Genomic DNA, 112,766 nt, shown 5'->3' with positions numbered 1-112,766 from the left:
TCCGTCACCGGATGGGCGGGCGGTACGACGCTCCAGGGAGCGCGGAGTGTGGAGGGGGTGTGGGGCTGGGGCGGCGGCAGGCGGAAACTGCCGGTGTCGGAGAGGGAACCGGTACCCGCGTCCACACCGGAATCCGGTTCCGCGCTGACATCCGTACCGGCGTCGCCGCCTGAAGACGGTCCCGTACCGGCGCTGGCACTCGAAGACGGTCCCGAAGCCGCGCCCGTACCCGTGCCCGGAGGCGGCCCCGTACCCGTCGTATCCGCCCTCGCCACCACTCCCGAAGCCGACCCCGTATCCGCGCCCTCCGTCAGGTCCGACGCCACCCCGGGCGCCCTCTTGAGCGGGCCGTCCGGCCCGAATCCGGGTGGCAGCGGGCCGAGTTGGTCGAAGATCTCGATCAGCTCGTCGTCCGGCTCGGGCTCCGGCAGGAGTTCCGCGGCGGAGGCCAGCGCCTTGCGCGCACCCGTGGCGGTGCGGAAACGCGCGGCCGGATCGGGCTGCAGCAAGGTGGAGACGACCTGCCACAGCGGTTCCGGAACTCCCTTGGGCGGCCCGGGAGTCCCGTTGTCCAGGAAGTACTGCACGAGCGCCTTGGCGTCAGGCTTGGCGCCCTCCAGCAGATACAGCGCGACCAGCCCCACGGCGAACAGGTCGGCGGGGAAGTCGGGCTCGGCGCCGAGCAGTTGCTCGGGAGCCAGATAACCGGGCGTCCCCACCACGAGGTTGGTCTCCGTCAGGCGGGGTTCGCCGAGCCGCATGGCGATGCCGAAGTCGGACAGCCGCAGCCGGGGCCGTCCGGTCCCGGTCGCCTCGAGGAGGACGTTGGCGGGTTTGATGTCCCGGTGGACGACCCCCTCGGCGTGGACGGCCGCGAGCCCGGAGAGGAGCTGGTCCAGCAGGGTGCACACGAACGCCGGCGGCAGCGGGCCGTAGTCGCCGACCAGGTGGACCAGGGAGCCGCCGGCCACCAGGTCCATGGTGAAGAGCACCTTGTCGTCGTCGGCGGCCCAGCTCGCCGGGGCCAGGACATGGGGATGGTCGATCCGCAGGGCCTGCTCGCGCACGAACCGCAGCAGCGAGTGCGCGTCGCGCTGCTGGAGCACCTTGGCGGCCACATAGCGCCGCCGGCGATGGTCCCAGGCACGCCATACGGCGCCCACGCCCCCGCGCCCGATCGGATCGGCCAGTTCGTACCGGCCGGCGAACACCTCACCCATGGCAGCCCATCGCTCCTCCCCCGGAACCCGCGCCGGTCCCCCGCCCCCTTGTTTCCCCGCTTCCCCGCGCCTGCCCCCGGACGCCGGGCCGCGGGTGCTAGTTCTGGTGGGACTGGTAGTGGGCGACGGCGTCGGAGGTGCGGCCGGCGCCGTAGACGCGCAGGAACTCCGCCAGTTCGGGGTGGGTCGGGGCGAGGCTGTCCGCGGCGTCGATGATGTCGCCCGCGGCGGCCACCGAGCGCAGCAGCGACTGGATCTCGCGGACCACCCGCTTGACCGTGGGCGCCCCGGAACCGCTGGTGGTCTGGGTGGTGTTGTTGAGCACGGAGCCCCCCTGCGACTTCTTGATCTCGTCCATGCGCTCGGTCGCCTCGGCCGCGCTCACACTGCCGTCCGCCACCTGCGCCGCCAGCTCCTGCAGCAACTGCACCCGCTGCACCACGGCAGGGTTGCCGATCTTCGCCCGCTGGCCGCTCATCAGCTGCGAGAGCATCGGGGCGGACAGACCCAGGACCGCCGCGAGACGGGCCTGATTGAGCCCGAGATCGTCGATGAGCTTACGGAAGAGCGCCCCCAGTGGCTCCCCGTACCAGTTCCGCTGCAGCTCCCGCGCTCTGGCGGTGGCTTCCTGCTGTGCGGCGTCCATTGCGTCTCCCCATCGCTTCCCCTGAAAACCGCGGTTCGCTGTAGCGAACCACGTCGAGCATCTTACGGAGCGTGGTCATTCACGGGGACCCCCAATCTTTTGCGGGATACCCGGGGTGACCCGGTACTCTGGTCTGCGGCGCCCACCGGAACGCGGCTTTTCCGGCCGGACGCTGCTTCCCGGGGCCTTAGCTCAGTTGGTAGAGCGCCGTCTTTGCATGGCGGATGTCAGGGGTTCGACTCCCCTAGGCTCCACAAGAAAAGCCTCCCGACCTGCGGAAACGCAGGTCGGGAGGCTTTCTCCGTTCGTACACCGTGCGGCGGGGCGGTTTCACGTGAAACGGGCCGTGGGTCCGGCGAGCCTCAACTCGCCTGATCCACGGCCCGTTTCACGCACGAACCGGCTCGGCCGGCCTACTGCTCGTCGTCGTGCTTCGCGGCATCCTCCTCGGCCTGCTTCGCCTGCACCTCGGGGTCCAGGACCGAGGTGCCGCTGCCGTCCACCGAACTCAGCCGGCCGCCCGACTCGGGCACCTCCGTCGCGGCGGGCGGCTCGACGAGCCAGTCCGGATTGGCCTGCTTGTCCCACCACTTCCAGGCGGCGAAAGCCCCACCGGCCAGCAAGGTCAGCAGCGCCAGCGCCTTCACGGTCCGGCCCGTCCTGGACCGGCGCGCATTCCGGCGGGCCAGCTTCTGGATGTCCTCCGCCGAGACCTGACCGCGCAACGCGGCCAGCGCCGCCGCGCCCCGCGCGGCAGCCTCGTCGCGGACCGGGGCCGCGGCGGCCACGGCCTGCTCGATCCTCGGACGCGAGTACTCGGCGGCCTGGCGCGAATATTCGGCCGCCTGCCGGGCGGCCTTGCGGGCGCGCACGGCGGCCTCCTGCGCCGCCAGGTCGACCTTCGGCGGCACATGCGCACGAGCCTGTTCCAGACGCGGGGCGAGCCGGGCGTCGTACTGCACGCGGGCCTGTTCGGCGGCCTGCGACATCACGGGCGCCAGCCGTACGCGTGCCTCCTGCGCGTAGAGCGCGGCACGCTCCTTGGCCGTGTCGGCGTAGGGCGCCACCACTTCCGCGGCGTGCAGCACGCTGTCCTTCGCCGAGCCGGTCGCGGCGCGCACGCTGTCGATGCGGGTCACGGGTTCCTCCTCCTCGGTGGCGTACGGTGTTCGACTTTCCACCCTTTTACGGATCATGCCTGCCAACGGTCCGCACGGCATGCGAGGGCGGGCATATGGGTGCCGATCGCTCCCATCGCCTTGATTCCGGGTAATTCCCGGTCAAGCCGATCCTGTCGTCGACACTGCCACGAATCGCCGCCGAGCGCTGCCTTCCGGGCGGAACTCGTGGCCGCCGGGCGACGCACGGGCTCCGCCGTGCGAGGATCGGGGGAGTCACAGGAAGACAACGGAAGGCAGATCGTGGCCGAGCAGCTTTACGCCACCCTGAAGACCAACCACGGCGACATCGTGGTCCAGCTTTTCCCGAACCACGCGCCGGAAACGGTCAAGAACTTCGTCGAGCTGGCACAGGGCGAGCGCGAGTGGACGCACCCCGGCACGGGTGAGAAGAGCAAGAACCCGCTCTACAACGGCACGATCTTCCACCGTGTCATCAGCGGCTTCATGATCCAGGGCGGCGACCCGCTGGGCACCGGCATCGGCGGCCCCGGCTACAAGTTCAAGGACGAGTTCCACCCCGACCTGTCCTTCAACAAGCCCTACCTGCTGGCCATGGCCAACGCCGGCCCGGGCACCAACGGCTCGCAGTTCTTCATCACCGTCTCCCCGACGACGTGGCTGAACCGCAAGCACACCATCTTCGGCGAGGTCACCGACGCCGCCAGCCAGAAGGTCGTCGACGCCATCGCCGCGGTCCCGACCGGTCGCAACGACCGCCCGGTCAACGACGTCGTGATCAACGAGGTCGTCGTCGAGAAGCGCGAGGGCTGAGCCCACCGCTCCGCGCACCCTCAGGGAACCAAACGCCCCGCTCGTCCGTACCAAGGATGAGCGGGGCGAGGTACTGCCAGGGGCACCCCAGTCCCACGTCGAGCAAGGGGAACAGATGGACCAGGCCGCAGCAGGCATGCAGGGAGCCCACCGCGCGCCCGTGTGCTACCGGCACCCGGACCGCGAGACCGGCGTGCGCTGCACCCGCTGCGAACGCCCCATCTGCCCCGAATGCATGGTCAGCGCCTCCGTCGGCTTCCAGTGCCCCGCCTGCGTACGCGGCGGCAACGACACCGGCCCGGCCCCCGCCGCCTCCCGGCCCCGCACCATCGCCGGCGGCACGGTCGCCGCCGACCCACGGCTGCTCACCAAGGTCCTCATCGGTGTCAACCTCGCCGTGTTCCTCGCCCAGCTCGCCGTGGGCAGCAGCCTCACCGACCGGTTCGAACTGATCGGGCAGGCGCAGTTCTCCCTGTTCGGCCCGGTCCAGGGCGTCGCCGAGGGGCAGTACTACCGCCTGCTGACCGCGATGTTCCTGCACTCGCCGACCAACTACACCCACATCCTGTTCAACATGCTCAGCCTGTGGTGGATCGGCGGCCCTCTCGAAGCGGCCCTCGGCCGCGCCCGCTACCTCGCCCTGTACTTCGTCTCCGGCCTGGCCGGCAGCGCCCTCACCTACATGATCGCCGACCCGCGCCTGCCCTCCCTGGGCGCCTCCGGGGCCATCTTCGGTCTCTTCGGCGCGACCGGCGTGCTGATGCGCCGGCTCAACTACGACCTGCGCCCGCTGATCGCCCTGCTGGTGATCAACCTGATCATCACGTTCACTCCGGGCTTCAACATCTCCTGGGAGGCCCACATCGGCGGCCTCGTCGCAGGGGTCGCCGTCGGCTACGCGATGGTCCACGCCCCGCGGGAGAGGCGGACGGTGATGCAGTACGGCGCCTGCGCGGTCGTACTCGCCGTCGTGGTGGTACTCACGCTGGTCAGGACCGCTCAGCTCACCTGAGAGCGAACCGTTGTCCACAGGCTGTGGCGGATCTTGTGCACCGGGTGGGGGCACAGCTGTGCCCCCTGTCGCTCGGATGTGTTTCCGCAGGTCAGACAGGGGGCGAACAGATGTATGAGTGTTGGTCGGGCAGTCACACCGGCGTCAACACCCGATGAGTTATCCACAGATCGTCTTTCTTTTCCCCATGTGGACAACGGCTGTGGATAACTCGGTGGAGAGCCCTTGGGAGAGCTATTTCCACTGCGTGGAGACGCCGAAGCCGGCGGCGATGAAGCCGAAGCCGACCACGATGTTCCAGTTGTCGAGCGCGTCGATGGGCAGCGAGCCGTCGGTCACGTAGAAGACGACGATCCACGCCAGGCCGATGACGAACATGGCCAGCATGACAGGTGCGACCCAGGCACGACTGGTCAGCTTGATCGCCTGCGCCTGCTTCGCGGGCGGCGGCGTGTAGTCGGCCTTCTTGCGGATACGTGACTTCGGCACGAGGGTCTCTCCTGTCGATGCGCTGCGTGGCCGCGCAGGTAACCGGTACGGGGCTCGGGGCAGCGTACAAGGGGTCCACATGACGACTCTGTGTGCTCCCCCGGGCGTCCGTTAGCGTAGTGCTTCCGTGGCGCCTAAGGAGATAAGGGTACGTTGAGCAATTCTGCCGACTCCCCCGGGACGCAATCAACGGGCTCCGGCCCTGCCCGCCGCCTGCGTGTCCGCCCCGTGCGGCTCCTCACGGCGGCCGTCTTCGCGCTCGCGGGTCTGATCTTCTTCACCAGCTTCGACACGGCCAAGGGCACCGACATCCGGCAGGACGGCTCCCTGCTGAAGCTGTCCGACCTGATCCAGCAGCGCAGCCGCAAGAACAAGGAGCTCGACGAGTCCAACGCGGCGCTGCGCGGGCGGGTGGAGTCCTTCGCGGAGAGCGACGACGGCAGCAGCAAGGCGCAGGACCGCGAGCTCAGCGGGCTGGAGAAGAGCGCCGGCACGCAGAAGCTCACCGGTCGCGCCATCACCGTCACGCTCAACGACGCTCCGCCGAACGCCACGGCCAAGCTTCCCGGCTATCCGGAGCCGCAGCCCGACTACCTGGTGATCCACCAGCAGGATCTGCAGGCGGTGGTGAACGCCCTGTGGCAGGGCGGCGCCAAGGGCATCAAGGTCATGGACCAGCGGCTGATCTCCACCAGCGCGGTGCGCTGTGTGGGCAACACGCTGATCCTCCAGGGCCGCGTCTACTCGCCGCCGTACAAGATCACGGCGGTCGGGGATCCGGAGAAGCTGCAGCAGGCGCTGGCGGCGAGCAAGGCCATCCAGACCTACATGGTGTACGTGAACGTCTACGGGCTGGGCTGGAAGGTCACCGACGACGGGACCGTGACGCTGCCCGGCTACTCCGGCACGGTGGATCTGCACTACGCGAAGCCCGCGCAGTAGGCGTCCGCCCGCCATGCCCTGCGTGACCACCTCCGTCCCGCGACTCGGTTTCACGTGGAACGAGCTGGTTTCGGATCGACAAAGGGCCCTACAAAACCCTGTCGCCGGACGTTGAGGTGATCGACCCTGTGCCACGTAAGTCCGGGTGTACACGCTCCGCACAGTCTGTGGAGGCAGGCGAACCGGAGGCGTCGCGCCGTTAGTCTGGTGACGTACGGCGTGGGTCTGATGCCGTAGGGATACGGAAGGGACGGCAAGGGACGGCATGTACGGCTGGATCTGGCGGCATCTGCCGGGAAACGCTTGGGTGAAGGCGCTGATCTCGCTCGTTCTGGCGCTGGCCGTGGTCTATGTCCTGTTCCAGTACGTCTTCCCCTGGGCCGAGCCGCTGCTGCCCTTCAACGATGTGACGGTGGACAACCAGTGAGTGCGCGGATTCTCGTCGTCGACAACTACGACAGCTTCGTCTTCAACCTCGTGCAGTACCTGTATCAGCTGGGTGCGGAGTGCGAGGTGGTGCGCAATGACGAGGTGTCCACGGCGCACGCCCAGGACGGCTTCGACGGGGTGCTGCTCTCGCCCGGCCCGGGGACGCCGGAGGAGGCGGGGGTGTGCGTGGACATGGTCCGGCACTGCGCCTCGACCGGAGTGCCGGTGTTCGGGGTGTGCCTCGGCATGCAGTCGATGCAGGTGGCGTACGGCGGCGTGGTGGACCGGGCGCCGGAGCTGCTGCACGGCAAGACCTCGCTGGTGGAGCACGAAGGCAAGGGCGTCTTCACGGGTCTGCCCTCTCCGTTCACGGCGACCCGCTACCACTCGCTGGCGGCGGAGCCGGCGACGGTCCCGGCCGAGCTGGAGGTGACCGCCCGCACCCACGACGGCATCATCATGGGCCTGCGCCACCGTGAACTGCGGGTGGAGGGCGTGCAGTTCCATCCCGAGTCGGTGCTGACCGAGCACGGGCACCGGATGCTGGCCAACTGGCTGGTGGAGTGCGGTGACGAGGGCGCCGTGGCGAGGTCGACGGGGCTGGCCCCGGTGGTGGGCAGGGCCACGGCGTGACCGCGCTGCGCCCGGAGCGCGAGACCGATGCCTCGTACGGGGATCAGTCGTACGGGGCTTCCGGTGCGCTTGGGCAGTGGCAGGCGGAAGGGGCGCAGGGCCCCTACGCGGAACCGGGCCACACAGAGCCGGGCTATACCGAGCCGGGGTACGCGGAGCCGGGCCACAGCGAGCTGGGCTACGGCGCGCCCGGATACGAGGAACCCGAATACGGCACATCCGGGTACGAGGAGCCGCCCCGGGTTCCCCTCGACGACGAGACGATGGCGCTCCGGGTCCTCGGCGCGGCCGGAGACGCCGAGAACGGCGCCACACTGGCCTCTGGAGCCTCTGTAGGCTCCTCCGCCACCGGAGCGGCGCGGGGAGGCCGTGCGGCGCGCAGAAAGGCCGCCAGGCGGCGCGGTGGCCGGCACGGCGGTGGCCGGGAGACCGCGTCCGAAGGAACGGCACCGCCGGGGGCGGAGTCCGGCCGGCCGCTGTCCCGGGTGGAGGCGCGGCGCCAGGCGCGGTTGCGCAAGCCGAGCCCGGCGGTGGTCGCGAGCCGGGTGATCGGCGAGCTGTTCATCACCACCGGCGTGCTGATGCTGCTGTTCGTCACCTACCAGCTGTGGTGGACCAACGTCCGGGCCCATGCGCAGGCGGGCAGCGAGACGCACCAGCTGCAGAACGACTGGGCCAGCGGCAAGCGGAACCCCGGTGTCTTCGAGCCGGGGCAGGGCTTCGCCATCCTGCACATCCCCAAGCTGGACGTGGTCGCGCCGATCGCGGAGGGCGTCAGCAACGCCAAGGTGCTCGACAAGGGCATGGTCGGGCATTACGGCGAGGCTCCGCTGAAGACGGCGATGCCCGACGCCAAGACGGGCAACTTCGGGCTCGCCGCGCACCGCAACACGCACGGCGAGCCGTTCCGGTACATCAACAAGCTCACGGCCGGCGACGTGGTCGTGGTCGAGACGCAGGACACGTACTACGTGTACAAGGTGACCTCGATGCTGCCGGTGACGTCGCCGTCCAACACGAGTGTGCTGGACCCGATCCCCAAGGGCTCGGGCTTCACCAAGCCCGGCCGCTACATCACCCTCACCACCTGCACGCCGGAGTTCACGAGCAAGTACCGGCTGATCGTCTGGGGCAAGATGGTCGAGGAACGCCCGCGCAGCAAGGGCAAACCGGACGCGCTCATCGAGTAGGGGCAGAGGGAACTGTGGCAGCGACCGCCGACGACACCGAAGAACACACGGACGCGTCCGATCCGGGTTCCGCCCCGCGCGGCCGGCGCCCCGGCCGTATCGCGACGGCGGTCAGTGTCTTCGGCGAACTCCTCATCACCGCGGGCCTGTTGCTGGCGCTCTTCGTCGTCTACTCGCTGTGGTGGACGAACGTGATAGCGGACCGCAAGGCGGACCAGCAGGCCGAGAAGGTCCGCCGGCACTGGGCGCAGGCCACGGACTCCGGGCCCGGTGCGCTGGACACCAAGGACGGCATCGGCTTCCTGCACGTGCCGGCGATGAAGAACGGCGTGGTCCTGGTCGAGAAGGGCACGGGCACGAACGTCCTCGACGACGGCGTGGCCGGCTACTACACGGATCCCGTCAAGGCGACGCTGCCGATGTCCGGCAAGACCGGCAACTTCGCCCTCGCGGCCCACCGGGACGGGCACGGCGCGAAGTTCCACAACATCGACAAGCTGAAGAAGGGCGACCCGATCGTCTTCGAGACGCGGGACGACTGGTACGTCTACAAGGTCTACTCGATCCTCCCCGAGACCTCGAAGTACAACGTCAAGGTCATCGACCAGGTCCCGAAGGAGTCCGGCAGGAAGAAGCCGGGCCACTACATCACCCTGACGACCTGCACGCCCGTGTACACCTCGGAGTACCGGTACGTGGTGTGGGGAGAACTGGTCCGGGTGCAGAAGGTGGACAGCGACCGGACACCGCCGAAGGAACTGCGCGGCTGACCAGGGTTCTTCGAGAATCTCTGCACTCCGGCACGGCCGCGGGGCGGTCCCCCTCGGTGGGGACCGCCCCGCTGTGCTGCCGGGCCGGCGGATCAGCCGTTGATGCCGCCGAAGAGGCCGCCGTTGCCGCCGTTGTTGCCGCCGCCGACGTCCGCGGTGGTCAGGACGATCTGGGTGTTGTTCGGGTCGGCCTGGGTGCCCTGCGCCGGGCTCTGCTGGACGACCCTGGCCTTGTCGTCGTTGGGCCCGTTGACGCTGATGTTGTTGGTGTTGAAGCCCTGCTGCTTCAGGGTCTGCAGGGCGTCCTTCAGAGTCTGCAGCGTGACGTTGGGCACCTGCGTCTGCTGGTTCTGCTGGAACACGCTGACCGTGAGGGAGATGGGCGTGTTCTTCTTCACCGACTGGCCCGGCTGCGGGTTGCTCTGGGTGACCTTGCCGTTGTCGTCCTGGTTCGTGGTGGGCTGGTTGGTGCAGCTGGGCGCCAGGCCCAGCTGGGTCAGCTCCGCCTTCGCCTCGTCGCAGGACTTGCCGATGATGTCGTTGGGGATCGTGACATTCTCCTCGGCCTTGGCGACCGTGAGGGTGATCGTGGTGCCCTTCTGCCGGCTCGTGCCGCCCTTCGGGTCCTGGTCGATGACCACGTTCGGCGTCTGGGAGGACACCTGGGTCTTCTTCTCGACCTTGAAGCCCTTCTCCGTGAGCTGGGACTCGGCCTGGTCGAACTGGATGCCGCGGACGTCCGGCACCTGGACCTTGGGCGCGCCCGTCGAGATCACCAGACTGATCGTGCTGCCCTTGTCGACCTTGGTGTCCGGGTCGGGGCTCTGATCGCAGACGCTGCCCTTGGGCTGGTCGTCGCAGGGCTTGCCGGAGGTGGTGACCTTCAGATCGACGTTCTCGGCCATCTTCTTGGCCGAGGACTGGGTCTGGCCGACGAAGTTCGGGACCGGTACCTTGCCGTCGCCGTTGTTGCCTCCGCTCGCCACCCACTTGCCGATCAGGATCGCGCCGATCAGGACCAGGATGCCCGCCACGACGAGGAGGATCGTGGAGGTGTTGTTCTTCTTCGGGCGGCTGCGCCGGTCGGGGCGGTCGTCGTAGCCGTAGCCGCCGTCGTCGGGGTTCATCGGCGGGAGCATGGTGGTCGCTCCCGCGCCGGCGTCGGCGCGCAGGGCCGTCGTCGGCTGGTCGTCGGGGTAGCCGCCGTAGCCGACCGCTCCCATCGCGGCCGTCGCCGCGACCGGCTGGCCGTCCAGGCAGGCCTCGATGTCGGCGCGCATCTCGTCGGCCGACTGGTAGCGGTAGTTCGGGTCCTTGACCAGCGCCTTCAGGACGATGGCGTCCATCTCGGGGGTGATCTCGGGGTCGAAGACCGACGGGGGCTGCGGTTCCTCGCGGACGTGCTGGTAGGCCACGGCGACCGGGGAGTCGCCGACGAAGGGCGGCCGTACCGTCAGCAGCTCGTAGAGGAGACAACCCGTCGAGTAAAGGTCCGAGCGGGCGTCGACCTGCTCGCCCTTGGCCTGCTCCGGGGAGAGGTACTGGGCCGTGCCGATGACCGCCGCCGTCTGGGTCATGGTCATGCCGGCGTCGCCCATGGCGCGGGCGATGCCGAAGTCCATCACCTTGACCTGGCCGTTGCGGGTGAGCATGACGTTGGCCGGCTTGATGTCGCGGTGGACGATGCCGTTGCGGTGGGCGTACTCCAGGCCCTGCAGGATGCCGATGGTCATCTCCATCGCGCGCTCCGGCAGCAGCTTCCGGCCGGAGTGCAGAAGCTCACGCAGGGTGGAGCCGTCGACGTACTCCATCACGATGTACGGGATGGAGACGCCGTCGATGTAGTCCTCGCCCGTGTCGTAGACCGCGACGATCGCGGGGTGGTTGAGCGAGGCGGCCGACTGGGCCTCCCGGCGGAACCGGGCCTGGAAGGAAGGGTCGCGTGCCAGGTCGGCGCGCAGGGTCTTCACTGCCACGGTGCGGCCGAGGCGGGTGTCATGCGCGAGGTAGACCTCGGCCATGCCACCACGGCCGAGCACCTGGCCCAGCTCGTACCGGCCGCCGAGGCGACGCGGCTCTTCCATAGCTACCTACCAGCCCTCTCCGTCGGTCTCGGCCGCACACACTCGTGCACGGCCGGAGGCTGCCGTCCGGGCCTACCGTACCCGGCTCGCTTTGTATGACCTGGCCAAGCCCGGAACCCGATACAGGACCGGTATCGCAACGTGCGGCGATGTGGAGGAGACGTGAGCGGCGTCACTTCCTGAGGGCAAGGTCACTTCTTGGAGTTGATGACCGCCTCCATGACGTTCTTCGCGATCGGCGCGGCCAGGCCGCCGCCGGAGATGTCGTCGCGGTTGGCGCTCTCGTCCTCGATGACCACGGCGACGGCCACCGGCGAGCTGCCGTCGGGCATCTTGGCGAAGGAGATGAACCACGCGTACGGGTTGGCGCTGTTCGCCACACCGTGCTGCGCGGTACCGGTCTTGCCGCCCACGGTGACGCCGCTGATCTTCGCGTTCGTACCGGTGCCCTTCTCGACCACCGTCTGCATCATCGACTGCAGGATCTGCGCGTTCGCCGGCGACAGCGGCCGGCTCAGCTCCTCCGGCTGGGTCTTCTCGACCGGGTCCAGGTTGGAGGACTGCAGCTCGTCGACCATGTACGGCTTCATCAGCTTGCCGTCGTTGGCGACCGCCGAGGCGACCATGGCCATCTGCAGCGGGGTGGCGGCGGTGTTGTACTGGCCGATGGAGGACAGCGCGGTCTGCGACTGGTTCATGTTGTCGGAGAACACCGACGCGTTGGAGCGGACCGGGGTGAACTGCTCGGAGTCGAAGCCGAACTTCTTCGCCTCGGCGAGCATCTTGTCGTTGCCGAGGTCGGAGCCGATCTTGCCGAAGACCGAGTTGCAGGAGTACTGCAGGGCGGCACGCAGGGTGGCGTTCTCGCAGGGGATGTTGCCCTCGTTCTTCAGCGGGGTCGTGGTGCCCGGCATGATCCAGGGCAGCGGCGAGTTCGTCTTCTCGTCGGCCGACTTGTACAGCCCGTTCTCCAGCGCCGCCGCCGCGGTGACCACCTTGAAGGTGGAGCCCGGCGGGTAGGTCTCGCGCAGCGCCCGGTTCAGCATCGGGTCGGCCGGGTTGTTCTTCTTCTGCAGCTTGTTCCAGGCCTTGGCGTCGCTGTCGGAGTAGCCCGCGAAGGACGAGGGGTCGTACGACGGGTAGGAGGCCAGCGCCAGGATCTTGCCGGTGGACGGCTCCAGGGCGACGACCGCGCCCTTGCCGCCCTGCTGGGCCAGTCCGTTGTACGCCGCCTTCTGCGCGGCCGCGTTCAGCGTGGTGACGACGTTGCCGCCCTGCTTCGGCTTGCCCGTGATCATGTCGAGGGTGTTGCGGAAGAAGAGCCGGTCGTCGTTGCCGGTCAGGATGCCGTCGTCGAGCTTCTCCAGCTGGCTGCCGTCGAAGGCCTGCGAGGAGTAGCCGGTCACCGGGGCCCACATGGGCCCGTTCTTGTAGGTGCGCTTGTACTTGAAGTCGCCGCTCTTGGACACGACGGAACCGGTTATCGGGTTGCCGTCGACGATGATGTCGCCGCGCGGGTGCGCATAGCGCTCGATGGCGACCCGGCGGTTGTCCTTGTCGCTCGCCAGCTGGTCGGCCTTGACGTACTGGAGGTAGTTGTCGCGGATCAGGAGGGCCAGCACGAGCAGGCCGCAGAAGATCGCGATCCGGCGCAGGGGCTTGTTCATGACGGGCGGACCACCTGGGTCATCTCGGCGTCGGGGTTCGTGGCGGGGGCGGGCGCCGGGCGGCGTGCGGTGTCGCTGATGCGGATGAGGATGGCGATCAGCGCCCAGTTGGCCAGCACCGAGGAACCGCCGGAGGCCAGGAACGGCATGGTCATACCGGTCAGCGGGATGAGGCCCATGACACCGCCGGCCACCACGAAGACCTGCAGCGCGAAGGCGCCGGACAGGCCGACGGCGAGCAGCTTGCCGAACGGGTCCCGGGCGGCGAGGGCGGTGCGCAGGCCGCGCTCCGCGATCAGGCCGTAGATCAGCAGGATCGCCATGATGCCCGCGAGGCCGAGCTCCTCGCCGAAGGTGGCGAGGACGAAGTCGGAGTTGGCGGCGAACTTGATCAGGTCCGAGTGGCCCTGGCCCCAGCCGGTGCCGAGGGTGCCGCCGGAGCCGAACGCCCACAGCGACTGCTGCAGCTGGTCGGAGTGGAGGATGCCGTCGTGGGTGATCTGGCGGCTGAGCTGGTACTCGCGCATCGGGTTGAGCCAGGCCTGCACACGGGTCTGGATGTGCGGCTCGAAGCTCGCCACGCCGACCGCGCCGGCCGCGGACATCAGCAGACCGAACACGATCCAGCTGGTCCGCTCGGTGGCGACGTACAGCATGATCACGAACATGCCGAAGAACAGCAGCGAGGTGCCGAGGTCGGTCTCGAAGACCAGGATCAGGATCGAGATCGCCCAGACGACCAGGATCGGACCGAGGTCGCGGCCGCGCGGCAGGTACAGGCCCATGAAGCGGCGGCTGGCGAGGGCCAGCGCGTCCCGCTTGACCATCAGGTAACCGGCGAAGAACACCGCGAGCACGATCTTCGCGAACTCACCGGGCTGCAGGGAGCCGAGGCCCGGGATCCGGATCCAGATCTTCGCGCCGTAGATGTTGGCCCCGAGGCCCGGCACCAGCGGCAGGATGAGCAGCACCAGGGCGCAGAACATCGAGATGTAGGTGTAGCGCTGCAGGACCCGGTGGTCCTTCAGGAAGATCAGCACCGCGGCGAACAGGGCGATGCCCATCGCGCTGTACAGCAGCTGACGGGGCGCGGCGGGGGAGAAGCCTCTGAGCGACTGCAGCAGTTTCGACTGGTCCAGCCGCCAGATCACCACGAGCCCGAGCCCGTTGAGCAGCGTGGCCAGCGGCAGCAGCAGCGGGTCCGCGTACGGCGCGAACTTCCGTACGGCGAGATGGGCGACGCCGGCCAGCAGCCCGAGGCCGAGGCCGTACTCCAGCAGCCCGGCGGGGACGTGGTTGCTGATGGCCAGGCCCACGTTGGCGTAGGCGAACACCGGGACGGCCACGGCGAAGACCAGCAGGGCCAGCTCGGTGTTGCGGCGGCTCGGCGCGCCGATGGCGCCGATCGTGGACGTGTGGTGCGTCGGCGGATTAGTCGTACTGCTCATCGTGTGACAGGGCCTCTCGCGGCTCGGCTACTGCTTGCCGCACTGATCGACGACCTTCTGCTCATCCTCGGAGAGGCTCGGGCCGGGGTTCGCAGTGGCGGTCGCGGACGGGGACTTCGAAGGGTTCTTCGTAGCGGGAGCCGTCGTGGATGGGTGCGGAGTCGGGGACGCCTTGGACGTGAGGGCGCTGCGGGTGGTTGCCGTGGTCCCCGAGGCCTGGCCCGGCTTCGCGTTCTGCTGCGACTCGGCCGCCTGGCGCTCCGCCTGCTTCCGGCACGCGGAGGCCTGCACCGACAGGGCCTCGATCTTGGCCTGCGCCTGCTGCAGACCGCCCGCCGCGATCGTGTTCTTGACCTGCTTCTGCTGGTAGGGCGGCAGGTACTTGAGTTCGATCTCGGGGTGGTCCTTCTCCACCTTCGACAGCGACACCCAGGCCAGGTCCTGGCTGATGCCGCGGTACAGCGCCACGTGCTCGCCCTTGGCGCCGACGTAGTACTGCGTCTGCGTCCACCGGTAGCCGCCGTAGAGGCCGCCGCCGACGACGGCGAGGGCGAGGACGCCGTAGAAAGATCTCTTCAGCCACCTGCGCTGCCCGCGCGGCTTGGTGAAGTCGCCGTCGGCGTAGTCGCCGAAGCTGCCCGCCGGGATGTAGCCGGTGTCGCCCGAGCCGGGCGGGCCGAACTCGCCGCCGCCGTGGCCGGACTGCCGGCGGCCCAGGTGGGAGGCGCGGCCGGCCGGGGTCTGCATGATGCCGTTGTCGTGGAGATGGTGCTGGTTCTCGGCGACGGCGCCGACCACCACCGGCTGGTCGGACAGCTGCCCGGCGAGGGTGTCGCCGGTGTCCAGGTCGAGGACGTCGGCGACGATGACGGTGATGTTGTCGGGGCCGCCGCCGCGCAGCGCGAGCTGGATCAGCTCCTGCACGGTCTCCTGCGGGCCCTGGTAGCTGGCGAGGGTCTCCTCCAGCGTCTGGTGGGAGACGACGCCGGACAGGCCGTCGGAGCAGATCAGATAGCGGTCGCCGGCCCGGACCTCGCGGATGGACAGATCGGGCTCGACGTGGTCGCCGCTGCCGAGGGCGCGCATCAGCAGGGAGCGCTGCGGATGCGTGGTGGCCTCCTCCTCGGTGATCCGGCCCTCGTCGACGAGCCGCTGCACCCAGGTGTGGTCCTGGGTGATCTGGGTGAGGACGCCGTCGCGCAGCAGGTACGCGCGCGAGTCGCCGACGTGCACGAGCCCGAGCCGCTGCCCGGTCCACAGCAGCGCGGTCAGCGTGGTGCCCATGCCCTCGAGCTGGGGGTCCTCCTCGACCATGGCGCGCAGCTGGTCGTTGGCGCGCTGCACGGCCGTGCCGAGGGAGGTGAGGATGTCGGAGCCGGGTACGTCGTCGTCGAGCGTGACCAGGGTGGAGATCACTTCGGACGAGGCGACCTCGCCGGCCGCCTGGCCGCCCATGCCGTCGGCGATGGCGAGCAGCCGCGGACCGGCGTAACCGGAGTCCTCGTTGCCCTCGCGGATCATGCCCTTGTGCGATCCGGCGGCAAAGCGCAGTGACAGACTCATGCCCACCTCGCCCATCGGCTCCGGGTACAGCCGGTCGTGTCGAGCCACACTGCCCACCCTCCGGTCGGGAGCGCGCCGGCGGCCGGGTGGCGGCCTGCCGCTGCGTGCTCGCTCCGCTCGCTCATTGTCGTACTACTTCCGCAGCTCGATGACGGTCTTGCCGATGCGGATCGGCGCGCCCAGCGGGATCGGCGTGGGGGTCGTCAGCCGGGACCGGTCCAGGTAGGTGCCGTTGGTGGAACCGAGGTCCTCGATGATCCACTGACCGTCGCGGTCCGGGTAGATCCTGGCATGGCGGCTGGAGGCGTAGTCGTCGTCCAGCACGATCGTGGAGTCGTGCGCCCGGCCCAGCGTGATCGTCTGGCCCTGGAGCGCGACCGTGGTGCCGGTCAGCGTGCCCTCCGTCACGACCAGCTTCGTGGGGGCGTTCCGGCCGCGCCGGCCGCCGCCCTGCTGGGCGCGCTGCTGCGGGGGCGCGGCGGCCTGCTGCCGCGGCGCCTGCTGCTGGCGCCCGGCGTCCCTACGCGATCCGCGCTGGGTGACGCGCGTACCGAACAGGTCGCTCCGGATGACCTGCACGGCCACGATCACGAACAGCCACAGTACGGCCAGGAAACCCAGCCGCATGACCGTGAGGGTCAGCTCTGACATTGCCCCCGCTTCACCCTTCGGCTTGCCTATAGATAACGGTGGTGCTGCCCACGACGATCCGCGAGCCGTCGCGGAGCGTAGCGCGGGTGGTGTGCTGCCCGTCCACCACGATGCCGTTGGTGGACCCGAGATCCTGGATCGTCGAGGGCGTTCCGGTCCGGATCTCGCAGTGCCGGCGGGACACGCCGGGGTCGTCGATCCGCACGTCGGCGTCGGTGCTGCGGCCCAGCACGAGCGTCGGGCGGGAGATCTGGTGGCGGGTGCCGTTGATCTCGATCCAGTAGCGGGTGCGCCCGCCGCTCACCGGGGCGGCCGCGGGCCGCTGCGTGGCGGGCTGGGGGTAGCCGTAGCCGCCGGGCCGGGCGCCGGGCGGCGGCGCCGACGGCATCGGGGGCACGCCGGCGGGCGCGGCGGGCGGGTAGCCGTAGCCGCCGGGGGCGCCCGGCGCGGGACGGCCGGGGGCCGGAGCCGGGGCCGCGGGGGCCGCGCCCTGCTGGCTGCTGGAGGAGGCGAGGGTGCGGCTGCGCACCCGGTACAGACCCGTGTCCAGGTCGTCGGCCTTCTCCAGGTTGACCTTGATCGGCCCCATGAACGTGTAGCGCTGCTGCTTGGCGTAGTCGCGCACCATGCCGGCCAGCTCGTCGCCGAGCTGCCCGGAGTAGGGGCTGAGACGCTCGTAGTCCGGCGCGCTCAGCTCCACGATGAAGTCGTTGGGTACGACGGTCCGGTCGCGGTTCCAGATCGTGGCGTTGTTGTCGCACTCGCGCTGGAGCGCGCCGGCGATCTCCACGGGCTGGACCTCGGACTTGAAGACCTTGGCGAAGGTGCCGTTCACCAGACCTTCGAGACGCTGCTCGAACTTCTTCAGGACTCCCATGGGGCACCTCCTCCGTCCCTGCCGTCTGCCTTGCCGTGCTCTGTACTGCGTACTGCCGCGTGCTACCGCGCCCTGCTCACTGATCGTATCTACGCGCCCGGCGATCAGCCGGTTCCTGCCATGGATCGTAGAGGCGGGCGCAGACCAGTGTCCCGCACCCGGCTGTGCACCCGGACCGCCTCCTGGGCAGACGGCCGGTACCGGTACGAGGTTGATACGTGAACCGGGTCTCGTTGAAACGTGGGATGCGGGTGGAGTGGGTAGGGGAGGTTGGTTTGGGCGGGTGCGGGTGCGGGTGCGGGTGCGGGTGCGGGCGCGTGCCTGGACGTGTGCGTGTGCGGTGGTCGGCGGGCGGGGGTTCGGGGACGGGCGGGGAGACGGGGGAAACGGGGGCGGGGAGAAGCGGTGGAGGGATCGGTTGGGGATCGGTGGAGAGGGATGGAAGGGGGTGGAGAGGGACGGGGGGCGGACTGCGGCGGGCCGGTTCCGGGCGGCGGCGCGTGCGGCGCGGGTGCCGGTGGGGCCGGGCGGGGCGGCTCCCTGGGGCGGCGGGAAGGGATGTGAATCCATCCCGTACGGCGTGCTAATGTTCTGGGTGTCGGAAGGGGCCAGCCCGAAAGGGCCGGAACCGGAAGACACACCCAATGCGCGGGTGGCGGAATAGGCAGACGCGCTGGATTCAGGTTCCAGTGCCCGCAAGGGCGTGGGGGTTCAACTCCCCCCTCGCGCACAGAGACGAGACGGGTCTCTGCCGGTGACGGAAGTCACGGCAGGGGCCCGTTTCGCATTGCGGTCGCGATTGTGAGGGATCGCACAGCTGTAGCCGGCAAGGGGCAGGCCGTGGCGGGTGGTCGGCGGTCGGCTCCGCCGGTGAGCTATCTCACGCAAGAGGTCGGCCGCGGAACGCTCGGATGCGTGCGCTCGGAAGCGTGCGCTCGGCCTCTCAGGCCGCGTCCGGCTGGCAGCGCGGGCACCACACCGTGCCGCGGCCCGCCATGCGGGTCCGGCGCAGATGGGCGCCGCAGCGAGGGCAGACCGGATCGGGGTCGTCACGGTGGCCGGTCAGCCACGCCTCGCGTGGCGGGACACAGCCCGCGTCGACCGCGGAACGCAGCGTGCGGCGCATGTGCGTGTACAGGCGCCGGCGCTCGGACTCCGTGAGATCACCCGCCCGTCGGCCGGGGTGCAGCCCGGCACGCCACAGGATCTCGTCGGCGAGCAGATTGCCGAGACCGGCCAGCACGGACTGGTCGGTCAGCGTGGTCTTGATGTGCCCGCGGCGCCCGGAGAGCACCTCCTCGAAGCCGGCACGGCCCACCGCGAGCGCGTCGGGTCCCTGGCGCTCCAGCATCCGCGCCACACCGGAGTCGTCCTCGGCCAGCCAGAGACCCTGGAGCTTGCGCTGGTCGCGGTAGTGGAGCCGGTGTCCGCCGCTCAGCTCGAACAGGACGCGGTCGTACGGCTCCACGGGGTCCTCGGGACGGGCGCAGAGCAGCCGCCCCGTCATGCCGAAGTGCAGCAGGAGGGTGGGGCCGCCGGTGCGGGCGAGCAGCCACTTGCCGTGCCGCTCCGGCTCGGTGAACCGCCGCCCCTCCAGTGCCTCGCCCAGCCGCCGCGCGCTCAGCCCGTGCAGGACGCCCGCGTCGCGCACGTCCACCCGGCGGACGACCCTGCCCCGCGCACAGGACACGAGCAGCCTGCGGAAACCTTCGACATCGGGAAGCTCGGGCATGGCAGGGTCCTTGGGGGCGGAGGTGGTGGCGGTGCAGGGGGCGGGTGGGGCGCGGGATGCGGTGCAGGCGGAGGCTCTCGAGCGTGCTGCCTCCTGGCTCCTGTGCCTGTGTCGGTGCCTGTGCCTGTGCCTCCTGTCGAGAGGTTTCCCGCGCCTTCGCCTTCCCCTCCTCGTATCTCCGCCGGACGGTCTACGTGGCGGGCCTGACGTGTTTCCGTCACCCGCTGTACGGTCTGCACGAGTTGATGTCCGTGTCGGTTCTCAGCCGACGGGTGTTCGGGGGAGGCGGTCGCGGTGACCGGAACCGGTGGGGAAGCGCTGGCGGACGCGGTGGGCCGGGAGACGCGCCGGCTGCCGAGGGTGCGCGGGTTCGCCCGGTGGCCGCGGCAGGGCTCGCCCAAGGAGGAGGGCAAGGCGCTGCGGTCGAGCGTGCCGCGCAGCGCGCACCGCACGCTCGACCTCGACGCCGCCCGTCCCGACGCCGTGACCGCGGTCGCCGAGTCCAACGCCGGCCGTATCGAGGAACTGACCCCCATCCGCGTCGGACGGATGGCGGCGACCCCGTTCGCCTTCCTGCGCGGCGCGGCAGGACTCATGGCGTACGACCTGGCCCGCACCCCGATGACCAGGATCGGCACCCAGATATGCGGAGACGCGCACGCGGCCAACTTCGGCCTGTACGGCGACGCCCGCGGTGACCTCGTCATCGACCTGAACGACTTCGACGAGACCGTGCACGGCCCCTGGGAGTGGGATCTGAAGCGGCTCGCCGCCTCGCTGGTGCTCGCGGGACGGGAGGCCGGCGCGGACGAGGACACCTGCCGCGCCGCCGCGCGGGACGCCGTCGGCGCCTACCGCCGCACCATGCGCCTGCTGGCCAAACTGCCGGTGCTGGACGCGTGGAACGCCATCGCCGACGAGGAACTGGTCTCCCACACCGACGCCCACGATCTGCTCGGCACCCTGCAGCGGGTCTCGGAGAAGGCCCGCGCCAACACCAGCGGCCGGTTCGCGGCGAAGTCCACCGAGCCGCACGAGGACGGCGGGCGGCGCTTCATCGACGCGGCACCGGTACTGCGCCGGATCCCGGACGCCGAGGCCGCGGCGGTCGCGGCGTCCCTGGAGGAGTACCTGACGACCCTGCCGGAGGACCGGCACCCGCTGCTCGCCCGGCACGCGGTGCACGACGTGGCCTTCCGGGTGGTCGGCACCGGCAGTGTCGGCACCCGCTCCTACGTCGTACTCCTCCTCGACCACCGCGAGCAGCCGCTGGTCCTCCAGGTCAAGGAGGCCCGCCCCTCCGCGCTCCTCCCGCACCTGGCCACCGCCGGGTTCGAGGCGCCGCCGGTGGAGCACGAGGGCCGCCGGGTCGTGCTCGGCCAGAAGCGGATGCAGGTGGTCAGCGACATCCTGCTCGGCTGGACGACCGTCGAGGGGCGCCCCTTCCAGGTGCGTCAGTTCCGCAACCGCAAGGGCAGCGTCGACCCCGCCGCCCTCCCGGCCGACCAGATCGACGACTACGCCCGCATGACCGGCGCCCTGCTCGCCCGCGCGCACTCCCACAGCGCCGACCCTCGCCTGATCGCCGGCTACTGCGGCAAGAACGAGGAACTGGACGAGGCGATAGCCGCCTTCGCCGTCACCTACGCCGACCGCACGGAAGCCGACCACGCCGAACTGGTGGCCGGCATCAGGACGGGCCGCATCGCCGCCGAGCTGGGCGTGTGAGCGCAGCGGACCTTCCCTGGCACCGCACGGCGGCCTTGCCGGGCAGCGCACGGTGACCTTGCCTGGCAACGCGCGGTGGCCTGATCTTCCAGCATGCGGCCCGCCGCCTGGGCGCTCGCGACAGCGCGGGCCCGCACCCTGCGGACGAGGCCATCGGCGGCCCTACGGCGTCCCGTCCCTCCGGGACCGCCTACCCTGTTCGCGTGACGACCCCGGATGCCGAACAAGCCCCGCGCCCCGAGGAGCGGCTCGAGCGGGCCGTACGGGCCGCCGAGCAGGCGCTGATCGAGTACGAGATCGCCGTGGAGACGTTCCGCGTCGAGGTCGAGAACTTCTCCCGGCTGCACGAACAGCGGCTCGGCCCGCTCTACGCCCGTATCGAGGTGCTGGACGCCGAGATCGCCGAGGCGAAGGCCGCCCGCACCGGTGACCCGGAGGACGTCCGGCGCGCCGAGGAGGCCCGGGCCCGGGTCCTGCCGATCCCCGGTGTGGAGGAGCTGCTGCACGGCTGGATGGACGGCGAGGGCCTGTTCCCGGAGGCCGCCGCCATGCTGACCGAGCAGGCCGTGCGGCCCCCGGAGCGGGTGCGGCCCAGCGAGGAGGCCCGCAAGCTCTACCGCGAGCTGGCCCGCAAGGCCCACCCCGACCTCGTACAGGAGGAAGAGGAGCGGCAGCGGCGTGAGGAGTTCCTCACCCGGGTCAACGCCGCCTACGCCCGTGGCGACGTGCCCCTGCTGAAGGAGCTGGCCGAGGAGTGGGCGGCCGGACCGGTGCCGCCCGAGCGGCGTCCGAGCCCCGCCGAGGAGCTGTATGCCCGCCTCGAATGGCTCGACCAGCGCAAGGAACTGCTCACCCTCGTCGCCCGGGAACTGGAGGAGGGCGCGATCGCCGGCATGCTCCGGCTCGCCCCGGACGACCCCGACGGGCTGCTGGAGGAGATCGCCGGCAAGCTGCGCTCGGACATCGCCCAGCGGGAGGCGGAACTCGCGGCGCTGCTGGGGCAGGCCTGAGCCGGGGCTCGGTCCGGCCGGACCCTGGCACGTTCGGGTAGCGTCGGGGGCATGAACTTCGGAGCTGGTGTGCCCACGGTCGAGGTCACGGACCTCAAGGACGGCGACTTCCTGCTGGACGTCCGCGAGGACGACGAGTGGCAGGCGGGCCATGCCGAGGGAGCGCTGCACATCCCCCTCAGCGAGTTCGTGGCCCGCTACGGCGAGCTGACCGAGGCGGCTCCGCAGGATGGCCGTGTGCACGTCATCTGCCGTTCCGGCGGCCGCTCGGCGCAGGTCACCATGTACCTGGTGCAGCAGGGCATCGACGCGGTGAACGTCGACGGCGGCATGCAGGTCTGGGAGGCCAAGGGCCGCCCGGTGATCACGGACGACGGCCGGCCGGGCTTCGTCCTGTAGCTCACCCCCGCTGCCCGGACCGGCCGCGCGGTGATCTGCGGCACCCGTCCGCCCGGCCCCGTGGATCGCTCACGCCGAGACGGCGTCCGCGCGCCTCGGCGATCGCGCGTCTCAGCGGTCAGGCACCTCAGCGACCGCGCGTCTCGGCGATCGCGCGTCTCAGCGGTCGAAGTCCAGCTCCACCTGTTCCGTCAGTGGATGCGACTGGCAGGCCAGGACGTATCCGGCTTCCGTCTCCTCCTTCTCCAAGGCGAAGTTGCGGTCCATACGGACCTCGCCGGAGACCAGGAAGGCGCGGCACGTCCCGCAGACACCGCCCTTGCAGGCGTAGGGCGCGTCGGGGCGGTTGCGCAGGACCGTCTCCAGCAGTGTCTCGCCGTCCTGCACTGGCCAGGTTCCGCCGCGCCCGTCGAGGCGGGCGGTGACCGCGCTGTGCGCGGGGGCCTGGGCGCTGGGGACCGGGGGCGCGCCCGCGTCCACATGGAAGATCTCCTGGTGGATGCGGGACCGGTCGACGCCCAGCTCGCGCAGCGCCTCCTCGGCGCCCTGCACCAGCCCGTACGGCCCGCACAGGAACCAGCCCGCGACCTCGCCGACCGGCAGCAGCGCGGGCAGCAGCCCGGTGAGCCGCTCGCGGTCCAGCCGTCCGGACGGCAGGCCCGCCTGCTGCTCCTCGCGGGAGAGCACCGTCACCAGCTGGAGCCGCTCCGGGTAGCGGTCCTTCAGGTCGGCGACCTCCTCCAGGAACATCGTCGAGGCGGCCGTGCGGTCGCTGCGTATCAGGCAGAACCGGGCTGCCGGCTCGCGTGCCAGCAGCGTGGAGACGATGGACAGCACCGGCGTGATGCCGCTGCCGCCGGCCACCGCCGCGTACAGCCCCGGCGCCGGGTCCAGCGTGAAGCGGCCGGCCGGGGTCATCACCTCCAGGACGTCGCCGACGTTGATCTCCTTCAGCGCGTAGGCGGAGAAGGCGCCGCCCTCCACCAGCCGCACGCCCACCCGCAGAGTGTCGGGGCCCGGGCCGGACGGGTCGGGGGCGGGGGAGCAGATCGAGTAGGTGCGCCGTATCTCGGTGCCGTCGACCCGGCGGCGCAGCGCCAGATGCTGGCCGGGTGCGTGGCGGAACTCCTCGCGCAGCTCTGGCGGGACGGTGAAGGTGAGGGCGACGGAGTCATCGGTGATCCGGTCGACCGCGGCCACCGGGAGCGGGTGGAAGCGCGCCATCACAACTCCTTGAAGTGGTCGAACGGTTCACGGCAGGCGAGACAGCGGCGCAGGGCCTTGCACGCGGTGGAGGAGAACCGGCTCAGCAGCTCGGTGTCGGCGGAGCCGCAGTGCGGGCAGCGGACGGGCTCGGCGAGCGTGGCGTCGGTGGCCGCGTGCCCCGTCTCCGTGTACCCCGCGTCCGTGTGCCCGGCGGACGCTTCTCCGGTGCGGGTCGGGCCGAGCGTGAGCGGCACCGGTCCCGAGGCGGTGCGCACCCGCGGAGGAGCTATGCCGAACTCCCGCAGCTTGCGCCGGCCTTCGGGGCTGATGTCGTCGGTCGTCCAGGCGGGGCTGAGCACCGTGCGGACCGTGACCTCGCGCATGCCGTGGGCGCGCAGCACGCACTCGATGTCCACGCTCATCGCCTCGATGGCGGGGCAGCCGGTGTATGTCGGGGTCAGGTCGACCTCGACCGCGTCGGGGCCGTTGAGGTGCACCGCGCGCACCACGCCCAGCTCCCGGAGCGTGAGGACCGGCAGTTCGGGGTCGGGCACCGAGCCGGCCAGCTCCAGCAGCTCCGCCTCCAGGGAGGTGGTGGTCACCATGTCGCTCCCGGGTGGCTGCGGTGCAGATGCTGCATCTCGGCGAGCATCCGCCCGAACGGCTCGGTGTGCACACCCTGCCGGCCGGCGCCGGCCGACCAGGCGCCGGTGCGCGGACCCTCGGGGAGCGGGAGCGTGGCCCGGCGGAGGACGTCCTGGACGGACTCCTGCCAGCGCGTGTCCAGGCCCGCCCAGTCGGCGTCGAGGCCCTCCACCGGCTGGAACATCTCACCGGTGAACCTCCACAGCGCCGCGCAGGCAAGGCGCATCCGCTCGTGGCTGGTCTCGGTGCCGTCGCCGAGGCGCAGCGTCCACTGCTCGGCGTGGTCGCGGTGGTAGGCGACCTCCTTCACCGCCTTCGCGGCGAGGGACGCGAAGGGGCCGTCGCCCGCGGCCAGATCGGTGTAAAGGAGGTGTTGGTAGGTGGAGAAGTAGAGCTGGCGGGCGATCGTGTGGGCGAAGTCGCCGTTCGGCTGCTCGACCAGCTGGAGGTTGGTGAAGGACCGCTCCTCGCGCAGATAGGCCAGTTCGTCCTCGTCGCCGGCCATGGACAGCAGCACCCGGGCCTGGCCGAGCAGGTCGAGGGCGATGTTGGCGAGGGCGACCTCCTCCTCCAGGACGGGGGCGTGCCCGGCCCACTCCCCCAGCCGGTGGGAGAGCACCAGGGCGTCGTCGCCGAGGGCGAGCGCGGCGGTCACCGGGACGGTGGCGGGGCCGGTGGCGGTCACAGGTGCTTCACCCCTTCCGGGATCTCGTAGAAGGTCGGGTGCCGGTAGGGCTTGTCGGCGGCCGGCTCGAAGAACGGGTCCTTCTCGTCCGGCGAGGACGCGGTGATCGCGGCGGCCGGGACGACCCAGATCGACACGCCCTCGCCGCGGCGGGTGTACAGGTCGCGGGCGTTGCGCAGGGCGAGCTCGGCGTCCGGGGCGTGGAGGCTGCCGGCGTGGGTGTGGGAGAGGCCGCGCCGGGAGCGCACGAAGACCTCCCACAGGGGCCAGTCGGTGGTGCTCATGCTCGGTCCGCTCCTGTCTCGTGTCCTGCCTCAACGGTGCGGCCGCTGCCGCCGGTGTGCTTGGCCGCGTAGGCGGCGGCCGCTTCCCGTACCCACGCTCCCTCGTCGTGGGCGCGCCTGCGCTGGGTGATCCGCTGTTCGTTGCACGGGCCGTTGCCCTTGAGGACCTCCCAGAACTCCGTCCAGTCGATGGGGCCGAAGTCGTAGTGCCCGCGCTCCTCGTTCCACCGGAGGTCCGGGTCGGGGAGGGTGAGACCCAGGGACTCGGCCTGAGGGACGCAGATGTCGACGAAGCGCTGGCGCAGCTCGTCGTTGGAGTGGCGCTTGATCTTCCACGCCATCGACTGCGCGGAGTGCTGGGACTCGTCGTCGGGCGGGCCGAACATCATCAGCGAGGGCCACCACCAGCGGTTCACCGCGTCCTGGGCCATCGCGTGCTGCTCGGGCGTGCCCTTGCTCAGGGCCAGCAGCAGTTCGTAGCCCTGGCGCTGGTGGAAGGACTCCTCCTTGCAGATCCGCACCATCGCCCGCGCGTACGGTCCGTAGGAGCAGCGGCACAGCGGCACCTGGTTGGTGATCGCGGCGCCGTCCACCAGCCAGCCGATCGCGCCGACGTCGGCCCAGGTCAGCGTCGGGTAGTTGAAGATCGAGGAGTACTTCTGGCGGCCGCTGTGCAGCTTGTCGAGCAGCTCGTCGCGGCCGGCGCCGAGGGTCTCGGCCGCGCTGTACAGATACAGGCCGTGGCCGGCCTCGTCCTGCACCTTGGCCATCAGGATCGCCTTGCGGCGCAGGGAGGGCGCGCGGGTGATCCAGTTGGCCTCCGGCTGCATGCCGATGATCTCGGAGTGCGCGTGCTGGGCGATCTGCCGGATCAGGGTGGCGCGGTAGGCGTCCGGCATCCAGTCGCGCGGCTCGATGCGTTCGTCGGCGGCCACGGCCGCGTCGAAGGCGTGCTGGAAAGCCGCCGTGTCGACGGTGTCCGGCGCGCCGTCCGCCGCTGTGCGGTCCGTGCGCTGCGGGGCTGCTGTGGCCATGCGGTCCCCCTGACCTCGGGCTCTTCGATGACGTCTGTCCCGACCGATCGTTCGGTCCGTGCGCATCAATGGTGTGCCGGGCCGCCATGGGGTGTCAACCGCTGTGGAAAACTCCGTCGCCCGGCCTGTGAGCAACCAGCGGGAGGCCAGGTGGGACCAGGTGGGACCAGGTCGGGCCGGGGGCGGCGCCGTCCGGCGTGGCGAGGGCCACGGCCGTCGGCCGTACCCGGGGCTGCGCCGGGCGGCCGGGGCTGAGTACCGTTCCGTGCTGACGCCGAGTGGCGTAGGTGAACGGTGGGGCGCTCGTGGCGGGCGCCGGATCACTGAGCGGACCACCGAGCCGAACGACTAGCCGAAACGGGGACGGGGCGGAATGGACGCGTACGACGAGGACCCGGGGGCCCGGCAGGACCCCGGCGGGCCGGCCGGGGCGCGTCTGCCGGAAAGCCCCCCGGACGGTGTGGACGCCGTGATCGGCGGGGACTCCCCCGGGACGGATGCCCGGACTGAGGTGGACCGCGCGGCTGGCAGGGATGCTCAGACTGCAGTGGACCGCGGGGCCGGCAGGGACTCCGAGACCGAGGCGGGCCTTGCGGCCGGCAGGGATTCCCGGACCGGAATGGACCGCGGGACCGGCACAGATTCCCCGGCGGAGCCCGGTGCTGCGAGCGGTGAGGGCGCTGCGGCGGGCGGCGGAGGGAAGGGCGCCGAGGGCGTCGGCGGCGGTGTGACCGGCGCGGAGACGTCCGGGGCGACCTCTTCGGCCGGGCTCAGCGAGCCGGGCGAGGCTGCCGAGCCCGGAGCGTCTGCGCATCCGCCCGTCTCTCCACAGCCGACCGGAGCCGACCAGCCGTTCACCGCCGCCGGGTCCGGTGCTTCTGTGCCGCCGCCCGCCGCCGGGTCCGGTGCTTCTGTGCCGCCGCCCGCCCCCCGTACCGGTGTGGCCGCCCTCTCCCCCCGGTACCAGGTCGCCGCGGCGCTGGCGCTCGCGGTGGTCGCCGTCGCCGCCTGTGTGCACCTGCTGATGGTGTTCCTCAGCCTCGCTCCGGCGAACACGGTGACCAAGCAGCACGGCAAGGCGGTCGAGGAGTGGGTGTTCCCGGAGTTCGAGCAGAACTGGAAGCTGTTCGCGCCGAACCCGCTGCAGCAGAACATCGCCGTCCAGGTGCGCGCCGACGTACGCACGAAGGACGGCGGGCTGCGCACCACCGGTTGGACGGACCTCTCCGCCCAGGACGGCGCCGCGATCGACGGCAATCCGGTGCCGAGCCACACCCAGCAGAACGAGCTGCGCCGGGCCTGGGACTTCTTCACCGCCACGCACGGCGCCGACAACCGTCCCGTGGGCATGCGCGGCTCCCTGTCCGAGCAGTACCTGCGCCGGATCGTGGTCATGCGCCTGTACCGGACGTATCCGGCCGGCCGCGACGGGATCATCCAGCGGGTGCAGATCCGTTCGAGCACCACCAATGTGCAGCCGCCGGCGTGGAGCGGTGAGCGCGTGTCCGACAAACCCGTCTACCGTGTGCTGCCCTGGTGGAACGTGACGGCCGACGAGGCAGCGGGAGGTGTGCGGTGAACCGGCTCTCCCTGACCCTCTCACGCGGCATCGCCAACGTCACCGGATCGGCTCTCGGGCCGTACCAGAGCGCCGTGATACGCATCGGCTTCGCCGGGACCTGGCTGCTGTTCCTGCTCCGTGAGTTCCCGCACCGCGAGGAGCTGTACGGCCCGTCCGGTCCCTGGGGCTGGAACCTCGCCAAGGAGCTGACCGACGACAACCATGCCTTCACGGCCCTGCTGTGGTCGCACGGACAGCTGTGGTTCGAGTGCTGCTACGCGCTGGCGATCGCCGCCGCGGCGGCGCTGCTGCTCGGCTGGCGCACGCGGACGGCGTCCGTGCTGTTCATGGTGGGCGTGCTGTCGCTGCAGAACCGCAGCGTCTTCATGGGCGACGGCGGCGACAACGTCCTGCACCTGATGTCCTTCTATCTCGTGTTCACGCGCTGCGGGCAGGTGTGGTCCCTGGACGCGCGGCGGGCGGCACGCGCCGAGGCGGCACGCGCGCGTGGCGAGCGGGTGCCCGCCGACCGGGTCGGTCCCGCCCTGTGGTCGGTGTTCGGCCTGGCGCTCCTCGTCGCGACGTTCACCGGCCGGTTCGACAACGGCTGGCTGATCCCGGCGCTGCTGTGGACGGCCTGGGTGCTGCAGGGCCTGTGGTGGGCCGCCGGCCGCTGGGCGACGTCGCAGCAGCCGCGCATCCTGCTGGACGTCGTCGCCAACGTCCTGCACAACGGCGGTCTCCTCGTGATCATGGCGGAGGCGTGCCTGATCTACGCGACCGCCGGCTGGTACAAGATCCAGGGCTCGCGCTGGCAGGACGGCACCGCCGTCTACTACCCGCTCCACTTGGACTACTTCTCGCCCTGGCCCGGCCTCGCCGACCTGATGTCCTCCAGCGGCACAATCATGCTGGCCATCGCCTACGGCACGGTCGCGGTGCAGGTCGCCTTCCCGTTCACGTTGTTCAACCGGCGGGCCAAGAACGTCCTGCTGGTGCTGATGATGACCGAGCACGCGGTGATCGCGGTCGTGCTCGGCCTGCCGTTCTTCTCGCTGGCGATGATCGCCGCGGACGCGGTCTTCCTGCCGACGTCGTTCCTGCGCCGGCTGGGCGCGCTGGCCGCACGCGCGCGTGGACGGCTCGTCCGGCACGAGCACGACGGCCGCGGGGTGCCCGAGCCGCGCTCTTCCGGTGACGGCCCTGACCTCGCCACTGAGGACGGCGTGTCCGGCCGGTGGGAGTCCCCCCGCGCGAGCGCGGCCGAGCGTGGGGGAGGGTTCACCGCGTGACCGATCCGCTGATCCGCTGGCGCGAGCGTGCCGGTGACGCCGTGCTGCTCGACGGCTTCCATGCCCTGAAGCACGCGCTGCGTTTCGGCGCCGAGATCCCGGTGGCGGTCGCCGTGGACCGGCGTGCCGCGCTCGCCCTCGCCGAGGAGCTGGCCGGGGACGTACGGGACGCGCTCGACGCGCTGCTCACCGAGGTGCTCGCGGAGGCGTACGCCTCGCTCGTCCCGAGGCCGCACCCCACCGGGGTCGCCGCGCTCGCCGTACGGCCCTCGCGCGAGGCCAATCTGCGCAGGCTCGCCCACCTGCCCCGCACCGCGCCCGTCGTGGTGCTGGACAACCCGCGCAATCTGGGCAACGCCGGTGCCGTGATCCGGCTGGCCGCCGGTTTCGGGGCGACCGGCGTGGTCACCACGGGCACGCTCGACCCCTGGCATCCCACGGTGGTGCGCGGCGGCGCGGGCCTGCACTTCGCTACCGCCGTCGAGCGGCTGGACGTCGGCGAGCTGCCCCCGGGGCCCCTGTTCGCGCTGGACCCCGAGGGCGACGACATCCGGGGCGTGCGGATCCCGGACGACGCCGTCCTCGCCTTCGGCTCCGAGCGCAGCGGGCTGTCGGCGGAACTGCGCGCGCGTGCCGGCCATTTGCTGTCCCTGCCGATGCGCCCCCAGGTCTCCAGCTACAACCTGGCCACCAGCGTGGCGATGACGCTCTACCACTGGAGCACAGGGGGCGCGCTCACGCCTTCCTAGGCCTCGCGGCGGACCTCCACGACCCGGAACCGGTTGGCCACGAACGCTCCGTCGCACAGCGCGGCGTTGGCCGCCGGGTTGCCGCCCGAGCCGTGGAAGTCGGAGAACGCGGCGGTCTGGTTCACGTACACCCCGCCGGTCAGGTTGAGCGACAGCTGGGCCGCCTCCTCCAGGCACACTTCCTCGACAGCCTGCTCCACCTCGCCGTCGGTGGTGTAGGCGCCGACCGTCATCGCGCCCTTCTCGCGGACCGTGCGGCGCAGCAGCTCCACCGCGTCGTGCGCGGAGTCGACGGCGACGGCGAACGAGACGGGACCGAAGCACTCGCTCATGTAGGCGGCCTCGGCATCCGGCTTGGCGCCGTCCAGCTTGACGATGACGGGCGTGCGGACCACCGCGCCGGGGAAGTCCGGGTTGGTGATCTCGCGTGAGGCGAGGGCGACTTCGCCGAGGCCGGCGGCGGCCTCCAGACGCGCCTTGACGTCCGGGTTGACGATCGCGCCCAGCAGGGCGTTGGCGCGCGCGTCGTCGCCGAGGAGGCCGTCGACCGCGCGGGCGAGGTCGGCGGTGACCTCGTCGAAGGTCTTGGGGCCCGCGTCGGTGCGGATGCCGTCCCGGGGGATCAGCAGGTTCTGCGGGGTGGTGCACATCTGGCCGCTGTAGAGGGACAGCGAGAACGCCAGGTTCGACAGCATCCCCTTGTAGTCGTCGGTGGAGTGCACGATCACCGTGTTGACGCCGGCCTTCTCGGTGTAGACCTGCGCCTGGCGGGCGTTGGCCTCCAGCCAGTCGCCGAAGGACGTGGACCCCGTGTAGTCGATGATCTTGATCTCGGGGCGGGTGGCGAGGGTCTTGGCGAGGCCCTCGCCCGGGCGCTCGGCGGCCAGCGCCACCAGGTTCGGGTCGAAGCCGGTCTCGGTGAGCACCTGACGCGCGATCTGCACGGTGAGCGCGAGCGGCAGCACCGCGCGCGGGTGGGGCTTGACCAGGACCGCGTTGCCGGTGGCGAGGGAGGCGAACAGGCCCGGGTAGCCGTTCCAGGTCGGGAAGGTGTTGCAGCCGATGAGCAGGGCGAGGCCGCGCGGGACAGGCGTGAACTGCTTGGTGAGGGCCAGCGGGTCGCGCTTGCCCTGGGGCTTGGTCCACTCGGCCGTCTCGGGCGTGCGGATCTGCTCCGCGTACGCGTACGCCACCGCCTCCAGGCCGCGGTCCTGGGCGTGCGGGCCGCCCGCCTGGAACGCCATCATGAAGGCCTGGCCGGAGGTGTGCATGACCGCGTGCGCGAGCTGGTGCGTGCGGTCGCTGATGCGCCGCAGGATCTCCAGGCAGACCATGGCCCGGATCTCCGGGCCCGCCTCCCGCCAGGCCCGCTGTCCGGCCTTCATCGCGGGCAGCAGCACGTCGATGTCGGGGTGCGGGTAGGTCACGCCCAGCTCGATGCCGTACGGGGACACCTCGCCGCCCACCCAGTCGTCGGTGCCGGGCTGGTCGGTGAGGTCGAGGCGGTTGCCCAGCAGGGCGTCGAAGGCGGCCTTGCCCGCCGCGGCGTCCAGGCTGCCGTTCTCCCCGTAGGCCTTGGGGTGCTCGGGGTGCGGGGACCAGTACGCGCGCGTGCGGATCGCTTCCAGCGCCTGGTCGAGCGTGGGCCGGTGCTTGGCGATCAGCTCGTGGGCGGTCAGTTCGGCGGCCATACGGGACCAACTCCTCGTCTGGAGAACTCTTCCTCGAGTCCATGACCTGGGCGGAAACCTGGCAGGAATCGGCAGGTCCGGCGCGAAGCGCCTCGTTCTTGTCGGTGGCGGGTGACGGGCGGGACGGTCAGGGCTAGAGTAACCGAACGATCGGTCGGGACAAGGGGGCCTGCCGCATCTGTGGAAAACGTCGTGCGGGAGGATCGCGCACATGACAGCACTCGACCTCAGCAGCCCCGTCGCCGTCGTCGGCACCGGCACCATGGGCCAGGGCATCGCCCAGGTCGCGCTGGTCGCCGGCCACCCCGTGCGGCTGTACGACGCCGTCGCCGGGCGTGCCCAGGACGCGGCCGCGGCGATCGTCGCCCGTCTGGACCGGCTCGTGGAGAAGGGCAGGCTCGCCGCCGCCGACCGCGACACGGCCCGCGCCCGCCTCACCCCCGTGGAGAGCCTCGCGGACCTGGCCGACTGCGCTCTGGTCGTCGAGGCCGTCCTGGAGCGGCTGGACGTCAAGCAGGAGCTCTTCGGCGAGCTGGAGACGATCGTCCCCGAGGACTGCCTGCTCGCCACCAACACCTCCTCGCTGTCGGTGACGGCCATCGGCGGCGCCCTGCGCCGTCCCGGCCGCTTCGTGGGCCTGCACTTCTTCAACCCGGCCCCGCTCATGCCGCTGGTCGAGGTGGTCTCCGGGTTCGCCACCGACGTCACCTCGGCCACGCGCGCGTACGAGACGGCCCGCGCCTGGGGCAAGACCCCGGTGGCCTGCGCCGACACCCCGGGTTTCATCGTCAACCGGATCGCCCGGCCGTTCTACGCCGAGGCCTTCGCGGTCTACGAGGCGCAGGCCGCCGACCCGGCCACCATCGACGCCGTCCTGCGCGAGTCGGGCGGGTTCAGGATGGGCGCCTTCGAGCTGACCGACCTGATCGGCCAGGACGTCAACGAGTCCGTGACCCACTCGGTGTGGCAGGCCTTCTTCCAGGACGTGCGCTTCACCCCGTCCCTGGCCCAGCGCCGGCTGGTCGAGTCCGGCCGCCTCGGCCGCAAGACCGGGCACGGCTGGTACGACCACACCGAAGGCGCCGAGCGGCCCGAGCCGCACACCGCCGACAAGGAGCAGCCGCCCGCCTACGTCATCGCCGAGGGCGGCCTCGGTCCGGCGGCGGAGCTGCTCACGCTGATCCGCGAGGCGGGCATCCGGGTCCGCGAGGACGACGAGGACAACGGCACCCGCCTGGTGCTGCCCAGCGGCGGCCAGCTGGTCCTCGCCGACGGCCAGACCTCCGCGGAGTTCCGCGACGTCGTCTACTTCGACCTCGCCCTCGACTACCGCGCCGCCACCCGCATCGCCCTGTCCGCCGCACAGGACACCTCGCCGCAGACGCTCGCCGAGGCCACCGGCCTCTTCCAGGCCCTCGGCAAGGACGTCAGCGTCATCGGCGACGTCCCCGGCATGATCGTCGCGCGCACGGTCGCCCGGATCATCGACCTCGCCCACGACGCCGTCGCCAAGGGCGTCGCCACCGAGGAGGACATCGACACGGCGATGCGCCTCGGGGTGAACTACCCGCTCGGCCCGTTCGAGTGGGACCGCAAACTCGGCCGCGACTTCTCCTTCGACGTCCTGGACGAGATGCACGAGCGCGACCCCTCCGGACGCTACGCGCCCTCCCTCGCGCTCTACCGCCACGCATACGCCGTCGAGGACAAGCGGGAGGGCACGTCATGACCACGGCCAAGCGCGACACCTACACCCCCGAGACGCTGCTCTCCGTCGCCGTCCAGGTCTTCATCGAGCGCGGCTACGACGGGACCTCCATGGAGCACCTGTCGAAGGCGGCCGGCATCTCCAAGTCGTCGATCTACCACCACGTCAGCGGCAAGGAGGAGCTGCTGCAGCGGGCCGTCAGCCGGGCCCTGGACGGCCTGTTCGCGATCCTGGACGAGGAGCACGCGCGCGTGGGTCGGTCCGTCGACCGCCTCGAGCACGTGGTGCGGCGCATGGTCGAGGTGCTCATCCGCGAGCTGCCGTACGTGACGCTGCTGCTGCGGGTGCGCGGCAACACGGCGACCGAGCGGTGGGCGCTGGAGCGGCGGCGCGACTTCGACCACCGGGTCGCGCAGCTGCTGAAGGCGGCGGCGGCCGACGGGGACGTGCGCGGTGACGTGGAGTTCCGGCTGGCCACCCGGCTGGTCTTCGGAATGATCAACTCGATCGTGGAGTGGTACCGGCCGGACCCGCGGGGCGCCGGCGAACGCGAAGTAGCCGACGCGGTCGTACGGCTGGTCTTCGCGGGCCTGAAGCAGAGCTGACACCGGGGCTGGGCAGCCGGCGCCGGCCGCCCCGGATTCACGCCTCCGGCTCCACGTCCTCCTCCTCGAACACCAGCAGGGTGCGGGTGCTGAGCACCTCGGGGATGGCCTGGAGCCGGGTCAGCACCAGCTCGCGCAGCGCCCTGTTGTCGGGAGTGTGCACCAGCAGCAGCACGTCGAAGTCGCCGCCCACGAGCGCGATGTGGGAGGCGCCGGGCAGCTGTCTGAGCTGCTCGCGGACGGTGCGCCACGTGTTCTGGACGATCTTCAGCGTGATGTACGCGGAGGTGCCGTGCCCCGCCCGCTCGTGGTCGACGCGCGCGCTGAACCCGCGGATGACGCCGTCCTCGACCAGCCGGTTGATGCGCGCGTAGGCGTTGGCGCGCGAGACGTGGACGCGTTCGGCGACCGACCGTATGGAGGCGCGGCCGTCCGCCTGCAGCATCTTCAGGATGTCCTGGTCGATCGCGTCCAGCGGGCGTGGCGGCGGCAGTGCGGTGCCGTCCTGCGGCCCGTCGGCCATTTGTTCAGCTGCCATTGCCCCCCGCTCCCTCGCCGTGGACGTCCTGCGTTCATTGCAGGCTGTGGAGAACCGTTTGTCCACAGCCTGGACCCGCCTGTAGCCAAAATGTGCCGGCGACCGAACAATCGGTTGGTGGGGCGCCTCACAGCCGAGGCGCCTCCGTAGCCGCTCCCACGAGGAGGTGCCGTCATGACGGTTCTGGAGCAGCGGGGCGCGTACCGGCCGTCGCCGCCGCCCGCCTGGCAGCCCCGTATGGACCCCGCGCCGCTGCTGCCCGACGCCGAGCCCTACCGCGTCCTCGGCACCGAGGCGGTCGCCAAGGCCGACCCCGACCTGCTGCGCCGGCTCCACGCCCAGCTGGTGCGCGGCCGCCGCTACAACACGCAGGCCACCGCGCTGACCAAGCAGGGCCGCCTCGCCGTCTACCCGTCCAGCACCGGCCAGGAGGCCTGCGAGGTCGCCGCCGCCCTGGCCCTCGAAGAGCGCGACTGGCTCTTCCCCAGCTATCGCGACACCCTCGCCGTCGTCGCCCGCGGTGTGGACCCCGTCGAGGCCCTCACCCTGCTGCGCGGCGACTGGCACAGCGGCTACGACCCCTATGAGCACCGCGTCGCCCCCCTGTCCACCCCGCTGGCCACCCAGCTGCCGCACGCCGTCGGCCTCGCGCACGCCGCCCGCCTCAAGGGCGACGACGTCGTCGCGCTCGCCATGGTCGGCGACGGTGGCACCAGCGAGGGCGACTTCCACGAGGCGCTGAACTTCGCCGCCGTCTGGCAGGCCCCGGTCGTCTTCCTCGTGCAGAACAACGGCTTCGCGATCTCCGTCCCGCTCGCCAAGCAGACCGCCGCCCCCTCCCTGGCCCACAAGGCCGTCGGGTACGGCATGCCGGGCCGGCTGGTCGACGGAAACGACGCCGCGGCCGTGCACGAGGTCCTCAGCGACGCCGTGCGGCGCGCGCGTGCGGGCGGCGGACCGACCCTGGTGGAGGCGGTGACCTACCGGATCGACGCTCACACCAACGCCGACGACGCCACCCGCTACCGCGGCGACGCCGAGGTCGAGGCCTGGCGCGCCCACGACCCGATCGAACTGCTGGAGGCGGAGCTGACCGAGCGCGGACTGCTGGACGAGGCCGGCATCCAGGCCGCCCGCCAGGACGCCGAGGCGATGGCCGCCTCCTTGCGTGACCGCATGAACCGCGATCCCGAGCTGGATCCGATGGCCCTCTTCGACCACGTCTACGCCGAGACCACCGCGCAGCTGCGCGAACAACGCGCCCTGCTCAGGGCCGAGCTGGAAGCCGAGCAGGAGCAGCACGGCGCGCAGGAAGGCGGCGCCCGATGACCACCGTCGCCGTCAAGCCCGCCACCATGGCGCAGGCCCTCACGCGCGCGCTGCGCGACGCGATGGCCGCCGACCCGGCCGTACACGTCATGGGCGAGGACGTCGGCACCCTCGGCGGTGTCTTCCGGATCACCGACGGCCTCGCCAAGGAGTTCGGCGAGGACCGCTGCACCGACACCCCGCTCGCCGAGGCCGGCATCCTCGGCACCGCCGTCGGCATGGCCATGTACGGCCTCAGGCCGGTGGTGGAGATGCAGTTCGACGCGTTCGCCTACCCGTCCTTCGAGCAGCTCGTCAGCCATGTCTCCCGGATGCGCAACCGCACGCGCGGCAGGATGCCCCTGCCGATCACCGTGCGTGTCCCCTACGGCGGTGGCATCGGCGGCGTCGAGCACCACAGCGACTCCTCCGAGGCCTACTACATGGCCACGCCGGGCCTGCACGTCGTCACGCCCGCGACCGTCGCCGACGCCTATGGGCTGCTGCGCCAGGCCATCGCCTCCGACGACCCGGTCGTCTTCCTGGAGCCCAAGCGCCTGTACTGGTCGAAGGACTCCTGGAACCCCGAGCACCCCACGGACGTGGAGCCCATCGGACGGGCGGTCGTCCGCCGACACGGCCGCAGCGCCACGCTGATCACCTACGGTCCCTCCCTGCCGGTCTGCCTGGAGGCCGCCGAGGCCGCGCAGGCCGAGGGCTGGGACCTGGAAGTGATCGACCTGCGCTCGCTGGTGCCGTTCGACGACGAGACGGTCTGCGCGGCGGTGCGGCGCACCGGACGCGCGGTCGTCGTCCACGAGTCCACCGGGTTCGGCGGGCCGGGCGGCGAGATCGCGGCCCGGATCACCGAGCGCTGCTTCCATCACCTGGAGGCGCCGGTGCTCCGCGTGGCCGGCTTTGACATCCCCTACCCGCCGCCCATGCTGGAGCGGCACCATCTGCCCGGCGTCGACCGCATCCTGGACGCCGTGGCCCGGCTGCAGTGGGAGGCCGAGGGCTGATGGCACAGGTGCTGGAGTTCAAGCTGCCCGACCTCGGCGAGGGACTCACCGAGGCGGAGATCGTCCGCTGGCTGGTCCGGGTCGGCGACGTCGTCGCCGTCGACCAGCCGGTCGTCGAGGTGGAGACGGCCAAGGCGATGGTCGAGGTGCCCTGTCCGTACGGCGGCGTGGTCACCGCCCTCCTCGGCGAGGAGGGCACCGAACTGCCGGTCGGCGCACCGCTGCTGACGGTTGCCGTCGGCCCGCAGGCCCCCTCCGGGGACGGCGAGGGGTCGGGCAACGTCCTGGTCGGATACGGCACTTCGCAGGCCCCGGCCCGGCGCCGCAGGGTGCGGCCGGCGCCGACGGGTCCGGCCGCCGCGAACGGCAGCACCGGTACGGGCCGCGCCGGTACGGCAGCCGGCGGGAACACCCGCGCGCGCGTGGGCGCACCCCGTGCCGAGGGTCCGGTGCCCGTCATCTCCCCCCTGGTCCGCCGGCTCGCCCGTGAGGGCGGTGTGGACCTGCGGCAGCTGGCCGGCTCGGGCCCCGACGGGCTGATCCTGCGGGCGGACGTCGAGAGCGCCCTGCGGGTCAAGGCCGCCGCGGCGCCCGCGACCCAGGACGCGCACGCTGCTGCCGCCCCGCACGCCCCCGCCGCGCCGCAGACGCCCACCACCGCTCTCGGTGCGCGCGCCGCAGGCACCCGTGTTCCGCTCAAGGGCGTCCGCGGCGCCGTCGCCGACAAGCTCTCCCGCAGCCGCCGGGAGATCCCGGACGCCACCTGCTGGGTCGACGCCGACGCGACCGAGCTCATGCGCGCGCGTGCCGCCATGAACGCGGCGGGCGGGCCGAAGATCTCCCTCATCGCGCTGCTCGCCCGCATCTGCACGGCAGCGCTTGCCCGGTTCCCCGAGCTGAACTCCTTCGTCGACACCGAGACCCGCGAGGTCGTCCAGCTCGACCACGTGCACCTCGGGTTCGCCGCGCAGACCGACCGCGGGCTCGTCGTGCCGGTGGTCCGGGACGCTCACGCGCGGGACGCCGAGGCGCTGACCGCCGAGTTCGCCCGGCTCACCGAGGCCGCCCGCGCCGGGACGCTGACACCCGGCGAACTCACCGGCGGGACCTTCACGTTGAACAACTACGGGGTCTTCGGAGTCGACGGCTCCACCCCGATCATCAACCACCCCGAGGCCGCCATGCTCGGCGTCGGCCGGATCGTCCCCAAACCGTGGGTGCACGAGGGCGAGCTCGCCGTGCGTCAGGTCGTCCAGCTCTCGCTCACCTTCGACCACCGGGTGTGCGACGGCGGCACGGCCGGCGGCTTCCTGCGGTACGTGGCGGACTGCGTCGAGCAGCCGGCGGTGCTCCTGCGCACCCTGTGACCCTCGCGGGGCCCGCAGCCAAGGCCCCGCGGGAGATACAAAGCGGCGCCCTCGGGACATACTCGGGGGGTGACCGACAACGCCCCCGCCGCACCGGCGACGCCCGTGCCGTACGACGCCGTCGTGCTGGCCGGGGGCGCCGCCCGGCGGCTCGGCGGGGCCGACAAGCCCGGTCTGCGGGTCGGGGGCCGGGCACTCCTCGACCGGGTCCTGGCCGCCTGCGCGGACGCCGGGACGACCGTGGTCGTGGCCGACCGACGGCCCACCGCGCGGCCGGTGCTCTGGGCGCGTGAGGAGCCCCCCGGTGCCGGACCGGTCGCCGCGCTGGAGGCCGGACTGCGGCTCACCGGTGCCGAGCACGCCGTCGTCCTCTCCGCCGACCTGCCGTTCCTCCGGCCGGCCACGCTACGGCGCCTGCTGGCCGCTCTCGGCGACACCGGGGCCGACGGTGCGCTGCTCACCGACGCCGACGGCCGCGACCAGCCGCTCGTGGCCGCCTACCGCACCGCCGTGCTCCGCCGCGAGCTGGCCGCCCTCGCGGCCGGGCCCGACGGCCTGAACGGACTGCCCCTGCGCCGGCTGACCGGCGCCCTCAAGCTCACCCGCGTCCCGGACCCGCTCGCGTCCTTCGACTGCGACACCTGGGACGACCTCGTCAACGCCAGGGCACGCATCAGGGAGCATGGGCACGTGTTGGATGAATGGATTTCCGCAGTCAAGGACGAGCTGGGCATCGACCTCGACGTCGACACCGGCGTCCTGCTCGACCTGGCCCGCGACGCCGCGCACGGCGTGGCCCGGCCCGCAGCCCCGCTGACCACCTTCCTCGTCGGCTACGCCGCCGCGCAGGGCAAGGGCGGCCCCGAGGCCGTCACCGAGGCCGCCCGCAAGGCCGCCGCGCTCGCGCTGCGCTGGGAGGACGAGAACGCCGGGGGCAAGGAAGCGAGCAGCGGGGGCCCGAGCGCCCCGGACGCCGGATGACCGCCCCGGGAACGCGCGCCGCGGCGCCCGCCGAGGACGGCGACGACCTCGATGTCGAGGAGGCCCTGGCCCTCGTGAGGGAAGCGAAGGACGGCCACACGGGCCGGCTCCCCGGCCCGGCGCCCGAAGCGCACGGCGACCACCGGCACCAGGCCACCCCCTGGCACCGGGCCCGCGAGATCGCCGCCCGCGCCGCACGCGCCGGGACCCGTCGCGCCCCCGTCTCCGTGCCGCTCGGTGACGCCCTCGGCCTGGTGCTGGCCGCCCCGCTCGACGCGCTCACCGACCTGCCCTCCTTCGACACCTCCGCGATGGACGGCTGGGCCGTCGCCGGGCCCGGCCCCTGGGAGGTGCGCGACGAGGGCGTGCTCGCCGGGCACGCCCAGCCCGAACCGCTCACCGACGGCGAGGCGGTCCGCATCGCCACCGGCGCCCGCATCCCCGCCGACACCACCGCCGTCCTGCGCAGCGAGCACGGACGGACCGACGCGCAGGGGCGGCTGCACGCCACACGGGAGATCGAGCACGGCCAGGACATCCGCCCGCGTGGTCAGGAGTGCCGCAGCGGCGACCAGTTGCTGCCCATCGGCACCCGGATCACCCCCGCCGTCCTGGGCCTCGCCGCGGCGGCCGGGTACGACACCGTCACCGCCGTACCGCGACCGCGTGCCGAAGTCCTCGTGCTCGGCGACGAACTGCTGACCGAGGGGCTGCCCCACGACGGGCTGATCCGGGACGCGCTCGGCCCGATGCTGCCGCCGTGGCTGCGCGCCCTCGGCGCCGAGGTGATCTCCGTACGCCGGATCGGCGACGACGCCAAGGCCCTGCGCAAGGCCGTCAGCGGCTCTGCGGCCGACCTGATCGTCACCACGGGTGGTACGGCAGGCGGTCCCGTCGACCACGTCCACCCCATCCTGGAGCGTCTCGGCGCCGAACTCCTCGTCGACGGCGTGAAGGTGCGCCCCGGCCACCCCATGCTGCTGGCCCGCACCAAGGACGCCCAGTACCTCGTCGGTCTGCCCGGCAACCCGCTCGCGGCCGTCTCCGGCCTGCTGACGCTCACCGAGCCGCTGGTGCGCACGCTGGCCGCCCACCCGGCCCCCGAGCCGTACACGCTGCCGCTCAGCGACGCCGTTCAGGGGCATCCGTACGACACCCGGCTGATTCCCGTGGTGCTGCGCGGCGACCATGCCGTACCGCTGCACTACAACGGGCCGGCCATGCTCCGCGGTATCGCCGCCGCCGACGCGCTGGCCGTCGTACCGCCCGGTGGCGCCCGGCAGGGCGAGGAGACCGAGCTGCTCGAACTGCCGTGGGCGACCGCGGGAATCGAGGTGTGTTTCACGTGAAACGTCCGGCCCCGCCGCCATCGGGCGTTTCACGTGAAACGTCTTGCCCGGTGCCATAGCACCTGGCGAGCGGGTCTGCCCCGGGCGCGCTGTCGCGGGGAGTAGCGTCACGGGCATGCATGCGATCACGATTCCCGAACCTGGTGGTCCCGAGGCGCTGGTGTGGGCGGAGGTGCCCGACCCGGCGCCCGGCGAGGGCGAGGTGCTGGTCGAGGTGGTGGCCAGCGCCGTCAACCGTGCGGACATCCTGCAGCGGCAGGGCTTCTACAACCCGCCGCCCGGCGCCTCCCCGTACCCCGGCCTGGAGTGCTCCGGCAGGATCGCCGCGCTCGGTCCCGGAGTGTCCGGCTGGGCGGTCGGCGACGAGGTGTGCGCGCTGCTCGCGGGCGGCGGTTACGCCGAGAAGGTCGTCGTACCGGCAGGGCAGCTGCTGCCCGTGCCCGAGGGTGTCGGCCTCAGCCAGGCCGCAGCGCTGCCCGAGGTCGTCTGCACCGTCTGGTCCAACGTGTTCATGATCGCCCATCTGCGGCCGGGCGAGACGCTGCTCGTGCACGGTGGGTCCAGCGGCATCGGCACCATGGCGATCCAGCTCGCCAAGGCTGTCGGGGCGAAGGTCGCGGTGACCGCCGGCACCAAGGAGAAGCTGGAGCGGTGTGCCGAGCTGGGCGCGGACATCCTGATCAACTACCGGGAGCAGGACTTCGTCGCCGAGATCGAGCAGGCCACCGATGGCGCGGGGGCCGACGTGATCCTCGACAACATGGGGGCCAAGTACCTGGACCGCAACGTGCGGGCGCTCGCCGTCAACGGACGGCTGGCGATCATCGGCATGCAGGGCGGGGTCAAGGGTGAGCTGAACATCGGCACGCTGCTGAACAAGCGGGCCGCGGTCAGCGCGACCTCGCTGCGGGCCCGGCCGCTGAGCGAGAAGGCGGCGATCGTGGCGGCGGTGCGGGAGCACGTGTGGCCGCTGGTCGCCGGCGGACATGTCCGTCCGGTCGTGGACCGCGAGCTGCCGATGGCGGAGGCGGCCGAGGGACACCGGGTGGTGGAGGAGAGCGGGCACGTGGGGAAGGTGCTGTTGGTGACGTCGTAACGCCGGGAGGCGGCCGGCGGGGCGCGATGGTCCCGCGAGGGGTGTTTTCCGGGGCTGGTGGTCAGTCTCTGCGGAGTCTGAGGCCCAGGAGGGCCAGGGCCAGCCCCAGGCCTATGAGGACCAGGCCGCTGCCCAGCGGGAGTATCTGCAGGACTGGCTGGTCGGTCTCGTCCTGGGGCGCGGCGTTCTGGGGCGGGGGCCGGTCGAGGCCGGCCCCACCGGGGGTGTTCGAGGGGGTCGGGGTGGCGGTCGGAAGGTCCGCGGTCTCGGGTTCCTCCGCCTGGCCGCTGCTGGGGGCGGCGGTGGGTATGGGGTCGTCGCCCTCGATTTCGGCCGCGGGACCGTCCGGTCGTCCGGGCCGCATCCGCCCTTCACCGGGCCGGCTGCCCGCGCGGGTCGGTTCGACGGCGGTCGGACGGTACGAGGCGGAGGCGGAGTCCGAGGGTATGGGGGGTATCGGCGTGCGGCCGGGCACGGGGAGACCGAAGTGACCGGGACCGGGGCTCGCCGGGCCGGGGCCGCCGTCCGACGGCTCGGGGTCGCCGCGGTCCGCCCGCCCCGTGTGCTTACCGTGCTCTGCCGGCTCCGGGCGGGCCGGACGGGCCTGGGCCGTGTCGTGCGGGGTGGGCCGGTGCGGGGAATCGGGGGACGTCCTCGGGCCGGGGTGGGCGGCGTACGCGGGCGTGGTGTGGGCGGTGACGGTGCCGTACGCCGGCGGTGACACGGCGAGGACGAGCGGCAGCAGCCGTACGCAGCGGAGTGAGGTGCGCAGCCATGGAGTCACGTCGGTGACCTCCCGGAGCCCGATGGCGTGAGCCATGGGCGGGCGGACAAGGGGACGGGGGACGGGGACTGGGAATGGAGGCCGGGTCGGTGGGGCAGGTGGAGGGGCGGACGGCCGGATGGCCGACGGATCCAGCCTCACATTCAATGGCGAACCGGGCATTTCAGGATGGGCCGTCGGGTCTAAACGGTGGATCACCCCCACGAGGGGGCACCACGGTGATGAGGTGTACGGGTGCGAGAGAATGGCGGCATGGAGATGCCGAGGAACGAACGGTCGCCGGAGAATCCCCAGATCCTCGTCGTGGGCCAGGACGGGATGGCGCTCGGCGGTGGCAACGGGGACGACGAGTCCCGTGAGACCCCGGTCACGGAGCAGGTGGAACAGCCGGCCAAGGTCATGCGGATCGGCAGCATGATCAAGCAGCTCCTGGAGGAGGTGCGCGCCGCTCCCCTGGACGAGGCGAGCCGGGTGCGGCTGAAGGAGATCCACGCCAGCTCGGTGAAGGAGCTGGAGGACGGCCTGGCCCCGGAGCTGGTGGAGGAGCTGGAGCGGCTTTCGCTGCCGTTCACCGACGACGTCACGCCGAGCGACGCGGAACTGCGGATCGCGCAGGCACAGTTGGTGGGCTGGCTCGAGGGCCTCTTCCACGGGATCCAGACCACGCTGTTCGCCCAGCAGATGGCCGCGCGGGCCCAGCTGGAGCAGATGCGCCGCGCGCTGCCGCCGGGCATGACCGGTCATGAGGGCGGCGACGACCACCGCACCGCGGGCCGCTCGGGCGGTCCGTACCTGTAATCCGTACCTGTAAGGGACGTACCCGTCAGCGGACGTGCGGCGAGCGGGACTGGCAGGCCGTACACGACAAGGGCCCGGCGCATCGGCGCCGGGCCCTTCGTGTCTTCTAGGCCGGATTGCCCGTCGAGACGGTCAGTTCGATGGTGCCCGGGTCCTTCGGGTCGACCTCCGTGTCCGGGGAGGGGAACTGGTCCAGGACGGTGCCGTCTCCCCAGGTGTTGTCGTTCTGGGGGGTGGTCTTGTACTTCCAGTGCCCGGCCTGGAGGCACTTCTTCACGGAGTCGATGTCCTTGTACCGGAAGTCCGGCAGCAGGACCTTCTTCTCGTCGTTGTAGGACTCCGTCGGGTCCGTGCACTTGGCCGGGTCGATCACCCGGGTCCTGTCCGGCGCGCGGTAGCCCGACGGGTGGGAGGACGCCGAGGCGCTCGCGCCGCCGCTGCCGCCCTTGTCGTCGCTGCCGTTGTTGTTCAGCGCGAGCGCCACGACCAGGGCGACGACCGCGACGAGTGACACCGCGACCGAGCCGATGATCACGGGCTTGTTGCTCCTGCCCCCGCCGGAGTGCGGGGCGGACGGCTGCGCCGAGATGACGTACGGCGGCGGGGTCGACGCGGCCTGCGGAGCCTGCGGGCCGTAGCCCACGGGCGGGGGCGTCTGGTAGCCGCTCTGCCCGCCCTGCTGCGGGTAGCCGTAGCCCGGCGCCGGTGTCTGCGGCGCGCCGTACGGGCCCGGCTGGTACGGCGTCTGCACCGGGCCGGGGGCCGCCTGGGCGCTCCGGTCGACCGGCGGGAACACCGCCGAGCCGACGCCCGCGCCGCTCTGCGTCGGCCCGGCACCGGGCACGATGCTCGGCGCGGCCGCCTGAAGGGACGCGGCGATGCGCAGGCACTCGTCGCGCATGGCCTCCGCGCTCGGGAACCGCTCGTTCGGGTTCTTCTTCAGCGCGCGGGCGACGAGCGCGTCCACCGCGGGCGGCAGCGCGCGGTTGATCGAGGAGGGCGTGACCGGCTCCTCCTGCACGTGCGCGTACGCGATCGCCAGCGGCGAGTCCGCGTCGAACGGCAGCCGCCCGGTGACCAGCTGGAACAGCATGATGCCGACCGAGTACAGATCGGAACGGGCGTCCACGGAGCGGCCGAGGGCCTGCTCGGGCGAGAGGTACTGCGGGGTGCCGACGACCATGCCGGTCTGCGTCATCGACGTCACACCGGACTGCATGGCGCGGGCGATGCCGAAGTCCATGACCTTGACCACGCCGCGCTTGGTCACCATCACGTTGCCCGGCTTGATGTCGCGGTGGACCAGCCCCATCTCGTGGCTGATCTCCAGCGCGGCCAGCACGTCGGCGGTGACCTTCAGCGCCCTGCCGGCGGGCATCGCGCCGTACTGCCGGATGTCCTCCGCGAGGACCGAGCCCAGCGGGCGGCCCTCGACGTACTCCATGACGATGTACGGCGTGGTCATGCCGCCCAGATCGTCCTCGCCGGTGTCGAAGACGGAGACGATGTTGGTGTGCGTGAGCTTGGCCACGGCCTGGGCCTCGCGGCGGAAGCGCTCGCGGAACGCCTGTTCCCGGCCGAGTTCCGTGTGCAGCGTCTTGATCGCCACCTGGCGGTCGAGCACGGCGTCGTAGGCCAGGTGCACCGAGGCCATGCCGCCCTCGCCGAGCAGGTCCCGCAGCTGGTAGCGTCCGCCGGCCAGGGCCTGTCCCGTGTACCGGCCGTGTGCGCCGTCCTGGCTCATCTCTCCGCGTCCCCCATCGGCCGTCCGGCGCTTTCGCTCTTCGCACGGGCCTTGATCGAATGTGTCATTCCCGGCCAAGTCTGCCGGAGGGTCCCGGCACGTCAAGCGCGGTGCCCGTTCCGTGACCGTACGCGCAAGAAGCGTCGCGCAAGCGTTACAGGGGGCGTACGGCCGGCACACAGAATTTGCACGACAGCGCGTGCTACAGGTTTGATGGCCGGTCCGGCTTCGGCCGGTCCCGGTTCCGGTTCCGGACCGGTGGTTCGCGCGGAGGCTGTAGCGTGGCGGACGGAGACCGTGACAACACCGCGCGCACCGCGGGCAGAAACGACGGCGAGGACTGATGGCACAGACGCAGCGCGCCCAGGGCCCGTCCGACCCCGAGGCGAGTGGCGGCGGCATGTCGGACGCGCCGGAGACGTGGGGCAACGGAGGGCTCGTCGGCGACGGCCGGTACCGGCTGACCCACCGGCTGGGCCGGGGCGGCATGGCCGAGGTGTTCGCGGCCGAGGACGTCCGTCTCGGCCGTACCGTCGCGGTGAAGCTGCTGCGTGCGGACCTCGCCGAGGACCCGGTCTCCAAGGCCCGCTTCACGCGCGAGGCGCAGTCCGTGGCCGGCCTCAACCACCACGCGATCGTCGCCGTGTACGACTCCGGTGAGGACTTCGTCGGCGGCCAGTCCGTGCCGTACATCGTGATGGAGCTGGTCGAGGGCCGGACGATCCGCGACCTGCTGATGAACGCGGAGGCGCCCGGCCCCGAGCAGGCGCTGATCATCGTCTCCGGGGTGCTGGACGCGCTCGCCTACTCGCACCAGCACGGCATCGTGCACCGCGACATCAAGCCCGCCAACGTGATCATCACGAACAGCGGCGCCGTGAAGGTGATGGACTTCGGCATCGCGCGCGCCCTGCACGGCGCGTCGACGACGATGACGCAGACCGGCATGGTCATGGGCACGCCGCAGTACCTCTCCCCGGAGCAGGCGCTCGGCAAGGCCGTGGACCACCGCTCCGACCTGTACGCGACCGGCTGCCTGCTGTACGAACTGCTCGCGCTGCGGCCCCCGTTCACCGGCGAGACCCCGCTGTCGGTGGTCTACCAGCACGTCCAGGACATCCCGACCCCGCCCTCGGAGGTCTCCGAGGGCTGCCCGCCGGAGCTGGACGGCCTGGTGATGCGCTCGCTCGCCAAGGAGCCGGACGACCGGTTCCAGACGGCCGAGGAGATGCGCGGTCTGGTCCAGTACGGCCTGCAGATGCTGTACGAGCAGGGCGGGCACACCGGCACCTGGAACACCGGGCCGGTGGAGGCGCACGACGGCCGGCACACCCCGGCGGGCGGCTTCGCGCGGACGACCGCGATGCAGCACCCGGGCGACTTCGGCTCCGGCACCGCGCAGATCCCGCAGCCGATCCTGCCGCAGGGCTACGGGAGCGGCGACGACGGCGGCTTCGAGGGGCACGGCAACAAGGGCGGCGGTCGCGGCAAGCTGTGGCTCCTGGCCGTCCTCGCGGTCGTCGCGATCGCGGCGGGTGTCGCGCTGGCCCTGAACCACAACACCGGCGGCCAGGGCACGGGCACCGACACCAAGCCGCCGGCGACGCACTCGCAGGCCCCGAAGGACCACTCGGACACCCCGTCCCCGACGGACGACACCACCGACCAGCCCACGGGCAGCACCACCGACGACGGCTCGGGCTCGACCTCGGGCGGCTCCGACTACACGCCGTCGGACCCGCAGACGTCGCAGTCGCAGTCCACGGGCCCGACCGACGAGCCCACGGACCCGCAGACCTCTCCGTCGCAGACCACCGGCAGCACCACGAACGGCGGCACCGACACCGGTACGGCCAACGGCGGCACGGACACGGGTACGGCCAACGGCGGCACGGACACGGGCACGACCAACGGCGGCACGGACAGCGGTACGACCAGCGGTGCCACCGACGGCGGAACCACGGCGGACGGCGGCGCGGACACCGGCACGACCGGTTGAGGAACGCCCGCCGGGGCTGCCACCGGGGCTGCCCCGCGGGCGCGCGCGAGGATCAGCCGGTGAACGCCTGGCACACCGCGTCGTACTCGCGCGTCCACCACACGGCGAGCGCCGACGCGGCTGGGAACTGGCAGTCCGCGCGCGTGTCGCCTTTTTCGTAGTGCCAGCGCAGCATCCAGAAGTCGTTCAGCCGCTCCCACCACACCCGGTGCACGGCCGCCGCCAGCTCCGCGGGCGTGGCGTCGGCCGCACGCCGGTACGCGCGCGCGTAGGCGCGTACTTTGGGCAGGTCGAGGGTGCCTCCGGGCCGTACGAAGAAGATCGCGGCGGCGCGTACGGCCTCCTCGGCGCGGGGCTGCACGCCGAGCCGGTCCCAGTCGACGATGGCCGCCGGGGTGTCGTGCTTGTAGAGCACGTTGAACGGGTGGAAGTCGCCGTGCACCCAGCCCACCGAGCCGCCGGGCGGCGGCCGCCGGTCCGCGTGCTGCTCCAGGAGGGCGCGGCGTTCCAGCAGCCGGTGCCGCGCCAGCTCGTCGAAGGCGTCGGCGGGGCGGTGCCGGCGCACATGGGCGAGCAGGTCGTCGATGAGCGCGTAGGTGTCGGCGGGATCGGCGCTCTCCACGGGGTGGGGGCTTGTGGCGGGACGCGTGCGCCCCTTGGGCGGCATCACCCGCTCCAGACAGGCGTGCACGGCGCCCAGGACGGCGCCCAGGCGGGCACTCTCCCCGCGCGTGAGCTGTCCGCCGTGGAGGTGCCTGCCGTCGATCCAGGGGTGCAGCGCGTAGGCGTGGCCGCCGACGACGGCGACCGTGCGGCCCTCGCGGTGCGCGAGCGGCACGGCGACCGGGACGCCGAGGTCGGCCAGGCGCTGGGTGGCGCGGTGCCGGCGCTCGATGGCCGCGGGGTCCGCGGTGTCGGGGTCGAAGTGGTGCTTGAGGAAGTAGCGGCCGCGCGTGGTGCACAGCCGGTAGCCGCGGTTCAGCAGTCCCTGGTCGACCGGCTCGCAGGTGAGGGCCGTACCGGCGGCGTAGAGACGCAGCAAGGCGCCCAGAGGGGGCGCGTGGGGTACGAGGGGTGGTACACATGAGCGCGGCACGCCGCAGATCGTAGGGCACGAAAAGCGGCTTTGAGCTGGGCGTTGTCACAGGAAGTCGCCGTCGATCGCATTCGGTCACGCCATGGTCCGGGGCGTGCGTTCCCCGCGCATTCCGATCATGATTCCCTCTCCGGTGGCGGTGCGTCGTTCGGGAAAGGCCCGGTGACTTCCCGCAGCCGCAAAGGGCGCTGTGCTTTTCCGTCCCCTCACCCGCATGGCCGGCGCCGGAGAATGACCGGACATGTCCTGCCTTGGGTGCGCGATCGGTCTCACACACAGCTCTTCCCGTGAGCTGGGTCAGCGATATAACGTGCGCTTTGCTCCGGCCTTTCGCAAGGCTGTGACCAGCGCGCTTCCACCCCTCCTCGATTTACTTGGAAATCCAAGCAAAATCGCAGGTCAGGTGGGGTTTCACAGAAATGTGGAGCTGTGGGTAACGTGATGGTTGCAGGGCGCTCGCCGGGGCACCTGTCACGCCTGTTCCCGGCCGAGTGGCACCCACCCCGTGCCCGGTGGTCGGAACAGGTGAGCCGCACTGGCCTACCGGCAACCCCGGGGGCCGGAACGACGGAGGAGCACACGTGACCGTGGACAGCAGTGCCGCGCGCAAGCCGCGACGCAGCGCCGCAGGCAAAGCCGGCACCACCGGCAGCAAGGCCGGCACGACCGGCACCAAGTCCGGAGCCACCGGCACCAAGCGCACCCCCCGCGCCACCGCCGCGAAGAGCACCGAGCCCGAGCTCGTCCAGCTGCTGACGCCCGAGGGCGAGCGGGTCGAGAACGCCGAGTACGACGCCTACGTCGCCGGCATCACCCCCGAAGACCTGCGCGGTCTGTACCGCGACATGGTGCTCACCCGCCGCTTCGACGCCGAGGCCACCGCCCTGCAGCGCCAGGGCGAGCTGGGCCTGTGGGCCTCCCTGCTGGGCCAGGAGGCCGCCCAGATCGGCTCCGGGCGGGCGCTGCGCGACGACGACTACGTCTTCCCGACCTACCGGGAGCACGGCGTCGCCTGGTGCCGCGGGGTCGACCCGACCAACCTGCTCGGCATGTTCCGCGGCGTGAACAACGGCGGCTGGGACCCCAACAGCAACAACTTCCACCTGTACACGATCGTCATCGGCTCCCAGACGCTGCACGCCACCGGCTACGCGATGGGCGTCGCCAAGGACGGCGCGGACAGCGCGGTGATCGCCTACTTCGGCGACGGCGCGAGCAGCCAGGGCGACGTGGCCGAATCGTTCACCTTCTCCGCGGTCTACAACGCCCCCGTGGTGTTCTTCTGCCAGAACAACCAGTGGGCGATCTCCGAGCCGACCGAGAAGCAGAGCCGGGTGCCGCTCTACCAGCGCGCCCAGGGCTTCGGCTTCCCCGGCGTGCGCGTGGACGGCAACGACGTGCTGGCCTGCCTCGCGGTCACCAAGTGGGCGCTGGAGCGCGCCCGCAGCGGCGAGGGCCCCACCCTCGTCGAGGCGTACACCTACCGCATGGGTGCCCACACCACCTCCGACGACCCCACCCGCTACCGCGGCGACGACGAGCGCCTCGCCTGGGAGGCGAAGGACCCGCTGCTGCGCCTTCGCCGGTACCTGGAGGCCTCAAACCACGCGGACGAGGGGTTCTTCGCGGAACTCGAGGCCGAGTCCGAGGCGTTGGGCAAACGAGTGCGCGAAGCGGTCCGCGCCATGCCCGACCCGGACCACTTCGCCATCTTCGAGAACGTGTACGCGGACGGGCACGCGCTCGTCGACGAGGAGCGAGCGCAGTTCGCCGCCTACCAGGCGTCGTTCGCGGACGCAGAAGGGGGTCACTGAGATGGCCGAGAAGATGGCGATGGCCAAGGCCATCAACGAGTCGCTGCGCCGCGCCCTGGAGACCGACCCCAAGGTCCTGATCATGGGTGAGGACGTCGGCAAGCTCGGCGGTGTGTTCCGTGTGACGGACGGCCTGCAGAAGGACTTCGGCGACAGCCGCGTCATCGACACCCCGCTGGCGGAGTCCGGCATCGTCGGCACCGCGATCGGCCTCGCCCTGCGCGGCTACCGCCCGGTGGTGGAGATCCAGTTCGACGGCTTCGTCTTCCCGGCCTACGACCAGATCGTCACCCAGCTCGCGAAGATGCACGCGCGCTCGCTGGGCAAGGTCAAGCTCCCGGTCGTCGTCCGCATCCCCTACGGCGGCGGCATCGGCGCGGTCGAGCACCACTCGGAGTCCCCCGAGGCCCTGTTCGCGCACGTGGCGGGCCTGAAGGTCGTCTCGCCGTCGAACGCGTCGGACGCGTACTGGATGATGCAGCAGGCCATCCAGAGCGACGACCCGGTGATCTACTTCGAGCCGAAGCGCCGGTACTGGGACAAGGCCGAGGTGGATGCCGAGGCGATCCCCGCCCCGCTGCACAAGGCGCAGGTCGTCCGCGAGGGCACCGACCTCACCCTGGTGGCGTACGGCCCGATGGTGAAGCTGTGCCAGGAGGTGGCCGACGCGGCCGCCGAGGAGGGCAGGTCCCTGGAGGTCCTGGACCTGCGCTCGGTGTCCCCGCTGGACTTCGACACCGTCCAGGCCTCCGTCGAGAAGACCCGCCGCCTGGTCGTGGTCCACGAGGCCCCGGTGTTCCTCGGCTCCGGCGCGGAGATCGCCGCCCGGATCACCGAGCGGTGCTTCTACCACCTGGAGGCGCCGGTCCTGCGGGTGGGCGGTTACCACGCCCCCTATCCGCCGGCCCGCCTGGAGGAGGAGTACCTGCCGGACCTGGACCGCGTGCTCGACGCCGTCGACCGCTCGCTGGCGTACTGAGGGAGAAGGTCGTGACGACGATGACGGAAGCGTCCGTACGCGAGTTCAAGATGCCGGACGTCGGCGAGGGACTCACCGAGGCCGAGATCCTCAAGTGGTACGTCCAGCCGGGTGACACCGTCACCGACGGCCAGGTGGTGTGCGAGGTGGAGACCGCCAAGGCGGCGGTGGAACTGCCCATCCCCTACGACGGCGTGGTCCGCGCCCTCCACTTCCCCGAGGGCACCACGGTCGACGTGGGCACGCCCATCATCGCGGTGGACGTGGCGGGCGGTACGGCGGCCGAGGCGCCGGCGCAGCAGCCGCAGCCCGCCGCCGAGGAGGCCGAGGCCAAGCCGGAGGGCCGCCAGCCGGTGCTCGTCGGCTACGGCGTGTCCACCTCCGCCACCAAGCGGCGCCCCCGCAAGGGCCCCGAGGTGAGCGTCCCGGCGCCGGCCCAGGCGATCCAGGCCGAGCTGAACGGCCACCCGCCGGTCGCCGAGAAGCCCCGCCCGCTGGCCAAGCCGCCGGTGCGCAAGCTGGCCAAGGACCTCGGCGTCGACCTGACGACGGTCACCCCGTCCGGCCCGGACGGCATCATCACGCGCGAGGACGTCCACGCGGCGGCGGCACCGCGGCCCGCCGAGCAGCCGGCCCCCGCCGCAGCGGCCCCGGTCGCCGCACCGGTGACCCAGGCGCCGATGGCCTCGTACGACGGCGCGCGCGAGACCCGCATCCCGGTCAAGGGCGTCCGCAAGGCGACGGCGGCGGCGATGGTCGGCTCGGCGTTCACGGCGCCGCACGTCACGGAGTTCGTGACGGTCGACGTGACCCGCACGATGAAGCTGGTCGAGGAGCTGAAGCAGGACAAGGAGATGCAGGGCCTGCGGGTCAACCCGCTGCTGCTGATCGCCAAGGCTCTGCTGGTCGCGATCAAGCGCAACCCGGAGATCAACGCGTCCTGGGACGAGGCCAACCAGGAGATCGTCCAGAAGCACTACGTCAACCTGGGCATCGCGGCGGCCACTCCGCGAGGCCTGATCGTGCCGAACATCAAGGACGCGCACGACAAGACGCTCCCGCAGCTGGCCGCCGCGCTCGGCGAGCTGGTGGCGACGGCCCGCGAGGGCAAGACGTCCCCCGCCGCGATGCAGGGCGGCACGGTCACCATCACCAACGTCGGCGTCTTCGGCGTCGACACCGGCACGCCGATCCTCAACCCCGGCGAGTCGGCGATCCTCGCGGTCGGCGCGATCAAGCTCCAGCCGTGGGTCCACAAGGGCAAGGTCAAGCCGCGCCAGGTCACCACACTGGCGCTGAGCTTCGACCACCGCCTGGTGGACGGTGAACTGGGCTCGAAGGTGCTGGCCGACGTGGCGGCGATTCTGGAACAGCCGAAGAGGCTGATCACCTGGGCCTGACGGCCCGGACAGCCCGGAAGCGCGGGCGGTCGCAACCTCGACGTGCGGCCGCCCCCTTCTGCTCGCCCCTCGGGCAGGCGACCGGCCGTCTGGCCGGGCACCTTGTCCGGCGGTGATCACAACTGCCGTAATCTGACGGCATGGTGACGGGGGAGAAGGCCGGCCGGCGGCATGCGAAGCCGCAGGCGGTGGGTGGCGTCGGGCGGGCCTCGGTGCTCATGGCCGGCGGGACCGTCGTGTCGCGGGCCAGTGGGCTGGTGCGGCAGGTGCTGCAAGGGGCCGCGCTCGGGACGGGCCTGCTCGCAAGCACGTACAACACGGCCAACACCGTGCCGACCAGCCTGTACACCCTGCTGATCGGCGGCGCGCTGAACGCCGTGCTGGTTCCGCAGCTGGTACGCGCGCGTGCCTCGCACGCCGATGGCGGGCGGGCGTACGAGCAGCGGCTCGTCACCCTCGTCGTCACTGTGCTGGCCGTCGGGACCGCGCTCGCCGTGTGGGCGGCGCCTGAGATCGTGAGCCTGTACATACGGGACACGCCCAAGACGCACGCGGCGTACCGGCTGACGGTCGTCTTCGCACGGTTCCTGCTTCCACAGATCTTCTTCTACGGGCTCTTCGCCATCTACGGCCAAGTGCTCAACGCCCGCGAGAGGTTCGGCGCCATGATGTGGACGCCGGTGCTCAACAACGTCGTGCTCGTGGCGATGTTCGGCGCGTATCTCAGGATGATGACCGTGCCCAGCTCCGTCGCCGACGTCACCGACGCCCAGGTGCGCTGGCTCGGCGCCGGGACGACGCTGGGCATCGCCGTGCAGGCCCTCGCGCTCGTCCCGTTCGCCCGTGCCGCCGGCTTCCGGTTCCGGCCCCGGTTCGACTGGCGCGGTGCCGGACTCGGTTCCGGGATCCACGCGGCCAAGTGGACGCTGCTGTTCGTGCTGACCAACCTGGTCGCCCTCACCGCCGTCACCAACTACGCCAACGCCGCCGACCAGCAACTGCCGAAGGCGGGCGTCGGGTACACGGCGTACAGCTACGCGCAGACCATCTGGATGCTGCCGCAGTCCGTCGTCACCGTCTCGCTCTCACCGCCCTGCTGCCGCGTATGAGCAAGGCCGCAGCGGAAGGGCGTATCTCCGATCTGCGCGCCGACCTGTCCCGGGCGCTGCGGGTCAGCGGGGTGGTGATCGTGCCGGCCGCCTTCCTCTTCACCGCGCTCGGGCCCAACATCGCCGTCCTCCTCTTCGCGCACGGCGCCGCCGACCCCGCCACGGCCCAGCCCCTGGGGCACATGCTCCAGGCCTTCGGGCTCGGGCTGATCCCGTTCTCGGCGCAGTATCTGCTGCTGCGCGGCTTCTACGCCTTCGAGGACACCCGCACGCCGTTCTTCATGGCCGTGTGGATCGGCGTCGTCAACATCGCGCTCGCCACCGCCTGCCATCTGCTGCTGCCGGCGCGCTGGGCGGTCACCGGCATGGCCGGCGCCTACACCGTCTCCTACGTCGCCGGGCTCCTCCTCACCGCCCGCCTGCTGGCCCGTCGCACCGGCGGCCGGCTCGACGACGGCACCCTGCGCGGCACCTACGCCCGGCTGCTGGGCGCCGGAGGCGTCGCGGCGGTGGCGGGCTGGGCGGCGGCGCGGGCCTGTGCCGGGGTGGCGGGGCACGGCACCGTGGAGGCGGTGCTGACGACCGTCACCGGCTCACTGGTACTCGGGCTCGTCTATGCGGTGGCCGGCAGAGCGCTGGGGATCGGCGAGCTTCGACGACTTCCGGGGCTGCGCTGACCTGGGCATCCCGCATACCGGGTACGGACCGTCCCTGACACCGTGTCAGGGGCCGGTCGGGGTGGCGTCAGGGGCGTCACGGATGGTGACGGAGTGGCCGCGGCGGCACGCTGGTGCCATGACGAAATCCGTTGCCGCTCGCCCCGGTTCCCCTTGGGTATCTCCGACTTCCTCCCCCGCCCGCCGTGTCGCCGCCGTCGCGGGCGCCGCCGTCCTCGCCGGCACGGCGGCGGTGTGGGCGTCCGGTGCCGCCCATGCCGCGCCCCGCCCGCCGAGTGCGGTCGCGACCGTGTTCGGTGACTGCCCGCCGCTGCCCGACGGCGTCGACCCGGCGCGATGGAGATGCGAAGTGCACACGGCCGCCCCGCGGTTGACCCTGGGCGACGTCACGGTGAGCCTCGCCCCGATCACCATGACGCACGCCGAGGGCCCGATGCCGGACGGCGGCAAGGGCCAGGTGTGGGGCGCAATGCACAGCTCCCCCACCGCCATACCGGGGGGCCTGACGGGCACCCCGGCGGGGGACCGCGCGGCCGTGCTGGGCCTCGCGATACAGCCGGAGTACGGCGGCCGGTCCGACTTCTACACCGGGCAGCTCAGCCTCCGGTTCCGGCTCACCGGCCCGCTGCTGCCGCGCGGTTGCACCATAGGTGCCCACGCACCGGTCGACTTCCGGCTGAAGCGCTCCGGACCCTCCACCTGGGTCTCGCAGGACCCTCCGGTGATCGAGTTCTCGGCCTACGACGACACGTTCACCGTCCCGGCCGCCGGACAGTGCGGGCCGCTCACCGGGCCCCTGAACCGACGCCTCGGCCTGCCGGCGGCCGAAGGCAACCTGCTGTCCTACGACGCCTCGTACACGTTCAAGACCTACGACCAGCTGTCCCCCGCGAGGTGACGGCCGCGCACGCGGACGGGCCCGCACACGCGGACGGGCCCGCCCATGCGGGCAGGCCCGCCCATGCGAACGGGCCCGCCGTTTGCGCGGCGAGCCCGTCGGTGCCTCAGGTGTGTCAGCCGAGCTTGGCGAAGCCGTAGTTCATGATCTTCTTCGCATCCGACTCCCGGTTCGGGATGGAGGTGGAGGCGAGGACGGTGCCGATGACGGTCTTGCCGTTGCGGGTGGCGGCGAAGACCAGGCAGTAGCCGGCCTCCGGGCCGGAGCCCGTCTTCACGCCGATGGTGCCGCTGTAGCTGCTGAGCAGCCCGTTGGTGTTGGTCCACGGGGCCATCGTGCGGGTGCTGCCGGTCTTGGTGATCGTCTTCGCGGTGTACGACTTGGTCTTGACGATCGCGCGGAACGTGGAGTTCTTCATCGCGCTGCTGGCGATCTTCGTCAGGTCGCGCGGAGTCGAGTAGTTGTTGCCGTTGCCGATGCCGTCGAACGAGTCGAAGTGGGTGTTCTTCAGACCGAGGTTCTTCGCGGCGGTGTTCATCTTGCCGATGAAGCTGCTCACGCGCGCGGCGCGGGTGGAGCCGGAGCCGTAGGTGTCGGCGAGCGCGTAGGCGGCGTCGCAGCCGGACGGGAGCATCAGGCCGTACAGCAGCTGGCGGACGGTGACCTTGTCGCCGACGATCAGGTGGGCCTGGGAGGCGTTGTTCTTGACGACGTAGTCGCTGTACGCCTTCTGGATCGTCACCTTCTTGTCGAGGTTGAGGTTCGACTGCGCGAGCACGACCTTGGCGGTCATGATCTTGGTGGTGGACCCGGTGGAGCGGCGGGTGTCTGCCGCCTTGGTGAACAGCGTCGTACCGCTCGCGTTGTTCATCGCGTAGCCGCCCTTGGCGATGATCGAGGGCGTGGTGACGGCCTGAGCGGGAGCTGCGGTGAGGGCGCCGGTCGCGAACAGCGCGCCGGAGGTGACGGCGACGGCGGCGGCTCTGCGGATGCTGGTGCTGCGGGTGCCCTTAATGCCGGTAATCAAAGTGATGTACCCCGATAGTCGTGAATGCCCCTGGAGTGCGGCCGAGTTGAGGTGGCGAGAGCAAGAGGCCGCATGTGTGAGACACGTAAGTAGCACAGAAGGTTGCGCGGATGCTGCATGAGATCTTCGTCGCACGGGGCGTCGGGCCCGGTGCCTCGTCCGGATGGTGGACGGCCCTGCCTCATGAGTACGTGTTGTATCTATCCTGTGGACATGAAGACGGCCGTAGAGCAGCCGGCCCGCCGGCACGACAAGCCCCCGCCCGCCGCCGACCGCGTGTACGCCCATGTCAAGCAGGGCGTGCTCGACCGTCGCTACGAGGGCGGCACCCTTCTCACGGAGGGCGAGCTGGCCGAGGCCGTCGGCGTGTCCCGTACGCCCGTGCGCGAGGCCCTGCTGCGGCTGGAGGTCGAGGGCCTGATCCGGCTGTACCCGAAGAAGGGCGCCCTGGTCCTGCCGGTCTCCGCGCAGGAGATCGCGGACGTGGTGGAGACCCGCCAGCTGGTCGAGGAGCACGCCGCCCGCAAGGCCGTACCCGCCCCGCCCGCGCTGCTCGATCGGCTGGCCGAGCTGCTGGAGCAGCAGAAGGCGCAGGCCGCCGCCGGTGACCTGGCCGGGGCCGCGGTGACCGACCGCTGCTTCCACGCCGAGATCGTGCGCAGCGGCGGCAACGAGATCCTGTCCCGGCTCTACGACCAGCTGCGCGACCGGCAGCTGCGGATGGGAGTCGCCGTGATGCACTCCCACCCCGACCGGATCGCCAAGACGCTCGCCGAGCACGAGGAGATCCTGCGGGCGCTGCGCGCCGGGGACGCGGAGGCGGCCGTGGAGGTCGTGCACCGGCATGTGACCTGGTTCGAGCACCTCGCGCGGGGTGAGGTCCGATGAGCGCCCCGGCACGGAACCTCACCCTTCCGGGGGATCCGCCGGGCGGCCGACGCGCCGTCACCGTGTGGTGCACGGGCGTCGCCGTCTACTTCGTCGCCGTCATCTTCCGTACGTCGCTGGGGGTCGCGGGACTGGACGCGGCGGACCGCTTCCATGTGAACGCCTCCGCCCTGTCGACGTTCTCCATCCTCCAGCTGCTGGTCTACGCCGGCATGCAGATACCCGTCGGCCTGCTCGTCGACCGGCTCGGCACCAAGAAGGTGCTGAGCATCGGGGCGGTGCTGTTCACGGCCGGGCAGCTGGGCTTCGCCTTCTCCCCGTCCTACGGCACCGCGCTCGCCTCACGTGCGCTGCTGGGCTGCGGTGACGCGATGACCTTCATCAGCGTGCTGCGGCTCGGCACCCGCTGGTTCCCGGCCCGGCGCGGACCGCTGGTCGCGCAGCTGGCTGGGCTCGTCGGCATGGCGGGCAACCTGGTCTCCACGCTGGTCATCGCCCGGCTGCTGCACGGCATCGGCTGGACCGCGGCGTTCGCCGGCAGCGCGTTCGCGGGTGTCGTCGTCCTCGTGCTGACGCTGCTGTTCCTCAAGGACCACCCCGAGGGGTACGAGCCGGAGCCCGTCGCGCAACAGGGCGCGGCCTACGTCCGCCGGCAGATCGCGGCGGCCTGGCGGGAGCCGGGGACACGGCTCGGGATGTGGGTGCACTTCACCACGCAGTTCCCGGCCATGGTGTTCCTGCTGCTGTGGGGAATGCCGTTCCTGGTGCAGGCTCAGGGGCTCAGCCGGGCCACGGCCGGTGACCTGCTGACGCTGGTCGTGCTGTCCAACATGGTGATCGGTCTGGTCTACGGCCAGATCGTCGCCCGGCACCATGCCGCGCGGTTGCCGCTGGCGTTGGGGACGGTGGGGGCGTCGGCGACGCTGTGGGCTGCGACGCTGGCGTATCCCGGGGCGCACGCACCGATGTGGCTGCTGGTCGTGCTCTGCACGGTGCTGGGGGCGTGCGGGCCGGCCTCGATGATCGGGTTCGACTTCGCCCGGCCGGCGAATCCGCCGGAGCGGCAGGGGACGGCGTCGGGGATCACCAACATGGGTGGTTTCGTCGCCTCGATGACGACGCTGTTCGCGATCGGGGTTCTGCTGGACGCCACGGGGGACGACTACGGCGTCGCGTTCTCGGCGGTGTTCGTGTTGCAGGCGCTCGGGGTGTCGCAGATCCTGCGGCTGCGGGGGCGGGCGGCTCGGCGCGAGCGCGAGCGGCTGGTGGCGAGCCGGGTGGAGACGGTGCACGCGCCCGCGGCCTAGCCGAGGCCGACGCGCTCCACCCAGGCATCCCCGTTCCCGGTTGCTCGAGAAGCCGCCCGGCCTTCCCGGCTCCCCGCTCGCGACGTGCGCGGTACCCCTACGGCGTCACCGTGAAGTTCGCCAGGATCGCTGCCGTCAGGGCCGGGTCGCCCTCGGCCTTGATCCGGTCGGCGACCGCCTCCGGGGTGACGCGGCCGCAGGCGAGGCGGACGTACGTCTCCCAGTCGAGGGTGAGGGTGGCGGCGGGGCCGAGGGCCGGGGTGGTTTCCAGGGTGCCGCGGCCCTGGATGTCGACGCGGACCGTACGCAGGAACTCCACCGGGCCGTGCACGTCGAAGACGATGGCCGAGCTGCGCGGCGCGTCCGCGTCCTTCGCGACGACCTTGGGGAGCGCGTCCAGGAGGACGTCGCGAGTCACGTACGCACCCGGGGAGTCCAGGTTGCCGGGGCGGCCGAGGGCCGTGCGCAGGTCCTGCTCGTGCACCCACACGTCGAAGGCGCGCATGCGGTAGGCCTGTTCCAGCGTGATGTCCTTGCCCAGCGGGCCGCGCACCATCGTGCCGGGGTCACGGGACTCGTTGCGCAGCTGCCGGTTGCGGCGGATGACCGTGTACTCCAGCTCGGACGTCATCTCCGGCGCCGTGTGGTGGCGGCGGACGTCGACCTGCATCTCCATGTACCGCTGGTGCTCGGTGGTGACGTGGAAGAGGTCGCGGGGCAGGGAGTGGATCGGGCGCGGGTCGCCGAGCATCTCGCAGTCCATGCCGATGACGTGCGACACGATGTCCCGGACCGACCAGCCCGGGCAGGGGGTCCGCCGGTTCCACTCGCCCTCGACGAGCGGCTGCACCATCTCGGATATCGCTTCGATGGAGTGCGTCCAGGCGTCGGCGTAGGGCTGGAGGGTGGGATGCAGACTCACGGAACGGGACCCCTCGGCGGTCGGTACACGGGCAGGTTGTGGCGGCGGTGCCAGCGGGCGGTGGCTGCACTTCGGCGGGTGTCTGGGAGGCTAAGTTACGCTCCCCGCAGGCACCCCGGCAGTGCTTTCGTGTGACGATCGTAGGCCGGTGTGGACGACTCGAATGCCAGGACGGTGGTAGTGTGCGCGCCTCGCTGATCCAGATCGCTGTGAACGAGGACGAATCGGTCGACTCCAGGCGGCAGCGGGTGGCCGCACTGGTCCGGGAACAGGCAGGCGCCGACCTCGTCGTCCTGCCCGAGCTGTGGACCACCGGGGCCTTCGCCTACGAGGAGTTCGGCCGCGAGGCCGAGCCGCTGGAGGGGCCGACGTACGAGGCGATGGCCAAGGCCGCGAGTGACGCGGGCGTGTGGCTGCACGCGGGGTCGATTCCGGAGCGTGACCCTGACGGGCCCCTCTACAACACCTCTCTCGTCTTCTCCCCCTCCGGTGAACTGGCCGCCGCCTACCGCAAGATCCACCGCTTCGGTTTCGACAAGGGCGAGGCCGTCCTGATGGGCGCCGGGCGGGACCAGGTGACGGTCCGGCTGCCCGGGACCACGCTCGGCGTGGCCACCTGCTACGACCTCCGTTTCCCCGAACTCTTCCGTGCCCTGGTCGACGCCGGCGCCGAGACCCTGGTGATCCCGGCGGGCTGGCCCGAGCGGCGCCGGGCGCACTGGACGCTGCTGGCTCAGGCGCGGGCGGTGGAGAACCAGGCGTTCGTGCTCGCGTGTGGAACGGCCGGGACCCACGCGGGAGTTCCCCAGGCGGGTCACTCGATCGTGGTGGATCCCTGGGGTGAGGTGCTCGCCGAGGCGGGCCAGGACGAGGAGATCCTCACCGTCGACTTCGACCCCGCGAAGGTGGCCACCACCCGCGAGCAGTTCCCGGCGCTGAAGGACCGCGTCCTGGGCCTGGAACCACCGCGCCGCTAGCGGTCAACCGGCTAGCGGTCAACTGGTCGGCGGGCGACCGGTCGGCCCGAGCCGCGCGGTCTCATCGCGGCCGGTCGGCCTGGACCCCCGGCGGCGCCAGCGGGCGACCCTGGCGGCGTTAGCGGGCGACCGGTGTGCGTGGAGCGCTGTGACGCCGGTCGGCGACCGCTGGCCTGGAGCGCCCGCAGCCTCAGCGGGCGACCGGTCGGCCCTGAGCCCCCGCGGTCTCAGCGTGACCGGTCGGCCTGAGCCCCCCGGGGCCCGGAACCCCCGCGGTGCCAGCCGGCGGGTCGGTGTGGTCAGTCGGTTTCCCGTTCCTTCTGGGCCAGGTGGATCACGCACACCGCCACCGCGACCAGCAGGGCCGGGTCGGCGTCCTCGCGGACGATGTCGATCCCGTAGGTGTCCCGGAGGGTGAGCCAGCGGCGGGAGATCACGGCCAGCAGCTCGCCGTCGTACTCGATGGCGAATTCGTGGTCGAGGATCTTGCCGCTGACGTCCAGCTCGGTGCCGTCGACCAGCGACACCCGGTAGTGGTGGCGCAGCAGGGACAGCCGTTTGCGCCTGATGGTCGCCAGGCCCTCGCCGTCCCGCTCGATCACCATCGTGTCGCGCAGCGCGAACATCTTCTGGTGGATGTCGATGAGGACGCGCCCGTGGGCGTCCTTCAGCTGGAAGGTGTCCCGCAGCCGCATGGCCTTGCCGTCGACGAGGAAGACCTTGCGGCCGTGCTCGTCCTCGATCCAGTAGTCGTCGCCGATGCCGAGCAGCCGGTCGTGTACGAGGAGTCTCATGCGGGTACCGTTCCCCGCCGCGCGTTGATCGTCACGGCGCCACCTGCCCGAAACGCCTCCGGTACGCCGACGGGCTGAGCCCCGTCTCCCGGCGCAGCCGCGCCCGCAGGTTGGCCGCCGTACCCAGGCCGCTGCGGGCCGCGACGACGTCCAGGCGCTCCTCGCCCCGCTCGATCAGCCGGCAGGCCAGTGCCACCCGCTCCCCGGTGAGCCAGGCCAGCGGGGTCGTGCCCAGCTGGGCGCGGAAGCGGCGGTGCAGGGTGGCGGTGCTGACGGCCGCGCGGGCGGCGAGGTCCGCCACCGTCAGCGGCTCGCCCAGCCGTTCCTGCGCCCAGGCCAGCAGCGGGCCGAGCGACTCGTCGGGCACGTCGGGCACCGGCCGTTCCACGAACTGCCGCTGGCCGCCGTCGCGGTGGGCGGCGAAGACGAGGCGCCGGGAGACGGCGTTGGCGAGTTCGGCGCCGTGGTCGCGGCGCCAGATGTGCAGCCCCAGGTCGAGGGCGGCCGCGCTGCCCGCGGCGGTGAGGATGTCGCCCTCGTCGACGAAGAGCACGTCCGGCTCCAGCAGCACCTTGGGATGCAGGTCCCGGAAGGTGTCCGCCCACATCCAGTGGGTGGTGGCCCGGCGTCCGTCCAGCAGCCCGGCCTCGGCGAGGGCGAAACTGCCCGTGCAGAAGCTGACGATGCGCGCCCCGCGCGCGTGCGTGCGCCGGATGGCGTCCAGGACGTCGGCGCCGCGCGGCACGACGTTGTCGGGGCGTCCCGGTACGACCAGGGTGTCGGCGTCGTCCACCGCCTCCAGGCCGGGTACGCCGGCCAGCGTGAAGAAGCCGTGGTTCATCCGGGTCGATGGGCCGGGCGCGCACAGCGTGACGGCGTACAGCGGCCCCTGCCGGCCCAGTTCGGGCCGGGGCAGCCCGAACAGCTCCGTGGCGACGCCGACCTCGAAGGGGTTGGTGCCGGCGTCCACGATCACGACGACCCGGTGCGGAGGCGGCTGGTCGGGGCGCGCCGGCTGAGAGGATCCTTGCGGCATATGCGATTCCTAGCACTCGTACGGCGGCAGGGGAACCCGCACGATGAGCCCATGGAACTCAAGGAACCCAAGGAACCCGTGTCCCTGGACAAGGCGCTCGCCTCCTTCGACGAGTGCTGGAGCCCGCGCATCGTCGCCACCGTCAACGACTACGACGTCCGGATCGCCAAGTTCGAGGGCGAGCACGTCTGGCACGTGCACGAGGACACCGACGAGTTCTTCCTGGTCCTCGACGGCGAGGTGCACCTGGGCCTGCGCGAGCAGGACGGAGCGCGCACGGTGGTCCTGACCAGGGGATCGGTGTTCACCGTACCGCGCGGCACCTACCACAAGCCGTCCGCTCCCCGCCGCGCCGAAGTCCTCCTCTTCGAGCCCACCGGCACCCTCTCGGTCGGCGACCGCCACGAGGACGTGCCCGATCACGTGGACGTGACCACGGGACACGCGCTGACTTGACCGACCGACCCGCACGGAATGCTTCCCCAGCCCCTGCGGTTGGATGGGGGTATGGCTTCACGTGTACGCGTCCGTGCCCCCGAGCTGGCCGGCAAGGGCGGCTGGCTGAACACCGGAGGCAGGGGTCTCTCCCTGGCCGGTCTGCGGGGACGCATCGTCGTCCTGGACTTCTGGACCTTCTGCTGCATCAACTGCCTGCACGTCCTGGACGAGCTGCGGGAGCTGGAGGAGAAGCACCGGGACACGGTGGTGATCATCGGGGTGCACTCGCCGAAGTTCGTGCACGAGGCCGAGCACCAGGCGGTGGTGGACGCGGTGGAGCGCTACGGCGTGGAGCACCCGGTGCTGGACGACCCGGAGCTCGCCACGTGGAAGCAGTACGCGGTGCGCGCCTGGCCGACTCTGGTGGTGATCGACCCGGAGGGGTACGTGGTCGCGCAGCACGCGGGCGAGGGGCACGCGCACGCCATCGAGCGGCTGGTCGAGGAGCTGGAGGCGGAGCACGGGGAGAAGGGCACGCTGCGGCGCGGGGACGGGCCGTACGTGCCGCCGGAGCCGCAGCCCACCACCCTGCGTTTCCCGGGCAAGGCGCTGCTGCTGCCGTCGGGCAACCTCCTGGTCAGCGACACCACCCGGCACCAGCTGGTGGAGCTGGCGGAGGACGGCGAGACGGTCGTACGGCGCATCGGCTCCGGCTCGCGCGGGTTCGCCGACGGCGGCCCGGCAGACGCCTCCTTCAACGAGCCGCAGGGGCTCGCCCTGCTGGAGGACGGCGCGGTGGTGGTGGCCGACACCGTCAACCACGCCCTGCGCCGCCTCGACCCGGACTCCGGCGAGGTGACCACCCTGGCGGGCACCGGGCGGCAGTGGTGGCAGGGGTCCCCCGCCTCCGGGCCGGCCCGCGAGGTCGACCTGTCCTCGCCGTGGGACGTGGCGGTGTTCGCCGGCAAGGTGTGGATCGCGATGGCGGGCGTGCACCAGCTGTGGACGTACGACCCCGAGGCGGGCACGGTCGGCGTGGCGGCCGGCACGACCAACGAGGGTCTGGTGGACGGGCCCGGCGCCGAGGCCTGGTTCGCCCAGCCCTCCGGTCTCGCGGCCACCGCCGAGCGGCTGTGGCTGGCCGACTCCGAGACGAGCGCGCTGCGCTGGGTGGACCCGGACGGACACGTCCACACCGCGGTCGGCACCGGGCTGTTCGACTTCGGGCACCGGGACGGCCCCGCCGGGCAGGCCCTGTTCCAGCATCCGCTGGGTGTGACGGTCCTCCCCGACGGCTCGGTGGCGGTCGCCGACACCTACAACCACGCCCTGCGCCGCTACGACCCGGCGACCGGTGAGGTCACGACCCTGGCCACGGATCTGCGCGAGCCCAGCGACGCCGTGCTCGTCGGCGAGGACATCGTGGTGGTGGAGTCGGCCCGGCACCGGCTGACCCGGCTGCGGCTGCCGGAGGAGGCGGTGCGGGTGGAGGCGGTCGCCCACCGCACCCGGCGGGCGGCGACCGAGGTCGCGCCCGGCAGACTCCGGCTGGACGTCGTCTTCCAGGCCCCGCCCGGCCAGAAACTGGACACCCGGTACGGCCCCTCCACCCGCCTGCTGGTCTCCTCCACCCCGCCCGGGCTGCTGCTCGAGGGCGAGGGCGCAGGCACGGACCTCTCCCGCGACCTGGAGCTGAACCCGGAGGTCGCCGAGGGCGTCCTGCACGTCTCGGCCATGGCGGCGAGCTGCGACGACGACCCGGCCAACGACTACCCCGCCTGCCACGTCCACCAGCAGGACTGGGGCGTCCCGGTCCGTCTCACCGACGGCGGCGCGGACCGCCTGCCCCTCGTCCTGGCCGGGATGGACGAGCAGTAGGCAGGCAGGCGGTGCGTCACACGCCGTAGCCGTCGCTGTAGCCGTCGACGTGGTGGTGATGGTGGTGCGGTTCCTCCTCGACCACCGGCGTCGGCGGCATCACGACCCGGCGGCGGCGGGCGATGCCGCTGAAGGTCGCGACGCCGATCAGACCCACGGCCATCAGGATCACGCCCACGACGGTCACGTTGACGCCGTGCATGTGCCAGTCGGTCGCGAACGTGAGGATGGCCCCCACGGCGATGAGGATGATGCACCCTCCGAGCCCCATGAGAAGTCGCCTCCCCTTTCGGTTCCGGAATCTCCGGTGCCGTCCGGGTACCCGGCGAGGCCCCGACTAGCCGTCGGCGGCGCCCCGATCAGCCCTCCAGAAAGGCCGTCAGGGCGTTGGCCAGCAGGAACGGGTCGTCGGCGCCGCACAGTTCGCGCACGCTGTGCATCGACAGGATGGCCACGCCGATGTCCACGGTCCTGATGCCGTGCCGGGCCGCGGTGATGGGGCCGATCGTGGTGCCGCACGGCATGGAGTTGTTGGAGACGAACGACTGGAACGGCACGCCCGCCTTCTCGCAGGCGGCGGCGAACACCGCGCGGCCCGAACCGTCCGTGGCGTAGCGGTTGTTGACGTTCACCTTGAGGATCGGGCCGCCGTTGACCCGCGGGTGGTGCGTCGGGTCGTGCCGCTCCGCGTAGTTGGGATGGACGGCGTGGCCCGTGTCGGAGGACAGGCAGACTGTGCCGGCGAAGGCGCGGGCCCGGTCCTCGAAGGTGCCGCCGCGGGCGAAGACCGAACGCTCCAGCACCGTGCCGAGCAGCGGGCCGTCGGCGCCCGTGTCGGACTGGGAGCCGTTCTCCTCGTGGTCGAAGGCGGCCAGCACCGGGATGCGGGTGAGCCGGGCGCCGGAGGTGGCGACGGCGGCCAGCGCGGCCGTGCCCGCGTGCACCGACAGCAGGTTGTCCATGCGCGGGCCGGCGACCAGTTCCCGGTCCCGGCCGAGGTAGGCGGGGGCCTCCACGGGGTGCGTCATCAGGTCCCAGCCGGTGACCGAGCCGGCCGCGAGCCCCGCCTCCTGCTCCAGGAAGGCGATCAGGTCGCCGTCGCTGACGTCGTCGCCGAGGCCCCAGACCGGCTGCAGATGGCGCTGCTTGTCGAGCTTGAGCCCCTCACTGCTGACCGAACGGTCCAGGTGGATGGCGAGTTGGGGGACGCGCAGCAGCGGCCGGTCCACGTTCACCAGGACCGTGGAGCCGTCGCGCAGGCTCAGCCGGCCGGCCAGGCCCAGGTCGCGGTCGAGCCAGGAGTTCATCAGCGGGCCGCCGTAGATCTCCACGGCGACCTGGCGCCAGCCGTGCGCCCCGCTGTCCGGGCGCGGCTTGATCCGCAGGTTCGGGGAGTCGGTGTGGGCGCCGACGATGTGGAACGGCGTGTGCGCCTCGGAGCCTTCGGGGACGTACCAGGCGATGATCGCGCCGCCGCGCAGCACGTACTTGCCGCCCTTGGTGCCGTCCCAGGCGTCCGTCTCGGCCACCTGCCGGAAGCCGGCCTTCTCCAGCCGTTCGGCGGCGGCCGCCACGGCGTGGTACGGCGTCGGGCCGGCCGCGAGAAAGGACATCAGGTCGTCGGTGTGGCCGCGGTCGAAGCGGACTGGTGCGCTCATGGATTCACCTTAACGACGTGCACGGGCCCGCTCCCGGAAAGGGAGCGGGCCCGCACAGGGTATCTACAGAGGCTCAGAACGCGGCCTCGTCCAGCTCCATCAGGTCCAGCTCCACACCGGAGGCGACCTTGCGGGCCAGGGTGACGCCCGGCAGGACGTTCGCCGCGAAGAACTTCGCCGCGGCGATCTTGCCGGTGTAGAACGCCTTGTCCTTGGCGGAGGCGGTGGGCAGCTTCTCGGCGGCGATCGCGGCGCCCTTGAGCAGCAGGTAGCCGACGACGACGTCGCCGGAGGCCATCAGCAGGCGGGTGGTGTTCAGGCCCACCTTGTAGATGTTCTTGGTGTCCTGCTCGGTGGCGGCGAGGTCGGTCAGCATCAGGCCGACGATCGCCTCCAGCTCCACGGCGGCCTTGGCCAGGTGCTCGCGGGCGCCGGCCAGCTCCTCGCCGCCGGTGCCGAGCGCCAGGAACTTCTTGATGTCCTCGGCGAGGGAGTTCAGCGCGGCGCCCTGGTTGCGGACGATCTTCCGGAAGAAGAAGTCCTGGCCCTGGATCGCGGTGGTGCCCTCGTACAGGGTGTCGATCTTGGAGTCCCGGATGTACTGCTCGACCGGGTACTCCTGCAGGAAGCCGGAGCCGCCGAAGGTCTGCAGCGACTGGGCGAGCTGCTCGTAGCCCTTCTCGGAGCCGTAGCCCTTGACGATCGGCAGCAGCAGGTCGTTCAGGGCGTGCTCGGCGGAGGCGTCCTCGCCGGCGGCCTCCTTGATCTGGATCGCGTCCTGGATCGAGGCGGTGTACATCACCAGGGCGCGCATGCCCTCGGCGTACGCCTTCTGCGTCATCAGCGAGCGGCGCACGTCCGGGTGGTGGGTGATGGTGACCTTGGGCGCGGTCTTGTCCATGAAGTTCGCCAGGTCCGGGCCCTGGACGCGCTCCTTGGCGTACTCCAGCGCGTTCAGGTAGCCGGTGGACAGCGTGGAGATCGCCTTCGTGCCGACCATCATGCGGGCGAACTCGATGATGCGGAACATCTGGCGGATGCCGTCGTGCTTGTCGCCGATGAGCCAGCCCTTGGCGGGGTGCTTGTCGCCGAAGGTCATCTCGCAGGTGTTGGAGGCCTTCAGGCCCATCTTGTGCTCGACGTTGGTGGCGTAGACGCCGTTGCGCTCGCCCAGCTCGCCGGTCTCGAAGTCGAACAGGTACTTCGGCACGAGGAACAGGGACAGGCCCTTGGTGCCGGGGCCGGCGCCCTCGGGGCGCGCGAGCACGTAGTGGAGGATGTTCTCCGACATGTCGTGCTCACCGGAGGTGATGAAGCGCTTCACGCCCTCGATGTGCCAGGAGCCGTCCTCCTGCTGGACCGCCTTGGTGCGGCCGGCGCCCACGTCGGAGCCCGCGTCGGGCTCGGTGAGCACCATGGTGGAGCCCCACTGCTTCTCCACGGCGATCTTCGCTATGTGCTTCTGGACCTCGTTGCCCTCCTCGAAGAGGATCCCGGCGAACGCCGGGCCCGAGGAGTACATCCACACGGCGGGGTTGGCGCCCAGGATCAGCTCGGCGTAGGCCCAGATCAGGGAGCGCGGCGAGGTGGTGCCGCCGATCTCCTCGGGCAGGCCGAGCCGCCAGTACTCGGAGTCCATGAAGGCCTGGTAGCTCTTCTTGAAGGACGCCGGGACCGGCGCGGTGTTGGTCTCCGGGTCGAAGACGGGCGGGTTGCGGTCGGCGTCGGCGAAGGACTCGGCCAGCTCGTTCTCCGAGAGGCGGGTCATCTCCTCCAGGATGCTCTTCGCGGTGTCGACGTCCATCTCCTCGAACGGGCCGGTGCCGTACACCTTGTCGCGGCCGAGTACTTCGAAGAGGTTGAACTCGATGTCGCGGAGATTCGCCTTGTAGTGCCCCATGGTCACGGCTCCGTAGAGGGATCGGCGAGGCACTGACTCCTCGCACCTAGTTCACGTACCAACAAGTAGCCACGATGATGCTACCCGTCGGTAATAAGAAGCAAGCCCCACCCCCGCAAGTGTGAGAAGGGTCTACTCCGCGGCGGGCGGGAACCGTACCGCGCGCCCGCCCGTGAGCAGCGCGTCGGGCGCGGCCGCCGGCCGCTCCGGCCGCCCGCACGGAAGGCGGGTGACCGCCCGGTATGCGCCCCGCCCCGGCCGCCGTCCGGGGCAAATCCTGCGTCGTCCCACGGCGCGGCCGGCCCTCGGTACTCTTGCGCCATGTACGGATACGGCCAGCCCATGGACGGCGCCGCCGCCCAGCAGCAGTACGCCCCGCCGCAGCAGCCCGGCGGTGTCGGCGGGTACGGCCAGCAGCCGCCGCTCTACCCGGAGCCGTCCCCGCCCTCGCTCGCCGACGCGGTGCGCGCCTTCACGACCGGGCAGATGTCCGCCGAGGACTTCCAGCAGATCTTCGCCACGTCGAAGGTGTACTGCCCGCGCGGCGACACCCCCGGCTTCCTGGCCCTGCACAACACCCAGCAGCCGGTGATCCCGATGTTCACCTCGCTCAAGGAGCTGCGCCGGTACGCGGGCAAGGAGTCCAAGTACTTCGTCATCACCGGCGCCGAGGTGATCGACCTGCTGCCCACCGGCTACGGCTTCGTCCTGGACATGGAGGGGGAGCACCGGATGGTGTTCGACGCGAAGGCGGTCGAGCAGATGGTCGACTTCGCGATGCGCCGGATGTACGGCTAGACGCCGCTGCTCCGCAGACGGCCGACCGCCGTCGCCGCCCGCGAGCCCGGAGGGAATGCCCTCCGGGCTCGTTCTGTTGGGGTGGCAGAAAGTTCAACGCTCAACTAAACTGGGTGCACAAGGAGGTACCGACCATGCCTGCAATGACCGTCGAGAACCCGTTGACGCTGCCCCGCGTGACCGCTCCCGCCGACGCCGTGGCGCGTCCCGTGCTGGCGGTCACGACCGCTCCGAGCGGATTCGAGGGCGAGGGCTTCCCGGTGCGCCGGGCGTTCGCGGGGATCAACTACCGCCACCTCGACCCGTTCATCATGATGGACCAGATGGGCGAGGTGGAGTACGCGCCGGGCGAGCCCAAGGGCACCCCCTGGCACCCGCACCGCGGCTTCGAGACCGTCACCTACATCATCGACGGGATCTTCGACCACCAGGACTCCCACGGCGGTGGCGGCACCATCACCGACGGCGACACCCAGTGGATGACCGCCGGCTCGGGCCTGCTGCACATCGAGGCGCCGCCGGAGCACCTGGTCGTGTCCGGCGGACTCTTCCACGGGCTCCAGCTGTGGGTGAACCTCCCGGCCAAGGACAAGATGATGGCGCCGCGGTACCAGGACATCCGCGGCCGGCAGGTCCAGCTGCTCACCTCCCCCGACGGCGGTGCGCTGCTGCGGGTCATCGCGGGCGAGCTGGACGGCCACCAGGGCCCCGGCATCACCCACACGCCGATCACGATGATCCACGCCACCCTCGCTCCGGGCGCCGAGCTGACCCTGCCCTGGCGGGAGGATTTCAACGGCCTGGCCTACGTCCTCGCGGGCCGCGGCAGCGTCGGCACCGAGCGCCGGCCCATCCACCTCGGCCAGACCGCCGTGTTCGGCGCCGGAGGCTCGCTGACCGTCCGCGCGGACGCCCGGCAGGACTCCCACACCCCGGACCTGGAGGTCGTGCTGCTGGGCGGACGGCCGATCCGTGAGCCCATGGCGCACTACGGCCCGTTCGTCATGAACACCAAGGACGAGCTGATGCAGGCCTTCGAGGACTACCAGAAGGGCCGGCTGGGCTCGATCCCGGCGGTCCACGGCATGACGGAGACCGGCCCCCAGGCCTGACGCCCCGGCACCGGCCCGCGCGGGCGCCGGTACGACAGCGCGCAGCCCGGCGCCGGCGTAAGCCCGCATCGGGCGGCCTCGGTGCCGGCAGCGTGCGGGCCGGTACGGCAGCGTGCGCGGACCGTGCCGGCGTCGGCCCGCACCGGGCGGCCCCGGTACCGGCAGCGTGCGGGCGTTGGTATCCGCAGCGTGCGGGTGGCGGTGCCGGCCGTGTGCGGGCCTCGCGGCACCAGGCACCGGGCGGGCCCCTGCACCCGGACCGGGCGGGTCCCGGCGGCGTACCGCGTCATCCGACCGGCGCCGGTCCCGGTTCGGCTCACTCGCCCGGCGTCGTGCGCAGGGCGCCCGGCGCCGGGGCGTGATCCGCTGGACGCGTGCAGCTGCTGCCCGACCCCGTCCGCCGCCTCGCCGCCTGGTGCGCCGCCCTGCTGCTGGTCGCCGGGGTGGGATGGGTGGGGGTGCGGCTGTGCGGGGAGTTCCGTACGGCCGTCACGCCGGTGCTGCTCGCCCTGCTCGGCACGGCGCTGCTCGGCCCGCTGCACCAGCGGCTCGTGCGGGCCGGGGTGCAGGCCTCCGTGGCGGCGGGGCTCACCTGTGTCGCCGTCGTGGCCGTCGTCGGCGGCGCGGTGTACATCGTCGTCGCCGCGCTCATCGACACCGGCGACGAGATCATCGCCTCGCTGCGGCACGCCGCCAAGAGCGTCGCCGCGCACTTCGGGGCCGCCGGCACCGGCCTGGACGACCTCGCCGTCAACTCCCGCAAGCTGCTGAGCAGGTTCGGGAGCACGGCCGCCTCCAACGTCATCAGCGGGGTCAGCGTGGTCGGCGAGTCCCTCGCGATGGCCGTGCTCGCCCTGCTGCTCGTCTTCTTCTTCCTGCGCGACTCCCACCTCGCCGTGCAGGCCCTGCGCGCCCTCGCGCCCCGCGGCTCCGGGGACATGCTGGAGGCCGTCGCCCGGCGGGCCTTCCAGGCGGTGCAGGGGTTCATGCGCGGGACCACCGTGATCGCCCTCATCGACGCCCTGTGCATCACCGTCGGCCTGCTGATCCTCCAGGTGCCCGGCGCGATCGGGCTCGGCGCGCTCGTCTTCGTCGGGGCCTACATCCCCTACCTCGGCGCCTTCGTCTCCGGCACGGTGGCCGTCCTGGTGGCGCTCGCCGACCGCGGCTTCGTCATCGCGCTGTGGACGTTCGGCGTCGTCCTCGCCGTGCAGGTGCTGGAGGGGCACGTGCTGCAGCCCGTCATCCAGAGCCGGACGGTGCAGATGCACCCGGCCGTGGTGATGGTCGCTCTCACCGCCGGGGCGTCCGTCGCGGGCGTCCTCGGCATGCTGCTCGCCGTACCGCTGACCGCCGCCGCCTTCGGGGTCGTACAGGAGCTGCGGACGCGTTACGCGGCGCCCTCCTCCGCGGCAGCGGAGGGCCCGGCAGCGGCGGGCCCGTCCGCCGGGACGCCGCCCGGCTCGTAGAGCTCGAACCAGATGCTCTTGCCCTCGCCCCGCGGCTCCACCCCCCAGGCGTCCGCGAGGAGTTCGATCAGCATCAGGCCGCGGCCGGAGGAGGCCAGCTCACCGGGCCGGCGCTTGTGCGGCAGGTCGTCGCCCGCGTCGGTGACCTCCACCCGCAGCCGCCGCAGCCCCGCCTCGCCGGTCACCTCGGCGAGCAGCAGCGCGTCGGTGTCGGTGTGCACGAGGACGTTGGTGATCATCTCGGAGACCAGCAGCACCGCCGAGTCGATCTGCTCGGGCGAGCCCCAGTCGTGCAGCAGCTCGCGCAGGTGCCGGCGGGCGTCGGCGATCCGGGCCGGCTCGTCCTGCGCCACCGAAAGAAGGGTGCGCCGGACCGCGGGCCGCACGGTGCCGTCCAGCGGGCGGTACAGCAGCACCAGCGCGATGTCGTCCTCGCGGCGGTCGGCCAGCGGGCCGGTGGTGTGGTGCGAGGACGGCCCGTGCACGCCCTGCACCAGTGCGTCCGCCAGCGACTCCGGATCGACCCCGCCGTCTCCCGGATGCTCCTCCAGGATCGCGCGCAGCCGGCGCCAGCCGCTGTCCAGGTCGTGCCCGCCGGTCTCGATCAGGCCGTCGGTGCAGATCATCAGCGTCTCGCCGGGTTCCAGCGTGAACCGGGTCGTCGGATAGTCCGGGTCGGGGTCGATGCCGAGCGGCAGTCCGCCGGCCGTGGGCCGCATCATCACCGTGCCGTCGGCCATCCGGATCGCCGGGTCCGGGTGCCCGGCGCGAGCGATCTCCAGCGTCCCGGTCACCGGGTCGGCCTCGGCGTACACGCAGGTCGCGAACCGCGGGTCGGCCGGGTGGCCGGTGCCGTCGTCGTGCGTGATGCCGTGCAGGAACCGCGAGGCGCGGGAGAGCACGGCGTCCGGACGGTGCCCCTCGGAGGCGTACGCGCGCAGGGCGATGCGCAGCTGGCCCATGAGGCCGGCGGCGCGTACGTCGTGGCCCTGGACGTCGCCCATGGCCAGCGCGATGCGGCCGGAGGGCAGCGGGATCATGTCGTACCAGTCGCCGCCGACCTGGAGTCCGCCGCCGGTGGGGATGTAGCGGGCGGCCACCCGCAGCCCGGGGATCTCCGGGCCGAGCGAGGGCAGCATGGAGCGTTGCAGGCCCTCGGTCAGCTCCCGCTCCTCCTCGGCGGCGCCGGCCCGGGACAGCGCCTGCGCGAGCATCCGGGCGACGGTCGTCAGCACGGCGCGTTCGTCGGGGGTGAACGTCACCGGGTAGGAGAAGGCCGCCAGCCAGGCGCCCATGGTGCGTCCGGCCGAGGTCAGCGGCAGGAAGGCCCACGACCGGCGGCCGAAGTGACGGGCGAGCGGCCAGGTCGCCGGATAGCGCTCCTTGTACTCCTGGGGAGAGGACAGATACACCGCGCGGCCGGTGCGGACGACCTCGGCCGCCGGGTAGTCGGTGGTCAGCGGCATGTCCGAGAAGGGGTTCATGTCGCCGGGATGGTGGCCGTGCTGGCCGATGATCGTCAGCCGGTCGCCCTCCACCCCGAACACCACGAGGCCGTCCGGCGAGAAGCCCGGCATCGACAGGCCGCCGGCCACCCGCAGCACCTCGGCGGTGGACCGCGCCTCGGCCAGCGCCCGGCCCGCGTCCAGCAGGAACGCCTCCCGCGAGCGCCGCCAGTCGCCGGTGACCGCACTGCGGGCGGCGGAGGTGCCGGGGGCCGGTTCGGTGACCTCCTGGAGGGTGCCGATCAGCTCGTACGCCTGCCGCACGGGGTCGTACGACGGCTTCGACCGGCTGCGGACGACCCGCAGGACGCTGCCCTGCTCGTCCATGATCCTTATGCGCACCTCGGCGAGCGTGCCCTCGGCGACGGCGAGGGGGATCACTCCGGTGATCTCGTTCCAGTCGACCGGGTGCAGCCGGGCCCGGGTCTGGGCCTCCGTGAGGGTGGTCGCCTCCGCGGGCAGCCCGAGCAGCCGCGCCGCCTCCGCATCGACGGTGACTTTTCCGGCAGCCGTGTCCCAGTGCCACAACCCGGTCGCGAGGGCGGCGAGGACGTCACCGACGGACGGGAGGGGCTGGCCTGTACGCATTCGCCCACTTTAAGAAGGTATGACGGATGGGTGCCACCGTAGGAAGAGGAGGAGCCGGGCTCCCGGCGCTCGGAGGATCCTCCAGCGTGCGGCACGGGAAAAGGGTGGGGAGCCCCGGTAGGGGTGCCCGGTACCCTTGGGGTGGCCTAGGCCGTACCCGCCTGGCGACACCCGATCCGCAAAGACTGGATGAACGACGATGCATCGGTACAGGTCCCACACCTGCGGCCAGCTCCGCGCTTCTGACGTCGGCACCGACGTCCGGCTGAGTGGCTGGCTGCACAATCGGCGCGACCTGGGCGGCATCCTCTTCATCGATCTGCGCGACCACTACGGCATCACGCAGCTGGTCGCCCGCCCCGGCACCGAGGCGTACGAGGCCCTGGACAAGCTGTCCAAGGAGACCGTGGTCCGCGTGGACGGCCGCGTTGTTTCACGTGGAACCGAGAACGTGAACCCCGACCTGCCCACCGGCGAGATCGAGATCGAGGTCGGCGACGTCGAGGTGCTCGGCGCGGCGGCCCCGCTGCCCTTCACGATCAACACCGAGGACGGGGTCAACGAGGAGCGGCGCCTGGAGTACCGCTTCCTGGACCTGCGCCGCGAGCGCATGCACCGCAACATCATGCTGCGTACGGCGGTCATCTCGGCCATGCGCCAGAAGATGTCGGCGATGGGCTTCAACGAGATGGCGACGCCCATCCTGTCCGCCACCTCCCCCGAGGGCGCCCGTGACTACGTGGTCCCCTCCCGTGTGCACCCGGGCAAGTTCTACGCGCTGCCGCAGGCCCCGCAGCAGTTCAAGCAGCTGCTGATGATCTCCGGCTTCGACCGCTACTTCCAGATCGCGCCCTGCTTCCGCGACGAGGACGCCCGTGCCGACCGCTCGCCGGGCGAGTTCTACCAGCTCGACATCGAGATGAGCTTCGTCGAGCAGGAGGACATCTTCCAGCCGGTCGAGAAGCTGATGACCGAGCTGTTCGAGGAGTTCGGCGGCGGCCGGCACGTCACCTCCCCCTTCCCGCGGATCCCGTTCCGCGAGGCGATGCTGAAGTACGGCTCCGACAAGCCGGACCTGCGCGCCAAGCTGGAACTGGTCGACATCACCGACGTCTTCGAGGGCTCGGAGTTCAAGGCGTTCGCCGGCAAGCACGTGCGCGCGCTGCCGGTGCCGGCGGTGCAGGACCAGCCGCGCAAGTTCTTCGACCAGCTCGGCGAGTTCGCCGTCTCGCTCGGCGCGAAGGGCCTGGCCTGGGTCCGCGTGGGCGAGGACGGCTCCCTGTCCGGCCCGATCGCCAAGTTCCTCACCGAGGAGAACGTCGCCGAGCTGACCAAGCGGCTCTCGCTGGCCCCCGGCCACGCCGTCTTCTTCGGCGCGGGCGAGTTCGACGAGTTCTCCAAGATCATGGGCGCGGTCCGGGTGGAGGCGGCCAAGCGGGCCGGCCACTTCGAGGAGGGCGTCTTCCGCTTCTGCTGGATCGTCGACTTCCCGATGTACGAGAAGGACGAGGAGACCGGGAAGATCGACTTCTCGCACAACCCCTTCTCGATGCCCCAGGGCGGCCTGGAGGCTCTGGAGACCCAGGACCCGCTGGACATCCTGGGCTGGCAGTACGACATCGTCTGCAACGGCGTCGAGCTGTCCTCCGGCGCGATCCGGAACCACGAGCCGGAGATCATGCTCAAGGCCTTCGAGATCGCGGGCTACGACCGTGAGACCGTCGAGGACAAGTTCGCGGGCATGCTCCGCGCGTTCCGCTTCGGCGCCCCGCCGCACGGCGGCATCGCCCCCGGCGTCGACCGCATCGTCATGCTCCTCGCGGACGAGCCGAACATCCGCGAGACGATCGCCTTCCCGCTCAACGGCAACGCCCAGGACCTGATGATGGGCGCCCCGACCGAGCTGGACGAGACCCGCCTGCGCGAGCTGCACCTGAACATCAGGAAGCCGCAGCCGAAGTAGGACGGCGCCGCGCTGCGGCCCTCCGCGTCTGGTCAGTCCCCCGTGTCGGGCCCGGACTCCGCGTCCGGCTCGATGTCGGGGGACGCGCCGTCTTCGAGCAGCCGCTCGGCGATGTCGTCGGACCACTCCTGGGCCCAGGCACGCAGGGCGGCGACCTCGGCATCGTCAAGGCCGTACCGCAGGAAGTCCCGGTCGGAGTAGAAGTCCGTGCCGGTCAGCCGGGACTGCAGCGTGGGCAGATCGAAGGGGTCATGGGCGTGCCGGCGGCCCAGCGCCTCCAGCTCGGGCAGGGAGAAACGGGCGGCGGCGGCCCGCGCGTCGATCAGGTCGACGGCCGCTCCCCGGTCGTACAGCGCCCGGACCTTCGTACCGACGGCGTCCTCCAGGGAGAGGGCGGGGCCGTACCCGGTCAGCTCCGGCGGCTGCCAGAAGGTTTCCTTGTGCAGGGCAAGGGCGCAGGGCTCGCCCGTCGGCGGGTCGGTGACCGTCAGCTGGGCGGTCAGGTAGGTGCCGGCGCCGACCCGGACCTGCCGCCCACGTGCCTCCAGAGCGGTGCCGAGGGCGGCGGCGATCCGCTCCATCGGCTCGGAACTCTCCGTGGCGAAGTCGAGATTCGCATGCGGACGCACCACCAAGCCGTGCGCCTGCACCGCATATCCACCGGCAAGCACCAGCCCGTGGACGCCGCCCGCACTGACGACGTCACCGATGAGCCGGTGGTGGGGTTCGGGGAGGGTCAAGGTGTTTCCGGGTTCCTGTCACTTGCTTACGGGCCGGCTGCGCTCAGAACCCGAGGTAGGTGATCTGGACGACGTAGACTCGCTCGCTGCGTACGACGACCTGGTAACCGAACCAGCCGCCGGAGACGATGATCTCGCCGCCCTTCGGGTCGGTCCCGTCATGGGCCCGCCCGTGAATGTGGAGGGCTTCGGCCGCTCTGCCCAGTTCGTCGGCCTTGCGTTCCACGGCGGTGAGGAAGTCTGCGGGGGCGGTGCGAGCGGCTTCTTCGGCGCCGAAGGCGTACTCCCACTTCCAGCTCACTCGCGCACTGCTTTCAGGGCCTCGTCGAGGACCGCGCTCAGCTCGCGGAGGGCTTCCCGCGCGATGTCCGGATCTCCATGTTCCAGATTGCGCTTCGCCCGGGCGTAGCGGGTGGAGAGGTCCGGGCGGCGGGCGATTTCGATCTCCTTGGCCCAGATCAGAACCCAGCTCTGCACCGGGCTGAGTGATTGCCACTCGACCGCCTTGGCAAAAGCCTCGTCCTTCATGGCCTGCATCTCGTCCAGGCGGCCCGGTGCGACGACGGTAAGGGCTGCACGCAGGGCATCAGGAGTCAGCTCGGGGCGGGGGATCAGCTCGTGTCCGTGGTCGGGCAGTGTGCTCATGGTGTCCTCCAGGATCGCCCCAGCCAGGGTATCCGGCGGGGCCTTCATCAGGAGGGGGCGCCATACGTCGTGTGCGGGTGTCACCGCTGCTCGTCCCTTCTTGCTCCCTAGCGGGGAAGGCCCTCGGTGGAGATCGTCCAGTCGGCGAGGGTGACGTCCTCGCCGTAGAGGAAGTCCCTGCGGGTGGCGTAGCCGGGTCCCGCCGGGGTGGGGTGGATGTCGGTGAAGACGGCGCCCTCGCCTGTGCGGGGGTCGAAGATCGCGTAGACCGGGACACCTCCGGCCTGCCCGTATGGGCCACGACCTCTTCCGGCATCACCTCTTCGAGGCGCCTTCGAAGGTGCGCTGCGGTCAGCTTGTGCGGACCGACGGGCGACCTCATGTCGTGGACGATCCCTTCCCGGGTGACCTCTCACTTCCCGGGCAGGGTGTCGTCCGCCGACCGGACGAAGTCCGCATGGCCCGATAGACGTGGGAGGCGCCCTGCGGCGCGTCGCCCGGTAGGGGGGTCATGGGAGGCGGCCTCCGGGAGATCGATCGGCTCGGCAGTCCCGGCAGTGGCCGGGGGCCGGGGCTCGGAAGGCGCGGTCGCAGCCGTCGCAGGTCTGGAGGGGGTGGCGGGGCTCGGGGGCCGATGGGGCCGGGGGCCGGAACGGCGGCGGGGGCGGCAGTTGGGCAGTCAGGCGGTGGGCGAGGAGGGCGGCGGGGCGGATCAGGGGCTCGTTCGGCAGGTTCTCGGTCAGGGCGTGGCGTACGGCGGTGGGGGTGAGGTCGCGTTCGAGCCAGGCGGCGACGCCGGGGGCGAGGTGTTCGGCGTCGGTGGCGGAGAGGAGCAGGCGGGGGTCGTGGCGGCGCAGGCCGGCGAGGACGTCGACGGCGGTCTGGAGGAGGCCGGGCGAGGAGTACGACGGCTGCGGGACGGCGGGGAGGCGGCGCTTGCGGGGCGCGGGTTCGTCCGGGGACGTGCGCCGTGCGCCGGATGTGCGGGTGGGTGTCTCGCGGGCGGCGCGGTGACCGGGCCGGTTGCAGGAGACCGTGCGGGTGACGATCCGGCCGGTGGGGGTGCGCTCGCGGGTGCGGCGCAGGTAGCCGTGGGTTTCGAGCTCCCGCAGGGCGGCGGCGATGCGGGTGGGGCCCTCGGGAAAGCGGTTGGCGAGGGTCTTGATGTCGACGGCGGTGCCCGGTCGGACGGACTGGATGTAGCAGGCCAGCCCGATGGCGAGCAGGGACAGCTCCGGGGGCTGGGCCAGGTCGTTGCCGATCACCGTGAAGTTCTCGGTGTGGCGGACGTGGTCGTGGACGACGCCGGCGGTCCGGTGCCCGGCGGGGTGGTTTTTGCCCCGGAGACGGGACTGGGCGCGCGAGGGCGCGCTAGGGTTTTCGGTGTCCATCGGGAAGCGCCTATCTTCCTCGGTGGTCAGGCCCTCGCACTGGGATGCCAGTCCCGGCGAGGGCCGTCGCATGTCTGGGGTTGTCGGGTGCTGCTGGCGCTGAGCGCAGGGCAGGCAACCGGTCCCGAATCCAGCCTACTTGGGCATATTCACTCGCGGGTGTGAGTTTGCCCGGCGGGAGGGAGGGGTGGGGCTTGGTGGGGTTCTTTCTCCCCGGTGAGTAGTGCATGGGGAGCGCAGGTCGGACCGGAGAATGGGCTTTCATGTTCCGGTGACTGCGGGGCGGGGAGGGTGAGTTCGGCCCAGACCGTCTTGCGGGGCGGCAGGCCGGGGGTGACTCCCCAGCGGTCGGCGAGGGCGGCCACCAGGGTCAGGCCGCGGCCGGATTCGGCGGTGGGGTGAGCGGGGTGGCGGTGTGGGAGCCGGTCACCGCGTGTGTCCGTGACTTCGATGCGGAGGGTGTCGCCGACCGTTTGGAGGAGGAGCTGAAAGCTTCGGCCGGAGACGCGGCCGTGAGTGGCGGCGTTGTTCGCAAGTTCGGCCACGATGAGTTGCGCGGGGTCCAACGGCAGGCCCCAGGTGCGCAGTTGTTCCGTGGCGAGTAGCCGGGCGAGGCGGGCACCTCGGGGTGTGGGGGACAGCAGGACGCTGAAGTTCTCATTCACGTGACTCAGCGTGGCCGTATGCACCTACCGTGGTGAGTGACGTCGTGGTTGCGTACGGTGACTGTCCAGCCGTTGTCCGGCGGTGTCCGGGCTTGTCGGGGCGTCGCGTACGGGTAGGGCGTGGCTGGTACGAGGCGGTACGACGGAGGGGCGCGCATGTCGGTGGACGGCGAGGTTCGGCGGCTGAGGACCGAGGCTGACGAGCCGGGGTGGGAAGTGGACCCGGACGACGAGTGGGGTGTCGCGGTCGTCGCCACCGTGGGGCGGCAGTTGAAGCTGCGGCGCGAGGCCGTGGGGATGCGGGCCGGCGACTTCGGGAAGGCCGTGGGGTACGGCGAGGATCTCGTCTACAAGATCGAGAGCGGGAAGCGGATTCCCCGGCCCGAGTTTCTGGACAGGGCGGACGAGGTGCTGGGGGCGGGCGGGCTGCTCGCCGCGATGAAGGAGGACGTGGCGAAGGTCCGGTATCCGAAGAAGGTGCGGGCCTTGGCGGAGATGGAGGCGAAGGCGGTCGAGATCGGGGTGTACGAGAACAGCAACATCGCGGGTCTGCTGCAGACCGAGGAGCACATGCGGGCACTCTTTGGCGCGTGGCTCCCCGCCTACTCGGACGAGGAGACAGAGCGGATGGTGGCCGCACGCATGGCTCGCCGTTCGATCTTCGAGAGGTCACCCGCGCCGACGCTCAGCTTCGTCCAGGAAGAGGTGACGCTCCGGCGACCGGTCGGGGGCAGAATGGTGTGGCGTCAACAGCTCGAACGCTTGCTTGAGCTGGGGGAGTTGCGAAACGTGTCGATCCAGGTGATGCCGACAGACATCGAGGAACACTTCGGCACGGGCGGGGTCATCGAGGTGCTGAGGTTCCCGGACGGTACGGCGGCGGGGCGGTCCGAGGGGGCGTTCAATGGCCGCCCCGTCGCCGATCCGAAGCAGATCCGCATCCTTGACCTGCGCTATAGCATGATCCGGGCCCAGGCGCTCACGCCCCGAGAGTCGCGGGCTTTCATCGAGCAGATGCTTGGAGAAACATGAGCGGCAACCCCACCACCAGGGACGGATCCACGCTGGCGTGGTTCAAGAGCAGCTACAGCAGCAGCGGCGACGGCAATTCCTGCGTCGAGGTGGCGAACACCCCCGGCACCGTCCACGTCCGCGACTCCAAGTTCCGGGACAGCAGCCCCCGGCTCATGCTTGGGCCGGAGGCCTGGGCTGACTTCCTGGCGTACGCGTCCGGAAGCTGACCCTCAACGGACCTGCCGACCGGCTCAGCCTTCCTCGCCGCCGAAGCGCTCCTTGTACGTCGCCAGGTCCTCGTCGGTCAGCTTGGCGAAGAGGACCGGCGGGACGGTGAACGGGGTGCCGGAGGGGACCGAGGCGAGGGACTTGGCCTCGTCCGTGGTGACCCAGGTGGCGGTGTCGTCCGGCAGGGAGAACGCCGCGCGCATCGCCTTCGCCGTGGCCGGGATCAGCGGCTCGGAGACCACCGCGTACAGGTGGATCAGGTTCATCGCCGTGCGCAGGGTGAGGGCCGCGGCGTCCTTGTCCGTCTTGATCTGCAGCCAGGGGGCCTTCTCCTCCAGGTAGGAGTTGCCCGCCGACCACAGGGCGCGCAGGGCCGCTGCCGCCTTGCGGAACTGCATCGCCTCCATGTGCTCCTCGTACTCGCCGAGGAGCCGGGCGATCTCCTCGCCCAGCCGGGTCTCCGCCTCGCCGGGCTCGCCGCCGGCCGGCACCTCCTCGCCGAAGCGCTTCTTCGAGAAGGACAGCACGCGGTTGACGAAGTTGCCGAGCGTGTCGGCGAGGTCCTTGTTGACCGTGGCGGTGAAGTGCTCCCAGGTGAAGGACGAGTCGTCCGACTCGGGCGCGTTGGCGATGAGGAAGTAGCGCCAGTAGTCGGCGGGCAGGACGTCCAGCGCCTGGTCGGTGAAGACACCGCGCTTCTGGCTGGTGGAGAACTTCCCGCCGTAGTACGTCAGCCAGTTGAAGGCCTTGACGTAGTCGACCTTCTTCCACGGCTCGCGCACGCCCAGCTCGGTGGCCGGGAACATCACCGTGTGGAAGGGGACGTTGTCCTTCGCCATGAACTCGGTGTAGCGCACGGTGTCGTCCGCGTCGTACCACCAGGACTTCCAGTCGCGGTTCTCCGGGTCCTGGTCGGCCCACTCCTTCGTCGCGCCGATGTACTCGATCGGGGCGTCGAACCAGACGTAGAAGACCTTGCCCTCGGCCGCCAGCTCCGGCCAGGTGTCGGCCGGGACCGGGACGCCCCAGTCCAGGTCACGGGTGATCGCCCGGTCGTGCAGGCCCTCGGTCAGCCACTTGTGGGCGATGGAGGAGGCCAGCTGCGGCCAGTCCTTGTCGTGCCGGGCCACCCACTCGCGGACCTCGTTCTCCAGCTTGGACTGCAGCAGGAACAGGTGCTTGGTCTCGCGTACCTCCAGGTCCGTGCTGCCGGAGATCGCCGAGCGCGGGTTGATCAGGTCGGTCGGGTCCAGGACACGGGTGCAGTTCTCGCACTGGTCGCCGCGGGCCTTGTCATAGCCGCAGTGCGGGCAGGTGCCCTCCACGTAGCGGTCCGGGAGGAAGCGGCCGTCGGTGGGGCTGTACACCTGGCGGATCGCCCGCTCCTCGATGAAGCCGTTCTCGTGCAGCTTGCGGGCGAAGTGCTGGGTGATCTCGCGGTTCTCCGCGGACGAGCTGCGGCCGAAGTAGTCGAAGGCGAGCTGGAAACCGTCGTAGACGGCCTTCTGCGCGTCGTGCGCCTGGGCGCAGAACTCCTCCACCGGCAGGCCCTGCTCCTTCGCCGCCAGCTCGGCCGGGGTGCCGTGCTCGTCGGTGGCGCAGATGTACAGGACGTCATGGCCGCGCTGGCGGAGGTACCGGGAGTACACGTCCGCCGGGAGCATGGACCCCACCATGTTGCCCAGGTGCTTGATCCCGTTGATGTAGGGAAGGGCGCTGGTGATGAGGTGTCGAGCCATCGTGGCTGCTCCCAGGTCGCTGCGTTTTCTGCGGTTTCGAACCTTGAAATCGTAGCCGACAGGGGTGGGCCGCCCGTTTCCCGTTTTGCAGGGTGGGAAAGGGGCGGCCCGGGGATCACGGACGGTGACGTACGGTCACGGACGCCAGGCGGCGAGTACGCCTTCGTACAGTTCCGCGTCCGTCAGCTCGCGGGGGGTGGGGCCCGCGTGGAAGAAGGACGTGTTGGGGGTCTTCAGCTTGCGGAGGTAGTCGAAGGCCTTGTTGTCGTGCTCCCCGAAGGCGACGAAGGAGAAGAACACGGCGGGGTGCGAGGCCGCGGCGTCGGTGAGGGCCTGCGTCGCGGGGGTCTTCGCGTCCGGGGCGCCGTCGGTCTGGAAGACGACGAGGGCGGGGGTGCGGGGTTCGTTCTCTCCCGTCTCCTGCGTGTGCTTGTCGTAGTGGGCGAGTACGGCTTCCACGGCGGCGTGGTAGCTGGTACGGCCCATGCGGCCCAGGCCGGCGTGCACGTCGTCGATCCTGGTCTCGTGGTCCGGGGCGAGGGTGAGGTCGGTGGTGCCGTCGATCTCCGTGGAGAAGAAGACGGTGTGGACCGTCGCCTCGGGGTCCAGGTGGGCGGCGAGGGCGAGGGTCTGGTCGGCGAGGGCCTGCGCGGAGCCGTCCTTGTAGTACGGGCGCATGCTCGCGGACCGGTCCAGCACGAGGTAGACCCTGGCTCGGGTGCCGGTGAGGTCGTGCTTCTTGAGGGCGGTGGTGGCGGCCTTGTAGGCGGCGGTGAGGGAGGGGGTGCGGGACTTGATCCTGGCGAGGGTGGTGGCGGGGGTCTTCTTGCGGGGCGCGTCGGTGTCTTCGGCCGGTGCCGCCTCGGCTTCGCCTTCGGCGGGGGTGTCGTTCCCACCCGCACCACCCGTGCGGGTCTCGTCGTCGGCTGTCCGTGGCTCCTGCGGGGCGTCCTCGCCGTCGGCGGCTTGCGGGAGCGTGGTCTCTTCGGCCGGTACGGCAGTTTCCTCGGCCGTCGCCGTCGCCGTCGCCGTCGCCGCGGTCGGCTGAGGCTCGGCTTCCGGCTCCGCTTCGGGTTCCGGTTCCGTCTCGGTCTTGTCGGCGACGGGCTGTGGCTCGGCCTCGGGCTTCGGCTGCGGCTTCTCGGCGACGGGCTCCGACTCGGTCTCCGGCTTCTCTGCGACTGGCTGAGGCCCGGCTTCCGGCTCCGGTTCCGTCTTCTCGGCGATGGGCTCCGGCTTGGCTTCCGGCTCCGGCTTCTCCGCGACTGGCTGAGGCTCGGCTTCGGGTTCCGGTTCCGTCTCGGTCTTGTCGGCGGCGGGCTGTGGTTCGGTCTCGGGCTTCGGCTGCGGCTTCTCGGCGGCGGGGTCCGGCTTGGCTTCCGGCTCCGGCTTCTCGGCGGCGGGGTCCGGCTCGGTCTCCGGCTCGGCCTTGGTGTCCGGCTCTGGGGTGCCCGGCTTCGGGGTCTCGGTGTGTGGGTCTGCCGGGCGGGGGACCTGGATCTTGTCGAAGATGGCGGAGACCAGCTCGTGTTCCTCGCGGCGGGGCTCGGGCACGGTCGGGGTGGTGGGCTCGGCCTCCGTGGGGGCCTGCTGCTGGGCGGGGAGGGAGGCGGCCGGCTGCTCGGGCTGCGTGGGCCGGGGGGCCGTTTCCTCCCGCTTCGCGGGGTGGGGCGCGGACTCCTCCGCCCGGGTGGTCTCCGCCTTCGCCGGCTCTTCCGCCCCCGTGTGCAGGGAGTTCGCATCCTCTGCCGGTGTGGCGCGTCCCTTGCGTGAGCGGCTGAACGCGTTCCGCAGGAGAGTGAGAATGCCCATGTGCGCAACCCTTCGTGAGTTGATGCCCGTCGATCCCTGGCCAGGACGGACACGTAAGGTTAGCGAAGGGCTCAGTGGGGGGAAGCGATCGACCGGGCCGCGGCGACCTCCTGCCGCAGCGGTTCGAGGACGCTGCCCGCGGGACCGGTGAGATCGGTGCGGACCGGGGTGAGGACGTCGGCGTCCCGTACGCCCTGCGCCAGCTCTCTCAACTGCAGCACCACATGGGCGATCTCGGCCGACGACGGCGGCGGCGCCCCGTGCCGCACGCGGACGCGGGCCGCCGTCGTCGCGTCGACGATCCGTTCCACCGCGACGACCAGAGGCCACCACGCCGCCGCGCGCCGGCCGGTCGGCGGCGGCTCGGTCAGGGCCCGCTGGAACTCCGTACGGATCACCGACAGGTCGCGGTAGAGCCGCCGGCGCATACGGGCCCGGGCGGCCGGGTCGCCGTCGGCGCCGAACGCCGTCTCCACGTACCGGGCCGTGTCCGCCACCGCGTCCGCGAGGCGGTCGCCGACGCGGGTGCGCCAGCTCTCCGGCCAGAGCAGGTACCCGGCGGTCAGGGCGATGGCGCAGCCGAGCAGCGAGTCCGTCAGACGGGGCAGGAGCAGGGCCGTGCCCTGGTGGTTCAGCAGGTCGGAGAGGAGCAGGATCACCGGGGTGATCGCCGCCGTCTGGTAGCCGTAGCCCCGTGGGGTGAGGGCCGGGATCAGCGGGGCCAGCACGAGTATCACCGGTACGTCCCACCAGCCCAGCGGGACCTCCGCCAGCACCACCGCCGCGATCACCAGGCCCGCCACCGTGCCGAGGGCGCGCAGCAGGGCCCGGGAGAACACCGAGCCGAAGTCGGGCTTGAGCACGAACGTGATCGTCAGGGCCACCCAGTAGGAGCGCGGGACCGGGACCAGGGAGACCAGGGCCTGGGCGACGGCGATGCAGAGCGCCAGGCGTACGCCGTAGCGCCAGGAGTTGGCGGAGAGGACGACGTTGCGGGCCGCTCGTGCCGTGCGGATGCCCAGCGACGGCGGCCGGCCGAGGGGGTCGTCGATGCCCCGCGGGTCCGTGTCGGGGGCCGTCACCACCGCCGCGGCGTGGCGCAGAGCGTGGTCCACCGCGCGCGCCGTCTCGGTCGTCGGGAGCGGCAGGTCCAGGGCTATCGGGCCCGTGTAGCCGGTCTCGACGGCCCGGGCGAGGTGGCCGACGGCCTCGGGAACCTGCGGCGGCAGGGGACGACCGGCCAGGTGGGCCGCCGGGGCCGCCTCCAGCACGGGCGTGATGGCGTTCAACTGGGCCAGCAGCCCGGTGAGTTCGCGGCTGCGGCCGTGGTGGCGGGCGCGCCGGCCCAGGATCAGGTCGTACGACTGGTTGACGGACTGGGTGACCGCCCGGCGGGCCTCGTCGTACGCCTCGGTGCGGTCGGTGCCGGAGACGGCCAGCAGGGCCGCGACCGTGCGGTAGGTGGCCGCGACCGCCGAGCGTTCGGGTACGCCCGAGCGCAACGGCCAGGCCAGCAGGGCGAGGAGGAGCACGAGCAGGCCGCCGCCGGTCATCAGGGCGGGGGCGAGCCACCAGGGGCGGGGCAGCGGGAGGCCGGCGCCGATCACGCAGTTCAGCAGGAGGAGCAGGCCCGAGACCGAGGCGACCGCGCCGATCGTCGAGATCATGCCGGAGACCAGGGCGATCCCGGTGACGGCGGCGACCGCGTACCAGCCGTGCCCGTACACCAGCGTGCCCAGAGTCACGCCGGCCGCGCCGAAGAGCTGGGGTACCGCGATGTTGAGGATGCGCATGCGGTAGGCGTCGGCGGTGTCACCGATGACGCCGGACAGGGCGCCCATGGAGGCCAGGGCGCCGTACGCCGGGTAACCGGCGGCGAGGCCGAGCACCAGCGGGAGGGCCATCGCGACGGCGGCCCGGGCCACGGCGGCCCTGTTGACGGGGGCCTGCTCGGGGCGCAGGTTCCGCACCAGCCAGTCGGGAGGGGTGAGGGCGATGGGGAACTCGCGCGACATGCGGCCATTATCGCCGGTTCGTTCCCGGGGGCCGGAGTCGTCCCAGGTCCGGGCACCGGTCCGGGGGTGCCGTGGTCGCGCGGCGACCGGCCGGGGTGCGGTCAGCCGCGCTGGTGGAGGGTGACGTCCACGACGAGGGCGCGGTGGTCGGTGCCGGTCACGCGCAGGAAGTGGGCGCCGGCCGCGGTGAAGTCAGGAGAGAGCAGGACGTGGTCGATCTGGGCGCCGAAGACGGACGCGGTGCGCGCGGGCCAGCTGGCGGCGAGGCCGGGTCCGGCGCGGCGGGCGGCGTCGGTCAGGCCGGTGTCCAGGATGCGGCGGAAGGCGGCGTGGTCCCGGGTGGCGTTGAAGTCGCCGGCCAGGACGGTGGGCGTGCTCCGGCCGGCCGCCGCGAAGGCGCGGAGCGCGCCGAGTTCCCGGCGCCACAGGCCGACCTGGCCGGGCAGCGGGGGCATGGGGTGGGCGAGTTGGAGGCGTACGGCGGTTTTGTGCACGTCCGCGATCGCGCCGGGCATGCCCATGGTGCCGGGGACACCGGCCGTCGGCCTCAAGGGGTAGCGGCTGAGGATGAGCGAGCCGTGGGAGCCGGCGGCGCGGACCGCCCGCCGGTAGGGGTAGGCGGTCGCGAACTCGGTCTCCAGCGTGCCCTGGCAGGTGAACTCGCACTCCTCGACGAAGACGACGTCCGGCCGGCGCTCGCGGATCAGCGGCACCAGGGCGGGGGCGGCGCGCCCGAACTCCACGTTGGAGGTCAGCACGCGCAGGGAGGCGAGCGGCGGCCCGCCGGGGTCGGCGGCGCCGCCGTACGGCTGCACGTACCAGGCGAGCACGCCGAGGACGACGGCCCCGCCCACCAGGCCCGGCCACCAGCGGGCGAGCAGCGCGCACAGCAGGGCGAAGCCGGCCGGCACGAGCAGCCAGGGCAGGAACGCGAGCAGTTGGGGCACCGGGGTGACACCGTCGGTGCCGGCGGCCCGGCAGCCGGCGACCACACCGACCCCGGCGAGCAGCAGTCCGGCACACCAGGCGCCGAGCCTGCGTCCGCGGCGACGGTTCACGGGGCGAGCGTACGGGGGGTGTTCGGGCGGGCGCCAGGGCGTGACGGTCGGAGAGGGGTGGTGGTTGCGCGGTTCGTGGGCTGGCTGGAGGGGGGTGTGGTGGTCGCGTGGGTTCGTGGGCCGGCTGGAGGGGGCGCGGTGGTCGCGCGGTTGGCGGGTCGGCCGCCCCGAGGCGCGGGGGCAGCGGCGGGAGGCGAGCCGCCCGAGGTCCGGGGACAGCGGCCCCACCGTGCGAGGAGCGAGCGGCCCCGAGGTCCGGGGGCCCCTGGGTGCGGGGGTCGACTGCCTCGGGGGCCTGGGACCGCGTCCGGGGCCAGGTGTCCGCGGGTGCGGGCGCGGGTGGGGCCTGTGCGCGTGGCGGCTTCGGTGGGTGGGGGTGTGGGCCGGCCGGAGAGGGGCGGTGGTCGCGCCGCCGCCCTGCCGCGGGTTCGCGGGCCGGCCGCCCCGAGAGCGCGGGCGCGGGTGGGGGCCTGTGCACGCGGCGGCTTTGGTGGGTTGGCGGGGCTGGGCCGGTTGTCCACAGGGTGGGGGCGGCGGGTGCCGTGTCGGATGCCGGGGGCGGAGCGGTCGGGCTTCTCCGGGGTTCCGGGCGGCCCCGGCCGAGCGGTCAGGTCCGGGCCTGTGTCGGTGTGCGGACCGGGGGCGGTGGCGGGGTGCCCGGGCCGGACGGGGGCCGGGGCCGGGGCGGGCGGCCCAGGCGCAGGCGGCGGGTCAGCCAGGTCGTCAGCGCCACCGCCAGGCCCAGCCCCAGCAGCAGCCAGGAGGCCGTGCGCAGGCTCGCGGTGAGGGCGTCGTAGACCGCGCCGGCCGCCGGATGGGGCACGTCCGCGGGCAGGTCGGCGAGGGTGAGGCCGCGGCCGACGGACACGGCGAGGGACAGCAGGGCCCCGCCCAGGGCGGTGCCGAGCGCGGTCGCGGCGACGGCGCGCCGGCGGTGCACGGCGAGGGCGATTCCGGCGGCGGCGAGGGCGACGGCCGCCACCGGCAGCCAGAGACCGGCGACTTCGAGCACGTGGAACCCCTTCCGGAAGGCGGCGAGCCGGCTCGCCGGGAGGACGGACACCGCGGTGTGCTCCACCGGGATGCGCGCGGCGAGCGGCACATGGTCCCGGGTCAGCTGCCGCTTGACCTGGTCGGTGACGGGGGCGAGGTCGACGGTGACCGGGCGTCCGGCCGTCCCGTCGTCCTCCTCGCGCAGGGCCCGCAGGACCGCGTCGTGGGTGACCCGGTTGCCGGTGTCCCAGGCGAGTCGGAACGCCTCGGTCTGGGTGAAGGAGCGCACCGCGTCCCGCACGAACGAGCGGACCGAACCTCCCCCCGCGGGGATGCCACCGGCGGGGCGGACGTCCATGTGCTGGTCCACCGCGCGCAGGATGCCGTCGCCGACCGTGTCCGCGACGGCCTCCCGCACGCTCGGGTCGGCGGCGAGCGGCGCCATCGTGGTGACGTACCGGCCCGTGTCGGCGAGTCCGTACGCCGCCCAGGCCGCCAGCGTGCCGAACGGCACGAGGAGGCAGGACAGCGCGAGCAGTACGGCCGACAGGGCGCTCCTGAGGCGTGGGGGCACGCTTCCAGACAACGGCCTGCGGGGCGGGTCCGCGAGCGGGACGACTGCGTTCGGGCGAAGCCCCGCACTCCTGGCGGAACCGGCGTCCCGGAACCGGGGTGTCCGCTCTCCGGTGGAGGGTTCACCCGAACGGGTGTTTCCTGGTGTGGGGGGAGAGGGAGTCCGGTCCTCGGCCGGGTTCCACGGCCGGGTGAGGGAAGCGGGGAACACGGGAGGACGGGCGTGGGCCCCGGCGGACCGGGGCCCACGCCGTCGTCGTACGCCCCGTACGGCCGCCCGCACGGCTCAGCGGACCCGGCGGCCGAAGGCGTCCTCGCGTGTGTAGTAGCGGTAGAAGAACGCGGCGAAGGTGCATGCCGCGACGAGCAGCGACATGATCACCGACCGCCAGACCGAGTGCGGTGTCTGGATGTAGAGGAAGCCGAAGGCGATGCCGACGAAGGCCGTCCACAGCAGCGCGTGCACCTCACGGAGCATGCGCGGGGCCAGCGTCAGCAGGGCGATGCACACCACCGCGAACACCAGCGCGCTGAGCCAGCCGAGCAGCAGGTTGCCGCCCGTGATGGGGCCGCCCTGGCGGGCGTTGGCCGCGACCCAGTAGCCGTAGACCAGGCCCAGTACCACCGGGACCGCGATGTGCCCGATGCGGTGCGTGCGCGCGTCGAAGACGTCCGGCGGACGGACGGGGACGCCGGAGGTCCGGCGCTCGATCGGAGCCGTACGGCCGGGGCGGGGCATGCCACCCGGCGCGGGTGCCGCTTGAGCCATGAGAGCACTCCTCTCTCTCCTCGCCCCCGCCTTCCAGAGCACACCGGGGGGCACGGCCTGGCAAGTCGGCCGGGAGGGTGACGGGTGCCCGGATGCGACGGCATCTCCCGCGTGCTTCGCTGGGAAACCGAGGAACGTGGAGGCTGCGCCCCGTGACGGAGATGGAGTACGGCCGGCGGCGGCAACCGCTGCACGGGTACGGCCGGAACATCGCCCTGGTGTGCCCTCTGCTGCTGCTCGGCGGCATCGTGCTGCTGGACTTCGGCACCAGCGAACGGTTCCGGATCGTCTCCTGGATCGTGCTGGTCCCGGGCACGGCCGCCGCGGTCTGCGGCGTGTGGACGACGGGCTGCTACGCCGTGCTGGCGGTGGTGGCGTACGTCATGGTCGATCATGCCTGGCCCCACCAGTACCGGGCCGGGCTCGCCGACTTCATCCTGGTCGCGTTCGGCGGCCTGCTGGCCGTGGTGGCGTCCGCGGTGCGGGTGCGCAAGGAGCGGCAGGGCCTGCACATCCGGGACATCGCCGAGACGACCAGGCGCACCGTGCTGCGTCCGCTGCCGGCGCCCTGGGCCGGTCTCGAACACGCCGGGGTGTATCTCGCGGCGGACACCGACGCCCGGGTCGGCGGTGACTTCTACGACATCCAGCCCGGCCCGCACGGTCCCCGGGTCCTCGTCGGTGACGTGCAGGGCAAGGGGCTCGGCGCGGTGGAGACGGCGGCGGCGCTGCTCGGCACGTTCCGGGAGGCCGGCTACCACGAGAAGGATCTTGCGACCGTCGCCGAGCGGCTGGAGACCCGGATGCTGCGGCACCGGTGGCACGTCACCGCGCTCGGCCGGGACGACGGCGACCGGTTCGCCACCGCCGTGCTGATCGGCTTTCCCGAGGGCGGTGCCGGGACCATCGAACTGGTCAACTTCGGTCACGAGGCCGCGCTCGCCGTCGGCCCGTGCGGGGTCCGCGAGCTGCCCTGCGGCGACGGGCTGCCGATCGGTTTCGGCGACCTGGGGGGCGGGCTGCCGCCGGTGCACCGGGTGCGGTTGGCCGACGACGAGACGCTGCTGCTGGTCACCGACGGCGTGACCGAGGCGCGCGACTGCGGGGGCACCTTCTATCCCCTCGCCCAGGACATCACCCGTGCGGTCACCACCGACCCGGCGCAGGCCGCCCCCCGGGCACTGGTCCGCCGCGTCCGGGACGGCGTACTCCACCACTGCCGGGGCCGCCTGGCCGACGACACCACGGTGTTCGCCGTACGGCGACTGCGGGGGGTGGGGGCGGAGGAGGGCGGGGAGGGGGCGGAGAGCGACGGGGGCGAGGCGCGATGACGGGTCTGACGGCGGCTGCGGGCGGGCGGTGGGTAAGAGAGCGGGCCCGGGTGTGAGAGGCACGGGGGCTGTTGGAGGCGAGGGGGCGGTGGAGGGGTGATCGCGGTCGTCTGCGAGGGGCGGCGGGCGGCGAGGGGTTCCTGCCGTCGGGGGCGGGGAGGGGGCGGGCAGCGACAGGGGCCCAGGCGCGATGACGGGTCAGGTGAGGCGGGCGATTGCGGGTCTGTCGCCCTGGTGGGGCGCGCGTTTGCAGCCGCAGCGGTTACGGTGCTGGCTGGAGAGCCGATCTGGGTCCGACAGGGGGAGGGACGATGCCCGGAACCGTGCTGCTGCTCGCGGCCTCGCCGCTGGGCCGGGGGCGCCTGGTGGACGCGGCCGGGGTGCTGCCGGTGCTGGCCGCCGTCGCACCCGCCGTGCTGTCCGGTACGGACACCGCGAACGTCGTCGAACTCGCCGATCCGCTGGAGCCGCAGGCCGTGTTGACCCGGCTGCGGGCCGCCGCGGCGGCGCCGGGGCCGCTGACCGTGTACGTCGCCGGGCAACTGCACCTGGACCGGCGGCAGCGGCTGCCGCATCTCGCGCTGGCCCGCACCACGCCGGCGACGGTGCGCTACACCGCGCTGCCCTGGCACTGGGTACGCGAGGAGCTGCGGCTGCGGTCCGCCGCGGACACGGCGCTCGTGGTGGATCTGCACGCGGACGCGGAGGCCTGGCGGTACGTCGCCGAGCGGGGGCTGGACTGCGGGGCCAACGCGGCGGTGTACGGCCGTGTCGCCCCGGGCGCCGGGCGGCGCGGGGCGGCCGAGCCGGCGTACATGAAGGCGGTGGCCACGCTGTTGCGCAGCGGCTACCGGCCCCCGCTCCCTCAGCTGCACGAGCAGGCGCTGGCCCGCATCGCGGACGTCGGCGCCGGCCGTGACCTGCTGCTGTCCCTCCCCGGCGGTTCCAGGCCGCCGTTCGCTTACGCGCCCGCCCGGCCGGTCACGCTGCCGCCCGGCACCGGTGCCATGGTCCCGGCCCCCGTCGGTCCGCCCTTGGCCGGCGCGCAGCCGGTCCCGGCCGGGGCCGGGCAGGAGACGCGTGCCGCCGGCCCCGTCCCGCCCCCGGCCGCCCGGGAGCCGTACGCCACGGAGCCGGCACCGCCCGGCCCCGGGCAGGCTCCCGGTCAAGATCCTCACGCACTGATCAGCGCCGCCGTCCGGAGCGGGCGGCACGAGGACGCCGAGGCCCTCGCCGCTCGGTACGAGGAGCGTGCCGTAGGGGCCCGGGGGGCGGGGTCCGAGGAGGCGTTGCACTGGGCCGAAGTGCGAGCCGATCTCGCGATGTTCGCGGGGGACGCGGTGCGCAGCTGCCGCGCCTGGCTGGCGGTCGCCCGGACGCGGCTGGCGGCCGGGCAGGCCGTGGACGCGCCCGCCGTCGAGGCGGCCGTGGACCGCGCGCACCATCAGTGGACGCGGATCACGGACCCGGCGCGGGCGCGTGAACTCGGGGCTGAACTCGCCGAGTTGAGGCTGCGGGTGCCGGGGCGGCGGCAGGGCGCGCTGGAGAACGTCCGCCGTCAGCTACGGCAGTTGCAGGCCGCCCCCTGAGGACGACGGGTCTCGGCAAGCCCCCGCCCGCGCTCCAGGCTCGGTCATGCCTCCGACAGCAGCGCCAGCGCCCCGGAGACCAGTGTGCGGACGCCCGGGGCGATCACGGACAGGTCGGGGGCGAAGTGCGGGCTGTGGTTGCTCGGCACGGCCGCGAACTTCTCCGGGAAGCCGTCGCCGGGCGCGCGGTCCCAGACCTCGGCGGGGGTCGTGGTGACGAACCAGTACGAGTAGGGGATCGCGTCGTCCAGCGCGAGCTGCGGGAAGTCCTCGCTGCCCATCGCCGGGCCCGGGTCGAACACCGTGCCCGCGCCGAAGACCTCCCCGTGCACGGCGGCGACCCTGGCGTCGGTGTCCGCGTCGTTGACGGTCACCGGGAAGCTGCTGCCGAGGGTGACGTCCGGTTCGCGCGGGCAGCCGGCGGCCAGGCACTCGCCGCGCGCGATGCGCCGGATCGCCTCCAGCATCCGCTGCCGTACCGCCTCGGACTGGGTGCGCAGGTTGAGGGAGATCCGCGCCTCGGACGGGATGATGTTGTGCCGGGTGCCGGCCTCGATCCGGCCCACGGTCAGCACGGCGGACTCCCCGGCGGCGATCTCCCGGGAGACGACGGTCTGCAGCCGGGTCACGAGATAGGCGGCGGTCACGACGGGGTCCACGGTGGACTCCGGGCGCGAGCCGTGCCCGCCCCGCCCGTGCACCACGATGTCCACGTCCGTCGCGGCGGACATGATCAGTCCCGGCGAGTGCGGGTACAGGCCCGCCGGACCGGGCGCGGCGTGCTGGCCGAGCAGGACGTCGGGCCGCCCGAACCGCTCGTACAGCCCGTCCGCGAGCATCCGGCTCGCCCCCTGCCCGCTCTCCTCGGCGGGCTGTCCGACGACCAGCAGGGTGCCGGCCCAGGCGTCCCGGCCGGCCGCGAGCGCGGCGGCGGCGCCGGTCAGCCAGGTGACGTGCAGGTCGTGGCCGCAGGCGTGCATCACGCCGTCCGTGAGCGAGGCGTACGGCAGCCCGGTCTCCTCCTTGACCGGCAGCGCGTCCATGTCGGCCCGCAGCAGCACGGTCGGCCCGTCCCCGTTGTCCAGCCGCCCCACGACCCCGGTGCCGCCGACGCCCTGCGCCGTCTCGTACCCGGCCTTCGCCAGCCGCTCGGCCAGCTTCCCGGCGGTGCGGTGTTCGCGCAGGGACAGCTCGGGGTGGCGGTGCAGGTCGCGGTAGAGGTCTTCCAGGTCCGGCACCGGCAGGTCGGCGGTCAGGTCCAGGGCGGCACGGGCGGCGGCAGAGGTCATGACGCGAGGGTAGGCCTCCGGTGCGGCGGGGGGCAGTGCGTGGGGAGCCGGCGATGTGCGGTGTCTACCGGGAACCGCCGACCGTCTGCTGGGGCCGCTCCGCGGGGCCGGGGTTCGCCGCGTGGGCCGGGCCGGCGTTCGCCGCGAGGATCAGGGCCGTCGCGGCTATCACGGCCGCGGCCACGGCCCTGCGCACGGTGGTGTTTCCGTAGGGTGCGGTTGTACGTCCCGGCACGGCGACCTCGCAACACAACAGCGACGTATTAAGCACACTTAATCTTCCGTTTAACCTAGGGGCTGAGCGGTGCCAACGGCAAGAGGCGCCAGGGGAGTTGGGGGTGCGGGGGATGCCGGAGCGGGACGACCCGGTGGTCATCGGGCAGCGCGTGCAGCGGCTGCGCACCCGGCGGGGACTCACCCAGCGGCAGCTCGCGGAGCCCGCCTACACGCCCGCCTACATCTCCACTCTGGAGGCGGGCCGGGTGCGGGCCTCCGACGAGGCGCTGCGGCACATCGCCGGCCGGCTCGGCGTGGCCTTCGAGGAGTTGGCCGTCGGCCGGCCCGCCCACCTCGCCACCGAGCTGAGGCTGGCGCTCACCGAGGCGCAGCGGATCCTCGCCGACGGACGGGCCGAGGAGGCCGCCGTCGAGTACGCGGCACTGCTGGACCGGGCCGAGACCCACGCCCTGGGCCGCGAGCAGGCGACCGCGCTGCTCGGGCTCGGCGAATGCGCCCTGGAGACGGGCGAGCTGGAGCGGGCGCGGGAGTTCTTCGAACGGGCCGAGCGGCGCCTGGCGGACGAGTCGCTGCCGGTGCGCGTCCCGGCCGTGCGGGGCCGCGCGGTCGCGCACTACCTCGCCGGTGAACTCCGGTACGCCGTCTACCTCCTGGAGTCCGCCCTCGACGAGCTGAACCGGGGCGGGCTGCACGACCCCGACGCCCTGCTCCTGCTCTACGCCAGCGTCATCGGCCCGTACATGGACATGGGCGCGCACGCCCGCGCCGCCCAGGCCGCCGAGTTCGCGCTCGCGCTCGCCCCGCAGTCCGGCGACCCCGCGCTGATCGCCCGGATGCACCGCTCGGTGGCCCGCACCCTGATCGCCGAGGGCCGGGTCGCCGAGGCCGACGCCTCCCTCGCCAAGGCGGCCGAGCTGTACGGCCGGCTGCGGCTGCGCACCGAGCTGGCCAACTGCCACTGGATGCGCGGGTACGTCTGCGCGCAGAACGGCGAACTGGAGCGCGCCGAGGAGGAGTTGCGTCAGGCGCACGCCATGCTCGCGCAGAGCCGGGCGGCCCTGTACCGCAGCCAGGCGGCCGTGGAACTCGCCGACGTGCTGCACCGGCGCGGCAAGTCGGAGGAGTCCGCCGTCCTCCTTCAGGGCGTCCTCGGCGACTTCTCCTCCGAGCGCGGCGCGGTGCACGCCGCCGCGGCCCACCGGCTGCTCGGCATCATCGCCGAGGACGCCCGGGACACCGAGGCCGCCGAGGAGCACTACGTCCGCGCGCTCAGCCTGCTGGAACGCGCGGGCGCCGCGGGCGACCTGGCCGACCTGTGCCGCCTTCTCGGGGACCTGTTCCGCCGCACCGGCCGTGTGGAGGCCGCCCTCGACGCGTACCGCACGGGTCTCGGCCACCGCACGGCCCCGGGGACGACGACCCTGGGCCCGGCTCCGGCACAGCCCCCGCTGTGAGGGTCACACCTGCGCCCTGCCCTGTTTGCGGACGTCCGCCAGGTGCAGGGCGCCGACCTGGACCGCGGCCTGGGTCGCGTCGTTGGGCACGTCGCCCAGTCCGCCGTTGGTGAGGGCGAACGCGTCCTGGCCGACGCGGACGGCGGCCACGTCCAGGGTGAGCACGGCGTGCCGGTTGTCGGAGTCGGTGGCGGCGAGGCTGATCCGCAGGCCCTGGGCCTTGTCCCCGACCTTGGGCAGGGGGGCGTCGCCGACCTGGACGTCCTCCTGGATCCCGGTCTGCGTGGTGGCCGTGAACCGCGCGCACCGCGCCGGCATCGTGCCGAGCCACGCCAGGGCGGCGTCGACGTCGGCGGGGCGGCGGGCGGCGATCTGGTAGCGCAGCTGGGCTCCGGTGTCGGTGTCGTCGAGGCCGACGGCGGCGCGGGCGGGGCCGCCGAGGATCTCGTCGGTGTAGAGGGCGTCCAGCAGCCGCTGGCAGTCGCCGGCCGAGGTGGTCGCCTTCAGCAGCTGGTCCCGCCAGGTGGCCGCGCCCTGGGTCGCCGTCCAGGGGACGCCGAGGTCGCTCGGGGTGAGCAGCGCGGCCTGGGCCTGCTCGTCGGTGAGCGTGGAGCCGTCGGGCCGGGGTGAGGTCTTCGGCGTCTTCGACGGCTTGTCGATCGTCGGCATCGGCGGTGTCGCGGTCTCCTGCTGCTTCAGTCCGAGGGCCGCGCAGCCGCCGGCGAGGACCAGTCCGACGGCTATGAGGGAGAGCACGGCACCGCGGGGGAGATCGGCGAGCCGGGCGAGGATCGGCAGACCGGGCAGGTCCGGCAGTCCGGCCAGGCGGCTCTGCCGCGGCTCCGGGTCGCCGGGGGTGCCGAGGGTGTCGGGGTCCGGTCGGCCGTACGGGTTCCGAGGGGTGCGGGGCGTGCTCCGGGCCCCGGGGTCGCGCGGGCGTATCGCGGGGGTCATCGGTGCCTCCTGAGCGCTCGGGGCCGGTGGGGCTGCCGGCGTGTGTCCGTGCCGGTGGGGGCACCTGCCGGTGGTCCCCGATCTCACGGCACCACCGCCCCGACCGCCTCACCAGCGCTCCCGTCCGTCCGGGTGACCGGCCCGCCGGAACCGGGTGAAAGGCCCGCCGGTCAGGTGTGAGCGCCGCCCGCCCGGCCGGTCCGGGCGGGCCGCCGTAATTCGCTCGAACAGCGGCTTCGCCGCCTGCTACCGTCCCCGTATGCAGCGCGCCCCGCAGTGCCCGAAGAGCACGACGACGCCGGAGACCGTCCCGGCGCGCTGACAGCTGACCAGCATCGAAGCCCTGGGGCGAGCGCCCCGGGGCTTCGGCGTCGCCGCGTCCTGCCGGTTCCTCGCCCCGCCCACCGGACCCGCGGAGGAACCCCGATGAACGAGCAGATCCCCGACCACCGCCGCCTCGGCCGTGAACTCGGCCTCTTCGACACCGACCCGCTGATCGGCGCCGGTCTGCCGTACTGGCTGCCCGACGGCGCGGTCGTACGGCACGCCCTGGAGGAGTACGTCCGCGAGGCCGAACGCCTGGCCGGGTACCGGCACGTGTACTCGCCCGCGCTCGGCAAACGGGAGCTGTACGAGATCTCCGGGCACTGGGACCACTACAGCGACGACATGTACCCGCCGATGAAACTGGGCGCCGAGGAGGTCGTGCTGCGCCCGAGCCTGTGCCCCCACCACGCCCTGATCTACCGGTCCCGCTCCCACAGCTACCGTGAACTGCCGCTCCGAATCGCGGAGTTGGGCAGCATGCACCGCGCCGAGCTGTCCGGCGTGCTCGGCGGGCTGACCCGTGTGCGCGCCATCCAGCTCAACGACGCGCACATCTTCTGCACCCTGGACCAGGCGGTCGAGGAGGCCCGCGCCGCGCTGGAGCTGATCGCCCGCGCCTACGCCGACATGGGCATCGAGGCCGTACGGCACCGGCTGTCGCTGCCCGGCGAGGGCGGCAAGTACGTCGCCGACCCGGAGCTGTGGCGCCGGGCCACCGCGCTGCTGCGGCAGGTGCTGGACGAGTCGGGCGTCGACTACGAGGAGGCGCAGGGAGAGGCCGCCTTCTACGGCCCGAAGATCGACGTGCAGATCGCCGACCCGGCCGGGCGCGAGTCCACCCTGTCCACCGTGCAGATCGACTTCCACCAGCCGGCCCGCTTCGACCTGCACTACATCGGAGCGGACGGCGCCCGGCACCGCCCGGTGATGGTGCACCGCAGCATCATCGGCAGCGTGGAGCGGGCCGTCGCCCATCTGATCGAGGTGCACGCCGGCGCCTTCCCGGCCTGGCTGGCGCCCGTCCAGCTGGTGGTGCTGCCGGTCGCCGGGGCACAGGAGGAGCGGGCGGCCCAGGTCGTGCGGGAGGCCGTGGCACTGGGCCTGCGCGCCGAACTCGCCGGTCCCGGCGAGGGCACCCTCGGTGCCCGGATCCGCGCCGCGCGCCTCGTGCCGTACCAGGCGGTGATCGGCGCCCGGGAGGCCGAGGCCGGGCGGGCGGCCGTACGGCTGCGCGGCGGCGGCAGGCCCGGCCAGCTGCCGGTGCCCGAGCTGCTGGACCGGATCGCCGACCGGGTGCGGGCGCGCGGTACCGCCCTGTGGGAGTGACCGTACCGATCCGTCCTGACTTAAGGTCGGCGTGACGGAAGGAGCCCGCAGTGACCGGTCAGCCCATCCCCGTGATCATCGACTGCGACACCGGCGTCGACGACGCCCTCGCGCTGCTGCTGGCCGTGCGCCACCCGGGCCTCGACCTGCGGGCGGTGACCTGCGTCGCCGGGAACACGGACGTCGACGGCGTGGTCCGCAACACCCTGACCGTGCTGGAGCGGGCGGGCGCCCCGGACATCCCGGTGGGCCGGGGCGCCGAGCGCCCGCTGATCGAGCCGGCGCGCTCGGCGCGGCACGTGCACGGCTCCGACGGCATGGGCGACCTGGGCCTGCCCGCGCCGTCCCGGTCCCCGGCGGACGTGGACGCCGTCACGCTCCTGCGCCGGGAGATCCTGGCCTCCCCGCGCCCGGTCACCCTGATCCCGACCGCGCCCCTGACGAACATCGCCCTGCTGCTGCGCACCCATCCGGAGGTGACCGGCAACATCGAGCGGATCGTGTTCATGGGCGGCGCGGTGGCCACCGGCAACGCCACGCCGGTCGCCGAGTTCAACGTCTGGCACGACCCGGAGGCGGCGGCGATCCTGCTCACCGCCGGGGTGCCGATCACGATGTACGGCCTCGACGTCTTCATGCAGGTCGTCGTGCCCGCCGCCGACGTGCACCGGATGCGCGCGAGCAGCGACCCCGGCACCCGCCTGGCCGGCGACCTCCTCGCCCACCGGCCGACCTTCCAGGGCGAGGCCCCCGAGGCCGAGGAGGCGGGCGGACTCGGCGACGCGGGCGCGGTGTGCGCGGTCATCGACCCGCAGGGCATCGGCACCCGGCGCCTGCCGGTCGAGGTCGCCCTCGCCCCCGGCCCCACCCGGGGCCAGACCCTGGTGGACCGCCGGCCCCGCCCCGGCGAGTCGGAGATCCACGAGGGCGCGCGCGAACAGGCGCTGGTGGACGTGGCGTTGGAGGTGGACGTGGAACGTTACGTGAAGCTGTACCTGGAGACGGTGGAGCGGCCGTAGCGGGCCCCACCGGAGGCACAAGGGCCCCCTATCCGGGAATTTCCGGGCAATGGGTACAGACTTCCTGTACTGTCGTCCACCCCCCGAAGGGAGCCCGCATGGCAGACCGCTTCCCGGACCTCTCCTCCAAGAACCCCGACTGGTGGCGCCAGGCCGTCATCTACCAGGTCTATCCGCGCAGCTTCGCCGACGCCGACGGCGACGGGCTCGGCGACCTGCGCGGCATCACGCGCCGCCTCGGCCACCTCGCCGCGCTCGGCGTCGACGCCCTGTGGCTGAGCCCGTTCTACCCCTCCGAACTGGCCGACGGCGGCTACGACGTCGCCGACCACCGGGACGTCGACCCCCGCCTCGGCACCCTGGACGACTTCGACGCCCTGGTCGCCGAGGCCCACCGGCTCGGCCTGAAGGTCGTCGTCGACATCGTCCCCAACCACACCTCGCACCAGCACCCCTGGTTCCAGGAGGCCCTGCGTTCCGGCCCCGGCTCTCCGGCCCGCGAGCGCTACGTCTTCCGCCCCGGCCGGGGCGTGCACGGCGAACTCCCGCCCACCGACTGGCCGTCCGTCTTCGGCGGCAGCGCCTGGACCCGCACCGCGGACGGCGAGTGGTACCTGCACCTGTTCGCCCCCGAACAGCCCGACCTCAACTGGGACCACGAGCAGGTCCGCGCCGACTTCCGCGCCACCCTGCGCTTCTGGTCCGACCGGGGCGTGGACGGCTTCCGCGTCGACGTCGCCCACGGCCTGGCCAAGGACCTCTCCGAGCCGCTGCGGGACATCGGGAGCATCGGCGCGACCGGCGAGGCGGCCCTGCCGCTGGTGCCGCCCGGCAGCCACCCGTACTGGGACCGCGACGAGGTGCACGAGATCTACCGGGACTGGCGCAAGGTGTTCGACGCCTACAGCCCGCCGCGCACGGCGGTCGCCGAGGCCTGGGTCCCCGGCGCCCGCCGCGCCCTGTACGCGCGCCCCGACGAACTCGGCCAGGCCTTCAACTTCGAGTACCTGGAGACCCGCTGGGACGCGCGGGAGCTGCGCCGCGTCATCACCGACGAGCTGGCCACCGCGCGGGCCGCCGGCGCCACCGCCACCTGGGTGCTGTCCAACCACGACGTCGTACGCCACGCCTCCCGGCTGATGCTGCCGCCCGGCACCGACCCGGACGCCTGGCTGATGTCGGGCGGCACCGCGCCCGCACCGGACACCGCGGCCGGGCTGCGCCGGGCCCGCGCCGCGACCCTGCTCATGCTGGCGCTGCCCGGATCCGCGTACCTGTACCAGGGCGAGGAGCTGGGCCTGCCGGAGGTCGCCGACCTGCCCACCGAGGTCCTCCAGGACCCGATCTGGGAGCAGACCGGCCATGTCCGCAAGGGGCGCGACGGCTGCCGGGTGCCGCTGCCGTGGACGACGAGCGGACCGTCGTACGGCTTCGGTCCCGGCGCGGCCTGGCTGCCCCAGCCGTCCTCCTTCGCCCGGTACGCCGTCGAGGCCCAGGCGGGCACCGAGGGCTCCACCCTGGAGCTGTACCGCACCGCCCTGCGGCTGCGCCGCAAGCTGCTCGAGGGCGAGACGCTGACCTGGGCGGCCGACAGCCCCGCCGGCGTGCTGGACTTCACCCGCCGCGCGGGCTGGCGGTGTGTGACCAACCTCGGCGACGGGCCCGTACCGCTGCCGCCGGGCGAGCTGCTGCTGGCCAGCACGCCGCTGCCCGACGCCCGGACCCTGCCGCCGGACACCACGGTCTGGCTCGGCTGAGCGGGCCGCTCAGCGCACCGTCGGGCTCGGGCTCGGCGCCCCCGACGCGTTGCCGCCGGTCAGCCCGCTGAGGTCGACCGGCGTCGACGTGGCGGTCGGCGGCGGGGTGAGCACCACCTCCGGCTGGCCGGGGGCCGGGGGCGGCGGGGTCAGGTCGGAGGCGGGCAGCTTCGGCGGGGTCGTCTGCTGGAAGAGGGTCTGGTCGAAGTCGACCAGACCGGTCTTCTCCATCACCGTCATGTGGTCGAGCACGGTGTCGTTGGCCTGGTCGGCGAGGGCGCGCACCAGCGAGTTCTTGGTGGTGGAGCGGATCTTCGCGATCGCGTTGAAGATCGCGCCGTGCGTCATCCGCAGGATGTTGGCGAAGTCGCTGTCGAACTTCTTGCCGCTGTCCGCCTTCAACTGGGTGACGAAGCCCTGCTGCTGGGGGCTCGGCAGGTCGGGCAGGGTGATGTTCAGCAGCGGGGCGATCTTGCGGCAGGTGGTGTCCAGCGCGGCGTGCCCGTCGATCAGGTGCTTGCTGGCCGTGATGACGCCCGGCGTGGTGCCCTTCTGCAGCCCTATCTGCCCCACCGGGTACTCCCACAGGCCGGCGGCCCGCACCTTCACCACGAAGTCCCGGTCCTGCTCGGTGAGCGGCCCCCACTGGGTGTTGGCGATGACGCGGTCCTGAGCGGTGGTGGCCTTGCTCAGGCCGAGCATGCCCGGATAGGCGAGGGCCGCGAGCGTCATGGCCATCGCACCGCCCACGAAGAGGGTTCCCGTCGCGTTCCGCGAAAAGCGCACCGTGCCTCCTGCCCGGTCGTGGATCCGCCCGGGGCGTCGGCGGCTCCGGGCGGTTCGGACGCACAGCAATACGGACGCGGGAGCGATTCGTCTCGGTGGCGCGGGTAAAAAGTGCGCCCGGGGACTCCGCCGCGGATTGCCATGCGTTGGTGTGCATGACAAACGGTTGGGGAAACGTTGACCGGTCTCCGGGAGAAGGCGTGCGAAGCGCGGTCCTAGATTCGCCGCATGCCCCCACAGCCGCCGTCCCGCACGCCCGCGCCCCGCTCCCCGGGCGCCGCCGCCCTCCCCGTCCTGCCCTACCGCAAGCCCACCAAGGGCCGCGACTACTGGGTCATCGACGACGCCCTGCCCGACGTCGACGCCGTACGGGAGCGGTGCCTGGCCAAGGACGACTGGGTCAAGGGCTACCCGTACACCTCCGAGACCTGGCCCGGCCTGCGCGCCATGCCGGGACTCGAACCCGGCGAACTCGCCGTGATCGAGCGGCTGGTGAAGAAGGCGACGGGGGCGAAGGAGCTGTGGGTGCAGCAGGCGCCCGGCGGCGGCACCCTCAACCACAACTGCGTCCAGGTGGTCGGCGAGGGCGAGAGCGAGCCCCGCCCGCACACCGACTCCCGCGCCCTGTGCCGGTACGCGGCGGTGCTCTACCTCAACCCCCGGGTGCCGAAGGCCTGCGGCACCGCCTTCTACCGCCAGTCCCTGCCGGGCGGCCGGCTCGGCGGCAACATCGTCCAGGCCCCGCACAACAACCTCGTCGAGGCCCTCGGTACCCGCTTCGTGCCCGCCGACCACTTCGAGGAGGACGTCCGCGTCCCCCACCGGTACAACCGCCTGCTCCTCTACAACGCCAACCTGGTGCACAGCGCGACGGCGTACCACGGCACGACGCTCGAGGAGAAGCGGATGACGGCCGTCTTCTTCTGGATGGCGTGAGGAGCCTGCCGGGTCACACGAGCAGCGCCAGCCCCGCCAGGGCCGCGCAGAGCGCGCAGACGGCGAGGGTGACGGCCAGACAGCGGCGCTTGAGGTCCTGGTAGCGGTGTTCGTACTCGGCGCGCAGGGACACGCAGCGGGCCGCGATGCGCTCCAGGTCGGTGCGGGCCCGGGCCAGGCTGTCGGCGGTGTAGCGGCGTTCGATCTCCTCGCGCTGTGCGGTCGTCAGCCACTCCAGCGGGCCGGTGAACTCGCGGGCCCGCTGCTCCGCCTCGGCGATCCGGGCCTGCCACAGCAGATAGCCCTCGACCTGGTTGGCGAGCGCGTCGTCGGCGCCCTGGATGGGCGGGCGCCGGGCCGGACCGCTCACCCCTGGCTCCGGTCGGGGATCCCCGCCGGGGACTGCAGCGCGTGCTCGCCCATCGCGATGTCGGGGTGGTGCAGGTCGAACGCCGGGGACTCGCTGCGGATCCGCGGCAGGGTGACGAAGTTGTGCCGCGGCGGCGGGCAGGCCGTCGCCCACTCCAGCGAACGGCCGTACCCCCAGGGGTCGTCCACGCCGACCGGCTTGCCGTACTTGGCCGTCTTCCACACGTTGTAGAGGAACGGCAGCATCGACAGGCCGAGCAGGAACGAGCCGATCGTGGACAGCGTGTTCAGGGCGGTGAAGCCGTCGGCGGCCAGGTAGTCGGCGTACCGGCGCGGCATGCCCTCGGCGCCCAGCCAGTGCTGGACCAGGAACGTGGTGTGGAAGCCGACGAACAGCGTCCAGAAGGTGATCTTGCCGAGGCGCTCGTCCAGCATCTTGCCGGTGAACTTCGGCCACCAGAAGTGGAATCCCGCGAACATCGCGAACACCACCGTGCCGAAGACCACGTAATGGAAGTGGGCCACCACGAAGTACGAGTCGGAGACGTGGAAGTCCATCGGCGGGGAGGCCAGGATGACGCCGGTCAGGCCACCGAAGAGGAACGTGACGAGGAAGCCGGTCGCCCACAGCATCGGCGTCTCGAACGACAGACTGCCCTTCCACATGGTGCCGATCCAGTTGAAGAACTTCACACCGGTCGGGACGGCGATCAGGAAGGTCATGAAGGAGAAGAACGGCAGCAGCACACCGCCGGTGACGTACATGTGGTGCGCCCACACCGTCGCGGACAGGCCCGCGATGGAGATGGTCGCGGCGATCAGGCCCATGTAGCCGAACATCGGCTTGCGGGAGAACACGGGGATGATCTCGCTGACGATGCCGAAGAACGGCAGCGCGATGATGTACACCTCCGGATGGCCGAAGAACCAGAAGAGGTGCTGCCACAGCAGTGGCCCGCCGTTCGCGGCGTCGAAGACGTGGGCGCCGAACTGACGGTCCACCTCCAGCGCGAACAGCGCGGCCGCCAGCACCGGGAAGGCCAGCAGGACCAGGACACCGGTCAGCAGCACGTTCCAGGTGAAGATCGGCATCCGGAACATGGTCATGCCCGGCGCGCGCATGCAGATGATCGTGGTGATGAAGTTGACCGAGCCGAGGATCGTGCCGAAACCGGAGAAGGCCAGACCCATGATCCACACGTCCGGGCCCAGCCCGATGGAGTACTTCGCGTCGGTCAGCGGCGAGTAGGCGAACCAGCCGAAGTCGGCCGCGCCGTCAGGGGTGAGGAAGCCGCCGACCGCGATGAGCGAGCCGAACAGGTACAGCCAGTAGGCGAACATGTTCAGCCGCGGGAAGGCCACGTCGGGCGCGCCGATCTGCAACGGCATGATCCAGTTGGTGAAACCGGCGAACAGCGGTGTCGCGAACATCAGCAGCATCACGGTGCCGTGCATCGTGAACAGCTGGTTGAACTGCTCCTTCGACACGATCTGCAGACCCGGCCGGGCCAGCTCGGCGCGCATGATCAGCGCCATCAGGCCGCCGACCAGGAAGAACGCGAACGACGTGCCCAGGTACAGGGTGCCGATCGTCTTGTGGTCGGTGGTCGTCAGCCACTTCACCACGACGCCGCCGGGCTGCCTGCCCCGGAGCGGGATCTCGCTGTCGTACGACTCCGCGGGCGCGGCGGCACCATGGGGTTCGTTGAGGATGCTCACAAGTCGTCTGTCTCCTGCTGCTCGCGGTCCGCGCACGCCATGACGTCGGCTACCCGCCATATTTGCCGGGCGAGGGCGTTCGGGCGGCGCTCAGCGGCCGACGCGCGGCCGTCCGGGTGACGGATGCACCCGGACGGCCCAATCGCGCCGCGCGCCGTCCGGCACGCCCGGCGGCGTGTGTGGGCAGCCGCGGTGTGCGGTACGGATGCAGGGCATGACGACCATCGCCATCGTGGGTGCCGGACCGGGTCTCGGAGCCGCCGTCGCACGGCGGTTCGGGCGGGAGGGGTTCGCCGTCGCCCTCTTCGCCCGGGACCGGGAGCGCCTGGACGCGCTGGTGCGCGACCTTGCCGGCGACGGAGTCCGGGCCCGGGGTTTCGCCGCCGACGTGCGCCGGCCGGAGGAGCTGTCCGCCGCCCTCGCCCGGGCGGCGGACGAACTGGGCACCGTCGAGGTGCTGCAGTACAGCCCGGTGCCGCACCGGGACTTCATGCGGCCCGTGCTGGAGACCAGATACCGGGACCTGGTGGGACCCATCGAGTTCTCCGTGTACGGAGCCGTCGCCGCCGTTCAGCAGGTGCTGCCCGGGATGCGGCGGCTGGGGCGCGGCACGATCCTGTTCGTCAACGGCGGCACCGCCGTGGTGCCGCACACCGAACGGGCCGGTACGTCCATCGCGTTCGCCGCGGAGAGCGCGTACGGCCATCTGCTGCACGAACGCCTCGCGGGCGAGGGCGTCCACGTCGCCCAGCTGGTGATCCCGGGGGCCATCACCCCGGGGCACGCGCGCAAGGACCCGGCCGTGCTGGCCCAGACCCTGTGGGGGCTGCACCGGGACCGGCACGGGTTCCGGCACTTCGCCGACGACCTCGACGCCTGAACCGGCGACGGCCCCGGCCCGCGCCGTGGCCGGCTGACCGGGCACGGTCAACCTGCGCGGCAGGGGTTTGTGGGCCAAGATGGTGACGTTGGCCGTATCGCTCTCTTCGAGGGGGCCCGCATGGCTGTCGACATCCCCCCGCTCATCAAGCCGTCGCGGCTGAGAAGCCGGGGAGGGCTGCTCGGCGAGTGCCTCGCCGAGTTCCTCGGGACGCTGGTGCTCATCGCCTTCGGCTGCGGCGTGGTCGCCATGGCGGTGGCGGCACTGCCCGGTTCCGGCCGTGCGGCGACGCCGACCACCATCTTCCTGGCGGCCGGCGACTGGCTGCTGATCACCTGGGGCTGGGCGTTCGCCGTGGTCTTCGGCGTGTACGTGGCGGGCGGCGTCAGCGGGGCCCACATCAACCCGGCGGTGACCCTGGCCATGGCGGTGCGCCGCGGCTTCCCCTGGGCGAAGGTGCTGCCGTACTGGTTCTCGCAGGTCGCCGGCGCGCTCACCGGCGCGGCGCTCGTGTACCTCGTCTACCACGACGCCATCCACGCCTACGACCAGGCGGCGCCCGGGCCGAAGGTGAACGGCCACACGAACGCCACCTTCTCCATCTTCGCCACGTTCCCGGCGGCCTACTTCCACGGCGGCGTTTGGGGCCCCCTGGTCGACCAGATCGTCGGCACGGCCTTCCTGCTGATGCTGATCGCCGCCGTCCTCGACGTGCGCAACCAGGCGGTGAAGGCCAACCTCGGGCCGCTGGTCGTGGGTTTCGTCGTCGCCGCCGTCGGCATGTCCTACGGCGCGAACGCGGGCTACGCCATCAATCCCGCCCGTGACTTCGGGCCGCGCCTGTTCACCTACGCGGCCGGCTGGAACAGCCTGGCGTTCCCCGGCAGCGTCTCCGGCGTGTACAGCGGCTACTGGTGGATCCCGATCGTCGGCCCGCTGATCGGCGCCGTCGTCGGGATCGTCGTGTACGACCTGTTCATCGGCGACGTCCTGCTGCTGCGCGCCGAGACGGCCGAAGCGCGGGAGCCGGGCCGGGCGACGCCGGTGCGCACCACGGACGAGGAGTAGCAACGGCCTTGCGTGAGAGCCGCGTTCACAGCGGCTGGTTCGGCCAGTCCAGGAGGCGGGCGCCGATGACCGCCGTCTGGAGCATGTAGCGGTGCGCAGGGTCGGACGGGTGGGCGCCGGTGAGCGTGCGGATGCGGTCCAGGCGGTAGGTCAGCGCGCGGACGCTGAGCGCGAGGCGCCGCGCGGCCTCCGCGGCCACGCACCCGGAGTCGAAGTACGCGTCGAGCGTGTCCAGCAGCGGCACCGCTCCGCCACGCGCCGCCGTCAGGGGGCCGAGCGTGTGCGACACCAGGTCGACCAGAGCCTGCCGGTCCCGGGCCAGCACCGGATAGACGAGCAGGTCGGCGGCGCGCAGCAGTTGTCCGGGCAGATGGAGCCGCGCCGCCATCTCCAGTGCGGCGAGCGCCTCCTCGTACGACTGCACCACTCCGCCCGCACCGTGCTGCGGCCGGCCGATGGCGACCCGGCAGCCGTCCGTCGCCGCCTGCGCCTGGTGCGCGAAGTGCTGGAGGATCTCGTCCTCCTCGCCGGGCGCCACGCACAGCATCCGCCCGTTCTTGGTGGTCAGCAGGATGCTGCGGGAGTCGAAGCGGGCCAGTACGGCGGCCTCGACCCGGCGCGCGACCGGTCCCTGCTCGACATACGGGGACGGCCCCTCGGCGACGGCCACCGCGTGCGCCCGGGACAGGCGCAGCCCGAACCGCTCGGCGCGCTCGGCGAGCCGGCCGAGGTCGCTGCGGCCGTACAGCAGGTCGTCGATGAACTCCCGGCGCGCGGCCTCCTCCCGGCGCACGGTCAGGCGCTGGGCGCGTTCATAGCCCTCGGCGAAGGCGTCGATCGCCTGTTCCGCGGCCGCCAGCGTGGCGAGGGCGCTCTCGGCCGAGCCGGGCACGGACGGCCACGCGGCGCGGGCGGCGGCCAGATGGGCCACGATCAGCGCGCGCAGCCCGTGTCCGGCGTCGGCGGCCTGCTCGCCCAGGGCCCGCCGGGCCTTCACCTCCTCCCTGGTCAGCCGCCGGCCGGTGGCCGCGACCTCCGCCAGCGTCCGGGCGAACCCGTCCAGGTAGTGCTCGGGCGCGCCGTGACCGTCGTGCTCGTCCCCCATGGCGGTTCCCGTCCCCCGTGTCCCCGTCTTCCCGCGATCCTGACGCGCCGGTGACACAACCTTGGCGCCTGCCCGGCATGCAGACCCTAGTGAACACTGCCAGAAACCGGCAATGCGCTGGCCGCGGCCCCGGGCGCACCATCGTCCGCGGGGGAGCACTACGGAGGGCCGCGGTGCCGGACAGCGCAAGACGCCCGGCGCCGCGGCCCTGAGGAGGCTCCGGTTTCGTCGTCTGACGCAAGGACGTATGCCATGGAAGTCCTCGGAGCGCTCGTCGCCGCGTGTCTCGTCGTCGTGCTGCTCGCGCTGCTCGCCTTCTCGCGGCTGTACCGGAAGGTGGACCAGAGCCAGGCCCTGATCGTGTCGAAGACGCGCCGGGTCGACGTCTCCTTCACCGGCCAGGTGGTGCTGCCGATCCTGCACAAGGCCGAGGTCATGGACATCTCGGTGAAGACCATCGAGATCAGCCGCTCGGGGCGGGACGGCCTGATCTGCCGGGACAACATCCGCGCCGACATCCGGATCCTGTTCTTCGTCAAGGTCAACAAGACCGTCGAGGACGTCATCAAGGTCGCCCAGACCGTCGGCACCGAGCGCGCCAGCCACCAGGACACGCTGCAGGAGCTGTTCCACGCGAAGTTCTCCGAGGCGCTGAAGACCGTCGGCAAGCAGATGGACTTCACCGACCTCTACACCAAGCGCGAGGAACTCCGGTACCACATCATCGAGTTGATCGGCATCGACCTCAACGGCTACCACCTCGAGGACGCGGCGATCGACTACCTGGAGCAGACCCCGCTGTCCCAGATGGACCCGGCCAACGTCCTCGACGCCGAGGGCATCCGCAAGATCACCGAGCTGACGGCGATCGAGCACGTGCGCACCAACGAGGCCCGGCGCAACGAGCAGAAGGAGATCACCCGCCAGGACGTCGACGCCCGCGAGGCCATCCTGGAGCTGGAGCGCCGGCAGGCGGACGCCGAGATCAAGCAGAAGCGGGAGATCGAGACGTCCCGCGCCCGCGAGGAGGCCGAGACCGCCCGCGTGGTGGAGGAGGAACGGCTGCGCGCCCAGGCCGCCTTCCTGCGCACCGAGGAACAGCTCGGCGTCCAGCGGGAGAACCAGGCCCGGGAGATCGCCGTCGCCGCGAAGAACCGCGAGCGGGTCATCGCCGTCGAGAACGAGCGGATCGAGAAGGACCGGCTGCTGGAGGTCATCGCCCGCGAGCGGGAGACCCAGCTGACGAGGATCTCCGCCGAGAAGGAGGTCGAGGCGGAGAAGCGGGAGATCGCCGAGGTCATCCGGGAGCGGGTCGCGGTGGACCGCACGGTCGCCGAGCAGGAGGAGTCCATCAAGAAGCTCCGCGTGGTCGAGGAGGCCGAGCGGGAGCGGCAGGCCCTCGTCATCGCCGCCGAGGCGGAGGCGCAGGAGAAGCTGGTCAAGGACATCAAGGCCGCCGAGGCGGCGGAACAGGCCGCCACGCACCGCGCCGCCGAGGAACTCACCCTCGCCGAGGCCCGGTTGAAGACCGCCGACCTCGACGCCCGCGCCAAGCTGCGGCTCGCCGAGGGCGTCCAGGCCGAGGCCGCCGCCGAGGGCCTCGCCGCGGTGCAGGTCCGCGACAAGGAGGCCGAGGTCACCGTCAAGGCCGGCCGCGCGGAGGCCGAGGCCACCGAGGCACGGCTGCGGGCCGAGGCCGAGGGCGCGCGGGCGGCGGCGGAGGCCACCGCGGCGCGGCTGACGGCCGAGGCGGACGGTGCGCGGGCCAAGGGCCTGGCCGAGGCGGAGAGCGCCAGGGCGAAGGCGCTCGCGGAGGCCACCGCCATCGGCGAGAAGCTGAAGGCCGAGGCCGCCGGACTGACCGAGAAGGCCGCCGCGATGGCCGCGCTGGACGAGGCGTCGCGCGGGCACGAGGAGTACCGGCTCCGGCTCCAGGCGGAGAAGGAGATCCGGCTGGCCGGCCTGGAGACCCAGCGGCAGGTGGCCGAGGCCCAGGCGACGGTCCTCGCGACCGGTCTGGAGCACGCCGACATCGACATCGTCGGCGGCGAGTCCGTCTTCTTCGACCGGCTGGTGTCCTCCATCTCCCTCGGCAAGGGCGTGGACGGCTTCCTCTCCAGCTCCGACACCGCACAGGCCCTGGCCAAGCCGTGGCTGGACGGCTCCGGCAGCTTCACGGAGGACCTGAGCCGGGTGCTGGGCTCGCTGGGCTCGGCGGACCTGCGGAACCTGACGGTGTCGGCGCTCCTGATGAAGCAGATCAAGGGCGGCGGCCCGAACGCCGGACAACTCCAGAAACTCCTGGACCGCGCGAGCGAGCTGGGCCTCGCCGACACCCCGGTGACGGTCCTGAACGGCAGCGGGGCACGGGGCTGAGACCGGCGGGGGTGTGCGGGGGCGGCTGAGCAAGCGCCCCGAAGGGGCGCGGGGCTGTGCCTGACATGCGGCTCCGCGCGCGGGCGCGACCAGCCCCGCGCACCCGCACCCGGCACACACCCCGCAGTCCCGAGCCCGTAGCCGCACAGCCCATGAAGGGAAGCACCCGCACATGTCCACCGCTGAGGCGCCGCAGAGCACCGCGGATGCCGGAACCTACGAGGTCCTCCGCGACCGCCTCGCCGCGCAGGCGGCCGAGCTGGCCCGGAGGGCGGACGCACTCAACGCGCGGCGGAGCGAGGAGTTCGGGTCGGCGGAACTGGACCTCGTTGCCACTGCCCGGCTAAGGACGCCGCACGCCTGCGTGCCCAGCGACATCGCGGCCGTGGGGAACACCCTCCTCTTCGGCGCGACCGGCGGAACCACCGCCGTACTCGCGCTCCACGGCCGCGACGGCGAGAAGCTGCCGGACGGCGCGGTCCCCGGACTCCTCGACGACCCGGCGTTCGCCAAGGAGTTCACCGCCCTGCACCGCTACTACCGCGAAGCGAGCCTGCTGCGGCTGCGCCGGGCAGACGGCCGGCTGCTCGCGGTGTTCCGCACCGGCGAGAAGGCCGAGGACGTCCGCGTCCTGCGCTGGAGCGTCGCCGAGGACGGCCAGGTGGCGTTCCTGGACGCGCGCGGCGACCGCGACGACGTCTTCCCGCCGGCCCAGGACGTCACCTGGACGCAGACCACCCGGGAGGACCACGTCCTCGGCCGGGAGCAGTACGTGGCCGTCCCCGGGGGCCTGGGCGTGACCACCGTCGGCGGAACCCTCACCGTGCGCACTGCGGACGGCGAGGAGCTGTACGCCGAGCCCGTGCAGGAGCCGCTGCAGGCGCTCGCGGACGCGGCCGTCGGGCACGCGCGCGTGGGCGCGCTGGTGCTGCTGCGGGTGCGGCCGTACAAGGAGGAGGACGACCGGTACCTCGTCTTCGACACCCTCAGCCGTACGGTGGTACGGCTCGACGGGATCGGGCAGGCGTGCCGGCGGCTGCCCGAGGAGCAGGGGATCGTCTTCCCCGGCGGGTACTGCCTCGCGGGCGGCGCCCACAAGACGTACGACCTCGACGTGGCCGGCCTGGAGTTCGAGCGCGAGGTGCGCGCGCCGAACGGCGAGGACGTGCTGTACGCGTTCCGGTCCCGGGCCGGAGGGCGCGCGCTGCTGCTGTCGTACAACACCCTGCGCAAGGAGGTCGCCGCTCCGCTGCCGTGCCGGGGCTGGGCGCTGTTTGAGGACGGCGCGCTCGCCGTGCTGCGGGCCGCCGGCGACGAGCCCGCGCACACGCACCCGGTGCAGTGGTGGACCTCGCCGTACGTCTCCGACACGCACGCCGCCGCGCTGCGCACCGGCACCGGCGCGCTCGCCCGGGTCGGCAACGCCGATCTCGTGCGCGGGCTCGCCGACTGCCTGTCCGTGGCGCGGCTGGTGACCGACGGCGTCGGGACGAGCGAGGGGTACCGGGCGCTCACCGCCGCGTGCGTGCGGGCCGCCGACGCCCACCACTGGCTCGCCGATCCCGAACTCGGCGATCTGGCCGAGCCGTTGGGAGCGGTCCGGGCGACCGCCGAGCAGGTGCTGGGCGAGTTCGAGACCGTACGGGAGCTGACCCGGCAGGCCGCCGGCGCGCTGGACGCGGCGGAGGCGCGGATCGCGGCCGTGGTGCGCCGGCTGCGCGGCGAGGCCCCGCGCGAGGCCGCCGCCTGGGTGCGCGGCCTGACCGAACTCCGGCAGGCCCACGGGCACCTGCTCACGTTGCGGGACCTGCGGTACGCCGACACCGCCCGGATCGACCGCCTGGCGGCCGCCGCCGAGGACGACCTCGCCGGATTCGGGCGGCGCGCGGTGCAGTTCCTGGCGCGCGAGGACGCCTTCGCCGCCCAGCAGGCGGAGGTCGAGCACCTGGCCGGTCAGGCGGCGGCCGTCGAGACCGTGGCCGGCGCCGGGCCGGTCGCCGAACGGCTCGACGGCCTCGCCGACGGGCTGCGCACCGTCACCGAGGTGGTCACCGGCCTCGACATCGCCGACGCGGTCGTCCGTACGGCCGTGCTGGAGCGGATCGCCGAGGTGCTGGGCGGCGTCAACCGCGCCCGCGCCCTTCTCGACGGCCGCCGCCGCGCCCTGCGGGACAGCGAGGGCCGGGCCGAGTTCGCCGCCGAGACCGCGCTGCTCGCCCAGGCCGTCACCGCCGCGCTCGCCGCGTCCGGCACCCCCGAGGAGTGCGACGACCAACTCGCGGCCGTGCTGGCGCGGTTGGAGGACCTGGACGGGCGGTTCGCCGAGTCCGACGACTTCCTCGCCGAACTGGACGGCCGGCGTACCGAGGTCTACGAGGCGTTCGCCGCCCGCAAGCAGTCCCTCGCCGACGCCCGCGCCCGCCGCGCCGAGCAGCTCGCCGTCTCGGCGGGGCGCGTGCTGGAGACGGTCGGGCGCCGGGCGGCCGGCCTGGCCGACGCCGACGCGGCCGCCGCGTACTTCGCCTCCGACCCGCTGGTCGCCAAGGTCCGCCGCACCGCCGACGAGCTGCGCGCCCTCGGCGACAGCGTGCGCGCCGAGGAGCTGGACGGCCGGCTGAAGGCGGCCCGCCAGGAGGCCGCCCGCGCCCTGCGCGACCGCGCCGACCTGTACGACGGGGACGGCCGCACCCTGCTGCTCGGCGGCCACCGCTTCGCCGTCAACACCCAGCCGCTCGACCTCACCCTCGTCCCGCACGGCGACACCCTGGCCTTCGCCGTCACCGGCACCGACTACCGGGCGCCGGTCACCGACCCCGACTTCGCCGCGCACCGCGCCTGCTGGGACCGTCATCTGCCCTCGGAGTCGCCCGAGGTGTACCGCGCCGAACACCTGGCCGCCCGCCTGCTCGCCGAGCCCGGCCCGGCCGTCCTCGCCGCCGCCGACGACCTGCCGGACCTGGTACGCCGGGCGGCGCAGGAGTCGTACGACGAGGGGTACGAGCGCGGCGTCCACGACCACGACGCGACCCTTGTGCTCCGGGCCCTGCTGCCGCTGTACGAGGGCGTCGGGACCCTGCGGCACGAGCCCGCCGCGCGGGCCGCCGCCCAGCTGTTCTGGGCGCACGGCACGACCGAGGAGGCCCGCACCGCCTGGGCCCGGCGGGCGGTGTCGCTGGCCCGGGCCCGGGACGCCTTCGGTGCCGTACCGGCCATCGGGGAGCTGCGGCGGGAGCTGGCCGGGGCGATCGGGGCGTGGGACGCGTCGGCGCCGGGCGGGCCGGCCGCCGCGTACCTCTTCGAGGAGCTGACCGGCGGCCCGGACGGCTTCGTGCTCGGGGCCGCGGCGCGCACCCTGCTGGAGAAGTTCCGGCACGCGGAGGGGAGTTACCGCACCGACCTGGAGGGGCTGACCGACCTGGCCGCGCGCCGCCAGGTGGTGCACGCCTGGCTCGCCGCGTACACCGCCGCCACCGGCGCCGAG

At 72.2% G+C, this 112,766-nt stretch carries 96 protein-coding genes, 2 tRNA genes and 3 pseudogenes (2 of these 101 cut by a window edge); 53 read left to right on the top strand and 48 right to left on the bottom strand.

The window, feature by feature from the left end:
• Both ACGFZN_RS09780 and ACGFZN_RS09775 read right to left on the bottom strand, forming a co-directional pair.
• On the bottom strand, window positions 1-1,220 hold the 5' portion of the coding sequence (locus ACGFZN_RS09780) for a protein kinase (RefSeq protein WP_393857940.1). Its footprint begins 184 nt before the window's first position; 1,220 of the gene's 1,404 nt are visible here — the first part of the coding sequence; its start codon is at window positions 1,218-1,220; the stop codon falls past the left edge of the window.
• A 97-nt stretch (window positions 1,221-1,317) separates the two neighbouring features.
• Window positions 1,318-1,866 (bottom strand): DNA-binding protein, encoded by a 549-nt coding sequence (locus ACGFZN_RS09775; protein WP_142218689.1) that lies wholly within the window; start codon window positions 1,864-1,866, stop codon window positions 1,318-1,320.
• 181 nt (window positions 1,867-2,047) lie between these two features.
• Here ACGFZN_RS09775 and ACGFZN_RS09770 point away from each other — a divergent pair.
• Window positions 2,048-2,120, top strand: a tRNA-Ala gene (locus ACGFZN_RS09770).
• 159 nt (window positions 2,121-2,279) lie between these two features.
• Here ACGFZN_RS09770 and ACGFZN_RS09765 read toward each other — a convergent pair.
• Window positions 2,280-3,005, bottom strand: a complete 726-nt coding sequence (locus tag ACGFZN_RS09765; protein WP_393857939.1) for a DUF5324 family protein — start codon at window positions 3,003-3,005, stop codon at window positions 2,280-2,282.
• A gap of 282 nt (window positions 3,006-3,287) precedes the next feature.
• Between ACGFZN_RS09765 and ACGFZN_RS09760 the strand changes: the two genes are divergently transcribed.
• Window positions 3,288-3,818 carry a peptidylprolyl isomerase gene (locus tag ACGFZN_RS09760; protein ID WP_393857938.1) on the top strand — a complete coding sequence of 177 codons (531 nt, stop codon included), beginning with the start codon at window positions 3,288-3,290 and terminating at the stop codon, window positions 3,816-3,818.
• A 115-nt stretch (window positions 3,819-3,933) separates the two neighbouring features.
• Entirely contained in the window at window positions 3,934-4,830 is an 897-nt protein-coding gene (locus ACGFZN_RS09755; RefSeq protein WP_393857937.1) for a rhomboid family intramembrane serine protease, read from the top strand.
• Between the two features lie 234 nt (window positions 4,831-5,064).
• On the opposite strand, the gene crgA is transcribed toward ACGFZN_RS09755, so the two are convergent.
• Window positions 5,065-5,319: a cell division protein CrgA gene (crgA, locus tag ACGFZN_RS09750; RefSeq protein ID WP_393857936.1), complete on the bottom strand. Its 255-nt coding sequence runs from the start codon at window positions 5,317-5,319 to the stop codon at window positions 5,065-5,067.
• 153 nt (window positions 5,320-5,472) lie between these two features.
• On the opposite strand from crgA, the gene ACGFZN_RS09745 reads away from it, so the two are divergent.
• The 6 genes and pseudogenes from ACGFZN_RS09745 (at window position 5,473) to ACGFZN_RS09720 (ending at window position 9,283) form a co-directional block, all read left to right on the top strand.
• A complete protein-coding gene (locus ACGFZN_RS09745) occupies window positions 5,473-6,261 on the top strand; it encodes a DUF881 domain-containing protein (RefSeq protein ID WP_393857935.1) in 789 nt (262 codons plus the stop codon).
• 56 nt (window positions 6,262-6,317) lie between these two features.
• Window positions 6,318-6,464: pseudogene (locus ACGFZN_RS09740) on the top strand (class E sortase); the annotation flags it as partial.
• A gap of 62 nt (window positions 6,465-6,526) precedes the next feature.
• Complete coding sequence (locus ACGFZN_RS09735; protein ID WP_190203072.1) at window positions 6,527-6,688, top strand: hypothetical protein; 162 nt, start codon at window positions 6,527-6,529, stop codon at window positions 6,686-6,688.
• On the top strand, window positions 6,685-7,323 hold the full coding sequence (locus ACGFZN_RS09730; protein ID WP_330338882.1) for an aminodeoxychorismate/anthranilate synthase component II: 639 nt from the start codon (window positions 6,685-6,687) through the stop codon (window positions 7,321-7,323). The genes ACGFZN_RS09735 and ACGFZN_RS09730 overlap by 4 nt, the downstream gene beginning before the upstream one ends.
• A complete protein-coding gene (locus tag ACGFZN_RS09725) occupies window positions 7,320-8,513 on the top strand; it encodes a class E sortase (RefSeq protein WP_393857934.1) in 1,194 nt (397 codons plus the stop codon). The genes ACGFZN_RS09730 and ACGFZN_RS09725 overlap by 4 nt, the downstream gene beginning before the upstream one ends.
• A 14-nt stretch (window positions 8,514-8,527) precedes the next feature.
• Window positions 8,528-9,283 carry a class E sortase gene (locus ACGFZN_RS09720; protein ID WP_393857933.1) on the top strand — a complete coding sequence of 252 codons (756 nt, stop codon included), beginning with the start codon at window positions 8,528-8,530 and terminating at the stop codon, window positions 9,281-9,283.
• 92 nt (window positions 9,284-9,375) lie between these two features.
• Here the strand turns inward: ACGFZN_RS09720 and pknB are convergent, their stop codons facing one another.
• From pknB to ACGFZN_RS09690, 6 genes are all read right to left on the bottom strand, one after another.
• Window positions 9,376-11,367 carry a Stk1 family PASTA domain-containing Ser/Thr kinase gene (gene pknB / locus ACGFZN_RS09715; RefSeq protein WP_393857932.1) on the bottom strand — a complete coding sequence of 664 codons (1,992 nt, stop codon included), beginning with the start codon at window positions 11,365-11,367 and terminating at the stop codon, window positions 9,376-9,378.
• A 191-nt stretch (window positions 11,368-11,558) separates the two neighbouring features.
• Entirely contained in the window at window positions 11,559-13,034 is a 1,476-nt protein-coding gene (locus tag ACGFZN_RS09710) for a peptidoglycan D,D-transpeptidase FtsI family protein (RefSeq protein ID WP_393857931.1), read from the bottom strand.
• Entirely contained in the window at window positions 13,031-14,482 is a 1,452-nt protein-coding gene (locus ACGFZN_RS09705; protein WP_393857930.1) for an FtsW/RodA/SpoVE family cell cycle protein, read from the bottom strand. Before ACGFZN_RS09705 ends, ACGFZN_RS09710 begins: the two co-directional genes overlap by 4 nt.
• A 27-nt stretch (window positions 14,483-14,509) precedes the next feature.
• Window positions 14,510-16,060: a Stp1/IreP family PP2C-type Ser/Thr phosphatase gene (locus tag ACGFZN_RS09700; RefSeq protein ID WP_393858114.1), complete on the bottom strand. Its 1,551-nt coding sequence runs from the start codon at window positions 16,058-16,060 to the stop codon at window positions 14,510-14,512.
• Window positions 16,061-16,177: 117 nt separating this feature from the next.
• Window positions 16,178-16,696 (bottom strand): FHA domain-containing protein, encoded by a 519-nt coding sequence (locus ACGFZN_RS09695; RefSeq protein ID WP_393857929.1) that lies wholly within the window; start codon window positions 16,694-16,696, stop codon window positions 16,178-16,180.
• 10 nt (window positions 16,697-16,706) lie between these two features.
• On the bottom strand, window positions 16,707-17,573 hold the full coding sequence (locus tag ACGFZN_RS09690; protein WP_393857928.1) for an FhaA domain-containing protein: 867 nt from the start codon (window positions 17,571-17,573) through the stop codon (window positions 16,707-16,709).
• Between the two features lie 646 nt (window positions 17,574-18,219).
• Between ACGFZN_RS09690 and ACGFZN_RS09685 the strand changes: the two genes are divergently transcribed.
• Window positions 18,220-18,303, top strand: a tRNA-Leu gene (locus tag ACGFZN_RS09685).
• Window positions 18,304-18,516: 213 nt separating this feature from the next.
• Here ACGFZN_RS09685 and ACGFZN_RS09680 read toward each other — a convergent pair.
• Window positions 18,517-19,305, bottom strand: a complete 789-nt coding sequence (locus ACGFZN_RS09680; protein WP_393857927.1) for an Fpg/Nei family DNA glycosylase — start codon at window positions 19,303-19,305, stop codon at window positions 18,517-18,519.
• 294 nt (window positions 19,306-19,599) lie between these two features.
• Here ACGFZN_RS09680 and ACGFZN_RS09675 point away from each other — a divergent pair, with 294 nt between their 5' ends.
• From ACGFZN_RS09675 to ACGFZN_RS09665, 3 genes are all read left to right on the top strand, one after another.
• The gene (locus tag ACGFZN_RS09675; protein ID WP_393857926.1) at window positions 19,600-21,033 is read left to right on the top strand and encodes a DUF2252 domain-containing protein; all 1,434 of its coding nucleotides are present in this window, start codon (window positions 19,600-19,602) and stop codon (window positions 21,031-21,033) included.
• Between the two features lie 203 nt (window positions 21,034-21,236).
• Complete coding sequence (locus ACGFZN_RS09670) at window positions 21,237-22,043, top strand: hypothetical protein (protein WP_393857925.1); 807 nt, start codon at window positions 21,237-21,239, stop codon at window positions 22,041-22,043.
• Between the two features lie 69 nt (window positions 22,044-22,112).
• Complete coding sequence (locus ACGFZN_RS09665; protein WP_330342871.1) at window positions 22,113-22,442, top strand: rhodanese-like domain-containing protein; 330 nt, start codon at window positions 22,113-22,115, stop codon at window positions 22,440-22,442.
• A gap of 159 nt (window positions 22,443-22,601) precedes the next feature.
• Here the strand turns inward: ACGFZN_RS09665 and ACGFZN_RS09660 are convergent, their stop codons facing one another.
• From ACGFZN_RS09660 to paaA, 5 genes are read right to left on the bottom strand one after another with little or no spacing between them, the layout of a single operon-like run.
• The gene (locus ACGFZN_RS09660; RefSeq protein WP_393857924.1) at window positions 22,602-23,666 is read right to left on the bottom strand and encodes a 2Fe-2S iron-sulfur cluster-binding protein; all 1,065 of its coding nucleotides are present in this window, start codon (window positions 23,664-23,666) and stop codon (window positions 22,602-22,604) included.
• Window positions 23,666-24,253, bottom strand: coding sequence for a 1,2-phenylacetyl-CoA epoxidase subunit PaaD (gene paaD / locus ACGFZN_RS09655; RefSeq protein WP_393857923.1), 588 nt, complete (start codon window positions 24,251-24,253; stop codon window positions 23,666-23,668). The genes ACGFZN_RS09660 and paaD overlap by 1 nt, the downstream gene beginning before the upstream one ends.
• On the bottom strand, window positions 24,247-24,978 hold the full coding sequence (paaC, locus tag ACGFZN_RS09650; protein WP_393857922.1) for a 1,2-phenylacetyl-CoA epoxidase subunit PaaC: 732 nt from the start codon (window positions 24,976-24,978) through the stop codon (window positions 24,247-24,249). The genes paaD and paaC overlap by 7 nt, the downstream gene beginning before the upstream one ends.
• Entirely contained in the window at window positions 24,975-25,262 is a 288-nt protein-coding gene (gene paaB / locus ACGFZN_RS09645; RefSeq protein ID WP_014673816.1) for a 1,2-phenylacetyl-CoA epoxidase subunit PaaB, read from the bottom strand. Before paaB ends, paaC begins: the two co-directional genes overlap by 4 nt.
• Window positions 25,259-26,296 carry a 1,2-phenylacetyl-CoA epoxidase subunit PaaA gene (paaA, locus tag ACGFZN_RS09640; protein WP_393857921.1) on the bottom strand — a complete coding sequence of 346 codons (1,038 nt, stop codon included), beginning with the start codon at window positions 26,294-26,296 and terminating at the stop codon, window positions 25,259-25,261. The genes paaB and paaA overlap by 4 nt, the downstream gene beginning before the upstream one ends.
• 619 nt (window positions 26,297-26,915) lie before the next feature.
• Here paaA and ACGFZN_RS09635 point away from each other — a divergent pair.
• From ACGFZN_RS09635 to ACGFZN_RS09625, 3 genes are read left to right on the top strand one after another with little or no spacing between them, the layout of a single operon-like run.
• On the top strand, window positions 26,916-27,875 hold the full coding sequence (locus ACGFZN_RS09635; RefSeq protein ID WP_393857920.1) for a DUF5819 family protein: 960 nt from the start codon (window positions 26,916-26,918) through the stop codon (window positions 27,873-27,875).
• Window positions 27,872-29,149: an HTTM domain-containing protein gene (locus tag ACGFZN_RS09630; protein ID WP_393857919.1), complete on the top strand. Its 1,278-nt coding sequence runs from the start codon at window positions 27,872-27,874 to the stop codon at window positions 29,147-29,149. Before ACGFZN_RS09635 ends, ACGFZN_RS09630 begins: the two co-directional genes overlap by 4 nt.
• Window positions 29,146-29,898 (top strand): TrmH family RNA methyltransferase, encoded by a 753-nt coding sequence (locus ACGFZN_RS09625; RefSeq protein ID WP_393857918.1) that lies wholly within the window; start codon window positions 29,146-29,148, stop codon window positions 29,896-29,898. Before ACGFZN_RS09630 ends, ACGFZN_RS09625 begins: the two co-directional genes overlap by 4 nt.
• On the opposite strand, the gene paaN is transcribed toward ACGFZN_RS09625, so the two are convergent.
• Entirely contained in the window at window positions 29,895-31,589 is a 1,695-nt protein-coding gene (paaN, locus tag ACGFZN_RS09620) for a phenylacetic acid degradation protein PaaN (RefSeq protein WP_393857917.1), read from the bottom strand. The genes ACGFZN_RS09625 and paaN overlap by 4 nt on opposite strands.
• 211 nt (window positions 31,590-31,800) lie before the next feature.
• On the opposite strand from paaN, the gene ACGFZN_RS09615 reads away from it, so the two are divergent.
• Together ACGFZN_RS09615 and ACGFZN_RS09610 are read left to right on the top strand one after the other, a co-directional pair.
• Window positions 31,801-33,318: a 3-hydroxyacyl-CoA dehydrogenase gene (locus ACGFZN_RS09615; RefSeq protein WP_393857916.1), complete on the top strand. Its 1,518-nt coding sequence runs from the start codon at window positions 31,801-31,803 to the stop codon at window positions 33,316-33,318.
• Complete coding sequence (locus ACGFZN_RS09610; RefSeq protein WP_393857915.1) at window positions 33,315-33,902, top strand: TetR/AcrR family transcriptional regulator; 588 nt, start codon at window positions 33,315-33,317, stop codon at window positions 33,900-33,902. The genes ACGFZN_RS09615 and ACGFZN_RS09610 overlap by 4 nt, the downstream gene beginning before the upstream one ends.
• A 37-nt stretch (window positions 33,903-33,939) precedes the next feature.
• Here the strand turns inward: ACGFZN_RS09610 and ACGFZN_RS09605 are convergent, their stop codons facing one another.
• Window positions 33,940-34,425 (bottom strand): Lrp/AsnC family transcriptional regulator, encoded by a 486-nt coding sequence (locus ACGFZN_RS09605; protein WP_393858113.1) that lies wholly within the window; start codon window positions 34,423-34,425, stop codon window positions 33,940-33,942.
• A gap of 189 nt (window positions 34,426-34,614) precedes the next feature.
• Here ACGFZN_RS09605 and pdhA (ACGFZN_RS09600) point away from each other — a divergent pair, with 189 nt between their 5' ends.
• The 6 genes from pdhA (ACGFZN_RS09600) to ACGFZN_RS09575 all read left to right on the top strand — a co-directional run bounded on the left by pdhA (ACGFZN_RS09600) (window position 34,615) and on the right by ACGFZN_RS09575 (window position 41,563).
• On the top strand, window positions 34,615-35,769 hold the full coding sequence (gene pdhA, locus ACGFZN_RS09600; protein WP_393857914.1) for a pyruvate dehydrogenase (acetyl-transferring) E1 component subunit alpha: 1,155 nt from the start codon (window positions 34,615-34,617) through the stop codon (window positions 35,767-35,769).
• The gene (locus tag ACGFZN_RS09595) at window positions 35,766-36,770 is read left to right on the top strand and encodes an alpha-ketoacid dehydrogenase subunit beta (RefSeq protein ID WP_393857913.1); all 1,005 of its coding nucleotides are present in this window, start codon (window positions 35,766-35,768) and stop codon (window positions 36,768-36,770) included. The genes pdhA (ACGFZN_RS09600) and ACGFZN_RS09595 overlap by 4 nt, the downstream gene beginning before the upstream one ends.
• The gene (locus ACGFZN_RS09590) at window positions 36,770-38,137 is read left to right on the top strand and encodes a dihydrolipoamide acetyltransferase family protein (RefSeq protein WP_393857912.1); all 1,368 of its coding nucleotides are present in this window, start codon (window positions 36,770-36,772) and stop codon (window positions 38,135-38,137) included. The genes ACGFZN_RS09595 and ACGFZN_RS09590 overlap by 1 nt, the downstream gene beginning before the upstream one ends.
• Before the next feature lie 69 nt (window positions 38,138-38,206).
• Window positions 38,207-39,118, top strand: a complete 912-nt coding sequence (locus tag ACGFZN_RS09585; RefSeq protein ID WP_393857911.1) for an NTP transferase domain-containing protein — start codon at window positions 38,207-38,209, stop codon at window positions 39,116-39,118.
• The gene (locus ACGFZN_RS09580) at window positions 39,115-40,467 is read left to right on the top strand and encodes a molybdopterin molybdotransferase MoeA (RefSeq protein ID WP_393857910.1); all 1,353 of its coding nucleotides are present in this window, start codon (window positions 39,115-39,117) and stop codon (window positions 40,465-40,467) included. The genes ACGFZN_RS09585 and ACGFZN_RS09580 overlap by 4 nt, the downstream gene beginning before the upstream one ends.
• Window positions 40,468-40,582: 115 nt before the next feature.
• Window positions 40,583-41,563: an NAD(P)H-quinone oxidoreductase gene (locus tag ACGFZN_RS09575; RefSeq protein ID WP_393857909.1), complete on the top strand. Its 981-nt coding sequence runs from the start codon at window positions 40,583-40,585 to the stop codon at window positions 41,561-41,563.
• 61 nt (window positions 41,564-41,624) lie between these two features.
• On the opposite strand, the gene ACGFZN_RS09570 is transcribed toward ACGFZN_RS09575, so the two are convergent.
• The gene (locus ACGFZN_RS09570) at window positions 41,625-42,383 is read right to left on the bottom strand and encodes a hypothetical protein (RefSeq protein WP_393857908.1); all 759 of its coding nucleotides are present in this window, start codon (window positions 42,381-42,383) and stop codon (window positions 41,625-41,627) included.
• A 216-nt stretch (window positions 42,384-42,599) separates the two neighbouring features.
• On the opposite strand from ACGFZN_RS09570, the gene ACGFZN_RS09565 reads away from it, so the two are divergent.
• Window positions 42,600-43,145, top strand: coding sequence for a bacterial proteasome activator family protein (locus ACGFZN_RS09565; RefSeq protein WP_330338855.1), 546 nt, complete (start codon window positions 42,600-42,602; stop codon window positions 43,143-43,145).
• Window positions 43,146-43,251: 106 nt separating this feature from the next.
• On the opposite strand, the gene ACGFZN_RS09560 is transcribed toward ACGFZN_RS09565, so the two are convergent.
• Window positions 43,252-44,889, bottom strand: a complete 1,638-nt coding sequence (locus ACGFZN_RS09560) for a protein kinase (protein WP_393857907.1) — start codon at window positions 44,887-44,889, stop codon at window positions 43,252-43,254.
• 343 nt (window positions 44,890-45,232) lie between these two features.
• Between ACGFZN_RS09560 and ACGFZN_RS09555 the strand changes: the two genes are divergently transcribed.
• Entirely contained in the window at window positions 45,233-46,888 is a 1,656-nt protein-coding gene (locus ACGFZN_RS09555) for a protein kinase (protein ID WP_393857906.1), read from the top strand.
• Window positions 46,889-46,940: 52 nt separating this feature from the next.
• Here ACGFZN_RS09555 and ACGFZN_RS09550 read toward each other — a convergent pair whose 3' ends face one another.
• Complete coding sequence (locus ACGFZN_RS09550; protein WP_393858112.1) at window positions 46,941-47,939, bottom strand: phosphotransferase; 999 nt, start codon at window positions 47,937-47,939, stop codon at window positions 46,941-46,943.
• Window positions 47,940-48,565: 626 nt separating this feature from the next.
• Between ACGFZN_RS09550 and pdhA (ACGFZN_RS09545) the strand changes: the two genes are divergently transcribed.
• From pdhA (ACGFZN_RS09545) to ACGFZN_RS09525, 5 genes and pseudogenes are all read left to right on the top strand, one after another.
• Entirely contained in the window at window positions 48,566-49,798 is a 1,233-nt protein-coding gene (pdhA, locus tag ACGFZN_RS09545; protein ID WP_393857905.1) for a pyruvate dehydrogenase (acetyl-transferring) E1 component subunit alpha, read from the top strand.
• 1 nt (window position 49,799) lies between these two features.
• Window positions 49,800-50,777 (top strand): alpha-ketoacid dehydrogenase subunit beta, encoded by a 978-nt coding sequence (locus tag ACGFZN_RS09540; protein WP_393857904.1) that lies wholly within the window; start codon window positions 49,800-49,802, stop codon window positions 50,775-50,777.
• Window positions 50,778-50,788: 11 nt separating this feature from the next.
• On the top strand, window positions 50,789-52,177 hold the full coding sequence (locus tag ACGFZN_RS09535; RefSeq protein ID WP_393857903.1) for a dihydrolipoamide acetyltransferase family protein: 1,389 nt from the start codon (window positions 50,789-50,791) through the stop codon (window positions 52,175-52,177).
• A 140-nt stretch (window positions 52,178-52,317) separates the two neighbouring features.
• Window positions 52,318-53,963: pseudogene (gene murJ, locus ACGFZN_RS09530) on the top strand (murein biosynthesis integral membrane protein MurJ).
• Between the two features lie 118 nt (window positions 53,964-54,081).
• Complete coding sequence (locus tag ACGFZN_RS09525; protein WP_393857902.1) at window positions 54,082-54,861, top strand: hypothetical protein; 780 nt, start codon at window positions 54,082-54,084, stop codon at window positions 54,859-54,861.
• Window positions 54,862-54,976: 115 nt separating this feature from the next.
• On the opposite strand, the gene ACGFZN_RS09520 is transcribed toward ACGFZN_RS09525, so the two are convergent.
• The gene (locus tag ACGFZN_RS09520; RefSeq protein WP_393857901.1) at window positions 54,977-55,888 is read right to left on the bottom strand and encodes a D-alanyl-D-alanine carboxypeptidase family protein; all 912 of its coding nucleotides are present in this window, start codon (window positions 55,886-55,888) and stop codon (window positions 54,977-54,979) included.
• 213 nt (window positions 55,889-56,101) lie between these two features.
• On the opposite strand from ACGFZN_RS09520, the gene ACGFZN_RS09515 reads away from it, so the two are divergent.
• Together ACGFZN_RS09515 and ACGFZN_RS09510 are read left to right on the top strand one after the other, a co-directional pair.
• The gene (locus tag ACGFZN_RS09515; RefSeq protein ID WP_393857900.1) at window positions 56,102-56,776 is read left to right on the top strand and encodes a GntR family transcriptional regulator; all 675 of its coding nucleotides are present in this window, start codon (window positions 56,102-56,104) and stop codon (window positions 56,774-56,776) included.
• Window positions 56,773-58,083 (top strand): nitrate/nitrite transporter, encoded by a 1,311-nt coding sequence (locus ACGFZN_RS09510; RefSeq protein ID WP_393857899.1) that lies wholly within the window; start codon window positions 56,773-56,775, stop codon window positions 58,081-58,083. Before ACGFZN_RS09515 ends, ACGFZN_RS09510 begins: the two co-directional genes overlap by 4 nt.
• 97 nt (window positions 58,084-58,180) lie before the next feature.
• Here the strand turns inward: ACGFZN_RS09510 and ACGFZN_RS09505 are convergent, their stop codons facing one another.
• A complete protein-coding gene (locus ACGFZN_RS09505; RefSeq protein WP_393857898.1) occupies window positions 58,181-59,005 on the bottom strand; it encodes a maleylpyruvate isomerase family mycothiol-dependent enzyme in 825 nt (274 codons plus the stop codon).
• Window positions 59,006-59,187: 182 nt separating this feature from the next.
• Between ACGFZN_RS09505 and ACGFZN_RS09500 the strand changes: the two genes are divergently transcribed.
• Entirely contained in the window at window positions 59,188-59,982 is a 795-nt protein-coding gene (locus tag ACGFZN_RS09500; RefSeq protein WP_393857897.1) for a carbon-nitrogen family hydrolase, read from the top strand.
• A gap of 299 nt (window positions 59,983-60,281) precedes the next feature.
• Here the strand turns inward: ACGFZN_RS09500 and ACGFZN_RS09495 are convergent, their stop codons facing one another.
• Both ACGFZN_RS09495 and ACGFZN_RS09490 read right to left on the bottom strand, forming a co-directional pair.
• The gene (locus ACGFZN_RS09495; RefSeq protein WP_393857896.1) at window positions 60,282-60,776 is read right to left on the bottom strand and encodes an LURP-one-related/scramblase family protein; all 495 of its coding nucleotides are present in this window, start codon (window positions 60,774-60,776) and stop codon (window positions 60,282-60,284) included.
• 31 nt (window positions 60,777-60,807) lie between these two features.
• Window positions 60,808-61,812 carry a helix-turn-helix domain-containing protein gene (locus tag ACGFZN_RS09490; protein WP_393857895.1) on the bottom strand — a complete coding sequence of 335 codons (1,005 nt, stop codon included), beginning with the start codon at window positions 61,810-61,812 and terminating at the stop codon, window positions 60,808-60,810.
• A gap of 51 nt (window positions 61,813-61,863) precedes the next feature.
• On the opposite strand from ACGFZN_RS09490, the gene ACGFZN_RS09485 reads away from it, so the two are divergent.
• Together ACGFZN_RS09485 and ACGFZN_RS09480 are read left to right on the top strand one after the other, a co-directional pair.
• Window positions 61,864-62,268 (top strand): cupin domain-containing protein, encoded by a 405-nt coding sequence (locus tag ACGFZN_RS09485; protein WP_393857894.1) that lies wholly within the window; start codon window positions 61,864-61,866, stop codon window positions 62,266-62,268.
• A gap of 51 nt (window positions 62,269-62,319) precedes the next feature.
• The gene (locus tag ACGFZN_RS09480) at window positions 62,320-64,128 is read left to right on the top strand and encodes an NHL domain-containing thioredoxin family protein (RefSeq protein WP_393857893.1); all 1,809 of its coding nucleotides are present in this window, start codon (window positions 62,320-62,322) and stop codon (window positions 64,126-64,128) included.
• Window positions 64,129-64,144: 16 nt separating this feature from the next.
• Here the strand turns inward: ACGFZN_RS09480 and ACGFZN_RS09475 are convergent, their stop codons facing one another.
• From ACGFZN_RS09475 to ACGFZN_RS09465, 3 genes are all read right to left on the bottom strand, one after another.
• On the bottom strand, window positions 64,145-64,399 hold the full coding sequence (locus ACGFZN_RS09475) for a hypothetical protein (protein ID WP_360153039.1): 255 nt from the start codon (window positions 64,397-64,399) through the stop codon (window positions 64,145-64,147).
• A gap of 88 nt (window positions 64,400-64,487) precedes the next feature.
• Window positions 64,488-65,786 carry a M18 family aminopeptidase gene (locus ACGFZN_RS09470; protein ID WP_393857892.1) on the bottom strand — a complete coding sequence of 433 codons (1,299 nt, stop codon included), beginning with the start codon at window positions 65,784-65,786 and terminating at the stop codon, window positions 64,488-64,490.
• 73 nt (window positions 65,787-65,859) lie between these two features.
• Window positions 65,860-67,686 carry an acyl-CoA dehydrogenase gene (locus ACGFZN_RS09465; RefSeq protein WP_393857891.1) on the bottom strand — a complete coding sequence of 609 codons (1,827 nt, stop codon included), beginning with the start codon at window positions 67,684-67,686 and terminating at the stop codon, window positions 65,860-65,862.
• 321 nt (window positions 67,687-68,007) lie between these two features.
• On the opposite strand from ACGFZN_RS09465, the gene ACGFZN_RS09460 reads away from it, so the two are divergent.
• The 3 genes from ACGFZN_RS09460 to ACGFZN_RS09450 all read left to right on the top strand — a co-directional run bounded on the left by ACGFZN_RS09460 (window position 68,008) and on the right by ACGFZN_RS09450 (window position 71,065).
• Window positions 68,008-68,484: an SseB family protein gene (locus ACGFZN_RS09460; protein WP_393857890.1), complete on the top strand. Its 477-nt coding sequence runs from the start codon at window positions 68,008-68,010 to the stop codon at window positions 68,482-68,484.
• 134 nt (window positions 68,485-68,618) lie between these two features.
• Entirely contained in the window at window positions 68,619-69,596 is a 978-nt protein-coding gene (locus ACGFZN_RS09455) for a pirin family protein (RefSeq protein ID WP_393857889.1), read from the top strand.
• Between the two features lie 374 nt (window positions 69,597-69,970).
• Window positions 69,971-71,065, top strand: coding sequence for an AI-2E family transporter (locus ACGFZN_RS09450; RefSeq protein WP_393857888.1), 1,095 nt, complete (start codon window positions 69,971-69,973; stop codon window positions 71,063-71,065).
• On the opposite strand, the gene ACGFZN_RS09445 is transcribed toward ACGFZN_RS09450, so the two are convergent.
• The gene (locus ACGFZN_RS09445) at window positions 70,987-73,158 is read right to left on the bottom strand and encodes a SpoIIE family protein phosphatase (RefSeq protein WP_393857887.1); all 2,172 of its coding nucleotides are present in this window, start codon (window positions 73,156-73,158) and stop codon (window positions 70,987-70,989) included. The genes ACGFZN_RS09450 and ACGFZN_RS09445 overlap by 79 nt on opposite strands.
• 199 nt (window positions 73,159-73,357) lie before the next feature.
• Here ACGFZN_RS09445 and aspS point away from each other — a divergent pair, with 199 nt between their 5' ends.
• Window positions 73,358-75,121, top strand: coding sequence for an aspartate--tRNA ligase (gene aspS / locus ACGFZN_RS09440; protein ID WP_393857886.1), 1,764 nt, complete (start codon window positions 73,358-73,360; stop codon window positions 75,119-75,121).
• A gap of 32 nt (window positions 75,122-75,153) precedes the next feature.
• On the opposite strand, the gene ACGFZN_RS09435 is transcribed toward aspS, so the two are convergent.
• The 6 genes and pseudogenes from ACGFZN_RS09435 to ACGFZN_RS09410 form a co-directional block, all read right to left on the bottom strand.
• The gene (locus tag ACGFZN_RS09435; RefSeq protein WP_393857885.1) at window positions 75,154-75,861 is read right to left on the bottom strand and encodes a hypothetical protein; all 708 of its coding nucleotides are present in this window, start codon (window positions 75,859-75,861) and stop codon (window positions 75,154-75,156) included.
• Between the two features lie 43 nt (window positions 75,862-75,904).
• Complete coding sequence (locus tag ACGFZN_RS09430) at window positions 75,905-76,162, bottom strand: hypothetical protein (protein ID WP_393857884.1); 258 nt, start codon at window positions 76,160-76,162, stop codon at window positions 75,905-75,907.
• Window positions 76,159-76,506, bottom strand: a complete 348-nt coding sequence (locus ACGFZN_RS09425) for a hypothetical protein (RefSeq protein WP_393857883.1) — start codon at window positions 76,504-76,506, stop codon at window positions 76,159-76,161. The genes ACGFZN_RS09430 and ACGFZN_RS09425 overlap by 4 nt, the downstream gene beginning before the upstream one ends.
• Window positions 76,507-76,613: 107 nt before the next feature.
• Window positions 76,614-77,019 (bottom strand): annotated as a pseudogene (locus ACGFZN_RS09420) (hypothetical protein).
• Complete coding sequence (locus tag ACGFZN_RS09415; RefSeq protein ID WP_393857882.1) at window positions 77,016-77,897, bottom strand: helix-turn-helix domain-containing protein; 882 nt, start codon at window positions 77,895-77,897, stop codon at window positions 77,016-77,018. Before ACGFZN_RS09415 ends, ACGFZN_RS09420 begins: the two are co-directional and overlap by 4 nt.
• Window positions 77,898-78,046: 149 nt before the next feature.
• On the bottom strand, window positions 78,047-78,562 hold the full coding sequence (locus tag ACGFZN_RS09410) for an ATP-binding protein (RefSeq protein WP_393857881.1): 516 nt from the start codon (window positions 78,560-78,562) through the stop codon (window positions 78,047-78,049).
• Between the two features lie 156 nt (window positions 78,563-78,718).
• Here ACGFZN_RS09410 and ACGFZN_RS09405 point away from each other — a divergent pair, with 156 nt between their 5' ends.
• Together ACGFZN_RS09405 and ACGFZN_RS09400 are read left to right on the top strand one after the other, a co-directional pair.
• Window positions 78,719-79,594, top strand: a complete 876-nt coding sequence (locus tag ACGFZN_RS09405) for a helix-turn-helix domain-containing protein (protein ID WP_393857880.1) — start codon at window positions 78,719-78,721, stop codon at window positions 79,592-79,594.
• Window positions 79,591-79,803 (top strand): DUF397 domain-containing protein, encoded by a 213-nt coding sequence (locus ACGFZN_RS09400; protein ID WP_393857879.1) that lies wholly within the window; start codon window positions 79,591-79,593, stop codon window positions 79,801-79,803. Before ACGFZN_RS09405 ends, ACGFZN_RS09400 begins: the two co-directional genes overlap by 4 nt.
• Before the next feature lie 24 nt (window positions 79,804-79,827).
• On the opposite strand, the gene metG is transcribed toward ACGFZN_RS09400, so the two are convergent.
• The 6 genes from metG to ACGFZN_RS09370 all read right to left on the bottom strand — a co-directional run bounded on the left by metG (window position 79,828) and on the right by ACGFZN_RS09370 (window position 88,763).
• On the bottom strand, window positions 79,828-81,543 hold the full coding sequence (gene metG / locus ACGFZN_RS09395; RefSeq protein WP_393857878.1) for a methionine--tRNA ligase: 1,716 nt from the start codon (window positions 81,541-81,543) through the stop codon (window positions 79,828-79,830).
• Between the two features lie 135 nt (window positions 81,544-81,678).
• Window positions 81,679-83,355 carry a VWA domain-containing protein gene (locus ACGFZN_RS09390; RefSeq protein ID WP_393857877.1) on the bottom strand — a complete coding sequence of 559 codons (1,677 nt, stop codon included), beginning with the start codon at window positions 83,353-83,355 and terminating at the stop codon, window positions 81,679-81,681.
• A 71-nt stretch (window positions 83,356-83,426) separates the two neighbouring features.
• Window positions 83,427-85,370, bottom strand: a complete 1,944-nt coding sequence (locus ACGFZN_RS09385) for an FUSC family protein (protein ID WP_393857876.1) — start codon at window positions 85,368-85,370, stop codon at window positions 83,427-83,429.
• 101 nt (window positions 85,371-85,471) lie between these two features.
• Window positions 85,472-86,428: an endonuclease/exonuclease/phosphatase family protein gene (locus ACGFZN_RS09380; RefSeq protein WP_393857875.1), complete on the bottom strand. Its 957-nt coding sequence runs from the start codon at window positions 86,426-86,428 to the stop codon at window positions 85,472-85,474.
• A 607-nt stretch (window positions 86,429-87,035) separates the two neighbouring features.
• Window positions 87,036-87,995 (bottom strand): hypothetical protein, encoded by a 960-nt coding sequence (locus tag ACGFZN_RS09375; RefSeq protein WP_393857874.1) that lies wholly within the window; start codon window positions 87,993-87,995, stop codon window positions 87,036-87,038.
• Window positions 87,996-88,280: 285 nt separating this feature from the next.
• Complete coding sequence (locus ACGFZN_RS09370) at window positions 88,281-88,763, bottom strand: hypothetical protein (RefSeq protein ID WP_393857873.1); 483 nt, start codon at window positions 88,761-88,763, stop codon at window positions 88,281-88,283.
• 161 nt (window positions 88,764-88,924) lie between these two features.
• Between ACGFZN_RS09370 and ACGFZN_RS09365 the strand changes: the two genes are divergently transcribed.
• The gene (locus ACGFZN_RS09365; protein WP_393858111.1) at window positions 88,925-90,094 is read left to right on the top strand and encodes a PP2C family protein-serine/threonine phosphatase; all 1,170 of its coding nucleotides are present in this window, start codon (window positions 88,925-88,927) and stop codon (window positions 90,092-90,094) included.
• Window positions 90,095-90,405: 311 nt separating this feature from the next.
• Complete coding sequence (locus tag ACGFZN_RS09360) at window positions 90,406-91,683, top strand: hypothetical protein (RefSeq protein ID WP_393857872.1); 1,278 nt, start codon at window positions 90,406-90,408, stop codon at window positions 91,681-91,683.
• Between the two features lie 44 nt (window positions 91,684-91,727).
• Here the strand turns inward: ACGFZN_RS09360 and ACGFZN_RS09355 are convergent, their stop codons facing one another.
• Window positions 91,728-92,972 (bottom strand): amidohydrolase, encoded by a 1,245-nt coding sequence (locus tag ACGFZN_RS09355; protein ID WP_393857871.1) that lies wholly within the window; start codon window positions 92,970-92,972, stop codon window positions 91,728-91,730.
• A 64-nt stretch (window positions 92,973-93,036) separates the two neighbouring features.
• Window positions 93,037-93,168, bottom strand: a complete 132-nt coding sequence (locus ACGFZN_RS09350) for a hypothetical protein (RefSeq protein WP_393857870.1) — start codon at window positions 93,166-93,168, stop codon at window positions 93,037-93,039.
• A 151-nt stretch (window positions 93,169-93,319) separates the two neighbouring features.
• On the opposite strand from ACGFZN_RS09350, the gene ACGFZN_RS09345 reads away from it, so the two are divergent.
• The gene (locus ACGFZN_RS09345) at window positions 93,320-94,663 is read left to right on the top strand and encodes a tetratricopeptide repeat protein (RefSeq protein WP_393857869.1); all 1,344 of its coding nucleotides are present in this window, start codon (window positions 93,320-93,322) and stop codon (window positions 94,661-94,663) included.
• A 3-nt stretch (window positions 94,664-94,666) separates the two neighbouring features.
• Here ACGFZN_RS09345 and ACGFZN_RS09340 read toward each other — a convergent pair whose 3' ends face one another.
• On the bottom strand, window positions 94,667-95,617 hold the full coding sequence (locus tag ACGFZN_RS09340) for a hypothetical protein (protein WP_393857868.1): 951 nt from the start codon (window positions 95,615-95,617) through the stop codon (window positions 94,667-94,669).
• 426 nt (window positions 95,618-96,043) lie between these two features.
• Here ACGFZN_RS09340 and thrS point away from each other — a divergent pair, with 426 nt between their 5' ends.
• The 3 genes from thrS (at window position 96,044) to ACGFZN_RS09325 (ending at window position 100,046) form a co-directional block, all read left to right on the top strand.
• Complete coding sequence (thrS, locus tag ACGFZN_RS09335) at window positions 96,044-97,270, top strand: threonine--tRNA ligase (protein ID WP_393857867.1); 1,227 nt, start codon at window positions 96,044-96,046, stop codon at window positions 97,268-97,270.
• A gap of 50 nt (window positions 97,271-97,320) precedes the next feature.
• The gene (locus ACGFZN_RS09330; RefSeq protein ID WP_393857866.1) at window positions 97,321-98,289 is read left to right on the top strand and encodes a nucleoside hydrolase; all 969 of its coding nucleotides are present in this window, start codon (window positions 97,321-97,323) and stop codon (window positions 98,287-98,289) included.
• 98 nt (window positions 98,290-98,387) lie between these two features.
• Window positions 98,388-100,046, top strand: coding sequence for a glycoside hydrolase family 13 protein (locus ACGFZN_RS09325; protein ID WP_393857865.1), 1,659 nt, complete (start codon window positions 98,388-98,390; stop codon window positions 100,044-100,046).
• A 9-nt stretch (window positions 100,047-100,055) separates the two neighbouring features.
• Here the strand turns inward: ACGFZN_RS09325 and ACGFZN_RS09320 are convergent, their stop codons facing one another.
• Complete coding sequence (locus tag ACGFZN_RS09320; protein WP_393858110.1) at window positions 100,056-100,778, bottom strand: DUF4142 domain-containing protein; 723 nt, start codon at window positions 100,776-100,778, stop codon at window positions 100,056-100,058.
• Window positions 100,779-101,060: 282 nt separating this feature from the next.
• Between ACGFZN_RS09320 and ACGFZN_RS09315 the strand changes: the two genes are divergently transcribed.
• Window positions 101,061-101,768, top strand: a complete 708-nt coding sequence (locus ACGFZN_RS09315) for a DUF6445 family protein (protein ID WP_393857864.1) — start codon at window positions 101,061-101,063, stop codon at window positions 101,766-101,768.
• 13 nt (window positions 101,769-101,781) lie between these two features.
• Here ACGFZN_RS09315 and ACGFZN_RS09310 read toward each other — a convergent pair whose 3' ends face one another.
• Together ACGFZN_RS09310 and ctaD are read right to left on the bottom strand one after the other, a co-directional pair.
• Complete coding sequence (locus tag ACGFZN_RS09310; RefSeq protein WP_393857863.1) at window positions 101,782-102,138, bottom strand: cytochrome C oxidase subunit I; 357 nt, start codon at window positions 102,136-102,138, stop codon at window positions 101,782-101,784.
• Window positions 102,135-103,856: a cytochrome c oxidase subunit I gene (gene ctaD / locus ACGFZN_RS09305; protein ID WP_393857862.1), complete on the bottom strand. Its 1,722-nt coding sequence runs from the start codon at window positions 103,854-103,856 to the stop codon at window positions 102,135-102,137. Before ctaD ends, ACGFZN_RS09310 begins: the two co-directional genes overlap by 4 nt.
• A 214-nt stretch (window positions 103,857-104,070) precedes the next feature.
• On the opposite strand from ctaD, the gene ACGFZN_RS09300 reads away from it, so the two are divergent.
• A complete protein-coding gene (locus tag ACGFZN_RS09300; RefSeq protein ID WP_393857861.1) occupies window positions 104,071-104,736 on the top strand; it encodes an SDR family NAD(P)-dependent oxidoreductase in 666 nt (221 codons plus the stop codon).
• A gap of 120 nt (window positions 104,737-104,856) precedes the next feature.
• Window positions 104,857-105,804, top strand: coding sequence for an MIP/aquaporin family protein (locus ACGFZN_RS09295; protein ID WP_393857860.1), 948 nt, complete (start codon window positions 104,857-104,859; stop codon window positions 105,802-105,804).
• A 25-nt stretch (window positions 105,805-105,829) separates the two neighbouring features.
• Here ACGFZN_RS09295 and ACGFZN_RS09290 read toward each other — a convergent pair whose 3' ends face one another.
• Window positions 105,830-106,909 carry a PucR family transcriptional regulator gene (locus tag ACGFZN_RS09290; RefSeq protein ID WP_393857859.1) on the bottom strand — a complete coding sequence of 360 codons (1,080 nt, stop codon included), beginning with the start codon at window positions 106,907-106,909 and terminating at the stop codon, window positions 105,830-105,832.
• Between the two features lie 252 nt (window positions 106,910-107,161).
• On the opposite strand from ACGFZN_RS09290, the gene ACGFZN_RS09285 reads away from it, so the two are divergent.
• Both ACGFZN_RS09285 and ACGFZN_RS09280 read left to right on the top strand, forming a co-directional pair.
• Window positions 107,162-109,285 carry a flotillin family protein gene (locus ACGFZN_RS09285; protein WP_393857858.1) on the top strand — a complete coding sequence of 708 codons (2,124 nt, stop codon included), beginning with the start codon at window positions 107,162-107,164 and terminating at the stop codon, window positions 109,283-109,285.
• A gap of 172 nt (window positions 109,286-109,457) precedes the next feature.
• Window positions 109,458-112,766, top strand: partial view of a DNA repair ATPase gene (locus ACGFZN_RS09280; protein ID WP_393857857.1) — the 5' portion only. The gene runs 1,506 nt beyond the window's last position; 3,309 of the gene's 4,815 nt are visible here — the first part of the coding sequence; it begins with the start codon at window positions 109,458-109,460; the stop codon falls past the right edge of the window.

It is taken from the genome of Streptomyces sp. NPDC048192, assembly GCF_043202415.1.
Lineage (GTDB): Bacteria > Actinomycetota > Actinomycetes > Streptomycetales > Streptomycetaceae > Streptomyces.
This window is presented reverse-complemented; position numbering and strand designations above follow the sequence as displayed.

What these genes read in the sequence shown, in the direction of transcription:
- ACGFZN_RS09405 (WP_393857880.1), top strand. Translation starts at nt 78,719, where the DNA reads ATGTCGGTGGACGGCGAGGTTCGGCGGCTGAGGACCGAGGCTGACGAG.
- ACGFZN_RS09355 (WP_393857871.1), bottom strand. Translation starts at nt 92,972, where the DNA reads ATGACCTCTGCCGCCGCCCGTGCCGCCCTGGACCTGACCGCCGACCTG.
- ACGFZN_RS09555 (WP_393857906.1), top strand. Translation starts at nt 45,233, where the DNA reads ATGGCACAGACGCAGCGCGCCCAGGGCCCGTCCGACCCCGAGGCGAGT.
- ACGFZN_RS09495 (WP_393857896.1), bottom strand. Translation starts at nt 60,776, where the DNA reads ATGAGACTCCTCGTACACGACCGGCTGCTCGGCATCGGCGACGACTAC.
- ACGFZN_RS09560 (WP_393857907.1), bottom strand. Translation starts at nt 44,889, where the DNA reads ATGAGCCAGGACGGCGCACACGGCCGGTACACGGGACAGGCCCTGGCC.
- pknB (WP_393857932.1), bottom strand. Translation starts at nt 11,367, where the DNA reads ATGGAAGAGCCGCGTCGCCTCGGCGGCCGGTACGAGCTGGGCCAGGTG.
- ACGFZN_RS09515 (WP_393857900.1), top strand. Translation starts at nt 56,102, where the DNA reads ATGAAGACGGCCGTAGAGCAGCCGGCCCGCCGGCACGACAAGCCCCCG.
- thrS (WP_393857867.1), top strand. Translation starts at nt 96,044, where the DNA reads ATGAACGAGCAGATCCCCGACCACCGCCGCCTCGGCCGTGAACTCGGC.
- ACGFZN_RS09485 (WP_393857894.1), top strand. Translation starts at nt 61,864, where the DNA reads ATGGAACTCAAGGAACCCAAGGAACCCGTGTCCCTGGACAAGGCGCTC.
- ACGFZN_RS09345 (WP_393857869.1), top strand. Translation starts at nt 93,320, where the DNA reads ATGCCGGAGCGGGACGACCCGGTGGTCATCGGGCAGCGCGTGCAGCGG.
- ACGFZN_RS09315 (WP_393857864.1), top strand. Translation starts at nt 101,061, where the DNA reads ATGCCCCCACAGCCGCCGTCCCGCACGCCCGCGCCCCGCTCCCCGGGC.
- ACGFZN_RS09295 (WP_393857860.1), top strand. Translation starts at nt 104,857, where the DNA reads ATGGCTGTCGACATCCCCCCGCTCATCAAGCCGTCGCGGCTGAGAAGC.
- ACGFZN_RS09775 (WP_142218689.1), bottom strand. Translation starts at nt 1,866, where the DNA reads ATGGACGCCGCACAGCAGGAAGCCACCGCCAGAGCGCGGGAGCTGCAG.
- ACGFZN_RS09610 (WP_393857915.1), top strand. Translation starts at nt 33,315, where the DNA reads ATGACCACGGCCAAGCGCGACACCTACACCCCCGAGACGCTGCTCTCC.
- metG (WP_393857878.1), bottom strand. Translation starts at nt 81,543, where the DNA reads ATGGCTCGACACCTCATCACCAGCGCCCTTCCCTACATCAACGGGATC.
- ACGFZN_RS09320 (WP_393858110.1), bottom strand. Translation starts at nt 100,778, where the DNA reads ATGACGCTCGCGGCCCTCGCCTATCCGGGCATGCTCGGCCTGAGCAAG.
- ACGFZN_RS09385 (WP_393857876.1), bottom strand. Translation starts at nt 85,370, where the DNA reads ATGTCGCGCGAGTTCCCCATCGCCCTCACCCCTCCCGACTGGCTGGTG.
- ACGFZN_RS09570 (WP_393857908.1), bottom strand. Translation starts at nt 42,383, where the DNA reads ATGGCTCACGCCATCGGGCTCCGGGAGGTCACCGACGTGACTCCATGG.
- paaN (WP_393857917.1), bottom strand. Translation starts at nt 31,589, where the DNA reads ATGGCCGCCGAACTGACCGCCCACGAGCTGATCGCCAAGCACCGGCCC.
- ACGFZN_RS09475 (WP_360153039.1), bottom strand. Translation starts at nt 64,399, where the DNA reads ATGGGGCTCGGAGGGTGCATCATCCTCATCGCCGTGGGGGCCATCCTC.
- ACGFZN_RS09290 (WP_393857859.1), bottom strand. Translation starts at nt 106,909, where the DNA reads ATGGGGGACGAGCACGACGGTCACGGCGCGCCCGAGCACTACCTGGAC.
- ACGFZN_RS09490 (WP_393857895.1), bottom strand. Translation starts at nt 61,812, where the DNA reads ATGCCGCAAGGATCCTCTCAGCCGGCGCGCCCCGACCAGCCGCCTCCG.
- ACGFZN_RS09470 (WP_393857892.1), bottom strand. Translation starts at nt 65,786, where the DNA reads ATGAGCGCACCAGTCCGCTTCGACCGCGGCCACACCGACGACCTGATG.
- ACGFZN_RS09300 (WP_393857861.1), top strand. Translation starts at nt 104,071, where the DNA reads ATGACGACCATCGCCATCGTGGGTGCCGGACCGGGTCTCGGAGCCGCC.
- ACGFZN_RS09480 (WP_393857893.1), top strand. Translation starts at nt 62,320, where the DNA reads ATGGCTTCACGTGTACGCGTCCGTGCCCCCGAGCTGGCCGGCAAGGGC.
- ACGFZN_RS09390 (WP_393857877.1), bottom strand. Translation starts at nt 83,355, where the DNA reads ATGGGCATTCTCACTCTCCTGCGGAACGCGTTCAGCCGCTCACGCAAG.
- ACGFZN_RS09755 (WP_393857937.1), top strand. Translation starts at nt 3,934, where the DNA reads ATGGACCAGGCCGCAGCAGGCATGCAGGGAGCCCACCGCGCGCCCGTG.
- ACGFZN_RS09680 (WP_393857927.1), bottom strand. Translation starts at nt 19,305, where the DNA reads ATGCCCGAGCTTCCCGATGTCGAAGGTTTCCGCAGGCTGCTCGTGTCC.
- aspS (WP_393857886.1), top strand. Translation starts at nt 73,358, where the DNA reads ATGCATCGGTACAGGTCCCACACCTGCGGCCAGCTCCGCGCTTCTGAC.
- ACGFZN_RS09445 (WP_393857887.1), bottom strand. Translation starts at nt 73,158, where the DNA reads ATGCGTACAGGCCAGCCCCTCCCGTCCGTCGGTGACGTCCTCGCCGCC.
- ACGFZN_RS09425 (WP_393857883.1), bottom strand. Translation starts at nt 76,506, where the DNA reads ATGAGCACACTGCCCGACCACGGACACGAGCTGATCCCCCGCCCCGAG.
- ACGFZN_RS09400 (WP_393857879.1), top strand. Translation starts at nt 79,591, where the DNA reads ATGAGCGGCAACCCCACCACCAGGGACGGATCCACGCTGGCGTGGTTC.
- ACGFZN_RS09565 (WP_330338855.1), top strand. Translation starts at nt 42,600, where the DNA reads ATGGAGATGCCGAGGAACGAACGGTCGCCGGAGAATCCCCAGATCCTC.
- ACGFZN_RS09580 (WP_393857910.1), top strand. Translation starts at nt 39,115, where the DNA reads ATGACCGCCCCGGGAACGCGCGCCGCGGCGCCCGCCGAGGACGGCGAC.
- ACGFZN_RS09465 (WP_393857891.1), bottom strand. Translation starts at nt 67,686, where the DNA reads ATGGGGCACTACAAGGCGAATCTCCGCGACATCGAGTTCAACCTCTTC.
- ACGFZN_RS09525 (WP_393857902.1), top strand. Translation starts at nt 54,082, where the DNA reads ATGACGAAATCCGTTGCCGCTCGCCCCGGTTCCCCTTGGGTATCTCCG.
- ACGFZN_RS09370 (WP_393857873.1), bottom strand. Translation starts at nt 88,763, where the DNA reads ATGGCTCAAGCGGCACCCGCGCCGGGTGGCATGCCCCGCCCCGGCCGT.
- paaA (WP_393857921.1), bottom strand. Translation starts at nt 26,296, where the DNA reads ATGGCCACAGCAGCCCCGCAGCGCACGGACCGCACAGCGGCGGACGGC.
- ACGFZN_RS09340 (WP_393857868.1), bottom strand. Translation starts at nt 95,617, where the DNA reads ATGACCCCCGCGATACGCCCGCGCGACCCCGGGGCCCGGAGCACGCCC.
- ACGFZN_RS09285 (WP_393857858.1), top strand. Translation starts at nt 107,162, where the DNA reads ATGGAAGTCCTCGGAGCGCTCGTCGCCGCGTGTCTCGTCGTCGTGCTG.
- ACGFZN_RS09735 (WP_190203072.1), top strand. Translation starts at nt 6,527, where the DNA reads ATGTACGGCTGGATCTGGCGGCATCTGCCGGGAAACGCTTGGGTGAAG.
- ACGFZN_RS09455 (WP_393857889.1), top strand. Translation starts at nt 68,619, where the DNA reads ATGCCTGCAATGACCGTCGAGAACCCGTTGACGCTGCCCCGCGTGACC.
- ACGFZN_RS09365 (WP_393858111.1), top strand. Translation starts at nt 88,925, where the DNA reads ATGGAGTACGGCCGGCGGCGGCAACCGCTGCACGGGTACGGCCGGAAC.
- ACGFZN_RS09615 (WP_393857916.1), top strand. Translation starts at nt 31,801, where the DNA reads ATGACAGCACTCGACCTCAGCAGCCCCGTCGCCGTCGTCGGCACCGGC.
- ACGFZN_RS09460 (WP_393857890.1), top strand. Translation starts at nt 68,008, where the DNA reads ATGTACGGATACGGCCAGCCCATGGACGGCGCCGCCGCCCAGCAGCAG.
- ACGFZN_RS09660 (WP_393857924.1), bottom strand. Translation starts at nt 23,666, where the DNA reads ATGGCGCGCTTCCACCCGCTCCCGGTGGCCGCGGTCGACCGGATCACC.
- paaB (WP_014673816.1), bottom strand. Translation starts at nt 25,262, where the DNA reads ATGAGCACCACCGACTGGCCCCTGTGGGAGGTCTTCGTGCGCTCCCGG.
- paaD (WP_393857923.1), bottom strand. Translation starts at nt 24,253, where the DNA reads ATGGTGACCACCACCTCCCTGGAGGCGGAGCTGCTGGAGCTGGCCGGC.
- ACGFZN_RS09595 (WP_393857913.1), top strand. Translation starts at nt 35,766, where the DNA reads ATGACCACCGTCGCCGTCAAGCCCGCCACCATGGCGCAGGCCCTCACG.
- ACGFZN_RS09575 (WP_393857909.1), top strand. Translation starts at nt 40,583, where the DNA reads ATGCATGCGATCACGATTCCCGAACCTGGTGGTCCCGAGGCGCTGGTG.
- ACGFZN_RS09700 (WP_393858114.1), bottom strand. Translation starts at nt 16,060, where the DNA reads ATGGGCGAGGTGGGCATGAGTCTGTCACTGCGCTTTGCCGCCGGATCG.
- ACGFZN_RS09415 (WP_393857882.1), bottom strand. Translation starts at nt 77,897, where the DNA reads ATGGACACCGAAAACCCTAGCGCGCCCTCGCGCGCCCAGTCCCGTCTC.
- ACGFZN_RS09510 (WP_393857899.1), top strand. Translation starts at nt 56,773, where the DNA reads ATGAGCGCCCCGGCACGGAACCTCACCCTTCCGGGGGATCCGCCGGGC.
- ACGFZN_RS09690 (WP_393857928.1), bottom strand. Translation starts at nt 17,573, where the DNA reads ATGGGAGTCCTGAAGAAGTTCGAGCAGCGTCTCGAAGGTCTGGTGAAC.
- ACGFZN_RS09360 (WP_393857872.1), top strand. Translation starts at nt 90,406, where the DNA reads ATGCCCGGAACCGTGCTGCTGCTCGCGGCCTCGCCGCTGGGCCGGGGG.
- ACGFZN_RS09695 (WP_393857929.1), bottom strand. Translation starts at nt 16,696, where the DNA reads ATGTCAGAGCTGACCCTCACGGTCATGCGGCTGGGTTTCCTGGCCGTA.
- ACGFZN_RS09605 (WP_393858113.1), bottom strand. Translation starts at nt 34,425, where the DNA reads ATGGCCGACGGGCCGCAGGACGGCACCGCACTGCCGCCGCCACGCCCG.
- ACGFZN_RS09705 (WP_393857930.1), bottom strand. Translation starts at nt 14,482, where the DNA reads ATGAGCAGTACGACTAATCCGCCGACGCACCACACGTCCACGATCGGC.
- ACGFZN_RS09540 (WP_393857904.1), top strand. Translation starts at nt 49,800, where the DNA reads ATGGCCGAGAAGATGGCGATGGCCAAGGCCATCAACGAGTCGCTGCGC.
- ACGFZN_RS09590 (WP_393857912.1), top strand. Translation starts at nt 36,770, where the DNA reads ATGGCACAGGTGCTGGAGTTCAAGCTGCCCGACCTCGGCGAGGGACTC.
- ACGFZN_RS09635 (WP_393857920.1), top strand. Translation starts at nt 26,916, where the DNA reads ATGGACCGCGGGACCGGCACAGATTCCCCGGCGGAGCCCGGTGCTGCG.
- ACGFZN_RS09325 (WP_393857865.1), top strand. Translation starts at nt 98,388, where the DNA reads ATGGCAGACCGCTTCCCGGACCTCTCCTCCAAGAACCCCGACTGGTGG.
- ACGFZN_RS09710 (WP_393857931.1), bottom strand. Translation starts at nt 13,034, where the DNA reads ATGAACAAGCCCCTGCGCCGGATCGCGATCTTCTGCGGCCTGCTCGTG.
- pdhA (WP_393857914.1), top strand. Translation starts at nt 34,615, where the DNA reads ATGACGGTTCTGGAGCAGCGGGGCGCGTACCGGCCGTCGCCGCCGCCC.